88 protein-coding genes, 5 tRNA genes and 3 other annotated features (1 of these 96 cut by a window edge) are annotated in these 105,066 nt (G+C 29.7%); of the genes, 14 read left to right on the forward strand and 79 right to left on the reverse strand.

Annotation, left to right across the window (positions count from 1 at the left end):
- Positions 1-649, forward strand: the final stretch of a protein-coding gene (locus tag B3630_RS10940) for a transglycosylase domain-containing protein (RefSeq protein WP_346898072.1). Its footprint begins 1,940 nt before the window's first position; the window shows 649 of its 2,589 coding nt (coding positions 1,941-2,589); its start codon lies off the left edge, out of view; the stop codon is at positions 647-649.
- A 72-nt stretch (positions 650-721) separates the two neighbouring features.
- Here B3630_RS10940 and spoVAE read toward each other — a convergent pair whose 3' ends face one another.
- The 25 genes from spoVAE to B3630_RS11065 all read right to left on the reverse strand — a co-directional run bounded on the left by spoVAE (position 722) and on the right by B3630_RS11065 (position 27,926).
- A complete protein-coding gene (spoVAE, locus tag B3630_RS10945; protein ID WP_346886286.1) occupies positions 722-1,081 on the reverse strand; it encodes a stage V sporulation protein AE in 360 nt (119 codons plus the stop codon).
- Between the two features lie 2 nt (positions 1,082-1,083).
- Entirely contained in the window at positions 1,084-2,103 is a 1,020-nt protein-coding gene (gene spoVAD / locus B3630_RS10950) for a stage V sporulation protein AD (RefSeq protein WP_150844476.1), read from the reverse strand.
- A gap of 4 nt (positions 2,104-2,107) precedes the next feature.
- Positions 2,108-2,560 carry a stage V sporulation protein AC gene (gene spoVAC, locus B3630_RS10955; protein ID WP_035134416.1) on the reverse strand — a complete coding sequence of 151 codons (453 nt, stop codon included), beginning with the start codon at positions 2,558-2,560 and terminating at the stop codon, positions 2,108-2,110.
- 270 nt (positions 2,561-2,830) lie between these two features.
- Positions 2,831-3,586, reverse strand: coding sequence for an RNA polymerase sporulation sigma factor SigF (sigF, locus tag B3630_RS10960; protein WP_346898074.1), 756 nt, complete (start codon positions 3,584-3,586; stop codon positions 2,831-2,833).
- Between the two features lie 9 nt (positions 3,587-3,595).
- A complete protein-coding gene (gene spoIIAB, locus B3630_RS10965) occupies positions 3,596-4,027 on the reverse strand; it encodes an anti-sigma F factor (protein WP_346898076.1) in 432 nt (143 codons plus the stop codon).
- Between the two features lie 17 nt (positions 4,028-4,044).
- Entirely contained in the window at positions 4,045-4,380 is a 336-nt protein-coding gene (gene spoIIAA, locus B3630_RS10970) for an anti-sigma F factor antagonist (protein ID WP_035134409.1), read from the reverse strand.
- A 410-nt stretch (positions 4,381-4,790) separates the two neighbouring features.
- Positions 4,791-5,426, reverse strand: coding sequence for a cyclodeaminase/cyclohydrolase family protein (locus tag B3630_RS10975; RefSeq protein WP_346898078.1), 636 nt, complete (start codon positions 5,424-5,426; stop codon positions 4,791-4,793).
- Positions 5,427-5,443: 17 nt separating this feature from the next.
- Entirely contained in the window at positions 5,444-6,700 is a 1,257-nt protein-coding gene (hutI, locus tag B3630_RS10980) for an imidazolonepropionase (protein WP_346898080.1), read from the reverse strand.
- 22 nt (positions 6,701-6,722) lie between these two features.
- Positions 6,723-7,619 (reverse strand): glutamate formimidoyltransferase, encoded by an 897-nt coding sequence (gene ftcD, locus B3630_RS10985; RefSeq protein ID WP_346898082.1) that lies wholly within the window; start codon positions 7,617-7,619, stop codon positions 6,723-6,725.
- 116 nt (positions 7,620-7,735) lie between these two features.
- On the reverse strand, positions 7,736-9,259 hold the full coding sequence (hutH, locus tag B3630_RS10990; RefSeq protein WP_346898084.1) for a histidine ammonia-lyase: 1,524 nt from the start codon (positions 9,257-9,259) through the stop codon (positions 7,736-7,738).
- A gap of 283 nt (positions 9,260-9,542) precedes the next feature.
- Positions 9,543-10,427: a DMT family transporter gene (locus tag B3630_RS10995; protein ID WP_346898086.1), complete on the reverse strand. Its 885-nt coding sequence runs from the start codon at positions 10,425-10,427 to the stop codon at positions 9,543-9,545.
- Between the two features lie 200 nt (positions 10,428-10,627).
- Entirely contained in the window at positions 10,628-11,281 is a 654-nt protein-coding gene (locus tag B3630_RS11000) for an exopolysaccharide biosynthesis polyprenyl glycosylphosphotransferase (protein WP_346898225.1), read from the reverse strand.
- A 231-nt stretch (positions 11,282-11,512) separates the two neighbouring features.
- On the reverse strand, positions 11,513-12,682 hold the full coding sequence (locus tag B3630_RS11005) for a DegT/DnrJ/EryC1/StrS family aminotransferase (protein ID WP_346898088.1): 1,170 nt from the start codon (positions 12,680-12,682) through the stop codon (positions 11,513-11,515).
- Positions 12,683-12,693: 11 nt separating this feature from the next.
- The gene (locus tag B3630_RS11010; RefSeq protein ID WP_346898090.1) at positions 12,694-13,722 is read right to left on the reverse strand and encodes a glycosyltransferase family 2 protein; all 1,029 of its coding nucleotides are present in this window, start codon (positions 13,720-13,722) and stop codon (positions 12,694-12,696) included.
- A gap of 157 nt (positions 13,723-13,879) precedes the next feature.
- Positions 13,880-14,962, reverse strand: coding sequence for a glycosyltransferase (locus B3630_RS11015; protein ID WP_346898092.1), 1,083 nt, complete (start codon positions 14,960-14,962; stop codon positions 13,880-13,882).
- Positions 14,963-14,978: 16 nt separating this feature from the next.
- The gene (locus B3630_RS11020; RefSeq protein WP_346898094.1) at positions 14,979-16,088 is read right to left on the reverse strand and encodes a glycosyltransferase family 1 protein; all 1,110 of its coding nucleotides are present in this window, start codon (positions 16,086-16,088) and stop codon (positions 14,979-14,981) included.
- 74 nt (positions 16,089-16,162) lie between these two features.
- On the reverse strand, positions 16,163-17,515 hold the full coding sequence (locus tag B3630_RS11025) for an O-antigen polymerase (protein WP_346898096.1): 1,353 nt from the start codon (positions 17,513-17,515) through the stop codon (positions 16,163-16,165).
- 14 nt (positions 17,516-17,529) lie between these two features.
- Positions 17,530-18,627, reverse strand: a complete 1,098-nt coding sequence (locus tag B3630_RS11030; protein ID WP_346898098.1) for a leucine-rich repeat domain-containing protein — start codon at positions 18,625-18,627, stop codon at positions 17,530-17,532.
- A gap of 10 nt (positions 18,628-18,637) precedes the next feature.
- A complete protein-coding gene (locus tag B3630_RS11035; protein ID WP_346898100.1) occupies positions 18,638-19,930 on the reverse strand; it encodes a polysaccharide biosynthesis C-terminal domain-containing protein in 1,293 nt (430 codons plus the stop codon).
- Positions 19,931-19,943: 13 nt separating this feature from the next.
- The gene (locus B3630_RS11040) at positions 19,944-21,044 is read right to left on the reverse strand and encodes a Gfo/Idh/MocA family oxidoreductase (protein WP_346898102.1); all 1,101 of its coding nucleotides are present in this window, start codon (positions 21,042-21,044) and stop codon (positions 19,944-19,946) included.
- Complete coding sequence (locus B3630_RS11045) at positions 21,031-22,176, reverse strand: glycosyltransferase family 4 protein (protein ID WP_346898104.1); 1,146 nt, start codon at positions 22,174-22,176, stop codon at positions 21,031-21,033. Before B3630_RS11045 ends, B3630_RS11040 begins: the two co-directional genes overlap by 14 nt.
- Before the next feature lie 24 nt (positions 22,177-22,200).
- A complete protein-coding gene (locus tag B3630_RS11050) occupies positions 22,201-23,400 on the reverse strand; it encodes a glycosyltransferase (RefSeq protein ID WP_346898106.1) in 1,200 nt (399 codons plus the stop codon).
- Between the two features lie 71 nt (positions 23,401-23,471).
- On the reverse strand, positions 23,472-24,788 hold the full coding sequence (locus B3630_RS11055) for a nucleotide sugar dehydrogenase (protein WP_346898108.1): 1,317 nt from the start codon (positions 24,786-24,788) through the stop codon (positions 23,472-23,474).
- A gap of 51 nt (positions 24,789-24,839) precedes the next feature.
- Positions 24,840-26,681, reverse strand: a complete 1,842-nt coding sequence (locus tag B3630_RS11060; protein ID WP_346898111.1) for a nucleoside-diphosphate sugar epimerase/dehydratase — start codon at positions 26,679-26,681, stop codon at positions 24,840-24,842.
- A gap of 183 nt (positions 26,682-26,864) precedes the next feature.
- Entirely contained in the window at positions 26,865-27,926 is a 1,062-nt protein-coding gene (locus tag B3630_RS11065; RefSeq protein WP_346898113.1) for a tetratricopeptide repeat protein, read from the reverse strand.
- 382 nt (positions 27,927-28,308) lie between these two features.
- Between B3630_RS11065 and B3630_RS11070 the strand changes: the two genes are divergently transcribed.
- On the forward strand, positions 28,309-29,799 hold the full coding sequence (locus B3630_RS11070; RefSeq protein WP_346898115.1) for an aminotransferase class I/II-fold pyridoxal phosphate-dependent enzyme: 1,491 nt from the start codon (positions 28,309-28,311) through the stop codon (positions 29,797-29,799).
- Positions 29,800-29,899: 100 nt separating this feature from the next.
- On the opposite strand, the gene B3630_RS11075 is transcribed toward B3630_RS11070, so the two are convergent.
- From B3630_RS11075 to ytxC, 19 genes are all read right to left on the reverse strand, one after another.
- The gene (locus B3630_RS11075; RefSeq protein ID WP_346898117.1) at positions 29,900-30,760 is read right to left on the reverse strand and encodes a hypothetical protein; all 861 of its coding nucleotides are present in this window, start codon (positions 30,758-30,760) and stop codon (positions 29,900-29,902) included.
- Positions 30,761-31,030: 270 nt separating this feature from the next.
- Complete coding sequence (locus B3630_RS11080; protein ID WP_346898119.1) at positions 31,031-31,606, reverse strand: indolepyruvate oxidoreductase subunit beta; 576 nt, start codon at positions 31,604-31,606, stop codon at positions 31,031-31,033.
- Position 31,607: 1 nt separating this feature from the next.
- Complete coding sequence (gene iorA, locus B3630_RS11085; protein ID WP_346898121.1) at positions 31,608-33,374, reverse strand: indolepyruvate ferredoxin oxidoreductase subunit alpha; 1,767 nt, start codon at positions 33,372-33,374, stop codon at positions 31,608-31,610.
- A gap of 76 nt (positions 33,375-33,450) precedes the next feature.
- Positions 33,451-34,347, reverse strand: a complete 897-nt coding sequence (locus B3630_RS11090) for a phosphate butyryltransferase (protein ID WP_346898123.1) — start codon at positions 34,345-34,347, stop codon at positions 33,451-33,453.
- Between the two features lie 250 nt (positions 34,348-34,597).
- Positions 34,598-35,620 (reverse strand): alpha-hydroxy-acid oxidizing protein, encoded by a 1,023-nt coding sequence (locus B3630_RS11095; protein WP_346898125.1) that lies wholly within the window; start codon positions 35,618-35,620, stop codon positions 34,598-34,600.
- A gap of 22 nt (positions 35,621-35,642) precedes the next feature.
- Complete coding sequence (locus B3630_RS11100) at positions 35,643-36,116, reverse strand: DUF523 domain-containing protein (protein ID WP_346898127.1); 474 nt, start codon at positions 36,114-36,116, stop codon at positions 35,643-35,645.
- Between the two features lie 24 nt (positions 36,117-36,140).
- Positions 36,141-38,507 (reverse strand): endonuclease MutS2, encoded by a 2,367-nt coding sequence (locus B3630_RS11105; RefSeq protein WP_346898129.1) that lies wholly within the window; start codon positions 38,505-38,507, stop codon positions 36,141-36,143.
- A 17-nt stretch (positions 38,508-38,524) separates the two neighbouring features.
- Complete coding sequence (locus B3630_RS11110) at positions 38,525-40,891, reverse strand: U32 family peptidase (protein WP_346898131.1); 2,367 nt, start codon at positions 40,889-40,891, stop codon at positions 38,525-38,527.
- Positions 40,892-41,067: 176 nt separating this feature from the next.
- Positions 41,068-42,060: a glycosyltransferase gene (locus B3630_RS11115; RefSeq protein WP_346898133.1), complete on the reverse strand. Its 993-nt coding sequence runs from the start codon at positions 42,058-42,060 to the stop codon at positions 41,068-41,070.
- Between the two features lie 165 nt (positions 42,061-42,225).
- Positions 42,226-42,828: a cell division protein ZapA gene (zapA, locus tag B3630_RS11120; RefSeq protein ID WP_346898135.1), complete on the reverse strand. Its 603-nt coding sequence runs from the start codon at positions 42,826-42,828 to the stop codon at positions 42,226-42,228.
- Between the two features lie 342 nt (positions 42,829-43,170).
- On the reverse strand, positions 43,171-45,549 hold the full coding sequence (gene pheT / locus B3630_RS11125; RefSeq protein WP_346898137.1) for a phenylalanine--tRNA ligase subunit beta: 2,379 nt from the start codon (positions 45,547-45,549) through the stop codon (positions 43,171-43,173).
- 18 nt (positions 45,550-45,567) lie between these two features.
- The gene (pheS, locus tag B3630_RS11130; protein WP_346898139.1) at positions 45,568-46,587 is read right to left on the reverse strand and encodes a phenylalanine--tRNA ligase subunit alpha; all 1,020 of its coding nucleotides are present in this window, start codon (positions 46,585-46,587) and stop codon (positions 45,568-45,570) included.
- A gap of 169 nt (positions 46,588-46,756) precedes the next feature.
- Positions 46,757-46,970, reverse strand: a binding site (T-box leader).
- Positions 46,971-47,073: 103 nt separating this feature from the next.
- A complete protein-coding gene (locus B3630_RS11135; protein WP_346898141.1) occupies positions 47,074-47,865 on the reverse strand; it encodes an RNA methyltransferase in 792 nt (263 codons plus the stop codon).
- Between the two features lie 12 nt (positions 47,866-47,877).
- Positions 47,878-48,537, reverse strand: coding sequence for an NAD-binding protein (locus B3630_RS11140; protein ID WP_150846012.1), 660 nt, complete (start codon positions 48,535-48,537; stop codon positions 47,878-47,880).
- 14 nt (positions 48,538-48,551) lie between these two features.
- Positions 48,552-49,919 (reverse strand): TrkH family potassium uptake protein, encoded by a 1,368-nt coding sequence (locus B3630_RS11145; protein ID WP_346898143.1) that lies wholly within the window; start codon positions 49,917-49,919, stop codon positions 48,552-48,554.
- Positions 49,920-50,177: 258 nt separating this feature from the next.
- Positions 50,178-50,531 carry a 50S ribosomal protein L20 gene (gene rplT / locus B3630_RS11150; RefSeq protein ID WP_035135825.1) on the reverse strand — a complete coding sequence of 118 codons (354 nt, stop codon included), beginning with the start codon at positions 50,529-50,531 and terminating at the stop codon, positions 50,178-50,180.
- Between the two features lie 27 nt (positions 50,532-50,558).
- Entirely contained in the window at positions 50,559-50,756 is a 198-nt protein-coding gene (gene rpmI, locus B3630_RS11155; RefSeq protein ID WP_035135823.1) for a 50S ribosomal protein L35, read from the reverse strand.
- Between the two features lie 19 nt (positions 50,757-50,775).
- Positions 50,776-51,303, reverse strand: a complete 528-nt coding sequence (infC, locus tag B3630_RS11160) for a translation initiation factor IF-3 (protein ID WP_346898145.1) — start codon at positions 51,301-51,303, stop codon at positions 50,776-50,778.
- Positions 51,304-51,336: 33 nt separating this feature from the next.
- Positions 51,337-51,448, reverse strand: a sequence feature (ribosomal protein L20 leader region).
- Positions 51,449-51,484: 36 nt separating this feature from the next.
- Complete coding sequence (ytxC, locus tag B3630_RS11165) at positions 51,485-52,411, reverse strand: putative sporulation protein YtxC (protein WP_346898147.1); 927 nt, start codon at positions 52,409-52,411, stop codon at positions 51,485-51,487.
- 412 nt (positions 52,412-52,823) lie between these two features.
- Between ytxC and B3630_RS11170 the strand changes: the two genes are divergently transcribed.
- Positions 52,824-53,528, forward strand: coding sequence for a DUF6873 family GME fold protein (locus tag B3630_RS11170; RefSeq protein WP_346898149.1), 705 nt, complete (start codon positions 52,824-52,826; stop codon positions 53,526-53,528).
- Between the two features lie 125 nt (positions 53,529-53,653).
- On the opposite strand, the gene B3630_RS11175 is transcribed toward B3630_RS11170, so the two are convergent.
- From B3630_RS11175 to B3630_RS11210, 8 genes are all read right to left on the reverse strand, one after another.
- Positions 53,654-53,727 (reverse strand) — tRNA-Cys (locus B3630_RS11175).
- 4 nt (positions 53,728-53,731) lie between these two features.
- Positions 53,732-53,806 (reverse strand) — tRNA-Gly (locus B3630_RS11180).
- Positions 53,807-53,813: 7 nt separating this feature from the next.
- Positions 53,814-53,889 (reverse strand) — tRNA-Phe (locus tag B3630_RS11185).
- Between the two features lie 22 nt (positions 53,890-53,911).
- Positions 53,912-53,988: transfer RNA gene (locus tag B3630_RS11190), tRNA-Asp, on the reverse strand.
- A 3-nt stretch (positions 53,989-53,991) separates the two neighbouring features.
- Positions 53,992-54,067: transfer RNA gene (locus B3630_RS11195), tRNA-Val, on the reverse strand.
- Between the two features lie 141 nt (positions 54,068-54,208).
- Positions 54,209-55,090: an Hsp33 family molecular chaperone HslO gene (gene hslO, locus B3630_RS11200; RefSeq protein WP_346898151.1), complete on the reverse strand. Its 882-nt coding sequence runs from the start codon at positions 55,088-55,090 to the stop codon at positions 54,209-54,211.
- 4 nt (positions 55,091-55,094) lie between these two features.
- Positions 55,095-55,841 carry a class I SAM-dependent methyltransferase gene (locus B3630_RS11205; protein ID WP_346898153.1) on the reverse strand — a complete coding sequence of 249 codons (747 nt, stop codon included), beginning with the start codon at positions 55,839-55,841 and terminating at the stop codon, positions 55,095-55,097.
- 217 nt (positions 55,842-56,058) lie between these two features.
- Positions 56,059-56,301 (reverse strand): small, acid-soluble spore protein, alpha/beta type, encoded by a 243-nt coding sequence (locus B3630_RS11210; RefSeq protein ID WP_035135812.1) that lies wholly within the window; start codon positions 56,299-56,301, stop codon positions 56,059-56,061.
- A 946-nt stretch (positions 56,302-57,247) separates the two neighbouring features.
- On the opposite strand from B3630_RS11210, the gene B3630_RS11215 reads away from it, so the two are divergent.
- Positions 57,248-58,549: a peptide ABC transporter substrate-binding protein gene (locus B3630_RS11215; RefSeq protein WP_346898155.1), complete on the forward strand. Its 1,302-nt coding sequence runs from the start codon at positions 57,248-57,250 to the stop codon at positions 58,547-58,549.
- 146 nt (positions 58,550-58,695) lie between these two features.
- Here the strand turns inward: B3630_RS11215 and B3630_RS11220 are convergent, their stop codons facing one another.
- The 6 genes from B3630_RS11220 to B3630_RS11245 all read right to left on the reverse strand — a co-directional run bounded on the left by B3630_RS11220 (position 58,696) and on the right by B3630_RS11245 (position 67,152).
- The gene (locus tag B3630_RS11220; protein WP_346898157.1) at positions 58,696-60,390 is read right to left on the reverse strand and encodes a peptide ABC transporter substrate-binding protein; all 1,695 of its coding nucleotides are present in this window, start codon (positions 60,388-60,390) and stop codon (positions 58,696-58,698) included.
- Positions 60,391-60,922: 532 nt separating this feature from the next.
- Positions 60,923-62,608 carry a peptide ABC transporter substrate-binding protein gene (locus tag B3630_RS11225; protein ID WP_346898159.1) on the reverse strand — a complete coding sequence of 562 codons (1,686 nt, stop codon included), beginning with the start codon at positions 62,606-62,608 and terminating at the stop codon, positions 60,923-60,925.
- A gap of 672 nt (positions 62,609-63,280) precedes the next feature.
- The gene (locus B3630_RS11230; RefSeq protein WP_346898161.1) at positions 63,281-64,249 is read right to left on the reverse strand and encodes an ABC transporter ATP-binding protein; all 969 of its coding nucleotides are present in this window, start codon (positions 64,247-64,249) and stop codon (positions 63,281-63,283) included.
- Position 64,250: 1 nt separating this feature from the next.
- Positions 64,251-65,273 (reverse strand): ABC transporter ATP-binding protein, encoded by a 1,023-nt coding sequence (locus tag B3630_RS11235; protein WP_346848583.1) that lies wholly within the window; start codon positions 65,271-65,273, stop codon positions 64,251-64,253.
- A 14-nt stretch (positions 65,274-65,287) separates the two neighbouring features.
- A complete protein-coding gene (locus tag B3630_RS11240) occupies positions 65,288-66,208 on the reverse strand; it encodes an ABC transporter permease (protein WP_346898163.1) in 921 nt (306 codons plus the stop codon).
- An 11-nt stretch (positions 66,209-66,219) separates the two neighbouring features.
- The gene (locus tag B3630_RS11245) at positions 66,220-67,152 is read right to left on the reverse strand and encodes an ABC transporter permease (RefSeq protein ID WP_346898165.1); all 933 of its coding nucleotides are present in this window, start codon (positions 67,150-67,152) and stop codon (positions 66,220-66,222) included.
- A 1,059-nt stretch (positions 67,153-68,211) separates the two neighbouring features.
- Here B3630_RS11245 and B3630_RS11250 point away from each other — a divergent pair.
- Genes B3630_RS11250 through dapB form a run of 3 tightly spaced genes read left to right on the forward strand, consistent with a single transcriptional unit; the run spans position 68,212 to position 70,879 of the window.
- Positions 68,212-69,213 (forward strand): aspartate-semialdehyde dehydrogenase, encoded by a 1,002-nt coding sequence (locus tag B3630_RS11250; protein WP_346898167.1) that lies wholly within the window; start codon positions 68,212-68,214, stop codon positions 69,211-69,213.
- Positions 69,214-69,238: 25 nt separating this feature from the next.
- Entirely contained in the window at positions 69,239-70,117 is an 879-nt protein-coding gene (dapA, locus tag B3630_RS11255; protein WP_346898169.1) for a 4-hydroxy-tetrahydrodipicolinate synthase, read from the forward strand.
- A 12-nt stretch (positions 70,118-70,129) separates the two neighbouring features.
- Positions 70,130-70,879 (forward strand): 4-hydroxy-tetrahydrodipicolinate reductase, encoded by a 750-nt coding sequence (gene dapB / locus B3630_RS11260; RefSeq protein WP_346898171.1) that lies wholly within the window; start codon positions 70,130-70,132, stop codon positions 70,877-70,879.
- A gap of 87 nt (positions 70,880-70,966) precedes the next feature.
- Here dapB and B3630_RS11265 read toward each other — a convergent pair whose 3' ends face one another.
- Positions 70,967-72,115: a pyridoxal phosphate-dependent aminotransferase gene (locus B3630_RS11265; protein WP_346898173.1), complete on the reverse strand. Its 1,149-nt coding sequence runs from the start codon at positions 72,113-72,115 to the stop codon at positions 70,967-70,969.
- Positions 72,116-72,134: 19 nt separating this feature from the next.
- Positions 72,135-72,674, reverse strand: a complete 540-nt coding sequence (locus B3630_RS11270; RefSeq protein ID WP_346870954.1) for a cob(I)yrinic acid a,c-diamide adenosyltransferase — start codon at positions 72,672-72,674, stop codon at positions 72,135-72,137.
- Between the two features lie 225 nt (positions 72,675-72,899).
- On the opposite strand from B3630_RS11270, the gene dapD reads away from it, so the two are divergent.
- A complete protein-coding gene (gene dapD / locus B3630_RS11275) occupies positions 72,900-73,610 on the forward strand; it encodes a 2,3,4,5-tetrahydropyridine-2,6-dicarboxylate N-acetyltransferase (RefSeq protein ID WP_346898175.1) in 711 nt (236 codons plus the stop codon).
- A 73-nt stretch (positions 73,611-73,683) separates the two neighbouring features.
- On the opposite strand, the gene B3630_RS11280 is transcribed toward dapD, so the two are convergent.
- A complete protein-coding gene (locus B3630_RS11280; protein ID WP_346898177.1) occupies positions 73,684-74,418 on the reverse strand; it encodes a single-stranded DNA-binding protein in 735 nt (244 codons plus the stop codon).
- 223 nt (positions 74,419-74,641) lie between these two features.
- Positions 74,642-75,406 carry a polysaccharide deacetylase family sporulation protein PdaB gene (gene pdaB / locus B3630_RS11285; protein ID WP_346898179.1) on the reverse strand — a complete coding sequence of 255 codons (765 nt, stop codon included), beginning with the start codon at positions 75,404-75,406 and terminating at the stop codon, positions 74,642-74,644.
- A gap of 164 nt (positions 75,407-75,570) precedes the next feature.
- On the opposite strand from pdaB, the gene B3630_RS11290 reads away from it, so the two are divergent.
- A complete protein-coding gene (locus B3630_RS11290; RefSeq protein WP_346898181.1) occupies positions 75,571-76,095 on the forward strand; it encodes a DUF4364 family protein in 525 nt (174 codons plus the stop codon).
- Between the two features lie 37 nt (positions 76,096-76,132).
- On the opposite strand, the gene B3630_RS11295 is transcribed toward B3630_RS11290, so the two are convergent.
- The 3 genes from B3630_RS11295 to B3630_RS11305 form a co-directional block, all read right to left on the reverse strand.
- Entirely contained in the window at positions 76,133-77,017 is an 885-nt protein-coding gene (locus B3630_RS11295) for a YncE family protein (protein WP_346898183.1), read from the reverse strand.
- An 87-nt stretch (positions 77,018-77,104) separates the two neighbouring features.
- Complete coding sequence (locus tag B3630_RS11300) at positions 77,105-78,409, reverse strand: folylpolyglutamate synthase/dihydrofolate synthase family protein (RefSeq protein ID WP_346898185.1); 1,305 nt, start codon at positions 78,407-78,409, stop codon at positions 77,105-77,107.
- A gap of 208 nt (positions 78,410-78,617) precedes the next feature.
- A complete protein-coding gene (locus B3630_RS11305) occupies positions 78,618-81,260 on the reverse strand; it encodes a valine--tRNA ligase (protein ID WP_346898187.1) in 2,643 nt (880 codons plus the stop codon).
- A gap of 200 nt (positions 81,261-81,460) precedes the next feature.
- Positions 81,461-81,678, reverse strand: a binding site (T-box leader).
- 164 nt (positions 81,679-81,842) lie between these two features.
- Between B3630_RS11305 and B3630_RS11310 the strand changes: the two genes are divergently transcribed.
- Positions 81,843-82,202: a tetratricopeptide repeat protein gene (locus tag B3630_RS11310; protein WP_035133086.1), complete on the forward strand. Its 360-nt coding sequence runs from the start codon at positions 81,843-81,845 to the stop codon at positions 82,200-82,202.
- Positions 82,203-82,304: 102 nt separating this feature from the next.
- Here the strand turns inward: B3630_RS11310 and B3630_RS11315 are convergent, their stop codons facing one another.
- From B3630_RS11315 to B3630_RS11325, 3 genes are read right to left on the reverse strand one after another with little or no spacing between them, the layout of a single operon-like run.
- The gene (locus tag B3630_RS11315) at positions 82,305-83,492 is read right to left on the reverse strand and encodes a transglutaminase-like domain-containing protein (protein WP_346898189.1); all 1,188 of its coding nucleotides are present in this window, start codon (positions 83,490-83,492) and stop codon (positions 82,305-82,307) included.
- 41 nt (positions 83,493-83,533) lie between these two features.
- Positions 83,534-84,397, reverse strand: a complete 864-nt coding sequence (gene recX, locus B3630_RS11320) for a recombination regulator RecX (RefSeq protein WP_346898191.1) — start codon at positions 84,395-84,397, stop codon at positions 83,534-83,536.
- 37 nt (positions 84,398-84,434) lie between these two features.
- A complete protein-coding gene (locus B3630_RS11325; protein WP_346898193.1) occupies positions 84,435-85,682 on the reverse strand; it encodes a pitrilysin family protein in 1,248 nt (415 codons plus the stop codon).
- Positions 85,683-85,929: 247 nt separating this feature from the next.
- On the opposite strand from B3630_RS11325, the gene B3630_RS11330 reads away from it, so the two are divergent.
- The 3 genes from B3630_RS11330 (at position 85,930) to B3630_RS11340 (ending at position 88,551) form a co-directional block, all read left to right on the forward strand.
- The gene (locus B3630_RS11330) at positions 85,930-87,498 is read left to right on the forward strand and encodes a DEAD/DEAH box helicase (RefSeq protein ID WP_035133090.1); all 1,569 of its coding nucleotides are present in this window, start codon (positions 85,930-85,932) and stop codon (positions 87,496-87,498) included.
- 132 nt (positions 87,499-87,630) lie between these two features.
- On the forward strand, positions 87,631-88,101 hold the full coding sequence (locus B3630_RS11335; protein ID WP_346898195.1) for a WG repeat-containing protein: 471 nt from the start codon (positions 87,631-87,633) through the stop codon (positions 88,099-88,101).
- A 3-nt stretch (positions 88,102-88,104) separates the two neighbouring features.
- Positions 88,105-88,551 (forward strand): WG repeat-containing protein, encoded by a 447-nt coding sequence (locus B3630_RS11340; protein WP_346898197.1) that lies wholly within the window; start codon positions 88,105-88,107, stop codon positions 88,549-88,551.
- 92 nt (positions 88,552-88,643) lie between these two features.
- On the opposite strand, the gene dhaS is transcribed toward B3630_RS11340, so the two are convergent.
- The 7 genes from dhaS to B3630_RS11375 all read right to left on the reverse strand — a co-directional run bounded on the left by dhaS (position 88,644) and on the right by B3630_RS11375 (position 99,662).
- Positions 88,644-89,210, reverse strand: a complete 567-nt coding sequence (gene dhaS / locus B3630_RS11345) for a dihydroxyacetone kinase transcriptional activator DhaS (protein ID WP_346898199.1) — start codon at positions 89,208-89,210, stop codon at positions 88,644-88,646.
- Between the two features lie 209 nt (positions 89,211-89,419).
- A complete protein-coding gene (locus B3630_RS11350; protein WP_346898201.1) occupies positions 89,420-90,184 on the reverse strand; it encodes a 4Fe-4S dicluster domain-containing protein in 765 nt (254 codons plus the stop codon).
- Between the two features lie 194 nt (positions 90,185-90,378).
- Entirely contained in the window at positions 90,379-91,569 is a 1,191-nt protein-coding gene (locus tag B3630_RS11355) for a pentapeptide repeat-containing protein (RefSeq protein ID WP_346898203.1), read from the reverse strand.
- The gene (locus B3630_RS11360; RefSeq protein ID WP_346898205.1) at positions 91,557-91,682 is read right to left on the reverse strand and encodes a hypothetical protein; all 126 of its coding nucleotides are present in this window, start codon (positions 91,680-91,682) and stop codon (positions 91,557-91,559) included. Before B3630_RS11360 ends, B3630_RS11355 begins: the two co-directional genes overlap by 13 nt.
- 271 nt (positions 91,683-91,953) lie before the next feature.
- On the reverse strand, positions 91,954-93,108 hold the full coding sequence (locus B3630_RS11365) for a YibE/F family protein (protein WP_346898207.1): 1,155 nt from the start codon (positions 93,106-93,108) through the stop codon (positions 91,954-91,956).
- Between the two features lie 83 nt (positions 93,109-93,191).
- Positions 93,192-98,177, reverse strand: coding sequence for a CehA/McbA family metallohydrolase (locus B3630_RS11370; protein ID WP_346898209.1), 4,986 nt, complete (start codon positions 98,175-98,177; stop codon positions 93,192-93,194).
- A gap of 252 nt (positions 98,178-98,429) precedes the next feature.
- Positions 98,430-99,662 carry a dicarboxylate/amino acid:cation symporter gene (locus B3630_RS11375; RefSeq protein WP_346898211.1) on the reverse strand — a complete coding sequence of 411 codons (1,233 nt, stop codon included), beginning with the start codon at positions 99,660-99,662 and terminating at the stop codon, positions 98,430-98,432.
- A 177-nt stretch (positions 99,663-99,839) separates the two neighbouring features.
- Here B3630_RS11375 and B3630_RS11380 point away from each other — a divergent pair, with 177 nt between their 5' ends.
- The gene (locus B3630_RS11380; protein WP_346898213.1) at positions 99,840-100,712 is read left to right on the forward strand and encodes an AraC family transcriptional regulator; all 873 of its coding nucleotides are present in this window, start codon (positions 99,840-99,842) and stop codon (positions 100,710-100,712) included.
- A 36-nt stretch (positions 100,713-100,748) separates the two neighbouring features.
- On the opposite strand, the gene B3630_RS11385 is transcribed toward B3630_RS11380, so the two are convergent.
- The 4 genes from B3630_RS11385 to B3630_RS11400 form a co-directional block, all read right to left on the reverse strand.
- Positions 100,749-100,892, reverse strand: a complete 144-nt coding sequence (locus B3630_RS11385; protein WP_346898215.1) for a clostri-philic family protein — start codon at positions 100,890-100,892, stop codon at positions 100,749-100,751.
- Between the two features lie 73 nt (positions 100,893-100,965).
- Positions 100,966-101,784, reverse strand: coding sequence for a M55 family metallopeptidase (locus B3630_RS11390; protein ID WP_346898217.1), 819 nt, complete (start codon positions 101,782-101,784; stop codon positions 100,966-100,968).
- Positions 101,785-101,810: 26 nt separating this feature from the next.
- Positions 101,811-103,208, reverse strand: coding sequence for an aldehyde dehydrogenase (locus tag B3630_RS11395; RefSeq protein ID WP_414633011.1), 1,398 nt, complete (start codon positions 103,206-103,208; stop codon positions 101,811-101,813).
- Positions 103,209-103,399: 191 nt separating this feature from the next.
- On the reverse strand, positions 103,400-104,809 hold the full coding sequence (locus tag B3630_RS11400) for a cell wall-binding repeat-containing protein (RefSeq protein ID WP_346898221.1): 1,410 nt from the start codon (positions 104,807-104,809) through the stop codon (positions 103,400-103,402).
- Positions 104,810-105,066 lie beyond the last annotated feature (257 nt).

The following is a 105,066-nucleotide window of genomic DNA, read 5'->3' on the forward strand; positions in this document are numbered from 1 at the left end:
TGGTCTATGGGGTAAGATTATGGCAGCAGCTCATGAAGGACTCCAATATAAATCTCTTCCGGCTCCTGGTGGATTAACTAGTGCTTATATTTCTAAAGATTCTGGAACCCTTCCAACGGCGCTTACTAAGAGAGATCCGAGGGGAAATAGAATTTACTCTGAAATCTTTATAAGTGGTACTCAACCAACTACTCTGGATAATATCCATGTGGAACTTGAAGTTGTAAGGGCTGCTGATGGTAAATACTACTTACCTTCTGATAAAACACCTAAAGATAAAATACAAAAGGTAGTATTTATAACTCGTGATACTAGATTATATTCTGGTAACATGCTTGATAATAAATATCTAGCTCCAGTGACTAAAGATCCTACAGAATATAAAGCTGAAGAAAAAGACACAGACAAAGACAAAAACAAAGACAAAGACAAAGATAAAATACCTAATCCTAATAAACCAGGTGAAAATACAAATCCTGGTGATACAACTACACCTCCTGTAGACCCATCTAATCCTGGTGGTGATACTGGAGATGAAGGTAATGAAGGTAACACTGGAAATAGTGAAAATAAGCCTGAAGCTTTCAATCATCTGTTAAATATCTATACTATGATCCCTAAAATATTTAGTAATAGTATAAGAGGCTAAATAATTCTATTATAAAACTATAAAATTAAAGTCTTCTCAAATACACAAATTTGAGAAGACTTTTTATATGCTTTACTTCGTTTTAGAGTCGAATAGTACTGACATTAGGTATCCAAATACTACAGCAGCCGCTATACCTGCAGAAGTAGCACTTACACCTCCTGTAACAATTCCTAATAAACCATTTTTATCAACTTCCTCCATAACACCTTTAGCTAAGGAATATCCAAATCCAGGTAGAGGAATCCTAGCTCCCGATAAACCAAACTCAGCTATCTTTTCATATATGCCAAATCCTTGAAGAACTACCCCTGATACTACAAAGATAACTAATATTCTAGATGGAGTTAATTTTGTGGTATCCATTAAAACTTGACCTATTACACAAATGATTCCACCAACTACAAAAACCCTTAGAAAATCTCCCCACATATTTATTCACCCCCAAACTCTAGAGCAATGGCATGGGCTATACCTGGTATAGTTTCACCTTGATAGTTAGATATGGTGCTTAGAAGAGCTCCTGTAGCAATTAGTAACACTTTTTTATACTTTTTCTGTATCATTCCTTTATAAATCATACTACTCATAACTGTAGCAGAACATCCTGCTCCACTACCTCCACAGTTGGTACTCTGCGATTTACAATCAAATATTTCATCACCACAATCAATATAATTTGATCCTATATTATAGCCATATTCCTTTAATAACTCAGTAGTTATTTGCTTACCAACAGAACCTAAATCTCCACTGACAATGATGTCGTAATCACTAGGCTTTCTACCCGTGTCTTGAAAATGTTGTTTTATAGTATCAACTGCTGCTGGAGCCATGGCTGCTCCCATTTCATTAGGGTCAGTTATTCCATAATCCTTTACCTTACCAAGGGTAATATGAGTTACACGAGGTACATTATTTCCCTTTTTAGCTAATACTACTGCTGCTGCACCTGTAACCGTCCATTGAGATGATGGAGCTCGTTGACTTCCCATTTCTAGAGGTACTCTAAACTGACGCTCTGATGATGAGAAATGAGATGAAGATACTGCCATCATATGATTACCTATATCTGCTTCTAAACATATTGATGCTAGTGAAAGTGCTTCTATAAATGTTGAACATGCCCCATATAAACCCAAAAATGGAATATCTACTTCTCTTGCCATAAAACAAGATGGCATTAATTGATTTATTAAATCCCCTGCAAAAACATAAGAGATATCTTGTTCTTTAAGGTGTGCTTTTTTAAGTACTTCTTGAACTACATGTAGTTGCATTTTACTTTCTGCTGATTCAAAGGTCTTACAACCACATAAATCATCCTCTAGAATCTCGTCAAAATTATCCTTTAATGGCCCTTCCCCTTCTTTGGGACCAACAACGGTATATGTAGCTATAAGTCTTGGTTTTGTCAATAATTCTACTGTTTGTAATCCTACTTTTCTTCCCATATTATTACCACCTAAAAATATAATATAATATTCCAAGTATAACAGAGGCACTAATGCTATAAACAAGCACTGGTCCTGCTATAGTAAACATCTTTGATGCAACTCCAAACACATATCCTTCTTTTTTAAATTCTATGGCTGGTGATACAATAGAGTTTGCAAAGCCTGTTATTGGGACTACAGATCCAGCCCCTGCATAATCTCCAATTCTGTCATATATACCTATCCCTGTTAAAAGGGCTCCTAGAAATATCATAATAACTGTTTCCCATGCAGTAGCTTGTAATTTATCTTGACCTAAATAAATCAATGTTTTAAATATAATCTCTCCAATTACACATATTAATCCACCAGTCCAAAAAGCTCTGAAAGAATTCTTAAATATAGTTGGTTTAGGTTTGGAACTTTCATATACATTTTGAAACTTAGCTTTTATTTTAGTTTCTTTTACTTTCATTATTATCCTCCTAACATCAAAATTGTAAAAGTATTAATGATAGTATCTGCATTTTACTAAAATTTAAACAAAAAAAGATGCTTACGCATCTTTTTCAACTTTACAAATTAAAAACTTATGATTTTTTTAGCTTACAATCATAACAGCTAAGAACTCTGTTTACCCGATGACTATCAGCTCTAATACTCCCATCTTCTTTAAAGTGGTAGCAAAGAGCTGCTACGTCCCTGGATAACGATTTCTAACCTTCAAAGAAGCTAAGAACTCTGTTTACCCCGATAGCCTATCTCTCATAATTCTTAGAACCTTTTTTTCAATTCTAGAAACTTGTACTTGACTTATGCCCATCATCTTAGCTACTTGAATTTGAGTTTTATCTTTAAAATATCTAAGTATTATAATTTGCCTTGATTTAACATCCAATTTATTTAAGGCTTCCTTCAATGCTAGCTTATCAATTACTTCATTATCTTCTTCATAATCCTCACTAAGCTTATCTATAAGTAATACTGGAGCTCCGTCATCTTGATGAATAGTGTCATATAAGTATTGCATGCTACTAGCAGATTCTAGGGCAGTGATTATATCTTCTTTATCTACTTTTGAATAATCTGATAATTCTTCAATGGTGGGTTCTCTTCCGAGTTCTTTGGTTAATGCATCCTTATCATAGTGTAACTTTCTAGCCGTATTTTTAATGCTTCTACTTACCTTTATCATTCCATCATCTCTTAAAAATCTTTTTATTTCTCCTATAATCATTGGAACAGCATATGTAGAAAATTTTACATTAAAGTTCTCATCAAAGTTATTTATAGCTTTCACTAGGCCTATGCATCCTATTTGAAATATATCATCGTACTCATAGCCTCTATTTAAAAACTTTTTGCTTATAGAAGAAACTAAAGGTAAATTCATTTCCGTTAAATATTCTAAAGCTTCATTATCTCCTTCTTTAGCCCGTTTTATAAGTTCCTTATTATCGTCATAATTATAGTTATTATTTCTATGAATTTTCTCACTCATATTTTTCACCTATCTTACAGTGTTGAAAGCTTTTTTCATTGTTACAGTTGTTCCCTCACCCTTTACAGATTCTACTATTAGGCTATCCATAAAAGTTTCCATAACTGTGAAGCCCATTCCTGATCTCTCTAGGTCAGGTCTAGATGTATATAGAGGTTGCATTGCCATATCTAAATTATCTATTCCTGCACCATTATCTATTACTTTTACTGTAAACTCATTCTCAATAATTGTAGCCTCTAATTTTACAAAGTTACCTTCACTTTCATTGCCATAGCCATGAATAATTGCATTGGTAACTGCTTCTGATACTGCAGTTTTTATATCACTAAGCTCGTCTAATGTAGGATCTAACTGCGCAGCAAAAGCTGCTATTACAACTCTTGCAAAGCTTTCATTTTTAGATAAACTACTAAATTCAACTTTGATTTTATTTTCCATATCATTAATTCCTCCCACTAAATGTTCCTTAGTGCTTCTTCAACATTTTCATACATTGAAATTATTTTAAACATACCTGAAAGTTCAAATATTCTCTTAACTGTAGGTGTTACATTTGTTAAGCACACCTTGCCACCCCTTAAGGACATCTTCTTATATCTTCCTATTACTGCTCCAATTCCTGAACTATCCATAAAATTCACACCAGAAAAATTGAAAATTAAAGCTTTATATCCATCTTTATCTAAAATATCATCAATCCTAGTTCTAACTTCTTCTGCACTGTGATGATCAAGTTCTCCTTGAAGTGTAACTACGATTTTGTCATCTAATGGTTCAAACCTAAGTAACATATGCTTCCCTCCAACCTATATTATATTCATAAATTTTTACATTTAGAACATACACTAATTATACACTATATTGTTAATTTGTTACAGTTTTTCCCAAAATTTATTTGAGAAATTTAATACAAAAATATTTACTTGTCAACATATTTTTACATTCATCGCCTTCATTATTTTACATTTAAGCATAATTTTCATATTTGCACAAATAATATTGATTTAAAACTTATCAACTTAGCATAATAAAAATTAGAGGTATTGCTTCTCTGTATCTTATTAATTTAAAAATTATTCAGTGAGTTCTTCATATTTATAACTATATTTATAAAAATAATCTTATTAAAAAAGAGAATGCACTCAATGGATATTCTTCCCTGAGACATTCTCTTTTATATAGTGTTTATAATTATCTTAAGCTACATATGTTGATTTACAATAGCTAATATCTCTTTTTGCTTTTTCATACCATCTTCACTTAATTTTTTTAATTCACTTCTAATTTCCTCTGTGTAAGCTTCATCCTTTATAGAAGAAAGATTTATTTTTACATTTAAAATTGCTCCTTCTATAGCACTTTGAGCCAATAATGCTGCTACACCACCATCAGAAATAGCGTTTTTATTACCATATTTAACGCATACAAGAATTCCTTCATAAATTTCATAGGATTTTCTTACTACTTTTAATGGTACTTGTGTTGCCCCCTTATACCCTAATTGTATTTTATTACTTCTAGTAGCTTTTTCTTCATCAGTATCCTTAGGCATTTTAAATGCAGCCATAAGTTCATTGAAAGCTTCTGTATCTTCATTCATAAGGTCTAAGAATTCATCCTTTTCTCTTCCTGATACTTCTAAATATTTATTTACTAATGCTTTCTCTTCCTCATTTAATGCTTCATAAGCTTTTTTGCCTACAGTTAAGTTAAAAACCATTGATGATAATGCACTAGATAATGATGCACAAAGAGCTGCTACACTTCCACCACCTGGAGCTGGTGAATTTGAACCTAATTCTCCAATAAACTCTCTCACAGTTTTTGTATCTAACATAAATATTCCTCCTGTAATTACTTATTTTTTTCTCTATCTACAACTATCTTACCATTTTTTATTACCTTGTCTATAGAATTTATTCCAAAGTGATAAACTAGATAATTTAAGTTTTTGCTATTAAATATAGCTATATCGGCCTTTTTACCTTTTTCTATAGAACCTACAGATTTTTCTCTATTAATAGCACAAGCTGCATTTATAGTCATAGCATTGATTATCTCATTAGGAAGCATTCTCATTCCGAAACATGCAAAGGTCATAACATTTTGCATGGATTCAGTAGGAGATGTTCCTGGGTTACAATCTGTAGCAAGTGCAACGGCCACGTTATTATCAATCATATCTCTTGCTCTTGCAAACTTACCAAGCATTAAATAGAAAGCTGTAGATGGCAATAATACTGCTACCACATCATTTTCACTTAAAGCTTTTATTCCTTCATCAGAAGCTGCTATTAAATGCTCTGCTGAAATACATTTCAACTCTCCTGCAAGCTCTGCTCCCTTAACAGATTCAACTTCATCACCATGAAGCTTGAGTTTCATTCCATATTCTCTACCCTTTTCAAGGATTTTTCTACACTCCTCAGTAGTGAATACTCCTTCCTCACAGAAGCAATCTATAAATTCTGCTAAATTCTCTTTTGCTATACCGGGTATCATTTCTTCCATTATAAGTTTTATAAAACCTTCTCTATCACCTTTATATTCCTTAGGAATAGCATGGGCTCCCATAAAAGTAGATACCACATCTATTGGATGAGTGTTATCTAATTTTTTATTTGCTTCTAATATTTTTTTCTCAGTCTCTAAGTCTAAACCATAGCCTGATTTACTCTCTACAGTAGTTGTACCGTGATTTAACATTATATTAAGTCTACTTTTAGCTTCTGCTACTAATTCATCTAGAGATGCTTTTCTAGTGTTTTCTACAGTACTTAATATTCCTCCACCCATATTTAGGATTTCAATATATCCTACCTTATTTAATTTTAGAGGTAATTCATTTTCACGACTTCCACTATAAACTAAATGAGTATGGGGATCTACAAGTCCCGGTGTAACTGTTTTGCCTTCACCACTAATAATTATGGTATCTTCATCTATATAGGATTTATATTCCTCATCTTTTCCTACAGCAGATATTATATCGTCTTCTATAAATACAAAACCATTTTCTATGATATTGGCATCATTCATTTCCTTACCTTTTTTTCTATGGCTACCTTCACAGGTAACCAGGCAATCAATATTCTTAATTAATATAGACATGTCTTTCAACTCCTAAGCTATTTTATTCGCTTATTCTTCTTTCTAGTATTTGATCCATAGAGAAATTCTCTATTTGAAGATAGTATTCGGCACTATTGATTAAGGCAGCCATTGGTACAAGTCCTATAACTTCACTACCAACTACTGGTACTCCATATCGCTTTGCTTCCATCTTAACCATTTCAAAAGCTCTGTATACTGCTGTTTTTTCATAATTTACTAAGTTCATAGATACTTGTGCTATATTTCTATCTTCAAGCATTACTCCCATAGCCTTTGCAAATCTTAATCCACCACCTAAATGTCTAACTGTCTTAGCAATAGTATCTGCTATTTGTAAATTGTCTGTGCCTAAATTTACATTGAAAGCTACTAAAGGTTGCCTTGCAGCAATAGCAACGCATCCACCCTTAACATTAACTTCTTTTGGACCATAGTCTGGTGCCCATTTATCTTCTTTTATTTTTTCAAAGAAGCCTTCATATTGACCTTTTCTTACCGTTGCTAAATTTTCTCTATATGAAGCTGTAGCTGCTTTTTCATATAAATATACTGGAATATTAAATCTTTCTGCAATTACTTTACCAACTCTATTAGCTATTTCTACACACTCTTCCATGGTAATTCCATCGATAGGTACAAATGGAACTACATCTAGAGCACCCATTCTTGGATGAGCTCCTGTATGAGCACTCATATCTATATTTTCATAAACCTTTTCTGCCATATTTATTATTGCTTTCTCTAGAGCTTCTGGTTCTCCTACTACAGTAACAACAGATCTATTATGGTCTGCATCACTAGAATAGTCTAGTAACTTTATGCCTTCTACTCCTCTAAATACATTTACTATAGCTTCAATTTTTTCCTTGTTTCTACCTTCACTAAAGTTAGGTATACATTCTACTATTCTTGCCATAATTAACTCCTCCTATTTATTTATAGTTGATACCAATACCTATATTCATAGATATTGGTATCAACTTTTATTTTTAAATTACAATATACTAATTCTTTAAAGTCTTTATAGTTTCATTAATAATTAACCTTAACTACTTCTTCAACTTTATTAGCTAGTTCTCCACTACGAAGAAGATCTGTAACCTTATCTATCTCTTTATACATAACTACATCATTTTCTATAAAGTTAACTACATCTCTAACTGATTCATAGGCAACTTTAGTGCCCTTACCTAAGGTATAATCCTCCCTAAAATCAATAGCTTGACATGCTGCTAAAATTTCAGTAGCTACTACTCTCTCTGCATTTCTTATTATATCCCTTGCTTTTCTAGCTGCTATTGTACCCATGCTAACATGATCTTCTTGATTTGCAGAAGAAGGTATTGAATCAACACTAGCAGGGTGAGCAAGGATTTTATTTTCAGAAACTAAAGCTGCTGCTGCATATTGCGTTATCATAAATCCAGAATTTAAGCCACCATGTTTAACAAGAAAAGCTGGAAGATCATTTAATTGATAGTTAATTAATCTTTCAAGTCTTCTTTCAGATACATTGGCAATTTCACTCATAGCTATACCTAAGAAGTCAAAAGTTAATGCCATAGGCTGACCATGGAAATTTCCTCCTGAAATAACGTCTCCTTCCTCTGTTACTATTGGGTTATCTGTTACTGAATTAATCTCTATTTCTACTTTATGTTTTGCATAATTTAATGCATCCTTAGAAGCTCCATGAATTTGAGGTATACATCTTAAGGTATATGCATCCTGTACTCTAATTTCCCCTTGAGATGTCACAAGAGAACTTCCATCTACTAAAGCTAATATGTTCTTTGCTGTTTCAATTTGCCCTTCATGAGGACGTATGTTATGAGTTCTTAAATCAAAAGCATCTCTTATTCCTCTTAGTGCTTCTACTGTTAATGCAGCAGCTATATCTCCACTCTTAATTAAGTTTATTCCATCCCATAAAGCCAAAGCTCCAACAGCAGTCATAACTTGAGTACCGTTAATTAATGCTAGGCCTTCTTTAGCTATTAATTGAACCACTTCTATACCAGCTTTATTCATAGCTTCTCTACCACTTATTATTTTACCCTGATACTCAGCTTCTCCTTCTCCTAACATTGGTAATACCATATGAGATAATGGTGCTAAATCACCAGATGCTCCTAAAGATCCTTTCTCTGGTATTACTGGATGAACTCCCTTATTTAGCATAGCCACCAAAGTTTGTAGTGTTGATAATCTTATTCCTGAGTATCCTTTGGATAAAGCATTAGCTCTAAGCAAAATTATTGTTCTTACTATATCTGTATCAAGGCTGTTTCCAAAACCACAAGCATGAGATATAATTAAATTTCTTTGAAGAGTTTTACAATCTTCACCTGATATAGATACATCAGAAAATTTTCCAAAACCTGTAGTTATACCGTAAACTACTCTATCTTCTTCAACAATTTTATCTACAATTTCTCTAGATTTTTCTACTCTTTTTATGGCTTCTTTACTAAGCTCAACTTGATAATTATTTCTAGCCACATTTACTATATCTTCAAGTCTTAAGTCGTTTCCATTGATTATTACTTTATTCATTAATATCTCCCCTTTACAATATACTTACCTATATAATTACTATTCTTTATAAAATCAAAATAACCTTTTAATTACCTCGTTGGAATATTATGAATATTTTTAATGTATTATCATTTTAACTTACTAAAGAATTATTTATTAAGCTAAATGAAGTGTTACAACAGTATTATTCTTATATATTGTATAAATAAAAAATTTATACTATTTCATGTTTTATATATATTTTTATAATATTAAAAGACTGTATCAGAATAGTTTTTCAAATTACACTGATACAATCTTCCTAATTCCTAATAGTATCCTTAGCCAATTCAATCATAGCTAAAATAATAATAGTACTCCCAATTATTATTTTAAAAGATATGGATTCTCCTAAAATAATCACTCCCAAAACTAAAGAAACTATAGGCTCTAAGGCACTAAAAATAGCTGAATTAGTGGGACCTATTAACTTTACTCCTTTTAGAAATGCCATTAATGCAACAACAGTAGATATAAATGCAATCAACAATATAGATATAATTCCATAAAAATTAATTGGATTATTAAAACTATTAGTAACAATTCCTGTAGTACTTCCAACTATTGCTGAAATAATAGATATATAGAATGTCATAACATAACTATCTATATTTTTAACTTTATCATTAGAAGCACCTAGAACGTATATAGCATAACATAATGCAGATAACAACACCAATACTACTCCAATAGTATTAATCCTTCCAACCTTAATATCTAACATTATAAATACACCTATAGTAGTTACCATCAAATATAAAAACTTTTTTAATTTAAATTTTTCTTTGTATATTATTATGGATAAAATCATAACCATTAAAGGATATGTATGTAATATCATTCCTGCTATACCTACATCTATATAATTATAGGATATAAATAATAGTATAGATGTCATAGAATATCCTATCACTCCCATAAATAATATAAGTTTTATTTGTTCTTTACTTACCCTAAGTGAAAGTTTTTTAGTTTTTATATATATAAACAATATTATTGATGCAAAAGTAAACCTTAGAGCTAAGGTATTTATTGCATTTGCACCACCCTTATATGCAAGCTTTGCTAAAATGGGCATTATCCCAAAGGCTATAGATGCTATTGCAATATAAAAAATCCCCTTAATTTTATTGCTACTCTTGTCCATGATTTTACCCCTCCCCTACTAAATCAACATGTATACTAAAATTTTAATATATATGAAAGGTACATCACAAATTAATTCTATATTTATTTATAGCTATCATTATTATAGCTGTGTTCGCGCTATTGTTCTTTGTAACTACATCTGTTTTCTTTTAGTATATAACCTTGTATACACCTAAAATAATCATTTCTATTCTATCTTTAAAAAGCTCCCTCTCTCTTAAATACTTTTAAAAAAGTAGTAAATAATATTTTTATATCATACCAAATAGAAAAGTTACATATATAAGTTAAATCATAGTAAATAGTTTTTCCTAATTCTATTTCTCCTCTTCCACTAACTTGTGCAAGTCCTGTTATTCCAGGTAATACTAATAATCTTTGATAATAGTTTTCTGGATAATATTTTACAACTTCAGGTATTTCAGGCCTTGGTCCAACTAAGCTCATATGTCCAAATAAAACATTAAACAGTTGCGGTATTTCATCAAGGCTTGTGTTTCTCAAAAAACTACCTACTTTTGTGATTCTATTATCACTCTTACTCTGAAATACAAAGTTATCCATATTAGTTGGGTCTATTTGTAATTCTCTCTTACTTTCAGCTGATACTACCATAGTTCTGAATTTATATATGGTAAAATTTCTTCTATCTTTTCCTACTCTAACTTGCTTAAATAATACTGGCCCCTTACTATCTAGTTTTATTACTATAGCAATAACTAAATATATTGGAAGTAATATCACTATACCTATAAAAGATAATATACTATCAAAAAATCTTTTTACTCCAAATTGAATTTTTTTATTCTCTATTTTTTCCTTTATATCTATTACTATATTGTTTTCCAAAATAATTCCTCCTTGTACGAACACAAAATTATTATATCATTTATTTCATAAAAAAAATATTTTTAAATTATTATGAATTTATTATTACATATCTATATTATGTGAATTTGTAATATAAATATATATATTTATGCCTATATTTCATACAAATTTAACTATTTTTCATCTCTTTTGTTAAATTATAAATTAAAAGATCTAATTCTATATAAAAACTAGATCCTTTAACTTTTATATTTATTTATGGTAATTACTTATAATATGTGTAACTGCATTAATTACATCTTGAACATCTTCATCTGTCATCTTTGGATACAATGGTAATGACAGTATAGTATCAAAGTAACTTTCAGCTACTGGGAAATCCCCTTCCTTATAATCAAAATGCTCTCTATAATAGCTCATTAAATGTACTGGTATGAAATGAACACTGGTCCCTATGTTAGCTTCTCCCATAAGTTCTATAAACTTATCTCTATCAATTGTAAGTTTATCAAGCTCTAGTCTTACTACATAAAGATGCCAAGAATGAGTAGTATAATCTGCTTCTGGTGGAAGTTTAATTCCATCAAGTGCAGAAAAGCCTTCTTCATATTTCTTTACAATTTCTTTCCTTCTATCTTGCATTGCAGATAATTTATTCATTTGTGTCTTCGCAAGAGCTGCTTGGATGTCGAACATATTATACTTATGACCCGGATATTCTATATCATATCTCCAAGCTCCACCTTTTCCATATCTATTCCATGCTGCTTTGCTCATACCATGAGTTGACATTACTCTTGCTTTTTCAGCTATGTCTTCGTTGTTAGTTGTAAGCATTCCACCTTCACCTGTACATATATTTTTAGTTGCATAGAAACTAAAGGATGCACAATCACCTTTTTTACCTATTAAATCACCCTTATAAAAAGTATCAATTGCATGAGCTGCATCTTCTGATACGAAAAGATCATATTTTTCTGCTATAGCTCTAATTTTATCCATATCACAAGCATGACCTGTGTAATGTACTGGAACTATAGCAGTAGTTTTATCTGTTATCTTTTCTTCTATCCTATTTGCATCTATACAAAATGTTTCTGGATCTACATCTACAAATACAGGAGTTGCTCCTACATGAATTATTGTATTAGCTGTAGCTGCAAAAGTAATTGGAGTTGTTATAACTTCATCTCCTGGTTTAACTCCCCCAGCTATCAAAGCAATATGTAATGCAGCTGTAGCAGAATTCATAGCAACAGCATATTTAGCGCCTGTATATTCTGCAAATCTCTTTTCAAATTCTATAGTTCTTGGTCCTTTAGCTACCCAGCCTGATTTTAATGTTTCTACAACCTCATTTATATCTTCATCATCAATTAGTGGCACTGCATAAGGTAAAAAAGTTTCTCTTTTTTTATACATATAAATTCTCCTTATCTTGACATTTCTGTATTTTTACTTATATTTTTATTTGATTTAAATAAATAAAAATGTATCAGTCCTTCTAAAAATCCAATTCCATAACTAATATGTAATATAGGAAATATTATGGATACATATTTGAATAATTTTCTTTTTTGTTTTGTAATTTTAAAGGATTCAAATAAATCACTTATTATATATATTCCTAATACACTTATCCATATATAGAATATTGGCTTAAATAACATACTTAATAAAATACCTAAAATATTTCCTAATACAAACATCATAGGGATTAAATGTCTTATTGATGCAGTTTTACCATGCTTCTGCATAACTCTAACTTTCCAAAATCCATATTGATAATATTGTTTCCACAATTTTTTTAAAGAGCCTCTGCTATAGTAAACTGATTTAATACATGGCGATAATAATACTTTATATCCATTTTTTATCACTCTAAAATTTAATTCATCATCTTGATTTCTAACTAATTCCTCATCAAAATATCCTATTTCATTCAATACTTCTTTCCTGTAACCTCCAAAAGCTACAGTATCAACAAATACTTCATGTTGAGCATATCTAAAAAGTGCATTTCCAACGCCAAAAGGCGAGCTCATAGCAAGAGATATTGCTTGCCCAACTTCATTCTCACTTACTGTTTCTATTGGACCACCTACACAACCTATTTCCATATCTTTATACAACAACTTTACATTGTTCTCTACAAATTTTTCATCAGCATAAGCATGGGATCCAAAAATTATTATTATGTTAGAATTACTGTATTCTATCCCACAATTCATACCTTTAGGTGCAGTCAGTTCTTTATTATCTATTAATTTTACATTTTCATAATTACTTTCATACTTTTTTATTATTTCTCTACTTCCATCTATAGACATACCATCACATATCAATATTTCATATAAATTTTTTGGATAAGTTTGTTTTAAAAATGAATCAATACACTTTTCAATATACTTTTTTTCATTTCTACAGGGTATTACTACAGAAACTGTTTTAGTAAATTCCATACTTTCACGTCCTAAATAATTAATTTATTGTATAACTCTGTTTAGTCTTCTATTTATATCAAATGAAGTAAAATCTTTTTCTTTTGCAAAGTAAAATAATATCTCTTTTAATGTATTACTATGCTAATCTATGCTTTAACTAAAATATTAACCTATACTATCTAAGTTCTAAAGCACTAGTATATATATTATTTACATTATTAAAATTATCTAATACATTATAATTTTCAACAACAAATTTTCTTCCATACTCCCCCATTGTTCTTCTTAACTCTTTATCTAGTATTAATTTTTCAATAGCATTTTTTAATTGACTCACATTTTTTGTTTCAACAACTATACTACTATTGTTAGGACTCGTAGCTTCTGGCAATCCTCCCGTATTAGTTACGATAGTAGGCGTTCCACAAGCTTGAGCTTCTACTGCTGAAACTCCAAAGCTTTCAAATAAAGAAGGTATTACTGCGATATCGAATTTATTAAAATTTTCTACAACTTTTTTTTGATCAATATATCCTAAAAACTTTACTCTATCCTCTATATTTAATTCTTTACACAGTTTTTTCAAGCTTTCTTCTAAGGGGCCTCTTCCAGCCAATTGAAGCTCTATATTATGATATTTATAGCATAATTCACCAAAAGCTCTAATTAAATACTCTATACCATATTTAATATCAAAAGTTTTTATTGCACCTATTATAACTTTTTCTTTCTCTTTGTATCTACTATCAAATGGTTTAAATATATTAATATCAACTCCAAAGGGGGTAATTTGTATATCTTTATATGTATATTTTTTAGTCTCCTCTGCCATAGCTTTACTAGTAGACAAAATTATATCTGCTCTTGATAAGTTTTTCTCTAAGAACTTTTTACATATTATATTTTTCTTTGGAAATTCATAAACATCACTTCCCCATACGGATATAATATAGGGATGAAATCCAGTTAATCCACCTAGAAAACCATAGCTAGTAGCATAATGAGCATGTAGAATATCTGGTTTAATTTTTTCCACTAATTTTCTAACCTTAGCAATAAACTTAAAATACTCAACTTTATATAATAAACTTTCTTTTTCTACTTTTTCTGACTCAATATTAAAGCTATGAACTGTTACTCCAGGTATATCTCCATTATTTAAGGATATTACATGAATATCATATCCTAGATCTTTAAAAAAAGAACACCATTTCTTAGTATGTACACTATTTGCATCAGATAAATAACAAATTCTCATATTTACTCCTTCTATCTTAAGTCTGCTTTTGGTATAAACTATTAATAACTGCACTTGCTCTTGCTTTCCATGTATTTTTATTGTAAGCAACCTCTAAATTTTTCAACTTACCATTATACTCTATAAGATAATTTTTTTCTAAATAATTTAATATACTTTTTATACTTTCAAAATTATAATCAGTAGTGTATCCTATTCCATTATTAATTATAAACTTTCCACAAGCAGTATTATTAATACCTAATATTGGCTTTCTATAAGATATATATGAAAATAACTTCATTGGCATGGCAAACTCCCAATATGCTGTGGGCTCTATTACCAAGGAAAAAATATCCGCATTCAACGCTTTCTCGTCAAGCTCACTTCCACTTTTATGAATTACACGTATTCTATTATTTAAATATTGTTGATAATAATCTTTGTTTGCTTCCCAATCATCGGATCTGCAACATATATCTAATTCAAATTTTTCATTCTCATAGATAGCCTTAACTATCATCTCTATATTGTATAATTCTTTACTTAATCCACCTACATATAGTAATTTTATAGTTGAACCTTTTATTAGATCTCTATTGTCTAATAATTTTTGTTCACACCCTGAAGGTAGTGGTATTACAGGTTTCTTTAAATTTAAAGGAATATATTTTTCCATTTCTTCGGATGGCAAATATAACACATCAATAATATTTCTATATTTAATTAAATCATAATAGTAAAATGTATACGCAACCATTTTCTTTATACATGGAACACTCTTTTTATATTGGTCAAATCTCCAATGTATATCTCTATAAAATACTCCTATTTTTATATTATGATTCTTGCAAAATTTAAGAAATCCAAAATCTAAAAAAGGATGTGTAGGTAAATGGTGCGACTCTGTAAGTAAAGTAGGTTCTGTAGAACTTTCCATATAAACAAAGTCATATTTTTCACCATTCCTTATTTCAATCTTTATTTTATTTATTATATTTTTTCTCTCTTTCCCATTTCCTTCTATAATGGATACTTCGTAGCCTGCATCTTCAAACCCTTTAATTATATTAATTGGTCTTATATTAGATGCACTTGGATGATCCCTATTAATTTTGAATGGATAGTATATTATACATTTATTCATATATAAATCCTGCTTTCCAAATATATCATAAATTTTCTTTTTAATTATATACCAATAATTATATTTTAATACAACTAATTCAAACTGTTATTATTAATAAATTTATATAAGTATTTACTTGAATAATTGATAAATACAAATAATAATATTATAAGTATTATATTAGAGCTATATATAAAATCAAAGAATCCACCTTGAGTAGCATAAGCTAAATCACTTGTTAATATAGCAAACAATGCTACACTTAAAGCACTTTTTCTTATTTTTTTTGCAAATATATAGTATATTAATCCAAATAATATTCCCATATAAGCAATACTAGTTAAAACCCCTATGACTCCAAAATTAGCATATGCCTCTCCAATAAAAAATGCATTCATAACTCCTGCAATTCCATCAAATACATTTCTTGAACCATAAAATGCCATAACAATTTTAGCTGACCTTATATGTGGCAAATTTAATCCAAGTAAATTGGTAATTGTTCCACTCATACTTCTTCCCATAAGAAATGGAAAGGAATTAGGAAATAAATCAAAATGATAAATTAATGTTCCTACTTGAGTAAAAATTATCCTACTTATTGGGCCATCATGTATAGATAGCGTTAAAACATATCCTGTTACTTTATACATTAATGCAATAATACCCGATAATCCACCTACCACAATATACATATATAATCTTTTTATACCATTATTAATTAAAATGTATAATATAATAAATGTGAATAAATAAAATACTACTGGTGTTTTTGCAAAGTTATATGTCTTTACAATAAGTGATGATCCAAATAAAACAATAAATAATACTATCCATCTTATTTTTTTTGTAGTTACTGCATAAGCAAATGATATATATGATGTAACTGGTATAAACGACAATATAAGTATGTTCTTTACATACTGATTGATTATAACTGTATTAGAAATTATAATTCTTTCTGTTTTAAAATTAAACCCAGCTTCCGCATGTAAAAGTTTTATAAGAGGAATATATCCAATTTTAATAAGTAATAATATCATCATCAAAACGCATACACTTGCTATTAATAGTACAATATAAAAGATAATTTTTTCATGGTCCACTTGTGTATCTTTTTCTAAATATGCATTATAAACTTCTTCCATATCAACTCTTAGTAACTTATGTGTAGCTATAATCATTAATGGCAATAAAATTGCAGTAAGAAATACAAAGAAAAAAGTAGTACTTATTGTTTTATCATGTAATATATAGTTCATTGTATAGTGTTTCCTATCACCTAAAAAAACTAAACTAGCCCCAATATAAGTTTGTAACACAAATAAATAAAATGTGTATGAAATTATATTAAGTTTTCTTATACTTAAAGTTCCAGCTGCCTTTTTAAATAAGTAGGTACTTAATGTTAGTCCAAATGCAACTAATAATATCTTTAAAATCATATAATTTTCTTCCTTTACTTAGTATCATTATATATGCTATTTACAAAAAACTCTTTTGTTTTAGTATCAGCATTTCTAAACCTTGTCTTCATTTCCATTATTTGCATTCTATCTACTTCATCATCTAAATAAAATTCATTCATTTTTTCTAAATCAGCTAATATAGAAACATCTGTAACTTCTGTAAACCTAAGATTAATTTTTTGTAGCTTCTCTAAGTTTCTAATTGAATTTAAATTATCAACATCATTATATGAAATATTTAATTCTTGAAGATTATAATTATCTTTAATAAACTCTAAATTTCTAATATTATTATATGAAAGCTCCAATATATTCAAACCAGTAATGGCTTTTAATGAATTGATATTTTCAATTCCATTTCTATTAGCTTTTAGCTCTATAAGATTTACCAAATTCTCCACTCCTGTAAAATCAACCATATAATTGTAAGAAACATCCAAATTAATTAAACTAATAATCTTAGTTAACGGTTTTATATCATTAACTCTATTGTTTCCTAAATTTAATATTTTCAAGTTATTTAAACCTACCAATGAATCTGTATTGCTTATATTATTCTTCATTAAATTTAGTGAGACAATTCCATTTAAACCTTCTAATGGTGTAATATTTTTTATATTGTTACCAGCTAAATTTAATTCAACTAGATTTTTTAAAGCATTTAAAGAACTAATATCCTCTATTTTATTATAACTTAAATCTAAGTTTTTTATATAAGATAAGTCTTTTATTTCTTCTATATTACTAATTTCATTTAAACTCAAATCTAGATTCTTAAGGGATGTAAAATTTTCTATCCCTTTAATACTTTTTATTTCTTTATCCTTTAGATTTAATTCTTTAATAGAATTTATATCAACGTCATAAATTTCACCTATATATTTTTTAATTTCCTTACGCACAGCCATTTCAAATTTTTTATCTTCAATTTGTATAACTTCAGCATTCCTATACTTTTTTATATTGATTTTACTATTTTTAGCAATATTAATTCCTATACTTGATAATAGTATTACAAAAATAACAATAATACTTGACATGTAAATTGATTTTTTATTATTTTTTATATAATCTAAAACTTTGTACATAAAACCTCCATCATTTTTTAAATATTTTATTTTTCATTTCTTTTATTGAATTAATTTCTTCTTTATTAAATAAGAATAACCCTTCAAATGTAAAATTTTCTTTTTTGATAAATATAATCACATACACTATACCATACACTGCATAAGAAATACTTGAAGCAATGGCAGCACCATTTATTCCTATTACAGGTATTAAACATGCATTAAATACAACATTAACAGCAAAAACTACAAATGTTATGTATAAATGAACTTTAGGTTTACCAGAGCTTTGAAAATATGAAGAAGAAACCCTACCTATAGATGCAAATAAAATTCCTATAAATAGTATTATAGTTGGAGTTTTGGCTTCTCTAAATGCTTCTCCATACACAATTGGAATAAGTGTGGTACAAAACATTCCTATTATCATTAATACTAGTGTAATATAAAATGTAACTTTTATAGTATTACTTGTAAGCCTCCTACGTTCATTTTCGTTATTATTACTCATATTATAAAGTCTTCCCAATATGGCACTGGATACACTACTTGGAATCATAAATAACAACTCTGCTAATGATACAGCTGTAGAGTAAATTCCAAGTTGTGATTTTCCAAGCATAAAATCTATAAAAAATTGATCAATTTTATAGTTCATGAATATAAATAGAGTAGCTAAATATATTGTTAATCCAAATTTTAATTCTTTCTTGATTAATATTTTATTTAAAACAAATTTAAAATTAACTTTTAAATTTTTAATTAAAAATATAGAATTAAATATTACTGGAAATGAAATAATCAATAAATAAGTATATAAATTTAAAGTATTTGTAATCCATAATATAATTATTGTACCTAATTTCAATATATTTGAATTTAAATTGATTTTATTTACTTCGACTATTCTTTCATCTGCAATATAAAAAGTTGATAAAAACTCAGCTATCATTGTAAATGTTAGAATACATACCCCTAATATAACCATAAAATAACTATATTGAGTAAATATAAGCCCTAATCCTTTTCCTAATATTATGGTTAGAGATATAATTAAACATATAATTGTTGTGTATGTAAAATTACTATTTAGCACCTGTAAACTTGTATATTCAGTTTTCTTACTAAAGTATGGAGTAGCATATGTTATTCCAAAATGTCCATATTGACCTATTGTTTGAAAAAACAATAAAAATGATACAGATATACCTTTTCCCTCTGTTCCCAATACTCTAGAAACTATAATACTAACTAAAAAAGCTAATACTGATATACTAATTTGGGTAAGAAAATTACTCGCTATATTTTTTTTATATCCCACAGTGAACCCTCACTTACTTGTTTTTCATTTCCTTCATATCCATAGTAGAAAAATCCCCTAATGGAAACTTAACAGGCATTCCTGTCGCTGTAGACTTGTAAGCAGCTAATATTATTTCTAGAGGTTTTTTAGCCTCCTCTCCACTTACTAGTGGCTGTCTATCTTCTATAATAGAATCTACTACATCTTTAAATAATAAAGTATGTCCAAATCCATAAACACTATCTGGATCTGCTTCTTGTGCTGCCAAAACTTCCTCTTCACTTTCCTCTGAACCTTCAATTCTCCAAGTTTCAATTTTGTTTACCGCAAGACCACCTATGCAAACAGCTGCCTTTTCCCCAAAAATACTTAATGTTTCCTCTAAGTTCGTAGGATACACACAAGCACTTCCTTCTATTACTCCTATAGAACCATTTTTGAATCTTATTAGTATAGCTCCAAAATCTTCAGCATCAATATCCCTTAAGAAAGTATCACATTGAGCATATACTGTATCAACATCTGAGCACATCATCCATTGTAGTAAATCTATATTATGGATACATTGATTCATTAATGTTCCACCATCAAGTTCATAAGTCCCTCTCCAAGGAGCTTGCTCATAATATCCCATATTTCTATTCCAAAGTATTCTTGCTGTTCCATTAACCATCTTACCAAAATTATTTGCTTCAACTTCACTTCTTAATTTTTGAATAGCAGTATTAAATCTATTTTGATGTGATACACATAATTTAACATTATTTTCTTTAGCACAAGCTATCATTTCATCAGCATCTTTAATTGATAACGCCATTGGTTTTTCAACTATAACATGAATATGTTTTTTCATACAATCTATAGCAATTTCTGGATGATATCCACTTTCAGTTACTATATACACTATATCTATATCTTCTTTTTCTAACATTTCTTTATAATCTTTATATGTATTTACTATTGCATCCTTACCTAATTTTTCAATATATTCATCTTTTTTCGCTGTTGCCTTTTCTTCAACAGGGTCACAAGTTGCTACTAGTTTTAATGTTTCTTTATTATTTACTATTGCCTCTATTCCTTTATAGGATATCCTTCCACATCCAATAACAGCTACATTAAAATTCTTCATTACTAATTCCTCCTAAAACTTTATATATATTTATAAGCTTTTCTTCTTCTTGTTTCCAATTAAATTCCTCTGAAATAGCCTTTATACCATTATCCCCCATACACTTAATTAAATCTTCATCCATGAGTAATTTTGCTATATTTTCAGCGATATCAACCTCATCTAGAGGATTTATTACAATGCCCGAATTATATGCTGTTATATATCTCTTTATAGGAGGCATATAACTTCCTATTACGGGAATACCACAACTCATATATTCAAATTGCTTTGTGGGAATATTTTTAAAATATTTAGGTTCAGGTAATAGTGGAACAAGTCCTATTTTTGATTTGTACATATATTCTCTAACTATATCATGATCTACTCTCCCAGTAAAAATAATATTACTTTCTAAATCATTATCACTGATATATTTCATTAATATATCCTTACATTTAGCATACCCAAAAGGCCCTACAAATACCATCTTTATATTTTCATACTTAGGATTACTTTTTAAAATTTTAATTGCCTTTAATATTTGTAGAGCGCCTCGCTCTATTGTTATTCCACCTTGATATATAATATCATATTCTTTTTTTATCAAATCGTTTTTTATAGCATTAAATTGAGTGTAATTATGTATTACTTCAACACTCTTACTAATGCCATTAAACCTATCTTTAACAGCTTCATCAGCTGTAATTATAAAATCAAACTTTTTTGATATAAAAAGTTCACTTTTATCTACCATAAGTGTAGTTAATGCTCGTATAGGTTTGGGTACCTTCTTTGACATCCTAACCATATCTGGATAATGTTCATGAACATCATAAATTATTTTTGAATTTGGTAATTTTCTTTTTATTTTTAATGCTTTATATATAATTTCAAAATCATGAAAATGATATATATCCGCTCTTTCTTCTATTGCCTTTTCTATTATTAGATCTAAAATAAAAAATCTCCCTTTTAAATCTTTTGGTTTAGGTATACCTTTTATCTTTATTCCTGAAACTATCTCAAATTCCTTATCATAAGGACCTATTATAGTAATATCATCACATATCTTTTTAAGAGAATTTGCTTGCTTATAGAATATTCTTGAATCAAAAGGACTATGCCCCGTGGTTAGTATACATATTTTCATGCTATATATTCCACCTCTTCTCCTTTACTTACACGCCTCTAAATATTTTTCTTTTAGACTTATAGCACTTCTCTTCCAAGTAAATTTAGTCATAACCTTTTTCTTAGCTAATAATGCCATACGCTCTCTTTTGTCCTCATTATTTATTATATACTCCATCTTTACTACTAAATCTTCTACATCTCTTGGATTCACTAATAATCCATCTAAGTTATCTTCAATTACATCCTCTATGCCTTGACCTTTACAACCAATAACAACTTTCTCTTGAGCCATTGCTTCAATATATACTACACCAAATCCCTCTTTGTAACTTGGAAGAACGAAAAAATAACATTGATTCATATATTGCATTAATTCTTTATGAGGTATTTTACCTTTAAAAATTACCTTATTCTCAACGCCTCTAATCCTAGCAAGCTCTTTTAAATTTTCTCTTTCTTGTCCTTGTCCAACAATAACTAAAACTAAATCTTCATATTTTCCATGAATTTTAGCAAAAGCCTCTATAATATAATTAATCCCTTTAGTCTTAATAAGATTTCCTGCTGTCAAAATATATTTTTTATTCTTAAATTCTTTTTGTATTTGCTTATTTTTATCAACTAAAATATCTTTTTCATTAACTCCATTAGGAATTACCACATAGTTTCTTCCCGACTTAGAATATTTAAGTGCATCATTCTTTAGCTTATCACTTACAAAAATACACTTATATGAAGCTTCTAAAACTTTCATTACATTATCTCTGCATGCCTTGCTAAAGTTAACCGTATAATTCATATCTTGACCATGAATAGTTACAAACAAAGGTTTATTATAAGATTTATTTAATAACATAGCTCCATATCCATCTGGCAAAGCTACATGGGCATGAATTATATCAAACTTAAAATTCTCATATATCTTTTCTACTGTATTTTTTATTCCTTTATAAATTCTATTTCCATCTGATTTAAAGTCTATATTTCTAGGTAAAAATATAGTTCTTGGATAATATACTTCTATTCCATCCCAAACAGCTTTCTTTGGGATATTATAATATCCCTTATATTTATGTGAAACTAATGATAATAAAAATGGTGTATATGGTACCGGTGATACAACCTTCACATTTATATCTGGAAATTCTTCTAGCATTGCTTCAACTTGTTTATGTATAAATATACCATTGTTTTCATTAAAACTATTAGGATACATATGTGATATTATCAATACATTCATAAGTAATTCTCCTCATAATTTTTAGATACAGTACTTTTTTATACTGTATCTAAATCTAATTCCTAAATATACTAAAGTTTATTTATTTTATCTCTATTTTTTTTAACATTCTTTGTCGCATTTCTTGTATCATAAAGGAGCTTAGCCTTTTCAACCATTAATTCATAGTCATAACAACTGTGGTCTGTAGTAATGATTACTATATCAGCATTATCAATTTCTTTTTCCCAATCTACTGATATATATTGGATACCTTTATGTTTGAAAGATTGGATATATGGATCATTAACCATTATATTCGCACCATTTTTCTCTAATATCTCAAGTACTTTCAATGTTGGTGATTCTCTCATATCATCTATATCTTTTTTATAAGCAGCACCCATAACAAGTACTTTTGAACCATTTAATGCCTTTTTATGATCATTTAAAAGCTTCATCACATTCCCAACTACAAATTCTGGCATAGAATCATTAATTATACCTGAAGTCTCTATAAGTTTTGTATGATAATCATACTCTTTGGCCTTCCATTCTAAGTAGAATGGATCTAGTGGTATACAGTGACCACCAAGACCTGGACCTGGATAGAATGGCATAAATCCATAAGGCTTAGTTTTTGCAGCTTCAATAACTTCCCAAATGTCAATCTCCATTTTATTACACAATATTGCCATTTCATTAGCTAATGCTATATTTATATTTCTAAAGGTATTTTCAAGAATTTTTTCCATCTCAGCTACTGATGGTGAAGATACCTCCATAATTTCTCCATCTAATACACATCTGTATAAAGTTCCTGCAACCTCAGTACAATCTGGTGTACATCCACCTACAACCTTAGGTGTATTTTTAGTATTATATTCCTTATTACCAGGATCTACTCTTTCTGGTGAAAATGCTAAAAAGAAATCCTCTCCACATTTCAATCCACTTTCTTCAAGAATTGGTTTTATAACTTCATCCGTTGTTCCGGGATAGGTTGTGCTCTCAAGAACTATAAGCATTCCGCGCTTTAAGTATTTTGCTACATCTTTTGTTGAATTAACTACATATGATAAGTCCGGCTGTTTATAAAGATCAAGAGGTGTTGGTACAGCTATACATACTGTATCTATTTCTTCTATGAAACTAAAATTCGTAGTTGCTTTTAGCTTACCTGCTTTAACAAGGGCTGATAAGTCATTATCTACTATATCACCTATATAATTTTCTCCATTGTTAACCATAGCAACTTTTTTATCTTGAACATCAAATCCTATAACTTCATATCCCGCCTTAGCTTTTTCTACTGCTAGAGGAAGTCCTACATATCCAAGACCTACTACACCTAGTTTAGCTGTTTTATTCTTTAATTTTAATAATAATTCTTCCTTTAATTGACTCATAATTGTTCCTCCCATTAGTAATTTATTACATTACACAATTCGTTACATATCTTAGTCTTTCTTTCTTTTATATGTAGGAACTTTTTCTTCAAGCAATTTTATTATTTCCTCTTTAGTCATATTATCTACATTTCTAAACTGTTTTATAGCTTCTTCAATAAATTCTATAGTAGCATCTTTAGGTTTTTCTACAAAAATTTTATTGTGCTCTGTAGATGTAAGTGCTACTTCATCCATTAAAAGTTCTTCATACAACTTTTCTCCTGGTCTTAATCCCACATATTCTATTTTAATATCTACATCTGGCTTGTATCCAGATAGTGTTATTAAATCTCTTGCTAAATCAACCATTTTAACCGGTTTACCCATATCTAATACAAATATCTCTCCACCATCTGCAAGACCACCAGCTTGAATAACTAATTGAGCTGCCTCAGGAATAGTCATAAAGAACCTTGTTATTTCTGGATGGGTTACTGTTACTGGTCCACCCTTTTCAATTTGTTTTTTAAACAGTGGTATTACTGAACCATTACTTCCAAGAACATTTCCAAATCTAACTGCTACATAATCTGTTTTACTAACTTCATTAAAAGCTTGAATTATAAGTTCACAAAATCTTTTAGTTGCTCCCATTACATTAGTTGGATTTACTGCCTTATCTGTACTAATTAAAACAAACTTTTTAACATTATATTTATCACAGCATTTAGCTACATTATATGTACCTAAAATATTATTTTTGATAGCATCTCCTGCATTTCCCTCCATTAGTGGTACATGTTTATGGGCTGCTGCATGGAATACCACTTCTGGTCTGTGCTCATGAAATATTTGATCTATTCTTATCATATCTCTTACAGAAGCAATAATTACTTGTTTATTTATTTTCGGATAGTTTCTGTTAAATTCCATTTCTAGATCATAAGCATTATTCTCATATATATCAAGAATTACTATTTTCTTAGGTGAGAATTTTGCTATTTGTCGAATAATTTCAGACCCAATACTTCCACCACCACCAGTAACTAGTATTGTTTTATTTTTTATATATCTATCTATATGTTCTGATTTTAGTTTTATTGATTCTCTTCCTAATAAATCATCAATGTTTACATTTCTCATATGATTTACATTTATGCTATCATCAATAATTTTATAAATACCTGGCATGGTTTTAATATTTTTTGTTACCTGCTTACATATATCTAAAATTTCTTTCTTAGTATTCTTATCCACTGATGGCATTGCAAGCATTATTTCATCAACTTTGTTTTGCTTACAAAAGGATATAATCTTATTTCTATCTCCTACAACCTTTACTCCATGAATTCTCTTACCTATCTTATTGACATTATCATCAATCAAACCTACAATTTTATAGTGCAAGGTACTATTATTTTTTATTTCTTTTATGAGTATAGCTCCAGCATCTCCCGCACCTATAATTAATAAGTTCTTTATTTTATTAATTTGCCCTTTATATGTCCCGTTATTCTCCATGATTCTATATAAAAATCTAACTCCACCTAAGCTTATGACGCTTAATAACCAAAATATAATATGAACTGTAATAGGGAATCTGAAAAATCTACTTTTTAACATAGTATGGCTTATAAAATATCCATATATTATAAATGCTATATTAGAAGCTGTCATAGAATAGACTATAGACAATAGTTCCTCAACAGATGCATATTTCCAAATATTACTATACAACTTGAATATAATGTTAAATAAAATAGTTAATACTACAACTGGAATTATTGATAGTAAAAAAAACTCTATATAATCAGGTTGAATCCTAAAGTCAAATTTTAGAAGTAAAGCCAAATATAAACTTACTATGACAAGAATTACATCTAAAACTATAATTTTATTTTCTTTTTTCATAATTTCACTTCCTAAATCAATTATGGTAATCAAATAGGTCAATGTGTTTTAACAGCAGATTTCAAAAGTTTATCACAGTTATTATACTGTTTTTTACATATAAACACAATTCCATTCAAAGTTATTCATAAAATGTTATTTAATTATTTATATTATTATATTGATACATTCTTATTTATTTGATTATCCTAATGTCTCTTCAAGTTCTTTTACAATTTCATCCTCTGGATCTAATTTTTTAGCTATATCTAAATGTATTTTTGCTTGATTAAAATCCTTAATATTTATATAACACATTATTAAATTAGTGCATACTTCTATAGATTTAGTAACCTCAAATACTTTCCTTAAATACTTAATTGCGGTTTCAAAATCATTCAAGCAAGCATAGTTTATTCCCATTTCATTAAACACCTGAACATAGTTACTATCTATAGATAATGCTTCATTTAAATAGTATATAGCTTTTTCATAGTTTTGTAAAATTCTATAAGAAATTGCAATATAATAAAATATTTCGGCACTATCCCCTAATACATCTATTAGTGGTAATAACACTTCTAAAGCTTTCTTTGGCTCTTCATATACAAGTTCTTTGCCCTTATCAAAAGAATTGATTATATCTAGATTTTCTTTTAATACCTCAACCTCTTCACTTATATTTCCTCCCAATGATATATATTGTTTAATATTAAAATGAGCTTTTTCAAAATCTTTATCTTCATAACTTACTAAGGCTGAATAATAATAGGGTTGTGGATAATCCTTAATCTCTTTCCCAAGTTCAATAAGCTTAATAATTTCTTCTTTAAAAACAAGATTATTTTTTCTCATTCCATCAATTAAAATAAAAGCTTTATTCAAATTATCTGTTGTAACTTCAATTTCCAATAATCCTTTTAATAATATATACCCATCTTCATACCTTTCATTTTTAATATTCTCAAATATTTTTCCTTTTATATAATTAACACTATTAGGAATGGATTTTATTATTTCCTTATATACATGATTAAATTTAAAGTTTTTATCTGCTCCTAATGCATAAAAAATTCCCTCTATAAAAAAATTAACAGGAATATTAGATAAATCATCTCCTTCTTTAGTTTTGGAAACTATTTTATCTGAATTTACTGGTAGATATATATTATCTTTAAACACATATTCGTTTATTTTGCTACTTTTTTTTATTTCAAGAAATAGCATTTTCTCAAGTTTTTCTAAAAAATAATTTTCATTACTCATAATGCACCTTCTTACTATTCTATATTTAATAATTTATTCCACTAAACTATATTACCATTTATTTTATTTTTAATCATCTGTTTTTTGTATAAAGTAATATTTTCGTAATTTTTTTATATTTTATATAACACAATTTAATAAGCACATAAAATTTATATGCTTTATTATACATTTATAATCTTATAACTCATATAATAAGTAAAACATTATAAATATTTAATTATAAACTAAAATCTTATTGCATTGATACTAATATTATTCTATAATAAATTTGTTTTATAACTTTATAAATATTATATTTGGAGTAAAATTATTATAGGGAGGTCATTAAATTATATTATTGATATCTCTATACTTTATAAATTAGAAAGAGGGTATGGAATTGTATAAGTTAAACCAAAATGAAACCCCATTATTTGATGCCTTAATGGAATATGTGAATAGAGACACTCTTCCATTCCATGTTCCTGGGCATAAAAAAGGTGTTGGAGTAGACATAGATTTTAAAAACTTCATGGGCGAAAATCCCTTTAAAATTGACGTTACAGTTTTTAAACTAGTAGATAGTTATCATCATCCAACAGGTCCTATAAAAAAGGCTCAAGAATTAGCTGCTGATGCCTACGGTTCGGATGCGTGCTTTTTCTCTGTTCATGGAACATCCGGCGCTATTCAAGCAATGATTCTTTCTGTAGTCGGTGCTGGGGACAAAATAATAGTTCCTAGGAATGTTCATAAATCCATTACTGGAGGAATTATCTTAGCTGGTGCTATCCCTGTATATATGCAACCGGAGTTAGATAAAAAAATAGGAATTGCAAATGGAGTTACACCTGAAACAGTAAGAACTACATTGGAAGCTAATAAGGATGCTAAAGCTGTTCTTATAATCAATCCAACCTATTATGGTGTATCTACAGACATTCAGCAAATTGCAGATATCGTTCATGAATATGATATTCCTTTAATAGTTGATGAGGCTCATGGACCGCATTTAAACTTTAATAAAAATTTACCTATGTCTGCCATGGAAGCTGGTGCTGATATTTGTGCTCAAAGTACTCATAAAATTATTGGTGCTTTAACTCAAGGTTCTCTACTTCAAGTTAACTCTAAACGAGTAAGTATTCCAAGGGTAAAACAGGTTTTAAACTTAATGCATACAACTTCGCCTTCTTATATTCTAATGGCTTCATTAGATACTGCTAGAAGACAAATTGCATTAGCTGGAGAAGAATTACTAGATAAAACAATAGAACTTTCTAATTATGTTAGAGATGAAGTTAATAAAATTCCTGGTTTCTATTGCTTTGGTGAAGAAATCTTGGGAGTTCCTGGATCATATGCCTTTGATCCAACAAAAATCACAATAACTTGTAGAGATTTAGGTATAACTGGTTATGATTTGGATATGATTTTAGCAAACAAGTATCATATTCAAATGGAACTTTCAGATTTATATAATGTTCTTATTGTAGGTTCTTTTGGTGATACTGAAGAGGGCATGGAAAGACTCTTAAGAGCTTTAAGGGAAATCAGTGATGACTATTATGGCAAGGGTACTGCTAAAGCAGACTTCATAGACATCCCTTCCATTCCTGAGCAAATACAAATTCCTAACGAAGCCTTCAACAGCGTTAAAACTTCTGTTAGAATTAAAAATAGCGTAGGCATGATTAGTGGTGAATTCCTAATGGCATATCCACCAGGAATACCTGTACTATGCCCAGGAGAAAAAATTACACAAGAAATTGTAGATTATGTGCAACAACTAAAAGATACTGGTCTTTATGTTCAAGGTACTGAAGATCCTGAAGTTGAGTATATAAATGTAGTTAAAGATGAGGATGCAGTATTTATTAACGTTGAATAATAAATGTGAATTTTATATTATATTATAATAATTAAAGGTATGATATCTCTCAGATACATACCTTTAATTATTTTTATTAATCTTTAATTGTAATGCCTTGTTAGTTTTTTTTCTTATTTCTTAACTCTAATAATTTAAATTCAGCATTGGTTTTTCCTGAATTTACTATACTTTTTGCATACTGATTATAAGACATGTTAATAATGCTTTCATAAGCTCTAATTAAACTTTCAAAATAACCCATCATATAGTTTACCTTCATTAATGGATCTGTATAAGATATATTAAATCTTATAGTATATTTTTTCCTTACTTTCTCTGCAGCCTTTTTTAAGCAATTATAACTTGAAGCTCCTTTAGCTATAAGTATGACCTTTTCATAATTACATGCCATCACTTCTTTATATGCTGGCATACATGCTTCAATAATATTTTCATCAAAGTATTTCTGTTTTGATGTTTCTTCCTGTACTATCTTAAGAAAACCTTGTAATTTCAAGTTAGTTTTAGCTCTAAGTTCTATTAGCTTTGATAATATATCTTTAACCTTTTCAACTTCCTTATGTTCAATATCATATTTTTTATTCATTTTCTCAATGATTTCAAAGCCTTTCATCATTAATTCCAAATCAGTTTTATTTTTTTCTACTTCTTCTTCATTTTGAAGAGCCTTAATTATACTACCATTATCATCATTTAAGAATGCTTCCATAAAAAAGAATATTCTTCCTAGTCTCATTATTGTTTTCTCATCTTCTACTACTTTATTATTTGCATCAATATATATATATCCCTTTTTCTTACCAATTAAGCTGGCAATACCTTTCTTTTCAAATATTACCTCTTTATATGTATTTCCCAAAAATAGAGCTGGCTCAGATATCTTAATATCTTCAAATAACTTACTATATTTTTTTATAGCTTTTTTTTCTTCTGAATTTGGTGCTTTGTATATTCCCATTAATTATCCTCCCATAGTAAATTTACTTATATAATTATGAATAGTAACCACTAAACTTAATATATTCTTATTATCATAGATGTACTTTCCAGACTTTTATTATAATATATTATATCAGAAAATAATGAAAATCATATAAATTTATTGCTTATATAAAAAATATTAGCTTTATCTCTATATAATAGAGTAAAGCTAATATTTTATAGAAACTTATTCTAAACCTTATAATGAACAAGCTTCAACCATGAAATTAACTCTTCAGATTTTTCTCTATACTTCCATTCCTGCAGCTAAAGCTTTCTTATTTAACTCTACAGCCTTTGCTGGCACTAATGAAGCTACAACCTCTTCCCAATTTACATCCTTTATATCTAGGGCTTTAAGTAGCGCTCCTAGTAATACAACATTTTGTGCTTTCATATTACCTAGATCCTTTGCAATTTCTGCAGCTTTAATTATAACTGTATTTTCCGCTGTAGATCTTAGTGCTTCATTTACACCCTCTGGATATTTTTCTAGTCCTATTAGTACTGGTACAGGATGAATTTCATAATCATTTACTATTAAATGTCCACCTTCTTTTAAATAAGGTAGTGCTCTTAGTGCTTCACTTTTTTCAAAAGCAACTATGGCATCAGCTTTTCCTTTTTCTATTAACGGAGAATATACTTTTTCTCCAAATCTAACTTGAGTAGTAACACTTCCTCCTCTTTGAGCCATTCCATGAACCTCAGACATTTTAACGTCATAGCCATTTCTTAATAAGCCTTCAGATAATATTTTTGAAGCTAGGATAGTTCCTTGTCCTCCTACACCTATAAATAATATACTTTTTACTTCCTTCATATTATTCACCAACCTTTTCTATAGCATCAAATGGACAAACTTGCTTACATATTTCACAACCATTACACATGCTTTCATCTATTTCCACTACACCATTTTGGAATTTCAATGCTGGACATCCTGTTTTTAAGCACATTTTACACTTCTTACATTTTTCTACATCAACTTTACACTTTAAGTTAGCTCTTTTCTTTAATACATCTTTTATCAAAGCACAAGGTTGTTTTGTAATAATTACAAAAGGTTCTGTGCTATCATGAGCTTCTTTTACAGCCTTTGAAGTTTCTTCTATTTTATATGGATCTACTACCTTTATATTTTCCTTTTTAATACCACATGCAAGGACTAAAGCTTCAATATCTACCATTGGAGCTTCTCTATTTTGAAGGGTTTTACCTGTTCCTGGATTTTCTTGGTGCCCTGTCATTCCTGTGATTCTATTATCAAGAATTACAGTTACTATTGGTGTATTGTTATAAACACTTTCGATTAATCCAGTTACTCCTGAATGGAAGAAAGTTGAATCTCCAATAAATGCAAATACCTTTTTATCTTCTCTATTAGCTACTATACTAGCTCTTTCCAGTCCTACACCAGCTGATATAGAGGCACCCATGCAAATTACAGTGTCAGTTACACTAAGTGGTGCATTCATACCAAGGGTATAGCATCCAATATCTCCAGAAGCTATTACATCCTTATGTTTTGATACTGCATAGAATATTCCTCTGTGAGGACATCCTGGACATAGAACTGGTGGTCTAGAAGGTGGATTAGTGTCTGCTGTATAAGTTATTTTATTTTCTTCTCCTAAAATACCTCTTCTAATAATGTCTGGATTTAGTTCTTCACATATAGGAATAACTTCCTTACCTATGCAGCTAATTCCTAAAGCTTTAACTGAATTTTCTAAGTATGGGTCATTCTCTTCTACTACATATAATTTTTCTACCTTAGATGCAAACTCTTTAATCATTTCATCTGGTAATGGGTAAGAGAAACCTATCTTTAGGTATGATGCATTATCTCCAAAAACTTCTCTACAATATTCATAAGAAATACCACTAGTAATTATACCTATCTTTGTATTGCCCATTTCCATTTTATTAAGCTTTGTAGTATTAGAATATTGTCTTAGCTTCTCTAACCTCTCTTCTACTTCATAGTGTTTAATTTTTGAATGACCTGGAGTCATTATATATTTTTTAATATTTTTTTCATATGGTTTTACTTCTACAGCTTGTTTATCTCCAACCTCTACTACAGTTTTAGAGTGTGATATTCTAGTTGTAACCCTAAATAGAACTAATGTATCAAATTTTTCACTTATTTCATAAGCTTCCTTCATAAAGTCAATGCATTCTTGTGAGTTTGATGGCTCTACCATTGCAATCTTAGCATGAGGAGCATAAAATCTGTTATCTTGCTCATTTTGAGAAGAATGCATTCCTGGATCATCAGCAGTTACAACTACAAAACCTCCATTAACGCCTTCATATGCCATAGTAAATAATGGATCAGCAGCCACATTAAGTCCTACATGCTTCATTGTAGTAAGCACTCTTGCTCCCCCAATAGATGCACCTGATGCTACTTCAAAACCAACCTTTTCATTTGGTGCCCATTCTGCATATACACCTTCATATAATGCAAAGTTCTCTAATATTTCTGTACTAGGTGTCCCTGGATAAGCTGATGCTACATGACATCCAGATTCATAGGCACCTCTAGCGATGGCTTCATTACCAGTCATTATAACCTTTTTCATATTCTCATTCCCCCATTACAATTTATCTTTTTAAAATTAATTAACTATCCTACTCAATCATTCCCCCAATAATTGTTTACACTAAAATACTACCTAATGCTATTGAATAAAGCTTGGACCTTGCACTATCAGCTCTAGAAACTAATACTACAGGACATTTTGCGCCTGAAATTACTCCAGCACTTTCAGCACCAGCAAAATAAGTCATAGACTTTCCTAGAAAGTTTCCAGCTTCAATATTAGGTACAAGAAGTATATCCACTTCTCCAGCTACGTCACTTACAATTCCTTTATGGTGAGCTGCTTCCTTAGATATAGCATTATCAAGTCCCAGTGGTCCATCTATTATGCATCCTTTTATTTGTCCTCTCTTATTCATTGCTGAAAGAGCTGCTGCATCTAAAGTTGCCTGCATTGATGGATTAACCACTTCTACAGCGCAAATTGGTGCTACCTTTGGCATATCTATCTCTAGTGCTTTTGCCACTGTTACTGCATTTTTTATTATTCCTATTTTATCTTTTAACTCTGGATATGGCACCATTCCTCCATCAGTAAGAAGTAATAGCTTATCATAAGATTTTATATCATATACCATTACATGAGATAGTATATTATTTGTTCTTAGATTTGCTTCCTTATTAAGTACAGCTTTTAATAAATCTGAAGTTCCAAGCAACCCTTTCATTACATAATTAGCCTCGCCCTTCGTAACCAATTCCACAGCCTTTGCTGCAGCCTTAGTTATGTCACCCTCATTAATTATTCTTACTCTAGATAAGTCTATATTAGAATCTTTTGCTATAGTTTTAATTTCATCTTCATTTCCAACTAATATAGCATTTATGATACCCATGTCCACTGCCTTTATCACTGCTTCTAGAACAACACTGTCTTGTGCTACAGCTACTGCCATAGTTTTCTTTTCTTTTTTCTTTGCCAATTCTAACAATTCTTCTAAACTTTTAACCATATTTTCACTCCTTATGTATAGGTTTACTGAAAAAATTGAAATAAGTAGTAGGAATCCAACACTTTTTTTATAATATTTTATATTTTCTTACTTTTAAGTATAATGTGTAATTCTTCCCGAGTCAATTTTAACTGCTAAAGTGTAATAGTGTATTTTCTATTTAAAATTAATAAAAATAAATATCTTAAATTAGGCAACTTAAGATATTTATTAAAAATTTTTATTATATTAAAAAACTTTACTTATCCCATTATTTTCTTTGGAATATAATTCTCTTATCTATACTCCCTACATCTTTACATCCTGTAAGTACCATACCAGATTTTAACTCTCCCTTTAATCCATCAACATAAGTTTTTACACCTTCTCTTTTCCCACCAAAGGATGAAGTTACAAAAGGTCTTCCTATTAATACAGCATCTGCACCAAGAGCTAGAAATTTAAGTACATCTACTCCTGTTCTTACTCCTCCATCAGCTAAAACCTTAACTTTGCCCTTCACTACTTTTGCAATATCTTCAAGGACATCTGCTACACCTGGAGTTTCATCTAAAACTCTACCTCCATGGTTAGAAACTACTATAGCATCTACACCTGCTTCTACTGCAAGTAATGCTTCATCTACTGTCATAATTCCCTTTAGTATAAATGGAAGTTTAGTACTATTAACTAATTCCTTTATTTCCTTTACTCCTTTAGGCATTACTGGCTTCCCATGAAGAGCTAAAGTTATAAGTCCACAAGCATCTATATCTACTCCTACGGCAAATGCTCCTGACTCTTCAGCTAATTTTATCTTTTCAATTATGTTTTTATTTTCCCACGGTTTTATAAATACAATACCTTGACCATTAAACTCATTTAACACTTTTAAATTAGTTGTTAAAAATGTATCTACTGCTGTGTCTCCTACCATTGGATATATACCTGCATCTAAAGTACCTCCAATAACCCAAGAAATATACTCTTCTTCAGAATACTTTCCTCCCATGTTAAGAGTAGTTCCTGAAACTGGAGCTGCAAAAACTGGTATATCTAACTTCTTACCAAAAATCTCAATAGCTGTATCTGGATCCTTAGCATCGTGAATTACGCGCATATTAAGCTTATATCTTTCAAGAGCTCTAATGTTTTCTGTAAATGCATTTCCAGTACCTTTTCCACCCATACCTGGGACTTCTCCTGCACAAACAATTCCATTGCATACATTACAGACTTTACAGCTATTATTTAAATTAACTCTAGCTTCTTTTCTAACATCACTATAATTCATAAAATCCCCACCTAACTAAAAATTAAATATTATTTTCCTCAAAGAATTTATCTAATTCATCTTCAGTATAAATCTTTATATTATTTCTAATTAAAAGCTCTGCAGTTACTCCATTACCCGTTTTTTTACCACCTGAAAAAGTACCATCATATATAATTCCTTTGCCACATGATGGACTCCTTGCCTTTAAAATAGCTGTATCAATTTTTAACTCTCTAGCTATATTTAATGTTTCTTCTGCACCTTTAATAAATTCAGCAGTTACATCATCACTTACATCTCTTCCTAAAACCCTACATTTTCCATCTATAACCATAGCCCCATCACCGTTTACAATCTCATGTGCTTCTCTAGGAGTCGCCTGTCCTCCAAGTTGCTCTGGACATACTGGTATAGCCTTCCCTTGTCTTAAAAGTTCAAGAACTTTTTCATTTAAATTATTGTTACCGTCATATTTGCAGTTAATACCACAAAGACATCCACTTACTAAAATCATTTCGTCAACCCCTATACTCTAGTATCACTTTAACTCAACCACAGTAACTCCTGTTCCACCTTCTCCATAATTACCAAGTCTATAGCTTTTTACATGGGGATGATGTTTTAATAAATCAGTGATAGAACTCTTAAGTACTCCTGTTCCTTTACCATGAATTACTGTAACTTCACCAAGACCACCAAGATAAGCTTCATCTAAATACTTATCTGTGGTGTAAATAGCCTCTTGAGAATCCATTCCCCTTAAGTCTACTGAAGATGATACTGCTTTTAGATTAAGCTTAGCTTCTCTTCTTTGAACCTTAGCTTTTTTCTTATCTTCATTAGACACTTTTCCCTTCCTTAAATCCCTAATCTTTACAGAGATTTTCATTATTCCAGCTTGAACTTGAACCTCTCCCTTATTATCGACCTGGGATACTACTATAACATTTTGATTTAAAGATGGAAGATATACCTCCTGTCCTTCAGTTACAGAAGTTAATCCTTCTCCCTTAGGCTCTTCTTTTCTACTTAATTTTTCTTCCATGTTATCAAGAGAATCCTTTATCTTCTTTCTTTCATTCTCTATTTTAGTTCTTGCTTCTGAAGAATAGCCTAATTTTTCAAGGTCTCTTATATTTTTCACAATGGAATCAGCTTCTTCCTTAGCAGCTTTAATAAGCTCTTTAGCTTCTCGTTGTGCTTCATAGATAGCTTTTTCTCTAACATTTTCGAACTTATATAACTTTTCTTCATATTTATTTTTTAACTTTTCTGCTTCTGCTTTTAAACCTTCTGCCTTCCTAGCATCATTTTCTGCTTTAATGCTCTTTTGCTGAAGATTTTGTATTAACTCTTCAAACTTTAAGCTCTCTGTAGAAATATTTTCTTTAGCACTATTTATAATATACTCTGGAAGACCAAGCCTTCTTGATATTTCAAAGGCATTAGATTTACCTGGCACACCTATAAGTAAATTATAAGTTGGTCTTAAAGTTTCAACATCGAATTCTACAGAGCCATTTTCTACTCCAACAGTTTTTAAAGCATAACCTTTAAGTTCACTATAGTGGGTAGTTGCTACTATTTTTGTATTTCTATCCCTTAAATTATCCAAAATGCTCATCGCAAGGGCTGCACCCTCCGTTGGGTCTGTTCCTGAACCAAGCTCATCAAAAAGTGCTAAAGTATTTTCATCTGCCTCATTAATAATATTTACTATATTAGTCATATGAGATGAGAAAGTAGATAAACTTTGTTCTATACTTTGTTCATCACCAATATCAGCAAATATATTTGAGAATACACTAACCGCTGAACCTGCTCTTGCAGGAATCATCATTCCACTCATAGCCATGAGCTCTATTAAGCCTACAGTTTTTAGTGTTACAGTTTTACCTCCTGTATTAGGACCTGTAATAACTAAAGAAGTAAACTCTCTACCAAGATAAATAGTACTTGGTACTACTACCTTTTGGTCTATTAAAGGATGCCTAGCCTCTATTAAATCTATAATTCCTTTATCATTTACCTCTGGACATATACAATTTAATTCATTGGCATATTTAGCTTTTGCAAATATAAAATCTAATTCCCATATAATACTTCCATTATTCTCTATAACATCAATGTTACCTGCAATTTTTAAGGTAAGTTCCTTAAGAATTCTATTTATTTCTGCCTTTTCTTTATTTCTAAGTTCTCTTATTTCATTATTAAGATCTACTAGTCCCATAGGCTCTATAAATAATGTAGCACCTGTACCGCTCTGGTCATGGATCAAACCCTTAACCTGTTCTTTGTACTCAGATCTTACAGGAAGTACATATCTATCTCCTCTTACGGTATAAAGACTTTCTTGAAGATATTTTGAGTAGGTTCTAACCATGCTGTTAACTCTGTCTTTAATGGAAGAACTTTTATCTTTTAGTTTCTTTCTAATTATAAATAAAGTTTCACTAGCTCTATCTGCAATTTCATCTTCTCCAATAATAGCTCTAAAGATTTCATCTTCAATATTCTTAAAGGGAACTATACCTGCTATTATATCTTCTAAAACTCTATAAGTTGTTTCCTCGTCCTTACTCTGTACATATTCCTTAAAATTTCTAGAACTTTTAAGCATATTACCAATTCTAAGTAATTCTACTGGCATAAGTGTAGAATTTTTCTTAGCTCTTAAAAGCGCTTCCCTAACATCATATATTCCTTCAAAGGGTGGTGCACTTTTTGTAGTTAATAAAATTAATGCTTCCTTGGTCTCCTCTAAGTGTTCTTTGATTTCATAGAGATTGTTATATGGTTTCAAATTATCAATTAAATCTTTCCCTGCTTTTGTAACTGTATACTTTTTTAATATTTCCTTGATTTTATAATATTCAAGTACTTTAAAGGTCTTTTCATTCATTTCTTATCCCCTACTTTCTATTCAATTCCCCTCTTATAATGTCCTTTTGTAGTTTTTCCTAAATCTACATCTTCATCTTTAAATATATATTTCATCACCTTTAAAACCTGATTACAATCTTCATCTATAAAGTCAACTCTATAATTGTTAATATTATTTTTCCTTAATTCCTTAATGAATGGAACTGTATTTACAGGTAATGTATTATATATGTGGCTTCTACAATATTTATCCGTAGTAACCAGAAACTCTTCATTCATCCTATCTCTTAATACAAACTTATCCTTGTCACATCTGAAATTACAGTTTGAAGTAGAGCTCTTATTACCAAAAGTACTACCAATTACACAGTATTCACTTACCATAAGTTCATACTTACCATAAACTACTACTTGCACTGGAGTTTTAATATTTTTAGCTATGGAGAACATTTCTTTATTGTTAAGTTCTACACTTAAAGCTGATATATCTGTATACCTATTATAAAAATCATAGCTTTCACTATTTAAAATATTTAACTTATAATCTCCAATTATGTTAAGCCTGTTTTTAAACACATTTATTATACCTAAATTAGCTGTAATTAACCCCTTAATTTTAGAAATATTCTTTTCTATAGCTTCAGTAACTAAATTAAATTCACTTTTTATTATATTAGGAACAATCATATATAAATTTTCATAATCTACTCCTTCTAAATTTAAACCTTCACCCTTTTTAAATAAATCTACTCCTATAGCTGGAGTTATATCTGGATTTTCACCTATAAAACTTAATACACTTTTTAATTGTTCTAAAGTTTTAACGCATATTAGATACTCATCATTAAATATATCTTTAGCTTCCTTAGAATTCCTATTAAATTCTTTATAATCCTTTTCTTCCAAATGCCGTTTATCACGGATTTTAACATACTTCATTATATCTTCAATAAGCTTACGTCTTACACTATTTATAGATGATACCCTTAAAAATCCTTCTTCAAAGGTTTCAAATTCAATATTTTTTAGTTTAAAAGGCGTATCCCCTAACTTATTGAGATTTTTAATTATGGCTTCCTTATTCATAGGCTTATTAGCTGCAACCTCTACATTTTCTCCATAGACTTCAAATTCTTTTTCCTGATAAACCGTAGATAAATAAAATCTTTCTCCTGGAGCGAATCTAACCTTTATAGTTAAGGGTAGCTTTACACAATAAATATCTTCATAATTTTTTTGAAGTTTAGTTAAAAGTTCAGTATCTGAAGTTACATATACTTTATCTCCAACCTTATATTTAGTAGGCATAAGCTTCACTTTTTGGCCTTTAAAGGCCTCTTTAACCTTTTCTTTCCCATTTAAAATATTTGTAATTGTAAATCCACTATTATCAGTTCTAACTCCATCCTGAGCCTTTATATCCTTTTGAAGCTGTATGGTTAAATCTTTTTCAACGGTGCCTAAAAATACTCCTGTATTTTTGGGGCAATTATATGCCATCATGTCTCTTCCAATGTTTCCTCTAAGATATGCCTTGGAAAACCCTTCTCTATTAAATAATTGATTTAGCATGGCCTTTTTAGGTGGTATCTCAAAATTTTTGTTATGATACACGCTATCTATAGCTTCTCTATAGGTAGTTACAACACCACTTACATATTCAGGTTTTTTCATTCTACCTTCTATCTTTAATGATGAAGTCCCACTTTCAATTAAACTATTAATTTCATCTATAGTACAAGTATCCTTTGGACTTAATAAATACCCTTCTCTATTTTCTCCACTAGATTTTTTTATTATAGTATAAGGTAATCTACAGGGCTGAGCACATCTTCCTCTATTTCCGCTTCTTCCTCCTATGATACTACTCATAAGACATTGTCCAGAATAACTTATACATAATGCTCCATGGACAAATATTTCTGTTTCTATATCTAAGTCCTTTGAAATGTATCTTATTTCATCTAGACTTAATTCCCTTGATAAAACTATTCTTTGAAAGCCCTCATTCTTTAAAAATATAGCCCCTTCTCCATTATGTATAGTCATTTGTGTGGATGCGTGAATTTCAAAATCTGGTATAGCTTCTTTTATAATTTTAAATAATCCCATATCTTGAGTTATAATAGCATCTACACCAATTTTATATAAAAACTTCCCATACTCTAAAGCTTCATCTAACTCGTCTTCTTTTATCACAGTATTAAAGGCTATATATACTTTAACATTATATAAATGACAATAATTCACTACTTCTACTAATTCTTCTTCATTAAAATTATTTGCATATGCTCTAGCAGAAAACTTACTCCCGCCCATATATATAGCATCTGCACCACCTTGAACAGCAGCATATATGCTTTCTTTACTTCCACCCGGCGCTAATAATTCTATTTTATCCATATGTTCTCAACTCCTATCAACAAGAAATGTCTTTATTCTATATAAAAAAAGTCATACTTATTTTATTAGTAATTATTTTTTACTTCTCATGGATTATTATATCACAATTCTCTTTGTTACAAACTGTAAAAAATAATAGGAGCTAATACCTTTTTATTGGTTAGCCCCTATACATCTTAATTCATTAATTTTAAATATCCCTCATATATGCCTTCTAACATATTCTTCAAGTTGTAATTATATCTTATATATTCTTTTAGTTTATTATTTTTTCTTTGTGCCCTACTTTTCTCTACTGCTAATTTTATACTATTATGATTATACGGATCACAATATATTGCCATATCCTTAAAATATTCCTTTGAAGCCCCTTCCTCCGTAACCACTATGTTACATCCATAAGCTGCTGCCTTAAGGGATGATAAACTTGTAACTTCTGAAAAACTAGCTAATACGTGAGCACTGGAAAAGGTGTATGCATTATACAAATCATAGTCATTCATAAATCCTAAGTAATGGGTAGTGGGATAAGCTAAACATTCTTTTAAGTAGCACTCCTCTGCTGCCGTTCCAACTAGTACTAAATCTATTCCTATTTTATTACATATCTTGCTCAATTCTAATTGATTTTTCACTTCACAAATTCTTCCTACACACAATATATAATTATCTAAATTATATCTCTCCTTAAAATTATATAAAGGAACCTCATCATAATTTATATCTACTCCATTATAAACAACTTTAATATCTCCCTTTGTAATGAAATCCATGGTTATTAAAGACTTTTCGTATATACTATTGCAAAATATGATTTTACTTTTCTTCAAAATTAATTCCTTATAAGGTTTGCAATTATTCCATAGATTTTTTCGTTCCACATTATTACTATATTCGAAAAACTTCTCCATATTAAAATACATAGGTGATACTACTATATTACATTTACTATTACTAGCTAATTTAAAATGTTTATAAGCATCAAATATATTTTTAATATCAAATAGATGTACTATATCATAATCATCATAATTAGCCTCTTCATTGGCTCCACATATATCTACATTTACCCCTTTCTCTTTTAAAAAAGTGTATATTTTAAATATTATAATAGTATCTCCTGAACTTAAATTTATATAATTACTTCTAGCACACAGCAAAACTTTCATGTATAATCCCCCTAAGAATTATGGTTTTACCTAATACCTATGCCTATAAAATTTTAATTATCACAATATTAAAGAATAAAATTATATTTAGTTCATAAATATAGCTAATTATCCTAAAATAAAAATAGGTGATAATACATAAATATAATATTACCACCTAAACTTTTACTTTTTTCTTACATTAACTTGTCCATTTTTCATAAGCTTAAGATTTTTATCTTCAATCTCCTGACTAAGTTTCTCTAGTTGTCTTACTCTAGCTATTTGGTCATATCTTAAATTATTATTTTCAGATAGAAGCTTTTTGTTAAAGGTCATTTGTTTTTTATTATCCTTTTTTAACTCTTGAACAACTTGGTCCATAAGTTCTAATTGCTCTTTAAGATATGTAACCTCATCCTTTAGCTTTTCTATCTCTTCATCTTTATCCGAAGTGTTAACTTTTCTTAAGTCTTCATTTTCTTTTTTTGCAGCCTGTAAATCTCTTTTTAGTCCTTCTACTTCGGAAATAAGATTTTTTTGTTCCTTTGCAATCATTTTATAATTTTCATTTGCCCTTTCACAGGCCTCTTTATTTTTAAAAACCTCATCTCCTAAATTAATTGCTGCAAGAATAGTAGCATCAGGACGACTTATTTTAGAATTCTTAAACATTAGACTATTTATTTTATTATCTACATATTGAGCAACCATTTGTAGATATTCATCATTTTCTTCTCCTCTAAGGTTATATTCCATTCCATTTATCTTAACTGTTATAATGCTCACATAAACACCCTCTTAATTATAAATTTACATCTGCATAAACTTATAATCATTTTAACATATATTAGCTATTTATTAAATAAGGTATTTAATAAATATTCCAAATACTTGTCAACAATATGTTTCATAAACCTTAATTAAATATAAATATAATATATTAACGTACATATTTTATAATTATATTGTAATATTTTACCATATTGTCATGTTAAAACACATTACCTTTGCTTTTTCCCGTATTCACTATGATTATAATCTATTTAAAATTGCAAACTATTCTTTTAACACAAAAATCTATAAAAAATAAGTAGATGTAACTTTACACCTACTTATTATAATTAATAATTATCTTAATTCTGCACCTAACTTATGCTCTAGGCTTCTTAAAATCTTATCATGAACCTTATTTACTTCAGTATCAGTTAAAGTTTTATCTGCATGTCTATAGGTTATAGCATAGGCTATACTTTTCTTACCTTCTGGAATTTGACTTCCTTTATAAACATCAAATAGTTTAGCACTTTCTAAGATGCCGCCACCTTGCTTTTTAATGGTGTCTTCTATCTCTTGTACTAAAACTCTATCATCTACTAAAACTGCAATATCTCTTGTTACTGCTGGGAATTTAGGAAGTGCTTTATGTTTTTTGTCTATCTTAGCACATTCCATTAACATATCTAAATTTAATTCAGCAACAAAACATCTTGTATCTATACCATAATTTTCACTTACATCTGGATGAATTTCACCTAAAACTCCAGAAATTTTATTTCTAAGTTTTAATGCAGCAGTTTTTCCTGGATGGAAGCTAGGGTTCTCACTTTCTCTAATAAAAATTCCATTATCTATTCCTAAAGTATCTAGTACATTTTCTACCACACCTTTAAGTTCTAAATAATCTCCCGCTCCATACATTCCTAATGTTAGAATATTTCTTTCTTCTGGCAACTTCTCTCCATCAGTATTTTTTATATATACTTTACCTATTTCAAAAAGCATTGCACTTTCATTACTCTTTACATAGTTTCTAGCTAAAGATTCCATCATTGATGCAAGAGTAGTAGTTCTCATAACCTTGAAATCTTCTCCTAGAGGATTTCTAATTTCAACTACATTTCTAAGTTCACTATCTTGTGGAATTAAGAGTTTATCAAAAATTTTATTACTTACAAAGGAATAACTTATAGATTGATTTATTCCACTAGCTACTAAAGCTTCTATTATTTTATCTTCTAGCTTATGCTTATCTGATTTTCCAGACTTTATAGCCTCACAATGAGGAAGGGTAGATTCAAAATTATTATATCCATGAATTCTAGCAATTTCCTCTGCTATATCCTCTTTTATATTTAAATCACTTCTAAATGTTGGACAATTAACAACTAAAATATCACCTTTAATTTCAGTATTTAAATCCAATCCATCTAAATATCTTTTCATATCTTCTTTTGATATATTACTACCTAAGAATCTATTAACCCAGTTACTATCAACTTCTAAGATATGAGGTTCTTTAACTTCATTATATATATCTATAACCCCAGTCATAACCTTACCTGCACCTAATTCTTCCACTAGGGCACATACTCTATCTATAGCTAATTTACATAGGTTTGGATCTAAATCCTTCTCAAATTTAGTTGAAGCTTCTGTTCTAAGTCCTAACTTTTTAGATGTATTTCTTATATTAAGACCATTAAAATTTGCACTTTCTAGGACTATCATAGAAGTATCTTCTTTAACCTCTGAGTTTAATCCTCCCATAACTCCCGCAAGTCCTATAGTTTTATCGCCATCCTTTATACAAAGCATAGAGCTATCTATAGTTCTTTCCTCTTCGTCTAAAGTAACAAATTTTTCTCCATCTTCTCCAGTATCAACTACTATAGTATTAGATACTATATCTCTAGCATCAAAGGCATGTAATGGTTGACCTATCTCTAACATAACAAAGTTTGTTATATCTACAATATTATTGATAGGTCTTACATCAGCTTCTAACAATCTTTCTTGCATCCACTGTGGTGATGGCTGAATGTTTATATTGGAAAGTCCTTTAGCCATATATCTTCTACATAGTGAGCTCTTGATTTCTACTTTGTAATTATCAACTATGCTTGTTTTATCTTCTTCACTATATTTAAGATTTGGCATTTTATAAATTAACCCTAAAGTAGCTGCTGTTTCTCTTGCCATTCCAATTATACTAAAGCAATCTGCTCTATTAGAAGTTATTTCAAAGTCAATAATAGCACTTTCAAGAGGTATTACAGACTTGATATCTACTCCAACAGGTGTATCTTCAGTTAATATCATAAGTCCATGTACTGGCTCATCCCCAGCAATTCCAAGCTCTTCTTCTGAGCAGAACATACCGTTTGACACTACTCCTCTTAATTTACCTTTCTTAATCTTAAGTCCTCCATGTAGCATTGCTCCATGTAGTGCTACTGGAATAATATCCTGCTCCTTCATATTTGTAGCAGCAGTTACTATTTGTATTTCTTCCTCTTTATTAATATCCACTGCACATACAACTAGTTTTTCTGCATCTGGATGTCTTTCTATTTTTGTTATCTTTCCTGTAACTACATTAGAAATTTCATCTCCTGTAAGTATAACCTCTTCAACATGAGACCCTGAAAGATTTAATGCATCTGCAAGTTCTACAGGGGAAACATTTATATCAACATAGTCTTTTAACCATTTAACTGGATACTTCATAATCTTCCTCCTTATCTATTAAAACTGATTTAAAAATCTCATATCACTTTCATATAATAATCTAATATCTTCAATGCCGTATTTTAACATTACAATCCTATCTAATCCAAATCCGAAAGCAAAACCACTATATTTTTCTGGATCAATTCCACAATTTCTAAGTACTTGTGGATGCACCATACCACAGCCTACAATCTCTATCCATCCACTACCTTTACAAACTTTACATCCCTTACCTCCACATACAAAGCAGGTTGCATCCATCTCTGCTGATGGCTCTGTAAATGGGAAGTGGTGTGGTCTAAATTTAACCTTCATGTCATCTCCAAACATCTTTTGGATAAACATTTCTAGTGTTCCCTTTAAGTCTCCAAAGGTAATATTTTCTGCCACTACTAATCCCTCAATTTGATAAAATATTGGTGAGTGAGTTGCATCTACAGCATCTGAACGATATACCTTTCCTGGTGCAATCATCTTTATTGGTGGCTTTTGATTTTCCATAGTTCTTATCTGGATTGGAGATGTCTGAGTTCTTAATACTATATTATCATTTATATAGAAAGTATCTTGTTCTCCTCTCGCTGGATGATCCTTAGGTATATTTAAAGCTTCAAAATTATAATGATCAAATTCTACTTCTGGTCCTTCTTCTATAGAAAAACCCATAGATAAAAATATATCATTTACTTGATCAAGAGTTAAACTTAATGGATGTTTTTTCCCCATAGTTTGTTTCTTTCCTGGCATAGAAATGTCTATTACTTCACTATTTAACTTTTCAGTCTTTTCTGCACTTCTAATAGCTACTACCTTTGTATCAATGGCACTTTCTATTTCTTCTCTTACTTCATTAGCAATTTTACCTACCACCGGTCTTTCTTCTGCTGATAGCTTTCCCATACCTCTTAAGATTGCAGTAAGCTCTCCTTTTTTCCCTAGATACTTTACTCTAATATTTTCAAGTTCAGCTTTATCTGTTACTTGACTTAGTTGTTCTAGGGCAACTTTTTTAATTTGTTCTAATTGTTCTTTCATATTCTAAGCTCCTTTCTAAAATTCATGAGTTCATTTGAAATTATGGATTAAAACTTTCTTTGGAAAAAATTTCCACTTGATAATTAATGAAATTTCTACTTAATTCAAGTATAAATAATAGTTTCTGAAATTAAGTTTTTCCTTTATAGACATAAAAAAACCGTCCCTAAAAAGGGACGGAAAATCCGCGGTACCACCCTAATTGAGTTTTATTAAAACTCCTCTTAGTAAATCTATCGACCATAGCCGCTAATTACTACTATTACTTCATAATTAGTACTCAGAAGTGAACTTCGATATAATCCTATAAGAACAGCTTTCAGTCTTTGGCTCTTCCTCCCTTATATAAAATATATATCTACTCTCTTCGTCATTGTATAAATATTTTATTTTTACTAAACTAGTTTGGATATTATTTTACTTAAAAACATTTAAATCCTAACTTGATAGAAACATTATACATATAATATATAAAAATTTCAAGTATTAATACTTTTTATTTAACTTTTGTCTTACACCTTCATATATCATAATAGATGCAGCTATAGCAACATTTAAGGATTCTGTATTTCCTAACATGGGAATCTTAACCTTACAGGTAGCTAAATTCATAACTTCATCACTAATACCATTACCTTCATTACCTACAGCTATTATTGCATTATCTACTAGATTAACTTCATAAAAGTTTTTTTCTGTATCAAGAGAACTACATACTAAATTATATCCTTCACTAATTAATCTTTTTGTGAAAGCTAGATCTTCATCATAAATTATAGGAATATTAAATATGGAACCCATAGTAGCTCTTAAGGTTTTTTCATTATATAAGTCTACTGTATCTTTACTTAAAATAACTCCCCTACAACCAGCACTATGAGATGTTCTTATTATAGTTCCTAAGTTGCCTGGATCTTGTACCTTATCGGCTAGAATATACAGTCCTTCTTCTTTATTGAAATTTTCCTCTTTCATTTGAAGTACAGCTAAAACCCCTTGAGAATTTTCTGTACCTGAAATGTTCTTAAATAGACTGTCATTTATAATAAATATTTTTTCTTCATATTTATCAATATAAAAAGAAAATTTTTCTTTAAATTTATCAACTGAGCTTTCCTTTATAAAAAGTTTATCTATAATAAAATCTGATTTAAAACCTTCTTCTAGAAACCTAAATCCTTCTATAATAAACTTTTTATTTTCAACTCTATATTTTTTTTCTTTTAATTTTTTAATTTCTTTTAATGTGTTATTATCCTTACTTTTTATAACCTGCACTTATAAGTCTCCTTATCTAACTAAACTTTCAATTCCGTTTAGCTCAGAAGTTCCTCCTATGGCTACTATTATATCGCCTTCCTGTATAACCTCATCCGCAGCTGGAGATACCTCTATATTATCATCTCTTTTAATAGCTACCACATTTACACTGTATCTTACTCTTAAATCTAAGTCTTTTAGAGAGTGACCTTCCCATTCCTTTGGGGTAACAATTTCTGCAATGCTAAAGTCTGGGGATAACTCTATATAATCAAGTATATTAGAAGAACAAAGGTTATGAGCAACTCTAATTCCCATATCTCTCTCTGGGAATATAACTCTATTAGCACCTATTTTATATAAAACTTTTGCATGCATAGCATTATTAGCCTTAGTTATAATATGCTTAACATTCATTTCTTTAACTAAAAGAGTAGATAGAATATTAGCTTGAATATCAGAACCAATACTAATTATAGCTACATCAAAGTTACCAATTCCAAGGGCTCTTAGACTAACTTCATCATTAGCATCTACTTGAACAGCATGAGTAACTCTCTCTGCAATGTTTTGAACTGCTTCTTCATCTATATCTACAGCTAATACATCATTACCAAGTGCATATAAAGTCTCTGCTACTGAGGTTCCAAATCTGCCTAACCCAATAACTATAAATTGTTTTTTACTCATTAATATATCCCCCTTTATCCAACTAAGATTTTATCTTCTGGATACTTAATAGAATTTCCTCTTTTACTTTTTCTTATAGAAATTGCTACAACTAATGTAAGTGGCCCAACCCTACCTGCATACATAGTTAGTGCTACTATAGCCTTACCTATAGCAGTAAGCTCTTGAGTTAATCCTAATGTTAACCCAACAGTTCCAAAGGCTGAAGTAGCTTCAAATAAATAATGTTCAAAAGGAGCACCTGATGCTCTTTCTGTAATAGATAATAATATGGTTGTAGTGAACACTAACGCAAGTGCTATTACTACCACTGCTAAAGCCTTATATACAGTTTCTTTATTTATTTTTCTTTTAAATAACTCTGTATCTTCTCTTCCATTTATAACTGATAGTATTGTCATAAAAAGCACACCAGCCGTAGAAGTTTTTATTCCCCCGGCCGTTGATCCTGGTGAACCACCAATAAACATCAACATTATGGTTAAAAATGTAGATGCCATAGTCATCTTTGTCAAATCTATAGAATTAAATCCTGCTGTTCTTGGTGAAACCGATGCAAAGAATGCTGATAGCACTTTTTCTTTAATACCTATAGGCTTTAAAGTTTCTGGATTAGAAAGTTCAAATACAAGAAACATTATAAATCCAAACAAAATCAATCCTGCACTCACAGCTATTACTAGTTTAGTCTGAAGTGTTAATCTTTTAGTACGTTTATAATTAAATATATCATTCCATGCATAGAAACCTAACCCACCAATTACTATTAAAGAAGATATGGTAAGTATTATCAAGGCATTATCACTATAGGCAGTTAAGCTACCATAATTCCCCATGAGGTCAAATCCAGCATTGCAAAATGCAGAAACCGCATGAAATATACTATAATATATACCTTTAATAATTCCAAACTCAGGTATAAATTCAAAAGAAAGCAGCAATGCTCCTATAAATTCTATGGAAAAAGTAAAAACTAATATATATCTAGCTAATTTTACTATTCCCTGAAGAGATGTTGAATTTAATGATTCCCTTATAATTAATCTTTCTTTTAGAGTTATTTTTTTGCCAATAATTAACGATAAAAGTGTAGCAAAAGACATAAATCCAAGACCACCAATTTGTATTAAAATAAGTATTACTGTTTTTCCAAAATAACTCCAATAAGTACCAGTATCTACAGTAACTAATCCTGTCACACAAACTGCAGAAGTTGATGTGAAAATACAATCTATAAATGGAGTTCCTACACCTGTTATAGTAGCAATAGGTAAGCTTAATAATAGGGCACCTGTAAATATTATAGTTGCAAATCCCATAGCTATTATTTGGACTGGAGTAAAGTTTTTACGCCTTAGAATATCCCTTAATCTTAACTGCATAGATAACACCTCAAACTTTTAAAAATATTTATCACGATTATATATTTATATATAGTTTCCCCATTTCCTTACTAAAATATATATAGTATAAAAATGTAGCAATGGCTACATTTCTATACTATATATATCCCTTTATTTATTATCTTTATTTCTTATATGAAAATAATAAATAATTATGTACATTAAAATTTAGTCTAACAAAATCCAGAGACATGACATAGTCATCCTCTGGCTTTTATTTTTTATATTTAATTAATCTTATAAATGCTTCTTAGCAACCTCTACTAATTCAGCAAATGCTTTTGGATCGTTGATTGCTATTTCAGAAAGCATTTTTCTGTTTATTTCAACTCCAGCAAGTTTCATTCCATTCATGAATTTTGAATAAGAAAGATCATTCATTCTAGCAGCTGCATTTATTCTAGCTATCCATAGTTTTCTGAAATCTCTTTTCTTTAATTTTCTTCCAACATAAGCATTTCTTAATGCTCTTATTACTGATTCATTAGCTGTTTTAAATAACTTGCTTTTTCCACCGTAGTATCCTTTTGCAAGTTTTAATACTTTTTTATGTTTTTTACGACTATTCATCGCTCTTTTTACTCTTGCCATTATATTTACCTCCTAGATAACTTCCTACTATAAGTATGGTAGTAATTTCTTCATTATTTTTTCTTGAGTAGTTGAAACATACCCTGTTTTTCTAAGATTTCTCTTAGTCTTTCTGCTCTTCTTAGTTAATATATGGCGTCTAAAAGCTTTAGATCTTTTTAACTTACCTGTTCCTGTCTTTTTAAATCTCTTTGCTGCACCTCTATGTGTTTTCATTTTTGGCATTGTAAAGTCCTCCTCTCGGTTATGCTCTTTTTGGAGCTAATATCATTATCATATTTCTTCCTTCTTGTCTAGCTGGCTTTTCAATAACATAAACATCGCCTAATTTTTTTACAAAAAGGTTTAATATCTTGTGTCCTACTTGTGAGTTTTCAATTTCTCTTCCTCTAAATCTCACAGTAACTTTAACTTTGTCTTCATCTAATAAGAACTTTCTAGCATTATTAGCTTTTATCTCAATATCGTGCTCTTCTATGCTAGCACTTAGTCTAATTTCTTTAAGAGTAGTGATTTTTTGTTTCTTTTTAGCTTCTTTTTCCTTCTTTTGTTGCTCATAAACAAACTTACCAAAATCCATGATTTTGCATACCATAGGTTTTGCATTTGGAGATACTACAACTAAATCTAATTCCTTTTGTAATGCAATTTCTAATGCTTCTTTTGTAGATATTACTCCTAGTGCTTCCCCGTCTGAGTTAATAACTCTAACTTCTTTGTCTCTTATCTCTTCATTCATCATGAAATCTTTACTTTTACTGATAACATTCACCTCCGGCTTTTAAACCACATATTTTTATCTTATATAAAATAAAAAGGACAGCAAACGCCGTCCTGTTATTACAATTATTGTAAACCAAAATTTTACCTTACTAGCAGTACTGTAAGGTGAGAAACGGCAGTTTCTACTTGTTAATTAGTTATTTACTTTTTCACTAACACAATCAATCTTACTACACCTTTACATTATTGTCAATAGGTATTTCTATAATTTCTTTAAACATTAAACATTCATTACAACCATTACAATGATAAATTCTATTTTCAAAAACTTTCTCTAAAGTATTAATTAGCTCCTTATTTTTACATCTATTAGCAGAATGTATTACTATCTTTTTCGGGCACATAGTTATTAGTCCACTTATAACTAAATCATCTTGACTAACTTCTACTATATTTTTATTTTCACAAATCTCATTCAAGAGGGTTTCCATAATATTATTTCCAAATTCATCTCTGAGTATATATGAATCTCCTCTTTTTCCAATATACAAATCTACTTTTTCAGCCTTACTTTCTTGTATCTCAACAAAATACTTTAAAAGACTAATGAATTCATTATACTCTTTTTCTATCATATAACTTTCTACAATTTTTTCTATTATCATATATATCTGCGGCATTAATTCCTTGGATCTAAAGTCCATAAACCCTTTAATATTTAATACGTTACCTTCTTCTATACAATTAATAATTCTATCTAAAATATTATTTTTCTTATTCATATAATATATAACAGTATCATCTATAGGTACTTCTTCTTTTAAAATTTTATATATATCCTTTTTTATAATACTTATATCGTTATAGTTAAGAAAATTATAAGTTTCATTCAAATGTTTATTGACCCTTTTTTCTAAAAATTCGTTAATAATTACACCATATAAAATATTAGCTGTATAATAGTTAAATAATTTCTTAACTTCTTCCTCAGTGTAATCACCATCTTCCCAATATATATGTATACATTCATTGAATTCATCATTTTCAATTTTTAAATTTATACTTTTCTTTTTCTCTCTTAAATACTCGCTCATACTCTTAACTTGGTTTAATACATAATCCTTATAGCTATTATTTACAATGGTCAACAGTAGCATTCAATCACCCCACTTCATGTTAAGAATTTTATAGATACAGAACTTCACTTTAATATATTATGTATATTATGTGTTTTTATTTTTTACTATATACAATTTATTAAATCCAATTTATTCTACAAATTTTATAGCATATATGATATATTATTTTTAAATCAATATATTGCTTAAATTAAATAAAGGCTCTATTTTTTAGACAACTACACCGTAAATAAATTTTTTTATAAAATATAGATATGAATGTTACATCCGTAACTTTTTAAATATATATCTATATATTTAACTATTTAACTATTTAACTATTTGTTCTATCTATGCAAGTTTGAGGATAATCTATGGTTTTGATAGTATGGTTAAGTATATATTAAAATGTTAATTATTTATAACAACTAACCTTAAGGTGGTGACATTTTTGAAATATGCTTTTGTAGACTTTAGAATTTCTTTCGAGGAGCTATTATCTTTAGAAAATTTAAATTGTAAAGTTATCCTTTGCGAATCTTGTAATTCATTATATCCAGCTATATGTGGTCATCCTGATATTCTTATGCATTTCATAGACAATAATAATATTATCATTCATAAAGATGCTTCTTCTATCTTTGAAGAAACTCTAAAATCTCTAAATCTAACAGTATTAAGAAGTACTAGCACTTTAACTGATAAATATCCTAATGATATTATTCTTAATGCTGTAAACACGCCTGATTTTTTTATGCATAATATAAGGTGTACTGATAAAACTTTATTAGAAAATATTCATCATAAGACTTTAATAAATGTTAATCAAGGTTATACTAAATGCTCTACTGTAGTATTATCTAATAAAGCCTTCATAACTTCTGATATATGTATCTACAAAGAATTAAATAACTATGGATATGATGTACTATTAATTCCACCAGGGGACATTCTTTTACCTCATTTGAATTATGGCTTTATTGGAGGAACTTGCGGTATGATAGATTCTAAAACTATAGTTTTTTATGGAGATTTAGATTTATATCCTCATGGGAATTTAATAAAAGGATTTTTAGATAAGCATGGCATAACCCCTATTTCTTTAGTCAACTCTCAACTAATTGATAGAGGTAGCATATACTTTTTAGATATTTAGTAGATCATCTATACACAATACTATAATATGAATTTTAAATATTTAATTTTAATGCATCTCTCTAAGAATCCTATTTATATTATGTACAAAATAAAAAAGCAAGTAAATAAATTACTTGCTTTTTTTGGAGGCGCCACCCAGATTTGAACTGGGGATAAAGGCTTTGCAGGCCTCTGCCTTACCACTTGGCTATAGCGCCATATTGGAGCGGAAGACGAGATTCGAACTCGCGACGTTCACCTTGGCAAGGTGACGCTCTACCACTGAGCCACTCCCGCGTAATAATGGTGGCTCGAGCAGGAATCGAACCAGCGACACGAGGATTTTCAGTCCTCTGCTCTACCGACTGAGCTATCGAGCCAGACACAAATTTTGGAATTTATTGGCGACCCAGAAGGGACTCGAACCCTCGACCTCCGGCGTGACAGGCCGGCACTCTAACCAACTGAGCCACTGGGCCATATGGTGGTCGCAACAGGGATCGAACCTGTGACCCCCTGCTTGTAAGGCAGGTGCTCTCCCAGCTGAGCTATGCGACCAAAATTTAAATTTGTAACACCATTATTAAAAATAATCTTTGCTAAGCTTAAAAATCAATAAATCTTCCAAGTCTTAACAAAGACTATTATATTAAATTTTTAGTTTATTGTCAATACGGTTTTTAGAATTTATTATAGAAATTAGTTAATAGCTTCTAATATTTTTTTAATATCTTCTGGTTTAAAATCATAGGTTTTATTACAGAAATGGCACAATATTTCTTCTGTCTTGCCTTCATCATATATCTCTTGTAAATCATCTTTACCAATACTAATCAGCACTCTTTCAACTCTTTCTCTAGAACAGTCGCATTTATACGCTGGTACTAAAGCATCATATATTTTCAAATCCATATCTTCAAATATAAATTCTAATATTTCTTCTATAGTCATTCCTTTTTCTATCATAGCCGTTACTGATGGAACTTCTTCCAATCTATAAGTTATAACATCTGCTAAGAATTCTGATGCACCTGGCATCATTTGTATAATAAATCCCCCAGCAGCTTTTATAGATAAATCTGTATCCACCAATACTCCTAAAGCAACAGCAGATGGTGTTTGCTCAGATACCGTAAAGTAATACGCTACATCTTCGCCTACTTCTCCTGTATATATAGGCACTTGCCCTACATAAGGTTCTTTAAGCCCCATATCCTTAATTACTTTTAGATATCCATTTTTACCTATAGCACCACCAACTTCTAATTTACCTTTTTCATTTAAAGGTAAATCCACTTTTGGGTTTCCTATATATCCTTTAACACTTCCATCATGATGAGCAGTAACAGTAACACCTTTTGCTTCTCCACCACCATCTATTTGAATAGTTAGACTATCAGTATCATTTTTTAGCATAGCACCCATTAAAACTCCACCAGTTAACATTCTCCCTAATGCTGCTGAAGCTGTTGGCATACATTCATGAGTTTTAGTTGCTTCATTCACTAATTCAGTAGTAATAGCTGCAATTATTCTTACTTGACCATCCTTTGCAGTGGCTCTAATTAATTTATCTTTCATTACTCTAACATCCTTTCTTACTCAAAACATAGGTTATTCTTTCTGTATTCTCGCCTATGGCAACTTCTTCATAGCAATTAAGTTTTTTTTCTATGACAAGGTTTGCTTCTTTTATAAACTTTTCTATTTTACTCTCGCTATAGGCTTTCTCTCTGTGATGTTCATCAAATCTATGATACACTTGTCCTTCTTTAACAAAAAAGGTTAAGTACATATCAACAATATCCTCTTGTAATTGATTTTCCCAAATATATACCACATCTTCTCTGTCATAGTTAAAGCTATTATTTCCTAATATATTTTTTATTTTGTACTCTGTATTAATGTCAAAAATAAAAATACCATCATCCTTTAAGTGTTTATTAACTGACATAAAATATAATTGAAGTTTTTTATCTTCAATTATATAATTAGTAGAATCCAATCCACAAGTTATCAAATCAAACTGCTTTTTAAGATTAAAGGTACATATATCTTGGCACATAACCTTAGCTTTAATTCCCTCTGCCTTTAATTTTTCATCTGCAATAGATAACATATACTCTGATAAATCTATAGCTGTTGTAAATATAAAGTTTTCCCCAATTAACTTGGTAAAATTCCCTGTACCACAAGCTAAATCTAAATATTCTCTTCTTCCAACATTATATTGCTTGCAAATCTCAATAATTTTTTCTGCCCAACCTCTATAATTGATATCTTCATTAATAAGTTCATCGTATATATCAGCAAAATCATTATAACAGTCCATAGGTTCACCATCTTTTCTATATAATCACCTATTTATTTTACATTACTTTTTTTATTTTGTCTAAGAATTCTTCTATGACTATGTAACAAATCTCATATATATGTTTATTCATGTACTAAGCTATAATTATATCTCTTCATTAAATTAGAATAATTTATCTTAAGTATTCTAACAAAGTCTTAGTTAAACTTGGTTATTATTAATATATTATATAAAACTAAAAAAACTCATCATTCTTAGGAATATTTAGACCTTTTTTCTTTTTGGTCATCATACCTCCAATTCTCCCTGTTTCTTCTGCAGTTAAACTGCTCCATCCAAATTCATTTACTTTATCAGCTAAACCTAATTCTTCTACTATATCATATTTTATTTGCTCTCTTAAAGCCTCCTGTGGCGTTAATTCTTTATTAGCTTTCAATTTAGATTTTATCACTTTTTTTATAGGAGTCTTACCCACAACCTTCTACCTCCGCATTATTAAAATATAGTTTTAATGTAATAACTATATTTTCTACCATAGACTTTTTTTTATTCATATCCTTTATAAATTCTACATTAGTTATCCATCCATTTCCTATGCATTATCACAATAAACAATTAATCTCGTTACATATTTTCACTTAAATAAATATATTTACATATAGTAACTTTTTATGTATAATTATTTATTATAAGAATTAAATCTAATTATTATTTTAATGTGAAATATTTAGTATACAATTTAATATATTTTCACATGAATTAATATTTTTTCACTATTATCAACTCGACCCTCATCATGAGTGTAAATTATATTTCATTTTGCAATTGTTAACTTCTCAGTATTTCATATTTGTGAAGTGTATATTTATAGTTTTAATAAACCTTATTCAAATTAAATATAAATATTTTTTAGTTTAATTTACATTGCTTTTACAATGTTTTTAATATTATGTCATTTTCATTGATATGACACACTTCTTTAATTAGAGAATTATATTAGCATTGCTAATATTTTCATATTATAAATAGGGGGAAATATTTATGAAAAGCAAAAATATCTTAGCTTGTGTTCTTACTTTATCCATAGCATCAACTATAATACTTGGATGTGGTAGATCAAGCAATTCAGAGAACTCTAAGAAAACTAAAGAAGGCACTATTGATGAAAATCAATATATCAATGTACTGTTAGGTGCAGAACCACAGAGTCTAGACCCTTCAAAAACTTACGATGTCTATTCATCATACATCCATACTAATACTATGGAGGCTTTAACTAGATTAGGCGTAGATGAAGATGGAAATGACTTAGTTAAAGAAGGAATGTCTAATAAATGGACTCAATCTGAAAATGGCTTAACTTGGACATTTAANNAGATGCTAAATGGAGTGATGGGCAACCTGTTACTGCAGATCAGTTTGTGTATGGTATCACTAGAACATTAGATCCAAATGTTGCTTCTCCAATGGGATATTTGCTTTATCCAATAAAAAATGCCGCTAAATTCAATGCTGGTAAAGCAAAAGCAGAAGAAGTTGGTGTAAAAGCCATTGATGATCATACTTTAGAAATCACATTAGAATCGCCTTGTGCATATTTCTTAAATATGACTTACTTGAAAATAATGGAACCTCAAAGAAAAGACTTAATAGAAAAACATTCAGATAAATATGGCTCAGATACAGACACTTTAATCTTCACTGGTCCATTTAAAATCTCTGAATGGATACACAACAACAAAATTGAATTAGTAAAAAACCCTGAATATTGGGATGCTGAAAATGTAAAACTTGAAAAAGCTACAATGAAAATAATTAAAGAAGAATCTGCTAGAATGAATGAAATATTTAATGGTTCTTTAGATTTAGCTAATGTAAGTTCCAAGGATTGGATTAACAAATTAAATGAAACCCAAAATTTTACAGTCAAAAAAGGTTACGATACTTCAATATGCTATAATTTTTTTAACCAAGAAAACAAATACTTCAAAAATGCAAAAATAAGAAAAGCTTTTCTCATAGCCGAAGACCGTGAAGGTGCAGTTTCAGCATTGTATAGAAACTTAGCAGAACCTTGTACAGCTTGGGTTCCACCATCAGTTAAAGTAGGTGAGGAAGAATTTAGAAGTGCTACTGATTTTAATCCGGTAACCGAGCTAATAAAAGAAAATCCAGACCCTAAAAAATTACTTATAGAAGGTTTAAAGGAAGAAGGTTTAGATCCAGATCCTTCAAAACATACTATTAAACTTCTTCAATCCGGTACTAGCTCTTACAGTAAAGAAATGGCAGAATTTTCTCAGGAGAATTATAATAAAACATTAGGAGTTAACATTGATGTAGATTATGTGGAATGGGCAATTTTCTGCGATAGGACAGATAATATGGATTATGAATTAGCAGGAATGTCAGTTACTGCTGATTATAATGATCCACTAACTTATTTTGATATGTTCCTTTATGATACTGCCTCCGTTAAAACTGGATGGAAGAACGATAAATATGAAGAGCTAATACAAAAAGCTAGAACTACTTCGGATCAAGAAGCAAGAAAGAAGTTATTCCAAGAAGCAGAAAAAATTTTTATTTATGAAGAGGCAGTGTGTAGTCCAACTACATGGAGATTCAAAAATACTTATATATATAATTATGTTAAAAATTATACTTCTCCAACCTTTGGATCTTTGGATTTAAAAGAAGTGTATACAGAAGGTAGACCATAATATAGAATTATAAAATAAAACTGTGTTTAAATTACTTAAAGAACCTAATTAAACACAGTTTTTATTGTATTTATTAAAAACTACAGAAAAGGCTATCTCAAAGAAATGAGATAGCCTTTTTAAAATTATAATAATATTTTATATTATTATCTACCTGAAGTGTAAGTGTATTTTAAATCAACTGTTCCAAATAATGGAGCACTGTAACTCTTAACATACTTTCTTACATATGTGTTTTTAAATCTCCAAGACTCTGGACTTATAACAGCATCTTCATATAATAAAATTCTTTCTGCTTGTTTAAATAATTCGGTTCTTTCTGCAGGATCTACAGTTTTTGCTGCATCAGCTATAAGCTTATCGTATTTAGGATTTGACCATCCTGTCATTACAACGTTAGCTCCAGTTACCCAGAAATCAAGGAATGTGTTAGGGTCATTGTAGTCACCACCCCATGCCATAGCTGCTACTTGATAATCAAAGTTATCAGTTCTTTCTTGGAATTGAGCCCATTCAACATAATCAACTTTTACTTTTACACCAAGTTTATCTTCATAAACACGTTGTTGGAATTCAGCCCACACCTTATTTTCAGCTGAAGTACCTGATTCTAAGTAGTTAATAGTTATTTTAGATGGATCATCTCCAAGTCCTAATTCCTTCATTCCTTCAATTAATAAAGCCTTTGGATCTGGATTTTCATCTATAAGATCCTTAACTGGAGTATCACCTACTTTATCTCTATAATCTTCCCCGCCTATTTGCACTTTAGGAGGTACGAAAGACATAGCTGGCTCTCCAAGACCTTTTCTTAAAGTTTTAATTTTATTTTCTCTATCTTCAGCTACCATAAATGCTTTTCTTACCTTAGCATTACTAAATAATTTATCTTTATGGTTAAAGAAAGTATAAGTAGTAGAACCATCATATCCTTTTTTAGCCTCAAACTCACCAGTTGCATCAAACTTTTCTATCCATTCCGGTTTAGAAACTGCTCCCATATCTAATGAACCATTAAGTAATTCATTCATTCTAGCAGATTCTTCTTTAATTATTTTCATTGTAGCTTTTTCAAGTTTTACATTTTCAGCATCCCAATATTCTGGATTTTTAGTAAATTCAACCTTATTGTTGTGTACCCATTCAGAGATTATGAATGGTCCACTATATACCATTGTACTTGCTTCAGTACCATATTTATCTCCATGTTGTTTTACTATGTCTTCTCTTTGAGGTTGCATTACTTTAAAATATGTTAAATCTAAGAAATATGGACATGGTGAATTTAATGTAAACTCAATTGTTTTCTCATCTACAGCTTTAACACCTAAATCTTCTGCTTTAGCTTTACCTGAGTTAAATTCTGAAGCATTTTTGATTGGGTATAATAAGAATGCATATGGTGATGCAGTATTTTGATCTAAAGTTCTAGTAATACCATAAATGAAGTCTTTTGCAGTAATCGGTTTTCCATCACTCCATTTAGCATCTCTTAACTTGAATGTCCAAACTGACTTATCATCATTAGGTGTCCAGCTTTCTGCTATACCTTCTATAATTTTATCTTTTCCAGTCTCATCTTGGATAATTCTTGTTAAAGCCTCTTGGCTGTTTGCAAGAACTTGTGATGAATACAAATCACTTGATTTTGATTGGTCAATTGTTTTCGGTTCTGACGCTAATAATAAGTTAAGATACTGTTCTTTATCCATATCTCCAGAAGCAGCAGTCTCTCCACCTTTGCCCTCATCTTTTTTGTCATCTTTACCACAACCTACTAAAGCAACAGAAGTTACCATAGATACAGCTAGTAAAGCAGCTAATATTTTTTTGCTTTTCATGAATAATCCCCCTTCATTAATCATCAATATAATAGATATAATGTCATATCCATCTGATTTAAATTCATTATATATTAACACTTTCACTATTGCAATACCTATTATCTGAATATTTATAAGATTACCTCAATTCGACTTATTGTATTATATAAATACAAATATCTTACGAAATGTTAATACAATCTCTAATTTTGATTAATAATATTAATATTTTTTAAATTAAAATTTATTTTTTAATTTATTTTACCTTTTTTCGTCTGTTTATTTTTCTTTTTTCTGCTTTTTTCTTTGTTAATCGAGTTTTAGTTGCATCTAAATTCGAAATTTGTAATACGAATTTTTTCATTTAATCCCCATATATACTATATACATTATAGTATTTTAGATAATATTATCTTCTTTCCCCTATTTTTTTTAATACATTAAATTAGAATCCCCTTATAAAACCCACTTTTATAGGCAAAAACATCAAAACATATAAAAAAGTGAAGCATTCATTATTTGCTTCACTTTCTCTCATTTTAATATAAAATTACTTTCTTCCAGTAGTATAAGTATATTTTAAGTCAATTGTTCCGAATAACGGAGCAGTGTAGTTTTTAACATACTTTCTTACAAAAGTATTTTTGAATCTCCAAGCTTCAGGACTTACAACACCATCTTCATATAATAGTATTCTTTCAGCTTCTTTGAAAAGTTCAGCTCTTTCATTCGGATCATCACTTTTTCCTGCTTTAGTTATAAGTTCATCATACTTAGGATTTGACCAGCCTGTTGGTACAACTCCAGCTGTTGATGTCCATAAATCTAAATATGTGTTAGGGTCATTATAGTCTCCAGTCCATGCCATACCTGCAACTTGATAATCAAAATTATCAGTTCTTTCTTGGAATTGTGCCCACTCAACAAAATCAACTTTAACATTAATTCCAAGTTTTTTTGTATAAACTTGTTGTTGGAATTCAGCGTACTCTTTAGCTACTGCATCAGTACCTGATTGTAAGTAACTAATAGTTATTTTAGATGGATCTTCTCCAAGCCCTAGTTCCTTCATACCTTCTATTAATAATGCTTTTGGATCTGTGTTTTCATCCATTAATTTTTGAACTGGTAATTCATTTACTTTTGTTCTATATTCTTCTCCACCTATTTGTACAGACTTTGGTACAAATCCTAGAGCAGGTTCGCCAAGACCTTTTCTTAAAGTCTTGATTTTATTTTCTCTATCTTCTGCTACTATAAATGCTTTTCTTACCTTAGCATTACTGAATAATTTATCTTTAAGGTTAAAGAAAGTATATGTAGTTGAACCATCATATCCTTTTTTGGATTCATATTCACCAGTAGAATCAAATTTTTCTATCCATTCTGGTTTAACTACTGTAGCCATATCCAATGAACCATTAAGCAACTCATTCATTCTTGCAGACTCTTCTTTTATTATTTTCATTGTAACTTTATCAAGTTTTACATTTTCAGCATCCCAATATTCAGGATTCTTAACAAATTCTACTTTATTATTATGTACCCATTCAGATATCATAAACGGTCCACAATATACCATACTATTAGCTTCTGAACCATATTTATCACCGTGTTCTTTTACTATATCTTCTCTTTGTGGTTGCATTACTTTAAAGTATGTTAAATCAAGGAAGTATGCACATGGTGACGCTAGTGTAAACTCAACAGTTTTTTCATCTATAGCTTTAACACCTAAATCTTCTGCCTTAGCTTTACCAGAGTTGAATTCTACAGCGTTAGCTATAGGATATAATAGGAAAGCATATGGTGATGCAGTATTTTGATCTAGAGTTCTAGTAATACCATATACAAACTGTTCTGCAGTAACCGGTTTACCATCACTCCATTTGGCATCTCTTAATTTAAATGTCCAAGTTAATTTATCATCTGAAGTTTCCCAACTTTCAGCTATACCCTTTTCAATTTTATCTTTACCATTTTCATCTTGCACAATTCTTGTTAAAGATTCCTGACAGTTTGCAAGAATTTGTGAAGAATACGAATCACTTGATTTAGATTGGTCAATTGTTTTTGGTTCAGATTGTAAAAGCATATTTAAATATTGTTCAGCATCCGCTTCCCCATTGGTAGCAGTTCCTGCACCCTTTTCTTCACCTTTACCACACCCAACTAATATCACTGATGTTATCATAGATAATGCTAATAATGATGCTAGTATTTTTTTACTCTTCATAAGTAATCCCCCTTAAAATAATTTGGTTTAGTTCAAAAATTAAAAATTTTCTTTCTAAACTCTGCTCATCTTTGCGTTATTCATTGTGCATATTTCTACACATTTCCTCATAACTTTTATTTATATTTATAGTACACTCTTTTTACGACAATGTCAACGCTCACTGCTTCCACTTAAGACATTGTAATTTTAATTTTATTCAATTATATGAATTATTGCCTTTATTTTTTATATAAAATTCCCTATATTTCAACAAAATATTATAAATTCAAGAATTCCTATTCATTCTATTATCATTGATACGTCTTATCTTTAAGGTTTTATATTTTTATTTGTCGTAATTTGTAGTTTTTTTCATGATTCAATCATTAAAAGAAGATATATGAATTATATTTTTGGGCAATATTCTTTTTTCTGTATTTTCTTTAAATAATACTCAATTAAATTTAATATACTCTTTATCACTAAACAATCATATATCACCTCCTTTTATATTATTATTAAAAGATATAGAAATTTATATACCTGGTAATAAAATTCAATAATTGAATAAAGCCGATAGTCATTGGATAAAAATCTTTGTTGGGAAATACAGTTATTAAAAACATGATTTTACTAAGTTTTTAAATAAAAAAATAAGAGCGCTTTAGCACTCTTATTTTTCTATTTAAATTATAATATATGACATGCAGCAAAGTGATTTGGCTCAATTTCTCTAAACTCAGGAGTTTTTTCACTACATATAGGTTTTGCATATCTACATCTAGGTGCAAATCTACAACCAGGTTTAGGATTTATTGGGCTTGGCACTTCTCCCTCTAAAGGTATTCTTGCTTTTTTCTTAGTTGCATCAGGATCAGGAATTGGAATCGCTGATAATAACGCTTGAGTATATGGATGTAATGGCTTATCATATAAATCCTTACTACTAGTAAGTTCAACCATAGTTCCTAAATACATAACTCCAACTCTATCAGATATATGTTTAACCATTGATAGATCATGGGCTATAAATAAATATGTTAATCCTAACTCATTTTGCAATTTTATCAACAAGTTAACAACCTGCGCTTGAATAGATACATCTAGAGCAGATATAGGCTCATCACAAACTATGAAGTCCGGTTCTATAGCAAGAGCTCTCGCTATTCCTATTCTCTGTCTTTGTCCACCTGAAAACTCATGAGGGAATCTAGATGCGTGCTCTTTATTTAGTCCTACTAATTGTAGTAATTCATAAATTCTAGCTTGTCTTTCATTACCTTTGTGAAGATTATGAATATCTATTCCTTCCCCAATAATATCTCCAACAGTCATCCTTGGGTTTAGCGATGCATAAGGATCTTGGAATATTATTTGAGCTCTTCTAGTAAATTCTTTTTTCTGTTTTTTATCGTATTTACTAATATCATCTCCATCAAATAATATTTCACCACCTGTAGCTCCATAAAGTCCCATTACAGTTCTTCCACAAGTTGTTTTACCACAACCTGATTCTCCAACAAGACCTAATGTTTCACCTTTAAATATGTTAAAGCTAACGTCATCTACTGCCTTAAGTGTTGCATTCCTACCAACTTCGAAATATTTTTTAAGATTCTTTACTTCAATTAAAACTTCTTTTTTATTTGATTCAGCCATCTTATTCACCTCTTCTTAACGCTTCTGGAACTTCAACCTTAGGTGCCATTGGGTGCTTTAACCAACACAACACTTGGTGATCGTTCTCTACATTAGTTACTTCTGGCATTTCCTCTAAACATATTTGCATACAATATTCACATCTTGCAGCAAAGGGACATCCAACTGGTGGTTTAACTAAGTCTGGCGGAGTACCATTTAAAGCGTAAAGCGTATCCTTATTTTTTGTCTCAAGTCTTGGCACTGATTGAAGTAATGCCCATGTATAAGGGTGTTGTGGATTTGCAAATATTTCTTCTACAGTACCTCTTTCGATAACTTGTCCCGCATACATTACTTGAATTCTATCCGCAGTATCTGCTACTACTCCAAGATCGTGAGTAATAAGTATAACTGCAGTTCCTAGTTTCTTTTGAAGATCTCCTATAAGATCCATTATTTGAGCTTGTATTGTAACATCTAGAGCAGTGGTTGGCTCGTCCGCAATAAGTATCTTAGGATTACATGCAAGAGCTATAGCTATCATAGCTCTTTGTCTCATACCACCTGAGAATTCATGCGGATATTGATGAGCTCTCTTATCAGCATTTGGTATATTAACAAGATCAAGCATTTTTATTGCTTCTTTCATAGCTTCAGCTTTATTCATACCTCTATGAATTATTAAACTCTCAGCAATTTGCTTACCAACTGTCATTGTAGGATTTAATGAAGTCATAGGATCTTGGAATATCATAGATATATCTGATCCTCTTAATTTTCTTAATTCTTTCTCGTTCATGTCTAAAATATTTTTACCCTCAAAAATGATTTTAGAATCTTTTTTAATTTCTGCTGGCATTGGTTCCGGTAACAGTCTCATTATAGCTTTTGATGTAACTGTTTTTCCACAACCTGATTCTCCAACTATAGCTAAAGTTTCACCCTTATCAAGATGAAAATCTACACCTCTTACTGCTTTTACTTCACCTGCATAGGTATGAAATGAAACTTGTAAATTTTCTATATCTAAAATTCTTTCCATTTGCCATTCCCCCCTTATTGACGTAATTTAGGATCTAGTGCGTCTCTTAAACCATCACCTAATAAATTAAAAGATAACATTGTTAACGAAATCGCTAAGGCAGGGAAAATTAATTGATAAGCGTAGAACATTATGGTCTGTTGTCCTGCTGCAGCAAGAGCTCCCCAACTTGTCATTGGTGATTGAACACCTATTCCTAAGAAACTTAAGAAAGCTTCTGCAAATATAAATGATGGTATATCGAATGTTATAGCAACAATCATAACGCCTAAAGTATTTGGCACTAAGTGTTTTGCTATTACTCTTGAAGCATTTGCTCCTAGTGCTTTTGCAGCAAGTACATATTCTTGTTCTTTAATTTGCAAAAGTTGACCCCTTACAAGTCTAGCCATATAGCACCATCCTGTGATGGTCATAGCTATAATAAGTGGCATCATGCTACCCCCATCCATAATAACTCTGATAAGTATAACCAATACTAGGTATGGAATACTAACTAAAATTTCTAGTATTCTCATCATGATATCATCAGCAATTCCACCAAGATATCCAGATATACCACCATAAATTGTTCCTACAACAGTGTCGATAACAGCTCCAATTAACCCTATAGCGATAGATATTCTACCACCTATCCAAACTCTTGTAAACAAATCTCTACCTAAACTATCTGTTCCAAACCAATATGTTGCGTTTGGTTTTATATTTATCATATCATTATTTGTAGCTTGATATTCAAAATTACTTATCATAGGTCCTATTATTGTCATCAATGTAAGTAATCCTAATAACACCAACGAAAGCATCGCAACTTTATTCTTTTTAAGTCTTCTCCACGCATCTTGCCAGTAGGTCATACTAGGTCTAAGTATTCCCTCTGAATCTAGGTTATCACAACCTATAATTTGAAATTTTTCTTTTGAAAATTCTGCCATACTTATCCCTCCTAACGCTTTCCGCTTGATACTCTTATTCTTGGGTCAACTAATCCATAGATTATATCTACTAAGAATAATGCAACTATAAATAATGCTGATACAAATATCGATTGTCCCATTATCATAGTATAATCTCTATCTGTAATTGCTGATACGAAATATTGTCCAAGTCCCGGTATTGAAAATATACTTTCAACTACGAAGGAACCTGTAAATATACCAGCAACTTGTGGTCCTAGAAGGGTAATAGCTGGTAAAATAGCATTTCTTATAACATGCTTAAATACTAAACTAACATTAGAAACCCCTTTAGCCTTAGCTGTTATTATATAATCTTGTCCAATAACATCCAAACAGTTAGCTCTCATATATCTTGCATAAGTAGCTATAGGAGCTAAACTTAATGCTATGGTAGGTAATATAGTATGCTTAAACTCGCCCCACCCCGTTGTTGGCAACCATCTTAATTTAACTGTGAAGAAGAATTGTAGTAGTGATGCTACAACAAAACTTGGTACAGATATACCAACTATAGCTATGAACATTACTAAATAATCTGGCCATTTTCCTCTTTTAAATGCTGCTACAATACCTAATAAGATACCTATTGTAACTCCCAGTATAAGACCTTGTCCTCCAATTCGTGCTGAAATAGGTGCATGTCTCATAATAGTCTCTGTAATATCTCTTCCTGGAGATGCTAGAGATTGTCCTAAATCTCCTTTGACAGCATTCTTAACAAATAATCCGTATTGAGTCAAAAGTGGCTTATCTAATCCATATTTAGCATAGTAGTTAGCTTTTATTTGCTCTGGAAGCTTTCTTGCTGCAACCGCAAGCGGATCTCCAGGCATAGCATGGATAAGCATAAATGTTATTGATGATGCAATGAATAATGTCAATAACATATATCCAAATCTTTTTAGAGTAAATTTAAACATCGTCATCCCTCCATTTTTAAGTAAAAATATGCAATAAAATCCCCATCTACTGCATTTCCCCCAACATTAACCTTTTTCTACCTTAAGCACAATGAGACATTATTAGAAATTACATCTCACCTATAGACTTCTATAAATGAAATGTAAATATTTAAGACACCCTTAAGCTTACTAATGATATCGTATACAAAGTCGTTGTTTTATAATTTGTAACATTATGTATTATGATATTATAAAAACTTTAGCACTTTTTATTCTTTTTTGTCTCATATCAACATTTAAAATGCAATGCATTATTTTCCCTTACTAACACCTCCCACACTATTAATAAAATCTAGTAAGGCTTCATTCCTTTAACATTACTAAAACACATTTAAGATGCTATTATGAAACCAGTAAAAACGATTTATTTAAATAGTTAGTTCCTTTCAAATATTTTGACAATTGCCACAATATCAAAGCCACTTCCTTTTCAAAAGCAACACTAAGAAATTATTCCTCAGTATTTTAATCATTCATACATATTTCATAGTTAATATGTGGTTATGTATTTTAGTAGTTATAATTGTTAAAAGTATGAAAATAAAAATAATAATAAATTCATTTTTTATAATATTAACACAGGGTTCTGTAAGTTGTCAAACTATTTTAATACATAATTTGTTCTTAAGATTACAAATTGCAACAAAATATTAGATAATATATTAAATTCATATTATTTAATCTTCTATACACCTTCATATTTTTACATATTTAAACATATGTATCTTTTTATTTAAAATATTATCTTACAAATTTTTAATATGATTCATTTATATCTAAAATCTTATTATCTACTCTTTAAATTGACCTAACACTTCCTTACTTTTATCCTGACCTTAACAATCTGGATTTAATAATATCTACATACATTGTATTATGCTTTTACTTCCATTGACATCTTTGGTATATATCTCTGCTATAATAAAAATTTTATATATAAATTTAATAAAGTTATATAACTTTATCTACTTAAGTTATATAATGTATTATAAATATAAGTTAAGTGAGGTGGTATTTTTGAAATACAATGTTGCTATAGTCGGTGCTACCGGAATGGTGGGAAGACAATTCATAAATATTTTAGCTGAAAGAAATTTTCCCATAGAAAATTTATATCTTTTTTCATCTTCCAGGTCTGCTGGAACTTCTATACACTTTAATGGAAAAGATATATTGGTAGAAGAACTTAAGAAAGAAAATATAATTAGTAAAAAAATTGATTTAGCTCTTTTTTCAGCTGGTGGAGATGTCAGTTTAGAATTTGCTCCTATATTCGCAGAACACAATACCTTAGTTATAGATAATAGTAGTGCCTGGAGAATGGATCCTAAAGTTCCTCTAGTAGTTCCTGAGGTTAATGGTGAAGATATTAGATGGCATAATGGTATTATTGCTAATCCTAACTGTTCTACTATTCAAGCAATGGTTGCTCTTAAACCTCTTGATATTAAATATGGAATAAAAAGAGTTGTATACTCAACTTATCAAGCTGTTTCCGGTGCTGGAGTTCAAGGGTTTAATGATCTAAAGGATGGAGTATCTAATGTTCCTCCTAAGAAATTTCAATATCCTATAGCCTATAATGTAATACCTCAAATTGATGTATTCTTAGATAATGGTTATACAAAGGAAGAAATGAAGATGATAAATGAAACTCATAAAATTCTTCATAATGATCAAATCAAGGTTACTGCTACCACAGTAAGGGTACCTGTATTCCATGGTCATAGCGAAAGTATTAACGTAGAATTGGAAAACACTTTTGAATTGGATGATATTTTCAACTTATTTAAAGCTCTACCTGGAATTACTGTAATGGATGATATAAGAAATAACATTTATCCTATGCCTGTAGATATAGAAGGTCAGGATGACGTTTATATTGGAAGAATCAGGCGTGATTTTAGTGTTGATAATGGTGTTAACCTATGGGTTGTAGCTGATAATATTAGAAAAGGTGCTGCCCTTAATGCAGTACAAATTGCAGAAGTTTTTATAAAGGAAAATTTAATAAAATAAATATAATGATTTAAGAGGTGTATATATGAGTATTTTTAAAGGTTCTGGTGTTGCAATTGTAACTCCATTTAGCAAAGACGGTGTAGACTTTCCTAAATTAAAAGAATTATTAGAATGGCATATTGAAAATGGAACTGATGCTATCATAGTATGTGGTACAACTGGAGAAGCATCTACTATGACAGAAGCTGAGAGAAAAGAAACTATAAAATTCACTGTAGATACAGTTAATAAAAGAATCCCTGTTATAGCCGGTACTGGTAGTAATAACACTATGGCTTCTGTTAAAATGAGCATCTACGCTGAGTCTGTTGGTGTAGATGGACTTTTAGTAATTAACCCTTACTATAATAAGACTTCAGCAAAAGGTTTAATTGCTCATTTTAAAACTATTGCTGAAGCTGTTAATACTCCTATAGTAGTATATAATGTACCATCTAGAACTGGCATGAATATTTCACCAAAGACTCTCCATGAACTTTGTCAGCTAGATAATATTGTTGCTGTAAAGGAAGCTAGTGGAAATATAAGCCAAATTGCAGAAATAAAATATCTTTGTGGAGATAAATTAGATATATACTCTGGAAACGATAATGAAATTTTACCAACTCTTGCTATAGGAGGACTTGGAATAATATCAGTTATTGCAAATATTGTACCTAAAGATGTTCATAATATATGTGAATTATTCTTTAATGGAGAAATAAAAGCAGCTCAAGATTTGTTTTTAAAAACTATCCCTTTAACTAATGCATGTTTCTGTGAAACAAACCCTATTCCTATAAAAACTGCCTTAAATCTTATGGGCAGAAATGTTGGAAACTTAAGACTTCCATTAGTTGATATGGATGATAATAATTTAGAGACTTTGAAAGAAGCTCTAAAAAACTACCACTTATTATAAAGGAGACTATACATGGTAAAGATTTTATTAGTTGGATGTAACGGAAAAATGGGTCATATGATTTCAAAGGTAGCTTCTACTTCTGAAACATTAAATATTCAAGCTGGAGTAGATATGAATACAGAATCTAATTTTAATTACTCTATTTATGATTCCATAGATAAAGTAACAGAAGAAGTAGATGTAATTCTAGACTTCTCACGACCTTCCAGTTTAGACTCTATATCAAAATATGCATTAGCTCACTCATTACCAGTAGTATTTTGCACTACTGGCTATACGAAAGAACAAATAGTTCATATTAAGAATCTACAAAATTTAATTCCTGTATTCTATTCTGCTAATATGTCTATAGGAATTAATATAATAAATAATTTATTAAAGTCTATTAGCAATAAACTATATGCAGATTTTGATATTGAGATAATAGAAAAACATCACAATCAAAAGGTAGATGCTCCAAGTGGTACTGCACTACTTCTTGCAAATACTATAAAGGACTCTATAGAAGAAGAAACAACCTTCAACTATGGTAGACAAGGAATGTCTAAAAGAGAACACAAGGAAATCGGAATTCATGCAATTCGTGGTGGAAATATTATAGGTGACCATGAAGTTATATTTGCTGGTATGGGTGAAGTAATTGAAATTAAACACTCAGCTATTTCAAGAGAAGTATTCGCTGTAGGTGCTTTAAAGGCTTGTGAATATGTTCATGACAAGCCAAAAGGCATATATTCTATGGACGATGTAGTTAAATAGTAAATCAAATTTAGTTCAAATAAAAAGTGTTATGAAATATATATTTTCATAACACTTTTATTTAATATTTATCTTTTATATTTCCCCTTAGTTAAGCTTTATCTGATTTAACCACTGTTCCATTAAATCTAAAGATAATTTTAAATCTTCCATGCTGTAGCAATAAGAAATTCTAACATAACCTTCTCCACCTTTTCCAAATGCAGTTCCTGGCACTACAGCTACCTCAGTATCCTCAAGTAGCTTATCACAAAAATCTTCACTACTAAATCCAAAGGATTTTATACACGGAAATATATAAAATGCTCCCTCTGGTCTTATAACTTCAAGTCCCATAGAAACTAGTCTATCATAGACATAATCCCTTCTTATCTTTAAATCTGATTTTATATGTTCTATATGGTACATAGACTTCCTAAGTCCTTCTAAAGCTCCATATTGACCAATAGACGGTGCACATGACACATTGTATTGATGAACCTTTATTATGCTATTTAATATCCATTCCGCAGCACATACATATCCTATTCTAATCCCTGTCATGGAAAACATTTTTGAAAATCCACCTATAAGTATAAGTTTATCTTTTAACTTTCCATACTGTGATATAGAGTTAAATTCTCCAAATACAATAGAGCTATAAATTTCATCACTTACAATTAATACATCTTTATCTTTTAATATGTTAAATAATCTATCGCATTGATCCTTGGTCAAAAGTTGTCCTGTAGGATTTGATGGATAAGATACTACCATTACCTTAGGACATTCTTTCTCTATGACGCTCTCCAATTGCTCCATATCTACAGATAAATCTTCCTTAATATTATAATTTATAACCTCTCCACCAAGAATCTTAACACAATTTTCATAGGCAGGATATGCAATGGAAGGTATTAGAACTTTATCTCCAGGATTTAATATTCCAGTAAAAGTAGATAATAATCCTTCACTTCCCCCTACAGTTACACATATTTCTTTCTTAGAGAAATTTATATTCAAAGATTTTAGATATTTAGAAATTTCTTCTCTTAACTCTTCTATCCCAGCATTAGGTGTATAAGTAGTTCTATCTTCATCAAGGGAATTTTTCATAGCCTCTTTTATTTCCACAGGTATTTTAAAATCTGGCTCACCTAGAGTTAGTGATATAGCTCCTTCTATCTTAGCAACCTTATTATAAAATTTCCTTATTCCTGATATTTCTATATTGTCTATATTACTTGACAACCTCATAATTTATACCTTATATTCCTTAAAATTCTATTCCTCTTCTTGCTGGAACCCCTTCATTAAAGTAGTGTTTAAGATCCTTCATTTCAGTAACTAAGTTAGCTCTTTGCATTATTGATTCTGGAACATTTCTACCTGTCATTATAAGTTCTACATCATCTGGTTTTTTATCTATCAGTTCTATTAATTGTTCTTCTGTAATTAATTCATTAGATAAAGTTCCCATTATCTCATCCATTATCAATATATCACAATTTCCTTCTTCCAACTGTTTTATACAGAACTTATACGCTTCTTGGATATCCTCTTTTAGCTCTAACTTTTCTTGATCATTTAATGTCCAGAAAAATCCTCTAGGTCTTTCAAATCTATGAATAGTAAAATATGGAGCCATAAGTTTAGCTGACTCTAATTCTCCTGTTGCATCACTTTTTAAAAACTGAACCATACATACTCTATATTTATTTCCAGCAGCTCTAGTTGCAAGTCCAACTGCTGCTGTAGTTTTTCCTTTTCCGTTTCCAGTATATATTTGAATATATCCTTTGTTTAAGTTTCCCATATATTTACCTCCTAGGTCTACTTTTTTTAATTTTATTATATCATTTACAAATAAAATATTCCATTATATATGATTTTTATGATATAACTATAGATATACTACATTGATAAATTAAATATACTAAGTATTATATTCAAAAATATCTTATTTATTTATAATTATTGTTGAGTTTTTTAGGATAATATATAAATGAATATATATTACTTGTCGAAAGGAGTTAGAGGTATGGAATATAATTTTACTGATCCATATGAAATTGCTAGATTTATAAAGGAGTCAAAGAAATCAACCCCTGTGAAAGCTTATGTTAAAGGTGATCTAAAGGATTGTAACTTTGAAAATGTAGACTGTTTTGGCGAAGGTAGCTTCTATGTTTTATTTGGCGATAGCGCTGATATAAATAATTTTTTAGATGCAAATAAAGAAAAGATACATAACTATAGGCTTGAATCTGATAGAAGAAACTCAGCTATACCTATGCTTGATACAAGAAGTATAAATGCTAGAATTGAGCCAGGTGCAGTAATCCGTGATAGAGTTTCTATTGGAAATAATGCTGTTATTATGATGGGTGCTGTTATTAACATAGGTGCTGAAATTGGTGATGAAACCATGGTAGATATGAATGCTGTTGTAGGTGCTAGAGGAAAGCTTGGTAAAGGGGTCCACCTTGGAGCTGGAGCAGTAGTTGCTGGAGTTTTAGAACCGCCTAGCAAGTCTCCATGTGAAATTGGTGACCATGTACTTATAGGAGCTAATGCAGTAATCTTAGAAGGTGTAAAAATAGGAAATCATTCAGTAGTCGCGGCTGGTGCTATCGTTACAACAGATGTACCTGAAAATGTAGTTGTAGCCGGCTCTCCAGCTAAAATAATTAAACATGTAGATGATAAAACTAAGAGTAAAACTGAAATCTTAGCTGATTTAAGAAAATAATAAATTATAAAATAGCAACTAAAAAGCTATCATGAGGACTTCTTCATGATAGCTTTTTACTTGATTTATCTCATTAAATAACTTCTTTCTCTTCATTATCATTTAAATTTATTTCTTGTATATTGTTACTCTCATCTGTAGATGTATCATTGTCCACTTTTCCTATAATAGTTACATTATCTCTATTTTCATCAGTAACCCTTTCCATTTTAGAGATTGAAACTTCATATGCAATTTTTTTAACTACTTCTGTATCTGAAACTTTCTTTTGATATTCCCTACTTTGTAATCTTCCCCAAATTCTAATATTATCCCCTACTTCTAAACTCTTACAAAATCTAGAGTTCCTTCCCCAAGCGATAGTAGGAATGTAATCTGATTTATTGTACAATCTATTAACAGCTAATAACATATCTGCTATCTCTCTGCCAAATGGTGTTGTCCTGTAAACGGGTGCCTTGCAAATATATCCATCTAAGAAAATTTGATTTGGATTTTTTCCTCTTTCTTCAAGTTGGCGAATATCTCTTGCAAATACAGTTAATATAAGTCTATTGGCACCATCCACAAACTTGTTATAGGATCTAAGCTGTCCATCTATTACAAGCTCACTTCCAATACTTACATCAATTCCTGCAATTAATCTTTCAGATACTGTGATTACTAATATGTCAGAAGTATCACTAAGTCTTGAAACCTCAAATTCAAAATTGTAAAATCCCTCTCCATACATTTCGTGGCTAAACTCTAAATCTGAGATAACTTTTCCCTCTAAGTAAATTTTGTTATTAAAAATATTATTATCCATGGTAACCCCTCTTTCCCTTGGTTTTTTAGTAAAATTTACTATAATTTATATTCATAAAAAATAAAAATATAACTATTTATAGTAAAAATCGAATATTTTTCTTATAGTTCTATTTACATTACCCCCGTGAATTAATTATAGAATAATTGTCTAAATTTTACAACATTTAATTTTCAAAAATTCACATTTTTTAGTTTTATAATTATAATATGCAATAATTTTGTCAATTTTCATTTAGTATTTGTTTTCCTGTATGATCTAAATAATAATTATCACTATATATTAAGTTAGACACTGTAATAAATTCATAACCCATAGCTTGGTATTTTTCAATTATTTTCGGCAAATTTTCTGTAGTGTACTTTCCATCATTATGAAATAGTAGTATAGAGCCTTCCCTTGCCTTTGATACTATTCTTTCATATTCTATATCTGCTCCATTAGCCTTCCAATCAACACTATCAACATCCCACTGTATTGCCTTTAATCCTGTACTTTGTATAGCTTCTACTGAAATATCATTATATGAGCCTGATGGAAATCTAAATGTTTTAGGCATTTCTCCAGTCAAATTTAATATTTTAGCATTAGCTATTTCTAAATCCTTAATTATACTATCCTTTGTCATATTGGTATAATCAGGATGTTTGTTAGAATGATTTCCTATTTCATGTCCTCTCTTTGAAATTTCTATTACTTTGTCTGGATAATCATCACACCATAATCCGATAATATAAAATGTGGCCTTTACATTATATTTATCTAGAACATCTAGAATTTCATTAGTTTTATCATCACCCCAATTAACATCAAAGGTTATAGCTATTTTCTTTTCTTTTGTGTCTACTGAATAAATAGGTACCTTTCTACCTGTTGGAATAAAGGTCTCCTTATAAAATACACGTCCCATAATACTTATACACACTATTAATATTAACAATGCTAAATAAGTTGTTATTTTTATTTTAATTCTATTAGATCTATACATATTCCTCCTTTACTTATAAACATACTTTCTATAAAATTATATTCATAATCAGTTATTATATGCTATACTATAGCATGTAAACTTAATTCATATTTAATAAATATGTGTTATAATTTAATATAATAAATATGTATAAAAGTACATGGTTTAAAGGAGGTTACTTTATGTTTGATAATTCTTTGAACTTAGCAGAAAACAAGCTTCTACTGTTGCATATAATAGATAAAGTTGATTTACCTATATCAAACATACAACTTACAGAAATTGTCCTTGAAAATAATTTTATAAATTATTTTACACTGCAAGAATATATAGATGATTTAATCTCGTCTCAACTAATAAATAAAATTAATTATAAAGATAAAGATAGATTAGTAATATCAAGTAAAGGTAAGGAAGTCCTGTCTTTATTTAAAAATAGATTATCTAAGGATAGTTTAAGTAAATTAAATTCTTATATAGATGGGAAAATGAATCTAATAAAAAAAGAGGCTACAATTTCAGCTGATTACACCATTGAAAATTCTAATAGTTATATAGTTAGCCTAGGTGCTTCTGAAAATAATATCCCTCTCATGGAAATTAAGGTAACAGTGGCATCAAATAAACAAGCCAGGGAGTTATGTTCCAAATGGAAAGCTAACCCTTCTGACTTATACACTAAGATTATTAAAGTTTTAACTGAGTAATTTTTATTAAGCTTATTATAAATCTGCCCTTAGTATTTTAATCTATAATCATCCCTGTAGGCTGGCCCTTTAATGGGATGATTAATTTTTCATGATTATCATTTTTATTAATTCTCATTATCAAATCATTATAGCTATCTCCTACATAAATATACCTTTCATCGCAAATTATTCCTCTAGGCATACCACCAATTCTTATACTCTTTACATTTATAAAATTTATAATATCAATAATAGATATAGTTCCATCACCATAGTTAGATACATAGCAATACTTTTCATCGCAATACATATCAAAAGGACAATTTCCTACTGATAGTCTATGTATTACTTTATGATTTCTGCTTGATATAACACTTACACACCCCTTATCCAAACTGCCTGCACTACTTTCACAAACAAGAATATAATCCCCATTTAAGGTAAATAAGGCTTTTGTTGGTGCTTGCCCTACCTTTATGTTTTTAATGTCACTACCATATAACGAATCAAATACAGTGATTGTATCATCACCATTATTGGCTACAACTATTTCATTACTGTGATTACAACAGTCAATACTATGTGGAGAGTCTCCACAAGGAATAATCTCTATTATTTCTTTTTTATTCAAATCAAAAGTCACTACATTATTTGAGTCTCCGCAAATAATATATAAATGATTTCCCAATGCACAAATATCTCTACAGTTTCTTCCTAAATAATAGCTATAGGATTTTAAATCCTTCAAATTAACTATAGACACTGAACCATCGTAACAATTTGAAGTGAATAATTGATCCCCTTGTATACATAATCCATGAGGACCTACTTTATTTTCATTAACTCCTTCTAACTTTATAACATCTTCTAATGCAAACTTCTCTATACCAATTTTGTTAATGCTATCTTGAGTTGTATTACAAATATATAAGTACCTCATTGGAATCCCTCCTCACATTATACTATGAAGGAACCTTCCATTATGCTACGAAAAATTTGTTACACCCTAAATATATTATATTTAAAATTAATTATAATTTCTTATTATCTTCCTCATATCTCCTACCATATAGAGAGAGCCAGATATGACTAGTAAAGTATCTTCATCACAATAGGAAAGTGCTTTAATGTAAGCTTCTTCATAATCCATAATAGCTTCACACTCTCTATTACAAATATTAATCTTCTTCTTTAAATCTTCACATAGCTCAGCTCTCTCACTATGAGGAGTTACAGCTATAATTTTTTCTGCTTTAGGACATATTATATTTATCATTTCATCTACTTGCTTATCTGCTAGAATTCCTATTATTAACACTAGTTTTTTATATTTAAAATAAATTTCTATACTTTCAGTTAATTTCCTTATGCCATCAATATTATGAGCACCATCAATTACCACTAAAGGATTTTTTCTCATAATTTCTAATCTACCTGGCCATTTAACTTGGGATAAACCATTTGTTATGCTTTCCTTTGTAATATTAACTCCAAGATCTATTAAAACTTCACAAACATTTATAACAACATTACAATTTTGAACCTGATAAGTTCCTAAAAGAGGTAATTTAACATTATAACTGTCTCTTTCTGTTATAATGTTTAAATTTTGAACCACTGTATTTTCCTTATACTCTCCTACTTTAACTAAAGATGCATTTTCTCTTTTCACTTTTATAAGTGGTGAATTTTTTTCTTTGCAAATGTTCTCTATGACTTTAGTCACTTTATATTCCTGTTGATATAAAACTACTGGAGTATTCTTTTTAATAATTCCACCCTTTTCATAAGCAATTTCCTCTAAGGTATTTCCTAAAATATTCATATGATCATAACTTATGGATCCTATTATAGATAAAATTGGATCTATAACATTAGTAGAGTCTAGTCTTCCTCCAAGTCCTACCTCTACAACAACAAAATCAGCCTTCATTTTATAAAAATATAAAAATCCCGCACAAGTTATTATCTCAAACTCAGTAGGGTTACCATAACCTAAAGTAGTTACTTCTTCAACAGCCATTGAAACTTCTGTAACTATCCTAGCTAAATCTTCCTTGGGAATATTCTTATTATTTATCTGAATACGCTCTTCAAACTCTTCAATATAAGGAGATATATAGCATCCTACTTTGTACCCACTATGTGTTAATATTTTTGTAATCATAGCTGTGGTTGAACCTTTACCATTAGTCCCTGCCACATGAATAGTTTTAATCTTCTTATGTGGGTCTCCAAGGAGTTCTAGTATCTTTTCTGTTCTTTCCAAGCCCAGTTTACTTCCAAACTTAGCAGTATCCTTTATATAGTTAATAGCTTCAGTATAATTCATAATAACCCTCCTGAATTCTAATTTCATAACCTATTTTACCTCATTACATATTCATACTCAACTATATCGCACTAGTAATTATCAATATTAAAAAGGATATCTCTAAAGTATAAGCCTATAAATAAAACATATAGTCTATACACTTTTAGATATCCTTTTATTTCTTAATATTAAAATTTATTTTTATATATACATTCTTAAATATTTTTTATCGTAACTTTTCTATACTTTCTAATATGGAATTATACATTTCTCTGTACTTTTCACCCTTAGCTTTCTCCTCTTCAACAACCTCAGCTGGAGCTTTAGAAACAAATCTTTCATTAGCAAGTTTTTTCTCAACTCTTTCAATTTCTCCTTGCAGTTTAGATTTTTCTTTGTTTAATCTTTCAAGCTCTTTCTCTACATCTACTAATTCTAAAAGTGGCATGTAAATCTCTGCACCCTTAGAAACTACAGATACTATATTTTCTGGTGCTTCTTCTTTAGCGTTTAAGATTATAACTTCACTAGCAGATGCTAATTTTTCAAAGTAAACTTTGCCTTCCTTGAAAGCTTCTGCTGCTTCAGTTGCATATATATATGTTTTAGCCTTTCTTGAAGGTGGTACATTCATTTCTGTTCTAGCATTTCTTGTATTTCTTATGGCATCTATAATATAGTTCATATATTCTTCTGCTTTGAAATCTTCTAAATCAGCTTCAAACTCTGGCCATTTAGCAATTGTAATAGATTTACTTTCTTTAGTTAAGTGAGTATAAATCTCTTCTGTGATATATGGCATTACTGGATGAAGTAATTTTAATCCTGAAACTAAAACTTTATTGAGAACATTCAAAGCAATTCCTTTAACTTCTTCATTATCACTATATAGCGATGGTTTAGCAATTTCTATATACCAATCACAGAATTCAGTCCACATAAAGTCATGAACTTTTTGAAGTGCAATACCGATTTCATATTTTTCTATATTCTCTGTAACTTCTTTAACCATATTGTTAAGCCTTGATAATATCCATCTGTCGGCTACAGAATAATTTTTACAATCTTTATATTTCTCTATAAGAGCTTCATCATTATACATCATAACAAATCTTGATGCATTCCAAATCTTATTAGCAAAATTTCTTGCTGCCTCAACTCTTGATTCATAGAATCTTATATCACTTCCTGGAGCATTACCAGTAACAAGGGAAAATCTTAGAGCATCTGCTCCATAATTTTCTATAACTTCTAGTGGGTCAACACCGTTATCTAAAGACTTAGACATCTTTCTGCCTTGATCATCTCTAACCATCCCATGGAAAAACACTGTTTTAAATGGTACTTCATCCATGTTATATAAACCTGAAAATATCATTCTTGCAACCCAGAAGAATATAATATCTCCACCAGTAACTAATGTGCTTGTTGGGTAAAAATATTTTAAATCCTCTGTATCACCAGGCCACCCTAAAGTTGAGAATGGCCATAGAGCTGAACTAAACCAAGTATCTAAAACATCCTTATCTTGCTCTAGATTTGTAGAGTTACACTTATTGCAATAAGTTGGTGCTTCTGTTTCAACTATTATCTCTCCACAATCTTTACAGTACCAAACCGGAATTCTATGTCCCCACCATAATTGCCTTGAAATACACCAATCTTGAATATTTTCCATCCAGTTATAGTAGATTTTTTCAAATCTTTCTGGAATGAATTTTATATCTTTTTCTTTTACGGCTTTAATTGCTGGTACTGCAAGAGTATCCATTTTTACATACCATTGTTTAGAAAGCATTGGCTCAATAGTACATCCACATCTATCATGAGTTCCCACATTGTGGCTATGCTCTTTAATCTTAACTAAATATCCTTGTTCTTCCAAATCTCTTATAATAAGCTTTCGAGCTTCATATCTCTCAAGTCCCGAATACTTTCCATAACCTTCAGATATAGTTCCGTTTTCTTCTAAAACCACAACTTCTTCTAAGTTATGCCTCTTACCTACTTGATAATCATTAGGGTCATGAGCTGGAGTTATCTTAACACAACCTGTTCCAAATTCCATATCTACATAGTCATCGGCTACAACTTGAATTTCTCTATTTACTAATGGTAACCTAAGTTTTTTACCAACTAGATGAGCATACCTTTCATCCTTAGGATTAACTGCTACTGCAGTATCTCCAAGTAAAGTTTCTGGTCTTGTTGTAGCAATTTCAACTACTTCATCACTACCTATTACAGGGTAATTGATGTGCCAGAAATGTCCTCCTTGCTCTTCATATTCAATCTCTGCATCTGAAATAGCAGTCATACATTTAGGACACCAATTTGTAATTCTATTTCCTTGATATATAAGACCATCTTTGTATAATTTAACAAAAACTTCTCTAACAGCCTTACTTAAATTTTCATCCATAGTAAAAGCTTCTCTTGTAAAATCAGCAGAACAACCCATTTTTTTAAGCTGGGTTTTTATTCTATCTCTATATTCCTCTGTCCATTCCCAAACCTTTTCTAAAAATGCTTCTCTACCAATTTCCTTCTTTTTAATTCCTTTTGTAAGTAAAGCTTTTTCAACTCTTACTTCAGTAGCTATACTTGCATGGTCCTCTCCTGGAAGCCATAATGTGCTATATCCTTGCATTCTCTTAGTTCTTATAAGTATATCTTGAAGAGTATTATCTAAAGCATGACCGAGGTGCAGTTGTCCTGTGATATTCGGTGGTGGCATTATTACTGTATATGGCTTTTTATTCTCATCTACTTGTGGAGTAAAAAATCCACTTTCTTCCCACCACTTATATAGTCTTTCTTCAAACTCTTTAGGGTCATAGTTCTTTGCTATATTGTTATTTTCATCCATTGTTATTACCTGCCCTTCTATGATTTTTATTTTTACTATTAATTACTTGTTGCAATAATTACAGTTCTAAATACCTATAATGTATAAAGCTTTAGCTAAAATAATATACTGATTTTAACAACTTATTTATTAATATCTTTAATACCAGTATGTTAAATTAATAGGTTGCTATGAAATTAATAAAAAAAAGCGCTATCACCCCAAAGGACGACAGCGCGCGTTACCACCTTTATTTCTCAAAATCACTTTTAAGACTCTCTTAATTTTAACGATGAGGAACCACCGTCTTTAGCTACTTAGTTTCGCTAAAGCAACTCCGAAGCTACCTTCAAAATACTTCCTATAGAAAACCTTTCAGCCCATGGATTTTCCTCTCTTAATATTTCATATTCTTACTCCTCTTCATCACAGTCAATTTATTATGTATTATATATATTTCTCTTTTATAATATTATATACAATACAACTCTTTTGTCAATACAAAATTTAAAATATAATTTACCTAAATTTATACATGTTATAGTATATTTTAGAACAAAATGGAAAATATTAAGATAAAGTACTAATTAGGAGGTCTTTTCCTTGAATTATTTTGCACAAGGTAATGATTTATATAAACTTAAGGACTATAAAAATGCAATTGATATGTATAAAAAATCTGCAGAGTTAAAGGAATATGAAGCACCTTCATTTTATAATTCTGCTGTATGTTTTATTAAACTTAAAAACTATAAGGCTGCAATACCTCTTATCCATAGAGCTTTAAATCTACGAAAAGAAAGTAAATATTATTTCAATCTTGCTTATTGTCATGTAATGATGGATGAAAATAAAAAAGCTCTAAATTATTTTAATACTGCATGGTCCATAGATAATACGGATACAGAATGTGAAAAGGCCATAAGTTTCATACTTTCTAAATATAAAAAAACAAGCATATAAGCTTGTTTTTTATATTTAGCTATTATTTAAATTCCATAATACAAACTTTGAATAAATCTAATATAAAAGATTAATTTAAGCCTAAGTATTTAATTAAAATTTCTACTTCCATTCTCCCGCAATTTTTCTATTTCTATGCTCTGAATTAAAGGTATCATTATCAAAATAATTCCCTGCATTATAAAAAGTTGAATCCACATTTACCCATTTATCCATTTCCTTTATATATACTTCATTCCATGAGTGACTAACCCAAGACATTCCATTATAACCTTCTCCTACAATTAGCCTCACTGGTATATCATTTGCTTTACACATTGCAACATATAAACATGCATAATCAAAACATACACCCTTTCCCGTATTAAAAGTATTTATAGCTCCTGAATTAATCTCTGTAGGTATGGGATTATTCATAACTTCTGTAGCCTTATCATCGTCATAAATTATGGCATTTCCTATCCAGTCATATAAAGCTCTTGCTTTATCATAGTCATTCTCATACTTACTAGTTATACTTAATGCAGTATTATCTATTATCTCATTAGATCTTATTCCCTCATCTAATGTTACCCCATTATAAAAAACTACCCCTTGAAGATATCCATTTACATCATCAACTATATTGTTTTTCTCATCTACTACCTTGAATGAGTTCTCTAATATATTGGGAAAACTTTTAGCTATCTCAGAATCAGTAACAGGCTCTACAATCTTTTTATTAATATAACTATATATGGTAGATGAATTTAACTTATTATCTAGCTTTGGATTACTTAAAAAAATTGATGCATAGCTAAGTAGTGCTGATAATATTATCATATAACATATAGCCTTAGGAATTTGAAATATCCCTCCTAATAAAGCTCTAGTACCTCTACCTGTATTTCTAATACTGGTATCAATGGCATCTGAAGCTGGATATAAAGTAGTCCTGCTGATAAGTTCTATAAGGGCTTTAAATATCTGATAAATAATTAAGAATGTAAACAATAATATAATTCCATTAAATAGCTTAGATTTAGTAATAAGATAAGCAAAGGATGGAGAAATCTTTGAGGATATATATTCAACTAATCCATACTTATCTAATGCAAACACATTTTTTACCACCACAGTAGTTAATATTATTGAACAAACCATTGCCATAGAAGTTAATACACCCTTAATTGTAGCCACCATGCTTTTACTTTTTAATTTAAATACAATACCCATTATTACAGGATATACAAATGCTATAACCAATACTAATGAAACAATATTTATATTATACTCCTCTAAAAATTCCATTCTATCCCTCCTTTTCTCTCCTGTTAGACTTTCTTGCAAATTTAATAATAGGAATCTTCACCTTTAATAACCCTATTCAATACAGTTTTGATATCACTGTAATTATAACCCTTTCTTAAAAGGAAATCCTGTAGTTTTTTCTTTATTTTAATTGCATCCTCTTCTGATTTGCTAAGGCGTTCATATCTTTTCTCTGCAATACTGAGAAGCTCATCCCATTGATTTTCCTTAACCCGATTATAACCATCTGACCTAAAGGTTTCTATATTTTCTTTTTCCTCGATTTCTAATTTATTTACTACTGATTTAATAGTATCAAAATTATATCCCTTAGATATTAAAAAAGTATTAAGTTTACTTTTTATTTTTACTATATTGCCTTCATTTTTATATAACACCTTAAGTTTTTTTTCTGCTAGCTTTAAAGCCACTATTTCTTCATCCTTAGAAGAAATTTCATTTAGTATGTTATTTATCATCTCTTCAGATATACCCTTTTTTATAAGTTTATATCTAATGTTTCCTTTGCCTTCTATTCTAATATTTTGTGTTACAAAAGCTTTTGCATAATATTCATCATCAATAAATTTATATTCCTTTAGAAATTCTAAAACTCTGTCTATGACACTATCTTCATACTCCTTCTTTTGTAGAAATTCTCTCACTTGAAACTCACTCTTTAGAGCTCTCTCAATATACTTTAAAGCCTTTGTCTTTGCTGTAAGAAAATTATCTTCAACTATAACTTTCTTTAGGTCTTCAATATTAATTTCTTTTCCCTTAGATAAATTATGATAATATACTAATTCACTGCTACATCCAAAGGCAAATTCACCATTTATAAATATATTTACTCTATTATCTTTTTTCTTTTGGGCTTCAATCTTAGTAATTATTTTACTCACTGTTCTTCCTTCCCATCATCTATAGAAATTTTATACCTTACTCCCTATCACATAGAAGCACATGAATTGTAGGCTTATTTAGTACCTTCTTAGCTACTTCATATAAATCTTGAGCTACTATATAATTCAAATTCTCCATATCTTCATTAAATTGATATAAATTATCCTCTTCCATAGCTTGATGTACTACATAATTTCCCAAATCTGTTGAATCCTCTAAAGTAGAAGCTATAGCAGTCTTAAACACCTTTTTCATTAAATTTATAGTATTGCCATCAAATACAATTATTTCCTCTTTAATTTTTTCTATACAATTATTTATAGTTTCTATAGTTGCATCAACGTCCTCTGGCGATACTGCTGCATAGATATATAAAGTTTTCAAGTTGTTTGTTAAGTCAAGACTTGTATAGATATCATAAGCAAGTCCCCTATCTTCTCTAAGTTCTCTAAATAGTATAGAATTAGAACTCTCACCAAACTTGTGATTTAATATTCTTAAAGCTAACTCTTCCTTCTTAGTTAGGTCATTAAAGGTATATAAATATATTATTGTACTCTGCTCCATATTATCTCTATGAGTAATCTCAAATTTGTCTTTATTTTTTTCAAAATTTAAAATAGGCTTATTTACTTCTTTTCTTTTCCACTTACTAAAATATTTTTTAACTAACTCTATTACATATTCATGTTCATAAGATGATACCACTGTTATCACTGTATTATTAGAAACATAGTGATTATTATAATATCTTATCAAATCTTCTCTACTAATTGACTTTACAATCTCTTCTTTTCCTATTACATCAATCTTCAATGGACTATGAGTAAATGCCATATCATTTATTTTCTGGAAAGATAAATCTTCTACATCATCCTTACCACTTCTTAATTCTGCTAATATTACTCCTCTTTCCTTCTCAATGTGTTCCTCTAAAAAAGTAGGATGTTGAAGTAAGTCGCTAATCAATTCTAAACTTACATCTAATTCTTCATTTAAAGTAGTAGTATTAAAAACAGTGGACATATAATCTGTATAAGCATTATACTCTCCACCTAAATTTTCTAAATCACCATTTAATTTTTCATTATCTCTATTTACAGTTCCCTTAAAAAGCATATGCTCTATGAAATGAGATATACCACGTTCTTGCTTTTCTTCACAAACAGCTCCAACCATAACTCCTATATTTAACGAAGCTATTTGGGTTTCTTTTCTTATAGTTATTAATCTAAGTCCATTTTCCAAATATGTTTCCATTGTATCAAATAAAAATTTTTTCATATATTCTCCTTACTTTAAAATATCTATATATAATTATACCTATAATTCTAATTATATCTACATATAATATAATATATGATTTTCTATAAATGTAATAGAGTTTTATATTTCCACCTACATAATTTTTATTTATTTTATTATACTTAGGATAAATACTTAAGGATAAAATTTTAGTTTGCAATTGCTATTATGGATTTACTGTGTTACTATTAGATGTATTTAAAGAAAAAAGAGAAGAGGAATATGAATGATAAAAACTAAATTTGAAGAACTTGGACTTAAGGATTCCATATTAAAGTCTATAAATGACTTAAACTTTGAAAATCCTAGTGATATACAAGAGAAAAGCATTCCTGTAAGTTTACAAGGTTACGATATAATAGGTCAAGCGCAAACAGGAACTGGTAAAACCCTTGCCTTCGGAGCACCTATTCTTAGCAACATGGGTCCTAAGGGTGGAGCTATCCAAACCTTAATATTAGCTCCAACAAGAGAATTAGCTATTCAGGTTAGCGAAGAACTTTTGAAATTGTGTAAGTATGAAAAGTATAAAATCCTACCAATCTATGGTGGTCAATCCTTTGACAGACAACTTGCTGCTCTAAAAAGAGGAGTGGATATTGTAGTTGGAACTCCTGGAAGAATCTTAGATCACATTAATAGAAGAACATTAAAACTTCAAAATGTTAAATTTTTAGTTTTAGACGAAGCTGATGAAATGTTAAACATGGGATTTATTGAGGATATTGAAAGTATCCTATCTAACTTAAATGAGGAAAGACAAACGCTTTTATTCTCTGCTACAATGCCAAGACCAATAAAAAACCTATCTAAAAATTACATGAAACCTGATGCTCAACATATTGTAATAGCTAAAAAATCCATGACTGTATCCAAAATACAACAATCATACTTTTTAGTTAACTCATCTAATAAATTTGATTCACTTTGTAGAATTTTAGACGTAGATAATCCAACTACAACAATAATGTTCTGTAAAACTAAAAAAGGTGTAGATGAATTAGTTGATGCTTTACATGGTAAAGGCTATAGTGTTGAAGGTATGCACGGAGATATGAAACAAAGCCAAAGAATGAACACATTAGCTAAATTTAAGAGCGGACAACTACATTTCCTTGTAGCTACTGATGTTGCAGCTCGTGGAATTGATGTTGAAGATGTTACTCATGTTATTAACTATGACTTGCCACAAGATATAGAATCTTATGTGCATAGAATAGGAAGAACTGGAAGAGCTAATAAAGAAGGGATTGCTTATAGCTTTGCTTCAAGAAAAGAAGTTTCTTTTATAAGACAAATAGAAAATCATACTAAAAGTAAAATAGTAAAAAAAGACATTCCTACTTTAGCTGATATATTCTCTGCTAAATCTGGAAGTTTAATAGAAAATATTGGAAATGTATTACAAGAAGATTCATATAACACATTCTTGCCTATGGCTAAAGAACTAATAAATGAGTATGGTGCTGAAGATGTTACTGCTTCTTTACTTAAATTAATGTTTGATAAAGAATTAAATTGTAACTATGCTGAAGAGTCTGTAGATGTAGATGATACAACAAGATTATTCTTATCTATAGGAAAACTCGACAAGGCCAGAGCTAAAGATGTTATTGAATTTTTAGATAACACTGCCGGTGTTAAAGGTAAAGAAATTGGAAGAATTGATATCCTTGATAAGTTCTCCTTTGTTGATGTACCTAGCAATCTTGTAAATATAATATTAGAGAATTCTAAAGGAAAAATGTTTGGTAAAAGAAAAGTAAACATTGAAATATCTAATAAAAGAAAATAGATTTACATCTAATATATAGCCAAAATGCGGTATTTTACATAATACTGCATTTTTTATTTTTTGCTAAATTTGGTATACCTCTAGAAAATATAATGTTAAAATATAGTAAATAATATTTTAAAAGGAGGATATATGAAGATTTTAAATAAAATTATATTAATATTATTATTAATTTTCTGTGTTGTTCTAAGCGGTTGTAATAACAATAATAAATATGAGGAAGCCTACTCTTTCACTGATGGCCTAGCAGCAGTTAAACTTAGAGGCCTTTGGGTATTTATTGATATAGAAGAAAATATAGTTATAACTCCAATCTATGATGAAGCACATTCATTTTATAACAATATAGCCCCTGTAAAAAAAGATGGATTTTGGGGTGCTATTGATAAAAAAAATAATGTGATAATTCATTTTGATTATGAAGAAGCTACTATTGTATCTGATACTCTCATTTCTGTTAAAAAGAACAGTAAATATGGTTGTATAGACAAGAATGGTGATGTTGTAATTCCATTTAAATATGATTATATAAATTCTTTTTGGGAAAATGATATTTTGGTAGCTTCTTTAGATAACAAAGTTACTCTTATGAATGCTAAATGAGAATTGCTCTTTGAACCTAAGTTTGAACATATTGACTTAGGCTCTGAAGATGATATGTTTGCTGCTAGCTATGTAAATGAAGATGGTTTTAAAAATGTATTTATAAATAAACATGGTGAAATTATACTTTCTACAGACTACACAGAAATTTATCCATTCTACAATGGCTTTTCTACCATTTATAAGTCCGGCAAGTGTGGTATCTTAGCTTCTAATGGAATTGAGCTAGTTCCTCCTATTTATGATGAAGTTTATAATATTGATTCATCTAGAAATATATTTCAAGTATACCTAAAGGGTAAATGGGGGCTTATAGATAAAACCCAAAAGGAAATTTTAAAGTGTGAATATGATGAAATTACTCCTTCTTTTGGAGACCCATCTCCTATATCTGTAAAAATAGATAATCAATGGTTTTATATTGATGAAGATGGTAATAAACTAAAGTAACTTTTAAATCATAGTTATATGTAATATTTTATAATTACACTAATCCTTTAAAGAATATATAAGTTTTAAAGTATGCATGATGTATATATTTATTATGCATCCTTTTCATATCTCTCTAATGCTCTCATAAAGTTACCTTCTACTAATTCACTTAATTTCTCAATAATCTTGTGAGAATCTTCCTTCATTCCACCATTCATCCATTGGATTACCAAACCTGTAAATGCTAGAGTATAAAAATTTGCAATAAACTTTTTATTGTCTTCTGTAGCTCTCATACTCTGAGAAACTTCATTAACTACTCCAATAATTAAATCATAAGTAACTGTGTAAAGATATGAATCTAGATGATTCTTTCCTAAAGAATTTAAAGTATTCATGCAAAATTTTCTATTGTCTTCTATATAGTTGAAAATCTTTTGAAATCCATCAGCCCATGTGTTATAACTTCTGTATTGTGATATGCTTTCTACAGCTTCTGTTTCATAAATCCATTCCAGTAGATTGTATATATCTTGAAAATGATAGTAAAATGTTTGTCTATTTAATCCACAATTATTAACTATCTCTTTAACAGATATCTTATTTAAAGGTATAGAATTCATTAATTCCTTCAGAGATTTAGCTAATGCTTTTTTTGTTATTATTGAATTTGACATAGGTACTTATTTCCTCCCTATGGGTTTTTTCATCTTTAATATTTACTATACATTATATTACCCTTTTATTCCATTAGTTTTCTATTACCCCTCTTTAAAATTTGCAAATATTTACGCAACAATAAAAGCTATCTATAAATTAGTTAAATCTATTAAGTTAACCGATTTATAGATAGCTCTACACTCAAAATATTTTAAATTATATTCAATTATCCCTCTATTATATCGCCATTAGTTCCAATGGTTACTTCTTTATAAGGAACTATTATTTGTGCTTGAAGCATAGCACTTTTAACTGAAGCTACTATTCCTGAGCAGCATGGCACTTCCATTCTAACTACAGTTATACTCTTTATATTGTTCTTCTTAAGTATTTCAGTTAATTTATTCTTATAATGTTCATTGTCATCGAGTTTTGGGCATCCTATTACTGTAACTTTACCCTTCATAAATTCTCTATGGAAATTTCCATAAGCATAAGCTGTACAATCCGCTGCTACTAATAAGTTAGCATCCTTTAGATATGGGGCACTAGTATTTATTAAGTTCAATTGCACCGGCCATTGCATAAGCTCAGAGTTGTTTTCAATAGTATTTTCTCTTTTTTTAGGCATAGTTTCCATAGTAATTATTGGTTTTCTTTCAATAGTTTTAGCCATTGTTCCAGGACATCCACATGGCAACTTTTCTTCCCCACCAATGTTTATATCTTTAATTTCTTTAGGCTTATTATCTAATTCTAAAATTCTTGCCTTTACTGCATCATCATCATATTCATCTGCTTCTCTTTCTATAATCTCTATAGCTGCTGTAGGACAATTAGGTAAGCAATCTCCTAATCCATCACAATATATATCGCTAACAAGCTTTGCCTTTCCATTGACTAATTCTATAGCTTTTTCATGACAGGCCGTAACACATAATCCGCAGCCATTACACTTTTCCTCATGGATCTTAATTATTTTTCTCTTCATAACAAATCCTCCTAAACCTATTATTTAATCTAATTTACCATATTTTTCAAAATTATATTTTTTAGCACACTTATTTTTTTGTTTAATTTCAACACCAAATTTAAATTAAACTATATTTAATATAGCTTAATTATAACTAGATTTCTATAATAGGTCTGTAACTTTTGTTACGCAACTAAAATCTTTATTATAATTTATCTTACTAATTTTCTTGTTAAGGTACCTATTCCAACCCCCATCATAATTACTCCGACTATCATCTCAGTATTAGCTACTATAAAAGACGCTGGTATTGGTGTTTCATTATCAGATCCTAGTCCTGTAAATACTTCCACACTTATATTAATACATTGATTCACTTGACCCAGAAATTCATTAAAACTTTTGGGTAACCCTATACCCCACCAGTAACTAATTATTTGGTTTTGCGATGAATATCCCAAAGTCAAATACATAGTTGCAAAAATTAATATTAAAACTAAAGAAGTTATTAATGGATATAATATTCGCTCTCCATACCCACAAGTAAACCAATAAATATAAGATATTGTTTTTGGCAATAGCTTTTTCAAACTTTTTCTTTGCATATTCTTACAGAGATAATAGTATTCTCCAAAGTTGTTCTTTAAATTATTTTCATTATATTTATCAGCAATAGTTTCATATACAGTATATATTCCTTCATACTCTGTCTTTGTTTTTTTCTTTGGCTGAATTTTATCAAAAAAAGTTTTTGGATCCAGTTTACTTTTTAACTTATCATTAAATTCTAAGTCTTCCATATATGTTGATATTATTTTCCCTCCTGATAAATCCACATCCATTAAATTAATCCTTTTCATATAAGAATTTATAATTATAACGTTAGACATATCTGTAAGTTCAAAAGATGTATCTTTAAGTTCACATTCATCAATTATTAAATATGTAATATTACAGCTTAAAAACTTACAGTATAATTTACATTTTTCAAAACTGCAAGATAGATTATCCTTTTTATTTAGTGATGGTACATTATTAATTTCTTCTAAAATCATAGCACAATTTTCAAAAATTACTCCTCCACCCCCAAAGTCACATTCTATGAACCTACAGGCCACAAATGTGCAATTTTTAAATTTTATATTATAAAATTTACACTTTATAAACTCAGTACATATGATATTCTTATCAGTAATCTCTAAAAAATCCCCCTCATTTTCAGTTTTATAATTATTTATAGTTCTATCTTTAATGATTCTAAAACTATACTTTTCATCTGGTTGGATGATAATTTTATTAATATCACTTTTTATTTCAACATAGAGTTTCTTATTATTTTCTATTCTTTTATATAACTCTTTCTTCCCCTTAAACACTTCTTCTTTAAAATTTATATAAGGCATAAAAGTCTCCTCCTTTTAAAATCTGCTACTTTTTGTACACTGACACTACTTAGTATAATATCTTTATAAAAATTTACTCCTATCTTTGTATATTCATTTTTATATTTCATCATTCTGATTCTCCCAAGTGACAATAAAAAAACTGTATCAGCCTAATTATATGAGTTTAATTTTTCTACTCTTATAATTACAAGATTGAAACAGTTTATTTCAAATTCTATTTATTTATAGTTTTAAGTTTTTTCTTAGGCATCTGAAAATAAATAATAAGTCAAAGATGGGAAGTATATTTTGAGTTAGACAAGGAAACAGGTTCCGCAGATAGTAGCACTATCTAAGGGTTCTGTTGACGCAGTATAACACAAAATGGACGAGTATTCTGACTTACTTATTTTTTGAAGATGCCTTACATAGATATGCTGCCATAATTGCTGTTGCTGGTACAGTTAGAATTATTCCTATAGTTCCTGATAATCCTTGAATCAGTTCCGTGCCAAGGATATCTAAATTCAGTAACCTATTAGCTGTCATACTAGAAGAGTATAATAAAATAAGTATGTTTATAGCTCCTCCTGCAAATGCTAAAATTAAAGTATTAGCCATAGTTCCTATTATATCTTTACCAATATTCATACCACTTTTAAATAATGCTTTTATACTCATAGTCTTATCTATGGAACTTATTTCAAATATAGATGAGGATATTGACATAGCTACATCCATAACTGCTCCCAATGCAGACACAAGAATCCCTGCAAAAAATATACCCTTTATTTTTAGATTAGTCGTTTCTGCTATATACATTATACTTTCTACCTCTGACATGTTTATTCCTGAGAGATTTGTGGTTTCACCAAATATGTAGGCAAGTATTCCTGCTATTAAAACTCCTATTAAAGTTCCTAAGATGGCTGACAATGTTTTCTTATTTGTTCCTGATACTAGCACTAAGGTAATTGATGTACTTATTATAGCTATTATTATAGCTGATATTATAGGACTTACACCTCTTAGCATTAATGGTACCATCAAAAATATTACGCAAATCATTGTAAATAGTAATGCTACTATAGATTTTAAACCTTTAAATCCTCCAACCAATAATATTACTAGTAAAAATAAAATAACCATAATAGATAAAGAAGTGCTTCTCTTAAAGCTAGATATAGCCACATCATTAAGCTTATTGTCCATAAAGTACATGGCAACTATTACCTTGTCACCTTTTTTTACTACAGTATTATATAGTCTACTTACATTATTAGTTATTTCATATTGATTTTCCATATAAGGGCCATCTAATATTTTTACTGATACCTGTTGATATCCTAGTTCTATTTCCTCTATATACTTATCATCTTGCAAATTTTCTTTAAGTACATTTACTATTTCTGCTTCATAATATTCTACTCCAGTACTTAGCTTGTCCAGTAAAAATCCATTAGTAAATATTAGTTTAGATGAAAAAACAATTAATATTCCTAATATAACGGTTACTGTTATTGTTATGATATCTTTCTTGTATTTATTTATATTCATTAATAACCCTCTTCTCATCTATTTTATTGTAAGGGGCTGTTTCAAACTTACTTTGAGTCAGCCCCTAAATTCAATGTCTAATTTTATTTTTTACTCTGCTCTGTATTCTCTCCTTTATTTTTTCTCTTAAATAATAGAGTTACTCCTACTCCAATTACTAAAACAGCTATAACTATTAGTACTATTGAAGAACTATCTCCTCCCGTTTGAGGTAAGTTTGAAGTGTTATTTTCTGAATTACTTGGTTTGTTTGGTTTATTAGGCTTACTTGGATTTTCTGGTTTTTCGTTATCATCTTTACCTGGTGTTTCTTTATCTATTACAGTTACCTTTCTTGTCATAGTAGTATTATTTCCAGAGCTATCAGTTATGCTATAGGTTAAAACATACTCTCTAGCCTTACTTGTATCTACTGAACCTGTAATTACTATTTTTGAAGTTATATCTCCATCCTCTTTATCCGTAGCAGTTACACCTGATTTAGGATCAAAGTTATCTCCAACCTTTATTGTTATATTCCCAGCTCCATTAATCACTGGTTTTTCATTGGCTTCTTCATTTGGAATTAATATTATTTCTCCAGTATTTCTAACTCTAAGTCTTGCTCCTTCAGGATCCATTGAACCAAGTCCAATAGCTGATACTGTATCTCCAACTTTAATATTCTTATCCCATATTCCCTTTGTACCCTCATCTTTTCCATCCCATATATATCCTTCTACATATATCCTTGACTCTCCAGTGCCATCATTAATATATAAATTAGATTTATCCATTCTAACTACCTTACCTTGAACTTGAATAAGCTTACCACTATTCTCAGCTATCATACTATTTCCTGTAGAAAGCTTTACTGGAGATATATCAACTGGGTTTTCATCAATAATTTGAATTTGAGCATCTTCGTCCTTAACTTGAATTTCAAATTCACCCTGATATGCATCTACTGTACCTGTAACTCTAATTTTTTGTCCAACCCTTAATGGGGTTTTAGATACACCAAATATACAGATACCTCCTGTTTCATCTTCTATATACACTACTTCAAAGAAGGAATTTTTAGGAGTTACTGCCTCTGACTGAGAAGTTACTATACCTTCTATAGTAAACTCTTCTCCTAGTAAATCAGGTACATTGTCCTTATCTTCATCTATTCTAACATCTTTGATATTTACTTTTTCAGCTACCTTCTCTGGCATCATCCACCCCATAATATTTTTTACTATTTTAATATTTGAGTAAGATATTGCATTTTGCCCATCTGTTTCAAAGTCTGAGAAAAATGTATTACCAGCTACTACTACCTTACCACCATTACTTAGCTCTTCTGCTCCAATAACTGATACCTTTCCTTGTGCTACTGGTACGTTATCTTTAGCATTATCCGCATCGCTAGTAGTTGTAGTTTCATAACCCTTTACTAAGAAATCTACCTTCTCTCCCTTAGCCTCATCTGCAAGGACAACTGAAGCTCCACTATAGAAGCTATATTGTTCTTTTCCATCTTCGATACCAGATACTAAATTATATAATGGTGAACTGTATTTATTAAAGTATAATCTATAAGGTTGACCACCATTAGTAGTATTATCAATAACTTGGTCATCATTTATTCTAAGTTCTGTTCCTATAGCTTCAAGTAATGGATTAAGCTGCCTATCATTGCTATATTCACCTTCACCATCCTTATAGTCAGCAATAGTAGTTACTATTATATTTCCTCCAGCATTTACATAATCAGCAATAGCCTTTATCTCACTTGCCTCTAACTTACTCTTAGTTAAGTTATATTCCGACTTATCAATGCTCTGTGGGTTTGTAAGAATAAATAAATCTACACCCTTGAGGGTATCTGCGGTTATTGTCTCTTTATTTAAAGAAAGTATTGTATTTCTCTGTTGCAACAAATTTTTAAGGGAAGCATATTTTCCTGCATAATTTCCACTTACATATTGATTCACGTGAGCACCATCTATTACAACTCTATAAGTATTTTCTGGATTTCTAACTTTTACCTTTACATTATTAGTAAATACTTTTTCACTGCCTTCATGATTTATTGTAGCTTTAGCATAAATTGTATATTCACCTTGTTTAGCAGGTATCCAATCTATTTGAACATTTTCGGTTTTAGTTCCTTCAACTAAAGGAATAACTTTTTCACCTACTTTATTTTCTGTTTTAATTTCATCTACAAAGAACTCCACCTTAGCGTCTTTTAAAGCTTTAGCTTCATTATTGTAAACTCCTACAGAAACTTGAACCTTTTCATTAGGTAAAGTTATTTCATTGTCTACAGTAACTTCAGTTAAACCAAAGTTACTACTATCACCAACCCATATTGGTGCTGTAACAGCTATATCCTGATCATCCTGCACTATCTTTAAATAGTAGTAGGTATATTCTGGAGACAATCCAAATTGCCAGTCTACGTTTTTAGAATTAAATTCTTTAGATACAACCTCAACTCCGCCATTAGAAATAACTGATACTTTTTTTATAGTATCATCATCAGTTATATTAACTTTAAAATTTAGTTTATCTACTTCACCTAAGGAACTTCCCATTAGACTACCATTTACTGTGTAATCAACAATCATATTCTCATCTTCTGAAGCATATACATTTAAATTTCTTATAGAATCATATATATCTCCCCTGGAGTTATCTGTGGCTATAATTACTGTTCTTGCATTATTAGCTGTAAACCACTTACCCTTATGGTTATCTTGGTTATTAGTTGGTGCAACATGCCATCCTTTATCAAGAGCTCTTGTATAATATTCATAACTTGGAAAATAACCTGAACCTCTTATTGGTCCCTCACCATTACCAACTTCCACTAAGTTTACAACCTTGTCTGTAGCCTCACTATAATAACCAAAGTCTGCAAAATCCCCAAAAGTCTTACCTGGATGATTTAATTGAGAAACTGACTGTGATTGTGTTTGCAATGTATTGTAATAGTTTTGTAAATCCATGGCTTTATTTGATCTGGTTTCAAATCCTGGTGTATTAAAGGTATTTATATGACCCCACCCTCCAGTAGAACCTGACCAAGTCATTTCATATCCATATATAGCTGTAAAATCATCTTCTTTATCATATTTATCCGCTGTAACCTGAGCATTTGTCCAAGCTTTGCTAGCTGAACCATCTGCTAAGGATGCTGCTGTATCATTATCAAACCAGTTTGAGTGATCTGTTACTGCATAGTAGTCAGCTCCATGATTCTTAGCCCAAGAATAAGCATCATCTAAAGAACCTGTTCCATCTGAAATATTAGTATGTGAATGAAGTTGTCCGAAGTAGTGACTTAACTTACCTTTTTTGAAAGTCCATTCTTTACTTGAACAATTTCCCAAAGTATCTTTAGCTTCAATCTTTACTCTGTGACTTCCATCGTCTAAATCAGTAGTTGGTTTGTATAAAATAGATGTTGAAGTTATTGTAGCTTTTGAAGTTACATCTTCACCATCAAAGAATATTTTAATAGAATTTTTATCTATTCCTGTCCTATCTTTTATTGAAGCCTTTATTTCAGGTCTTGCTACATCTCCAATACCTACACCACTGTCTGGCACTAAATCATATATTTCTGGTCCAACTATATCTTCATTAGTTACTTCTACATTAAATACCCCTTCTTGTGGAATTCTTGTAGTATTAATTCCATCCTCAGCCATAAGGTAATATTCTATACCCTTTAAATTCAGTTCTTCTTTAGATATTAATGCCATGTAATTTCCTTGGTCATCTTTAGTCATATTTATAGCTTTAAAGACTTCTTCTCCCTTAACTCTATAGTTTAACATTGCACTTTTAACTTCTTTATTATCTTCAATAGAAGCTGTTATTTTGATATCTTCATCAATTGATGCTTTAAAAACTGGCTCATGTTTTATTATAGGCCCTTCAGTATCAGGAGCTTCTACCTTTGTAAAGGTACAAGATGAACCATATATTTGTACAGTTGTGTTGTATTTCCCCATAGTTCCTTTAACATTAACTAAGTCACCAGTAACTACATTTATATCAGAAGGTACATAGTATATGTCTAACTTATCTTCTCCTTGAGTTAAGGTCTTAGCTGTAACATCTATAACCGCATTAGTTATTTCAACATATTTTGAGTCATGTTTTCCTGTTAATAACTCTTTTATAGTATAAATTTCTGCAGTTGGCATACCACTATTAGATATAACCTTAATATTGCTAGCTTGAAGTTGAGATAATCCTTTAAATGTATCTCTGGTACCTTTAACTTCAACTAAGGCTCCATTAACTGCAACACTTAAATCTATCTTAGTAGAGTTATTTGATATTGCAATTGCACCTGTAGCATCTTGAATATGAAGAGTTTTATTTCTATCATTAAAAGAAACTATTCCCCTAACTACAGCTTCAACCCCATTAGTTAAATCTCTAGCTGCTGATATAGTAATGACCTCTGAAGTTGGTGGATCCACTGGATCTGTAGTTCCTCCTCCAATACAAGAAATTTCTATATCATCTATAGCTAAGTTACCTGATGCTTTATTGAAAGTAAATCTTATAGCTTTAACTCCCTTTTCTAAAGAAACTGAAAAGGTACTTTCACTCGTAACTGTAATATCTGGTCCTTTTATCTCTTGCCACACATCATTAACTTTAACTTCTAATTCTAAAGTTGAAGTAATAGGACCACTTCCAGCCTGTCCCTTATACCAAAAACTCAAAGTTCCTGTTGAAGGTAAATTGAATACTGGTGTTTCTAAAGTTTCAGTACTACTGCCACTCAATCGTCCAAATCCTAGTGAAGGTTTTGTTTTACCATAATTCCCATTTGTGTCATATCCATCTAATACATTAGCTTTTTCCCCATTTCTTGTAATTGTCCATCCTTCTCCTTCTGGCTTTACATTCTTTCTTGCCCCTGTAAAACCTTCTGAAAGGAGTATTGTTGTATCTTCATTATTATTAATAGCTCTTTCTATTGCATAAACATTTATACTTGGCATCACAATATAAGTTACTAAGAATAATAATGCACTAATTAGGCTTAAAAGTTTATTGTTTTTCTTTACCAATTAACTGTCCCCCTTACAATATTTTATAATAATTATAACATTATATGGATATTATTTAAATTATTGTAATAAAACATTTAATCTTATATTGTGATATAAATTAACTATTTTTTTGAATTTTCAAATATATTTTATTAACTAATTAATAAAATATGTAATTAAATAATCTAATTAATAAAATGTTATCGTTAAGATTATGTAATTATAATTTAATAAAAATGAGGCTATCCCCAACTGAGATAGCCTCTAATTTTATTTTAGTCTTTTTTTCTTTTCTGTGAATCTAGATATTACCATTGTACAAACCGTATTACCCGCAGAATTTAATAAAGTTGCAGGAACATCAATTATAGTTGCAATAACTAGCATTATTGCTAAAGCCTCTGGAGGGAATCCAAATATACTTAATATTAGCATCTCACCAATGGAACCACCTACTGGTATAGCACCAACAACAGCTCCTACTAGTAATCCCACCATGAAAATAATAGTTAAGGTTTCCATGCTATTAATGTCTCTTCCGAATATAGCAAATAAAAACATTATCTTATATATTCCACCTATCACCGAGCCATCCTTATGGATATTTACACCTAAAGGCATAACTATATTGGCTAAAGAACTAGACACTCCCATATTTTTAGCTGCCTCAATATTTACTGGAATACAGGCTGCACTAGAACATGTAGCTAAGGCTGTAACTGATGGTCCTGTGGAATTTCTCCAGAAAGTTTTTATACCTTCTTCCCCCCCTGCTATATAGGCATAAAGAGTAAAAAATATAATAAAATATACTATAGATACTATCAAATACAGTACAAAGACCTTTGCATATCCACTTAATATTTGACTTCCTAATTGACCTACTACGTTAGCAAAATACGCTGCTAATCCTATTGGAGCATAATACATTATTATATTAATCACCTTATTTACTACTATAGCTCCACTATTTAAAAAATTAGAAAACGCCTTTCCTTCTTCCTTTGCTATCATAGTTCCAAAACCTATAAGCATAGAAAATATTATAAGTGCCAATAGATTACTTCTAGATAATAACTGTGAAAAATCCCCTACAGTAATACTAGAAACTATTTTATCTAAAAATCCTACTTGCTCCCTAGGTATAACCTGAGTACTATTCATTAACTCTGTAAACATAGATGAATTTAGTCCCTTTGTAGGATTAAAAACTTTGAAACTAGCTACCCCTATTACTCCTGATATAATAGCCGTACATGAAAATACTACTATGGTAATTCCGAGTATCTTTCCTAATTTTTTAGAGCTATCCATATTAGCAATAGCCGATGAGATACTAAAAAATACCAATGGTATCAGTATTGTAAATATTAAATTTAGAAATATTGTTCCCAGTGGTGCAAAAATACTTGCCCTTTCTCCCATTATTAACCCTATAATTCCACCTATAATAACTGAAACTATTAAAAATAACGAGGACTTATAATTTTTTAAAATTTTCATTTTTCCTCCTCCTTGAATAAAATAATATAATTAGTAATTTAATTTTCATATATGTTATAATCCTATTATATTCAACACTATGTACAATAAATATTGAATATACTGTTTAAAACATTGCAAAAACTGCTTTTATTAGAATATGATAAATTATATATATTTAGTTTCGGAGGAATATTTATGGATAACACATATTCAAGTAACAAATCTGGATATCTTAATAAAGACTTTCAACTTTTTCATATAAAGGACAAAAAAAATCAAGATTTTGAGTTTCATTATCATGACTTTAATAAGATAATAATCTTTTTATCTGGAAAGGTTACTTATTTAATTGAGGGAAAGGCTTATTACTTAAAACCTTGGGACATTTTACTTATAAACAATCATGATGTACATAAGCCTATTATTGATTCTAATGAGACCTATGAGCGTATAATTATTTGGGCTAATTCTGATTTTATTGAAAATCATAATTATGAAGAGTGCGATTTATCCACTTGCTTTAAACTTGCAAAAGAAAAGAGTTTTAATTTAATTAGACTTGAAGATCAATTTCAAAACAACCTTAAAAATATTATATCTTCCTTAGAAGGCTCCTTTAACTCTCAGGATTTTGGAAGTAAACTTTTAGGAAACGCCCTCTTTATTCAGCTAATCATATATCTTAACAGACTTTATCTTGATAAAACTTATATTACTACTAAGGATTCTTTAAAATACGATAAACAAATTGAAGAGATTTTAAAATATATAAACAATAACCTATCACAAGATTTATCTATCGAACTTATATGTAAGGAATTCTTTATAAGCAAATATTATTTAATGCATAAATTCAAAAGTGAAACGGGGTATACTCTTCATAACTATATAATTCAGAAGAGATTATTTATGTCTCAAGAACTTATAAAATCAGGAGAGCCAATAACTAAAGTTAGCTCCCTCTGTGGATTTAATGATTACTCTAGCTTTCTACGCAGTTTTAAAAAATTCTTTCATAAATCACCTCGAGAATATATAAATGAAACAAAAGAAGCTGTCTCAAAATAAACTACTTCTGAGACAGCTTCTTTAAACACAATCTAATTATTTTATTTCATTTCCATTGAAGTCCTTAAACTCAGGCTTATTTTGAGGATTGCCTACATTATTTTGATTTTTATTAAGCCTTTGTCTTCTTTCTCCCTTTTGCATTGGGTTATTAACATTAGCACCTGGTTTGCTCTTCATACTAAACACATCCTTTCCTTAAATAGTTTCTACTTTTTTTAAGGTTTTATGTGTTTATATGTTTATTAAAGCTTTATCGCATCCAATCCCCAGCTAAAGTTAATAAACCACCTCTTATTTTATAGGCTTCTATAATATCCTTTGCCTTGTACTTAATTCTGTTAGGTTCTATAAGCTGAACTCCCGGAATACATAAAGTTCCTTCTGCCATTCCACTATCCATAAAGGCTATTTCTAATTCTACCTCACCTTCTAATGTGTTAGGTATTACTGATTTATTATTAATAGCTTTCTCTGCTGCTGATTCTAACATTTTATGAACTCTTTTAGGTTGTATACATTTACCCACATATCTACTATGAGCTTTTTTGACTTCCACAGTTTCTATATTCTTGTTAAATTCTTTAGCTTGACATGTTAATATATTATCTCCTGATGTCATAACAATAGGAACTTTAAAATATCCTGCCACTAAGGAGTTAAATTCAAATTCTCCTACTACTTTTCCATTTAGTTTTATCTCTGATACCACAGAACTATTATAACTGTGAGCTAAAATCCCTGAAGTATTATGTCTTCCATGATACCCTATTAGCATAACTGCATCAAAAGTATTATCTATACCCTCCATCATGCCAAGATTTTTTTTATTTCCACTTATTAATACTACATCTTCATCTAACTCTTCAATGAGAATACTTGTCATAGGTCCATGAGAATCATTTACTAGTATTTCCTTTGCCCCTGCTTTTTTAATTCCTCTTATAACTGCGTTTACTTCTTCTGTCATAAGCTTTCTTGCTCTTTCATAATTATAGCCACCTTCATTAGTAAAGCCCCAATTAGTTACCCCACTAATTCCTTCAATATCCACTGAAATATAAATTTTCATAAAAATCCCCCTTATCACCCTATAATTTATTTCATAAGCTTTTTCACATTATCTAGATTTTTTTTATTATAAGGCGGAAAAACTATTGGAATATTTATTTTAGTAGTTTTTCTTACAACACTTCTTCTATGAGAAAAGGTCTTAAAGCTTTCTTCACCATGATAAGCACCTATGCCTGAATTCCCAACTCCTCCAAAAGGTAAATCCGGATTAGCTAAATGAGTTATTGTATCATTTATACAAGCTCCACCTGAAGAAATCTCTTCCAAAACCTTTTCCTCAACTTGATAGTTTTCAGTAAATAAATATAGAGCTAATGGCTTTGATAGCTTCTTAATTTTCCCTATCACCTCATCTAAATTACTAAAGCTTATAATTGGAAGAATAGGTCCAAAAATCTCTTCTGACATAGCTGCCCCTTCCCATGAAGTGTCAATCAGTGTAGGTTCAATATACCTTTTTTCTCTATTAACTTTTCCACCATATATTATTTTATCTTCCTCTTTATCTAATATGTTTTTAAGCCTTAGAAAGTGTCTCTCATTAACAATTCTTCCATAGTCTTTACTTTCCATAGCATCCTTACCATAAAAGCTTTGAATTTGTAATCTTAATTCCTTAATTAAATCGTCTTTCACCTTGTTACTTACTACTACGTAATCAGGTGCTACACAGGTTTGACCTACATTTATAGTCTTGCCCCAAATTATACGTTGAGCAGCTACTTTAATATCTGCACTTTCATCTACAATCACAGGACTTTTCCCACCTAATTCTAAAGTAACAGGAACTAGATTTTTTGCAGCAGCTTCCATTATTATTTTCCCAACTTGAGCACTTCCTGTAAAGAAGATGTAATCAAAGGCGCCATTAATCAATGAAGTATTAGTTTCTATTCCACCTTCCACTGAGCGTATATATTCCTTAGGGAAAACTTCAGTAATCATTTCTGTAATTACTCTTGATAAATTTGGTACATTTTCTGATGGCTTTAGCACTACACAATTTCCAGCAGCAAGTGCCCCCACCAAAGGTTCTATCAAAAGTTGAAATGGATAATTATATGGTCCTATAATTAGAACCGTTCCATAGGGCTCTGAAATTATAAAGCTTTTTGCAGGAAATAAGTATAAAGGTGTTTTTACCTTTTCTTTCTTTGCCCACTTCTTTAAATTCTTTATAGTGTGACTAATACTACTTAATACAAATCCTACCTCTGTAGTATAAGATTCAAATTCACACTTTCCTAAATCTTTATATAATGCTTCATATATTTTATATTCATATTTTTTTATAGCAGCCTTTAAACTTCTTAATTTATTAATACGAAAATCTATCTCACGACTTTTCTTTGACTCATAAAATGAATGATGCTCTACTATAATTTTATCTACATCAATTGAACTTAATTCCATACAACTAATCACTCCTATTCATATTTAAAATAGAAATTTAAAAAATATATTCTGAATTAGAATTATTTTACTAAATATTTTCTACCTATTTGTAATAACTATATTTTATACTATTTTTACAAATTATACTACATAGCTCCATAACAAAAACCTACTTAAAAAATTTAATTTTAAGTAGGTTTTATTATTAAAATCCTATATTATTTACTTAAGAACCCTTTTAGAGAGCTCACAGCTCTATCTGAAATCCCTCCACCAGTTCTAAGTATTGTTTTAATTTTAATTCCATCTAATGATACTTTCTGCTCACTTATCAAGTCATTTCCTGAAAGTACTACTGGTGATCCATTTAGTGATGCCAATGGACCTGCTGACAAAGCATCTACTAAAATATTACCTTTGGCTATAAAAATACTATCGGTTTTACTTCTTCTGGCTCCAAAATATACTCCATCTAATTTTAATCCCTTACCATATAAATTTTCAACAATAATAGCATTAGTTTCATATCTATCCTTACCACCTAGCCTAGGTGTCGTGTTCCTAATAGTTATTTGATTTATTTTATTAAGTACTGAGTCACTTACAACTCCCTTACCTCCAATTACATAAGCATCTGATAATTTTTGTCCCTTTAACCATTCATAAGTGGTTTGATTAATTTTATCTTTTTCAACTAAAATTATTGGTGCCATATCACTTCCGGCAGCTGATGAAACAGACAAAGAATCTGCTTCACCATATCCATTGCATATAAACACACTATCAACATCTATTTTATAATACTCATTTATGTATTTACCAATTAAAAGTGAAGTCTCATATCTATCTTTTCCTCCTAACCTCTTAACTGAAGTAATACCTAATCCATTTAACTCTTTAATTACATTGTCACTAACTACTCCTGTACCTCCGACGATAATGGCATTTTTAGCTTTTAATCTCTTTACCTCTTCTTTAGTGCTATTAGGAATCTTATCTTTTGCAGTTAATAACAGTGGTGCTTCAACATAACTAGCAAGAGGTGTAACTGTTAAACCATCAGCCATAGCTGTACCATTAGCTATAACTACTGCTTCAGAAGATATAAACTGATTTTTACTTAACTTTACAGCTGTATCATATCTATTACTACCTATAATTTCTACTACGCCCTTTTCACGCTTAGTCATATTTACAACAAAATTGCCTAAATCTAAATACTCTGAATCATATACAAAATTATTATTACCATTGTTATCTTCTAGTTCTATATAATATACTTCCCATGCACCATCTGGTAAATATTTGTTTATCACAATACTACCTTCAAATAATCCTGTAATCTTATTATATCTTAAATCTATAACTTTTCTTTTTCCCCCATTTGGCATTTCATAACATATATTAACTTTTTTTACCCCACTTTTATCATCTGTAGCCTTTAAGTATATATTTATCCTATCTCCATAATCCACAGATTGTTTATCTACTTTTAATGATTGATTATCAATGGTAGGTGGCTGTTTATCATCACCGATCTCATTGGCATAAGCTGTTACTGCAAACGTATTACCTAGTATCATACTCGCAATCAATATTTTGGATATTAGTTTTTTACCCCTTCTCATTATAATCCCCCCTAATTAAATTAATTATCACATAAACATAATATACCATATATATTAATTTGTATATATCAAAACTGTATCTTTACATTTACAAAAACCTACTTAAAAATTTTAATTTTAAGTAGGTCTTTCAAAGTATTAATTTATTTCAAACAGTTTAAGAAATTATAATTTAAAATACTTAATATAACAGATATTTTAATTTTTAAAATTTATCCTACATAACTATTTAAAATTTAGTGCTAGTATACTTTTAT

It is taken from the genome of Clostridium sp. UBA7503, from assembly GCF_002477055.1.
GTDB lineage: Bacteria > Bacillota > Clostridia > Clostridiales > Clostridiaceae > Clostridium_J > Clostridium_J sulfidigenes.

Coding starts and splice junctions, on each gene's coding strand:
- spoVAE (WP_346886286.1), bottom strand. CDS start 1,081: ATGTGGGGAGATTTTCTAAGGGTTTTTGTAGTTGGTGGAATCATTTGT.
- spoVAD (WP_150844476.1), bottom strand. CDS start 2,103: ATGGGAAGAAAAGTAGGATTACAAACAGTAGAATTATTGACAAAACCA.
- spoVAC (WP_035134416.1), bottom strand. CDS start 2,560: ATGAAAGTAAAAGAAACTAAAATAAAAGCTAAGTTTCAAAATGTATAT.
- sigF (WP_346898074.1), bottom strand. CDS start 3,586: ATGAGTGAGAAAATTCATAGAAATAATAACTATAATTATGACGATAAT.
- spoIIAB (WP_346898076.1), bottom strand. CDS start 4,027: ATGGAAAATAAAATCAAAGTTGAATTTAGTAGTTTATCTAAAAATGAA.
- spoIIAA (WP_035134409.1), bottom strand. CDS start 4,380: ATGTTACTTAGGTTTGAACCATTAGATGACAAAATCGTAGTTACACTT.
- B3630_RS10975 (WP_346898078.1), bottom strand. CDS start 5,426: ATGTTAGATACAAAAACTGTGAGAGAGTTTATTGGAGAATTAGGTTCA.
- hutI (WP_346898080.1), bottom strand. CDS start 6,700: ATGTCTATATTAATTAAGAATATTGATTGCCTGGTTACCTGTGAAGGT.
- ftcD (WP_346898082.1), bottom strand. CDS start 7,619: ATGGCAAGAATAGTAGAATGTATACCTAACTTTAGTGAAGGTAGAAAC.
- hutH (WP_346898084.1), bottom strand. CDS start 9,259: ATGAATAAAGTAATAATCAATGGAAACGACTTAAGACTTGAAGATATA.
- B3630_RS10995 (WP_346898086.1), bottom strand. CDS start 10,427: ATGGACAAGAGTAGCAATAAAATTAAGGGGATTTTTTATATTGCAATA.
- B3630_RS11005 (WP_346898088.1), bottom strand. CDS start 12,682: ATGTATAAAAAAAGAGAAACTTTTTTACCTTATGCAGTGCCACTAATT.
- B3630_RS11010 (WP_346898090.1), bottom strand. CDS start 13,722: ATGGAATTTACTAAAACAGTTTCTGTAGTAATACCCTGTAGAAATGAA.
- B3630_RS11015 (WP_346898092.1), bottom strand. CDS start 14,962: ATGAGAATTTGTTATTTATCTGATGCAAATAGTGTACATACTAAGAAA.
- B3630_RS11020 (WP_346898094.1), bottom strand. CDS start 16,088: ATGAATAAATGTATAATATACTATCCATTCAAAATTAATAGGGATCAT.
- B3630_RS11025 (WP_346898096.1), bottom strand. CDS start 17,515: ATGATTTTAAAGATATTATTAGTTGCATTTGGACTAACATTAAGTACC.
- B3630_RS11030 (WP_346898098.1), bottom strand. CDS start 18,627: ATGTACAAAGTTTTAGATTATATAAAAAATAATAAAAAATCAATTTAC.
- B3630_RS11040 (WP_346898102.1), bottom strand. CDS start 21,044: ATGAAGAATTTTAATGTAGCTGTTATTGGATGTGGAAGGATATCCTAT.
- B3630_RS11045 (WP_346898104.1), bottom strand. CDS start 22,176: ATGAAAATATGTATACTAACCACGGGGCATAGTCCTTTTGATTCAAGA.
- B3630_RS11050 (WP_346898106.1), bottom strand. CDS start 23,400: ATGAATGTATTGATAATATCACATATGTATCCTAATAGTTTTAATGAA.
- B3630_RS11055 (WP_346898108.1), bottom strand. CDS start 24,788: ATGAGTCAATTAAAGGAAGAATTATTATTAAAATTAAAGAATAAAACA.
- B3630_RS11060 (WP_346898111.1), bottom strand. CDS start 26,681: ATGAAAAAAGAAAATAAAATTATAGTTTTAGATGTAATTCTTGTCATA.
- B3630_RS11065 (WP_346898113.1), bottom strand. CDS start 27,926: ATGAGTAATGAAAATTATTTTTTAGAAAAACTTGAGAAAATGCTATTT.
- B3630_RS11075 (WP_346898117.1), bottom strand. CDS start 30,760: ATGGGAATATACAAAGCACCAAATTCAGAAGAAAAAAAAGCTATAAAA.
- B3630_RS11080 (WP_346898119.1), bottom strand. CDS start 31,606: ATGAAGGAAGTAAAAAGTATATTATTTATAGGTGTAGGAGGACAAGGA.
- iorA (WP_346898121.1), bottom strand. CDS start 33,374: ATGAAAAAGGTTATAATGACTGGTAATGAAGCCATCGCTAGAGGTGCC.
- B3630_RS11090 (WP_346898123.1), bottom strand. CDS start 34,347: ATGGTTAAAAGTTTAGAAGAATTGTTAGAATTGGCAAAGAAAAAAGAA.
- B3630_RS11095 (WP_346898125.1), bottom strand. CDS start 35,620: ATGAATTATAGTGATGTTAGAAAAGAAGCTAGAGTTAATTTAAATAAT.
- B3630_RS11100 (WP_346898127.1), bottom strand. CDS start 36,116: ATGATTTTAGTAAGTGGATGTCTTTGTGGTATTAACTGCAAATATGAC.
- B3630_RS11105 (WP_346898129.1), bottom strand. CDS start 38,507: ATGAATGAAAAGACCTTTAAAGTACTTGAATATTATAAAATCAAGGAA.
- B3630_RS11110 (WP_346898131.1), bottom strand. CDS start 40,891: ATGGATAAAATAGAATTATTAGCGCCGGGTGGAAGTAAAGAAAGCATA.
- B3630_RS11115 (WP_346898133.1), bottom strand. CDS start 42,060: ATGAAAGTTTTGCTGTGTGCTAGAAGTAATTATATAAATTTAAGTTCA.
- pheT (WP_346898137.1), bottom strand. CDS start 45,549: ATGAAGTATCCAGTTAAATGGTTAAAAGACTATGTTGATATAAATGTT.
- pheS (WP_346898139.1), bottom strand. CDS start 46,587: ATGAAAGAACAATTAGAACAAATTAAAAAAGTTGCCCTAGAACAACTA.
- B3630_RS11140 (WP_150846012.1), bottom strand. CDS start 48,537: ATGAGTAAAAAACAATTTATAGTTATTGGGTTAGGCAGATTTGGAACC.
- B3630_RS11145 (WP_346898143.1), bottom strand. CDS start 49,919: ATGCAGTTAAGATTAAGGGATATTCTAAGGCGTAAAAACTTTACTCCA.
- rplT (WP_035135825.1), bottom strand. CDS start 50,531: ATGGCAAGAGTAAAAAGAGCGATGAATAGTCGTAAAAAACATAAAAAA.
- rpmI (WP_035135823.1), bottom strand. CDS start 50,756: ATGCCAAAAATGAAAACACATAGAGGTGCAGCAAAGAGATTTAAAAAG.
- ytxC (WP_346898147.1), bottom strand. CDS start 52,411: ATGCTACTGTTGACCATTGTAAATAATAGCTATAAGGATTATGTATTA.
- hslO (WP_346898151.1), bottom strand. CDS start 55,090: ATGAAAGATAAATTAATTAGAGCCACTGCAAAGGATGGTCAAGTAAGA.
- B3630_RS11205 (WP_346898153.1), bottom strand. CDS start 55,841: ATGGACTGTTATAATGATTTTGCTGATATATACGATGAACTTATTAAT.
- B3630_RS11220 (WP_346898157.1), bottom strand. CDS start 60,390: ATGAAAAGCAAAAAAATATTAGCTGCTTTACTAGCTGTATCTATGGTA.
- B3630_RS11225 (WP_346898159.1), bottom strand. CDS start 62,608: ATGAAGAGTAAAAAAATACTAGCATCATTATTAGCATTATCTATGATA.
- B3630_RS11230 (WP_346898161.1), bottom strand. CDS start 64,249: ATGGCTGAATCAAATAAAAAAGAAGTTTTAATTGAAGTAAAGAATCTT.
- B3630_RS11235 (WP_346848583.1), bottom strand. CDS start 65,273: ATGGAAAGAATTTTAGATATAGAAAATTTACAAGTTTCATTTCATACC.
- B3630_RS11240 (WP_346898163.1), bottom strand. CDS start 66,208: ATGGCAGAATTTTCAAAAGAAAAATTTCAAATTATAGGTTGTGATAAC.
- B3630_RS11245 (WP_346898165.1), bottom strand. CDS start 67,152: ATGTTTAAATTTACTCTAAAAAGATTTGGATATATGTTATTGACATTA.
- dapA (WP_346898169.1), top strand. CDS start 69,239: ATGAGTATTTTTAAAGGTTCTGGTGTTGCAATTGTAACTCCATTTAGC.
- dapB (WP_346898171.1), top strand. CDS start 70,130: ATGGTAAAGATTTTATTAGTTGGATGTAACGGAAAAATGGGTCATATG.
- B3630_RS11265 (WP_346898173.1), bottom strand. CDS start 72,115: ATGAGGTTGTCAAGTAATATAGACAATATAGAAATATCAGGAATAAGG.
- B3630_RS11270 (WP_346870954.1), bottom strand. CDS start 72,674: ATGGGAAACTTAAACAAAGGATATATTCAAATATATACTGGAAACGGA.
- dapD (WP_346898175.1), top strand. CDS start 72,900: ATGGAATATAATTTTACTGATCCATATGAAATTGCTAGATTTATAAAG.
- B3630_RS11280 (WP_346898177.1), bottom strand. CDS start 74,418: ATGGATAATAATATTTTTAATAACAAAATTTACTTAGAGGGAAAAGTT.
- pdaB (WP_346898179.1), bottom strand. CDS start 75,406: ATGTATAGATCTAATAGAATTAAAATAAAAATAACAACTTATTTAGCA.
- B3630_RS11290 (WP_346898181.1), top strand. CDS start 75,571: ATGTTTGATAATTCTTTGAACTTAGCAGAAAACAAGCTTCTACTGTTG.
- B3630_RS11295 (WP_346898183.1), bottom strand. CDS start 77,017: ATGAGGTACTTATATATTTGTAATACAACTCAAGATAGCATTAACAAA.
- B3630_RS11300 (WP_346898185.1), bottom strand. CDS start 78,409: ATGAATTATACTGAAGCTATTAACTATATAAAGGATACTGCTAAGTTT.
- B3630_RS11305 (WP_346898187.1), bottom strand. CDS start 81,260: ATGGATGAAAATAACAATATAGCAAAGAACTATGACCCTAAAGAGTTT.
- B3630_RS11315 (WP_346898189.1), bottom strand. CDS start 83,492: ATGGAATTTTTAGAGGAGTATAATATAAATATTGTTTCATTAGTATTG.
- B3630_RS11325 (WP_346898193.1), bottom strand. CDS start 85,682: ATGAAAAAATTTTTATTTGATACAATGGAAACATATTTGGAAAATGGA.
- B3630_RS11330 (WP_035133090.1), top strand. CDS start 85,930: ATGATAAAAACTAAATTTGAAGAACTTGGACTTAAGGATTCCATATTA.
- B3630_RS11335 (WP_346898195.1), top strand. CDS start 87,631: ATGAAGATTTTAAATAAAATTATATTAATATTATTATTAATTTTCTGT.
- dhaS (WP_346898199.1), bottom strand. CDS start 89,210: ATGTCAAATTCAATAATAACAAAAAAAGCATTAGCTAAATCTCTGAAG.
- B3630_RS11350 (WP_346898201.1), bottom strand. CDS start 90,184: ATGAAGAGAAAAATAATTAAGATCCATGAGGAAAAGTGTAATGGCTGC.
- B3630_RS11355 (WP_346898203.1), bottom strand. CDS start 91,569: ATGCCTTATATAAATTTTAAAGAAGAAGTGTTTAAGGGGAAGAAAGAG.
- B3630_RS11360 (WP_346898205.1), bottom strand. CDS start 91,682: ATGATGAAATATAAAAATGAATATACAAAGATAGGAGTAAATTTTTAT.
- B3630_RS11365 (WP_346898207.1), bottom strand. CDS start 93,108: ATGAATATAAATAAATACAAGAAAGATATCATAACAATAACAGTAACC.
- B3630_RS11375 (WP_346898211.1), bottom strand. CDS start 99,662: ATGAAAATTTTAAAAAATTATAAGTCCTCGTTATTTTTAATAGTTTCA.
- B3630_RS11380 (WP_346898213.1), top strand. CDS start 99,840: ATGGATAACACATATTCAAGTAACAAATCTGGATATCTTAATAAAGAC.
- B3630_RS11385 (WP_346898215.1), bottom strand. CDS start 100,892: ATGAAGAGCAAACCAGGTGCTAATGTTAATAACCCAATGCAAAAGGGA.
- B3630_RS11390 (WP_346898217.1), bottom strand. CDS start 101,784: ATGAAAATTTATATTTCAGTGGATATTGAAGGAATTAGTGGGGTAACT.
- B3630_RS11400 (WP_346898221.1), bottom strand. CDS start 104,809: ATGAGAAGGGGTAAAAAACTAATATCCAAAATATTGATTGCGAGTATG.